This is a genomic window from Bradyrhizobium guangdongense (assembly GCF_004114975.1).
Classification (GTDB): Bacteria; Pseudomonadota; Alphaproteobacteria; order Rhizobiales; family Xanthobacteraceae; genus Bradyrhizobium; species Bradyrhizobium guangdongense.
The window spans coordinates 57,672-173,014 of the sequence record NZ_CP030052.1; the positions used below are offsets into that span (position 1 = coordinate 57,672).

General features: G+C 60.3%; 91 protein-coding genes and 26 pseudogenes (2 of these 117 cut by a window edge). 73 read left to right on the forward strand and 44 right to left on the reverse strand.

Going from position 1 to position 115,343, the window contains the following annotated elements:
- A protein-coding gene (locus X265_RS41650) for a hypothetical protein (protein ID WP_210326185.1) crosses the window boundary here: on the forward strand, positions 1 to 579 show its 3' portion. 513 nt of this gene lie to the left of the window's left edge; the window shows 579 of its 1,092 coding nt (coding positions 514-1,092); its start codon lies off the left edge, out of view; it ends in the stop codon at positions 577 to 579.
- Positions 580 to 931: 352 nt separating this feature from the next.
- Here X265_RS41650 and X265_RS35915 read toward each other — a convergent pair whose 3' ends face one another.
- Entirely contained in the window at positions 932 to 1,663 is a 732-nt protein-coding gene (locus X265_RS35915; protein ID WP_128929783.1) for an ATP-binding protein, read from the reverse strand.
- Positions 1,623 to 2,471 carry a coiled-coil domain-containing protein gene (locus X265_RS40880; protein WP_128958633.1) on the reverse strand — a complete coding sequence of 283 codons (849 nt, stop codon included), beginning with the start codon at positions 2,469 to 2,471 and terminating at the stop codon, positions 1,623 to 1,625. The genes X265_RS35915 and X265_RS40880 overlap by 41 nt, the downstream gene beginning before the upstream one ends.
- Positions 2,472 to 2,575: 104 nt before the next feature.
- Here X265_RS40880 and X265_RS40885 point away from each other — a divergent pair, with 104 nt between their 5' ends.
- Positions 2,576 to 3,046 (forward strand): hypothetical protein, encoded by a 471-nt coding sequence (locus X265_RS40885; protein WP_128958632.1) that lies wholly within the window; start codon positions 2,576 to 2,578, stop codon positions 3,044 to 3,046.
- A 589-nt stretch (positions 3,047 to 3,635) separates the two neighbouring features.
- Here X265_RS40885 and X265_RS35925 read toward each other — a convergent pair.
- The 3 genes from X265_RS35925 to X265_RS40990 are packed head-to-tail and all read right to left on the reverse strand — an operon-like array spanning position 3,636 to position 5,522.
- On the reverse strand, positions 3,636 to 4,412 hold the full coding sequence (locus tag X265_RS35925; RefSeq protein WP_128929785.1) for an ATP-binding protein: 777 nt from the start codon (positions 4,410 to 4,412) through the stop codon (positions 3,636 to 3,638).
- Positions 4,393 to 4,989: a hypothetical protein gene (locus tag X265_RS40985; protein ID WP_488230385.1), complete on the reverse strand. Its 597-nt coding sequence runs from the start codon at positions 4,987 to 4,989 to the stop codon at positions 4,393 to 4,395. Before X265_RS40985 ends, X265_RS35925 begins: the two co-directional genes overlap by 20 nt.
- A gap of 5 nt (positions 4,990 to 4,994) precedes the next feature.
- Positions 4,995 to 5,522, reverse strand: a complete 528-nt coding sequence (locus tag X265_RS40990; protein WP_167506287.1) for a metallophosphoesterase family protein — start codon at positions 5,520 to 5,522, stop codon at positions 4,995 to 4,997.
- A 24-nt stretch (positions 5,523 to 5,546) separates the two neighbouring features.
- Here X265_RS40990 and X265_RS35935 point away from each other — a divergent pair, with 24 nt between their 5' ends.
- Together X265_RS35935 and X265_RS35940 are read left to right on the forward strand one after the other, a co-directional pair.
- Positions 5,547 to 6,074 (forward strand): type IV toxin-antitoxin system AbiEi family antitoxin domain-containing protein, encoded by a 528-nt coding sequence (locus X265_RS35935; protein WP_232995616.1) that lies wholly within the window; start codon positions 5,547 to 5,549, stop codon positions 6,072 to 6,074.
- Positions 6,064 to 6,982 (forward strand): annotated as a pseudogene (locus X265_RS35940) (nucleotidyl transferase AbiEii/AbiGii toxin family protein). Before X265_RS35935 ends, X265_RS35940 begins: the two are co-directional and overlap by 11 nt.
- A 227-nt stretch (positions 6,983 to 7,209) precedes the next feature.
- Here X265_RS35940 and X265_RS35945 read toward each other — a convergent pair.
- Both X265_RS35945 and X265_RS35950 read right to left on the reverse strand, forming a co-directional pair.
- Positions 7,210 to 8,344 (reverse strand): annotated as a pseudogene (locus tag X265_RS35945) (IS3 family transposase).
- 137 nt (positions 8,345 to 8,481) lie between these two features.
- Positions 8,482 to 8,838 (reverse strand): hypothetical protein, encoded by a 357-nt coding sequence (locus X265_RS35950; RefSeq protein WP_128955101.1) that lies wholly within the window; start codon positions 8,836 to 8,838, stop codon positions 8,482 to 8,484.
- Here X265_RS35950 and X265_RS35955 point away from each other — a divergent pair.
- Positions 8,810 to 9,186 (forward strand): annotated as a pseudogene (locus X265_RS35955) (response regulator transcription factor). The gene X265_RS35950 and the pseudogene X265_RS35955 overlap by 29 nt on opposite strands.
- A 123-nt stretch (positions 9,187 to 9,309) precedes the next feature.
- Here the strand turns inward: X265_RS35955 and X265_RS35960 are convergent.
- The 4 genes and pseudogenes from X265_RS35960 to tnpA form a co-directional block, all read right to left on the reverse strand.
- Positions 9,310 to 9,900, reverse strand: a complete 591-nt coding sequence (locus X265_RS35960) for a YecA/YgfB family protein (protein WP_128955102.1) — start codon at positions 9,898 to 9,900, stop codon at positions 9,310 to 9,312.
- A 29-nt stretch (positions 9,901 to 9,929) separates the two neighbouring features.
- Positions 9,930 to 11,493: pseudogene (tnpC, locus tag X265_RS35965) on the reverse strand (IS66 family transposase).
- 39 nt (positions 11,494 to 11,532) lie between these two features.
- Positions 11,533 to 11,886, reverse strand: a complete 354-nt coding sequence (gene tnpB, locus X265_RS35970) for an IS66 family insertion sequence element accessory protein TnpB (RefSeq protein ID WP_128929788.1) — start codon at positions 11,884 to 11,886, stop codon at positions 11,533 to 11,535.
- A complete protein-coding gene (tnpA, locus tag X265_RS42375; protein WP_128929789.1) occupies positions 11,883 to 12,344 on the reverse strand; it encodes an IS66-like element accessory protein TnpA in 462 nt (153 codons plus the stop codon). The genes tnpB and tnpA overlap by 4 nt, the downstream gene beginning before the upstream one ends.
- 441 nt (positions 12,345 to 12,785) lie before the next feature.
- Here tnpA and X265_RS35980 point away from each other — a divergent pair, with 441 nt between their 5' ends.
- Positions 12,786 to 12,947, forward strand: coding sequence for a helix-turn-helix domain-containing protein (locus X265_RS35980; RefSeq protein WP_232995617.1), 162 nt, complete (start codon positions 12,786 to 12,788; stop codon positions 12,945 to 12,947).
- A 501-nt stretch (positions 12,948 to 13,448) separates the two neighbouring features.
- On the opposite strand, the pseudogene X265_RS35985 reads toward X265_RS35980, so the two are convergent.
- A pseudogene (locus X265_RS35985) lies at positions 13,449 to 14,597 on the reverse strand (IS256 family transposase).
- 968 nt (positions 14,598 to 15,565) lie between these two features.
- Here X265_RS35985 and X265_RS42150 point away from each other — a divergent pair.
- The 9 genes and pseudogenes from X265_RS42150 to groL all read left to right on the forward strand — a co-directional run bounded on the left by X265_RS42150 (position 15,566) and on the right by groL (position 25,120).
- On the forward strand, positions 15,566 to 15,988 hold the full coding sequence (locus tag X265_RS42150; protein WP_308421721.1) for a TlpA disulfide reductase family protein: 423 nt from the start codon (positions 15,566 to 15,568) through the stop codon (positions 15,986 to 15,988).
- A gap of 8 nt (positions 15,989 to 15,996) precedes the next feature.
- Positions 15,997 to 16,740 (forward strand): hypothetical protein, encoded by a 744-nt coding sequence (locus X265_RS42155; protein ID WP_308421720.1) that lies wholly within the window; start codon positions 15,997 to 15,999, stop codon positions 16,738 to 16,740.
- Positions 16,737 to 17,783, forward strand: a complete 1,047-nt coding sequence (locus X265_RS35995) for a hypothetical protein (protein ID WP_128929790.1) — start codon at positions 16,737 to 16,739, stop codon at positions 17,781 to 17,783. Before X265_RS42155 ends, X265_RS35995 begins: the two co-directional genes overlap by 4 nt.
- 282 nt (positions 17,784 to 18,065) lie before the next feature.
- A complete protein-coding gene (gene aepX / locus X265_RS36000) occupies positions 18,066 to 18,923 on the forward strand; it encodes a phosphoenolpyruvate mutase (RefSeq protein ID WP_128930179.1) in 858 nt (285 codons plus the stop codon).
- Positions 18,924 to 20,333: 1,410 nt separating this feature from the next.
- Positions 20,334 to 20,513, forward strand: a pseudogene (locus X265_RS42000) (DegT/DnrJ/EryC1/StrS family aminotransferase); the annotation flags it as partial.
- 89 nt (positions 20,514 to 20,602) lie between these two features.
- The gene (locus X265_RS42005) at positions 20,603 to 20,806 is read left to right on the forward strand and encodes an aminotransferase class I/II-fold pyridoxal phosphate-dependent enzyme (protein WP_256438976.1); all 204 of its coding nucleotides are present in this window, start codon (positions 20,603 to 20,605) and stop codon (positions 20,804 to 20,806) included.
- Between the two features lie 407 nt (positions 20,807 to 21,213).
- Positions 21,214 to 21,869 (forward strand): annotated as a pseudogene (locus X265_RS41665) (IS3 family transposase); the annotation flags it as partial.
- A gap of 1,249 nt (positions 21,870 to 23,118) precedes the next feature.
- The gene (locus X265_RS36020) at positions 23,119 to 23,433 is read left to right on the forward strand and encodes a co-chaperone GroES (protein ID WP_128955103.1); all 315 of its coding nucleotides are present in this window, start codon (positions 23,119 to 23,121) and stop codon (positions 23,431 to 23,433) included.
- 46 nt (positions 23,434 to 23,479) lie between these two features.
- Positions 23,480 to 25,120: a chaperonin GroEL gene (groL, locus tag X265_RS36025; protein ID WP_128955104.1), complete on the forward strand. Its 1,641-nt coding sequence runs from the start codon at positions 23,480 to 23,482 to the stop codon at positions 25,118 to 25,120.
- Between the two features lie 807 nt (positions 25,121 to 25,927).
- Here groL and repC read toward each other — a convergent pair.
- The 3 genes from repC to repA all read right to left on the reverse strand — a co-directional run bounded on the left by repC (position 25,928) and on the right by repA (position 29,583).
- A complete protein-coding gene (repC, locus tag X265_RS36030; RefSeq protein ID WP_128929792.1) occupies positions 25,928 to 27,160 on the reverse strand; it encodes a plasmid replication protein RepC in 1,233 nt (410 codons plus the stop codon).
- Positions 27,161 to 27,355: 195 nt separating this feature from the next.
- Positions 27,356 to 28,375 (reverse strand): plasmid partitioning protein RepB, encoded by a 1,020-nt coding sequence (gene repB, locus X265_RS36035; protein WP_128929793.1) that lies wholly within the window; start codon positions 28,373 to 28,375, stop codon positions 27,356 to 27,358.
- Positions 28,372 to 29,583 carry a plasmid partitioning protein RepA gene (gene repA, locus X265_RS36040; protein WP_128929794.1) on the reverse strand — a complete coding sequence of 404 codons (1,212 nt, stop codon included), beginning with the start codon at positions 29,581 to 29,583 and terminating at the stop codon, positions 28,372 to 28,374. Before repA ends, repB begins: the two co-directional genes overlap by 4 nt.
- Positions 29,584 to 30,753: 1,170 nt before the next feature.
- Between repA and X265_RS36045 the strand changes: the two genes are divergently transcribed.
- Together X265_RS36045 and X265_RS36050 are read left to right on the forward strand one after the other, a co-directional pair.
- Complete coding sequence (locus X265_RS36045) at positions 30,754 to 31,956, forward strand: integrase core domain-containing protein (RefSeq protein WP_128929795.1); 1,203 nt, start codon at positions 30,754 to 30,756, stop codon at positions 31,954 to 31,956.
- A 1,083-nt stretch (positions 31,957 to 33,039) separates the two neighbouring features.
- Positions 33,040 to 34,227: an RHE_PE00001 family protein gene (locus tag X265_RS36050; protein ID WP_128929796.1), complete on the forward strand. Its 1,188-nt coding sequence runs from the start codon at positions 33,040 to 33,042 to the stop codon at positions 34,225 to 34,227.
- A gap of 590 nt (positions 34,228 to 34,817) precedes the next feature.
- Here the strand turns inward: X265_RS36050 and X265_RS36055 are convergent.
- Positions 34,818 to 35,168, reverse strand: a pseudogene (locus X265_RS36055) (transposase); the annotation flags it as partial.
- A 38-nt stretch (positions 35,169 to 35,206) separates the two neighbouring features.
- Here X265_RS36055 and X265_RS36060 point away from each other — a divergent pair.
- The 8 genes and pseudogenes from X265_RS36060 (at position 35,207) to X265_RS42390 (ending at position 43,668) form a co-directional block, all read left to right on the forward strand.
- Positions 35,207 to 35,371 (forward strand): Trm112 family protein, encoded by a 165-nt coding sequence (locus tag X265_RS36060; protein WP_128929798.1) that lies wholly within the window; start codon positions 35,207 to 35,209, stop codon positions 35,369 to 35,371.
- 133 nt (positions 35,372 to 35,504) lie between these two features.
- Positions 35,505 to 35,843: a P-II family nitrogen regulator gene (gene glnK / locus X265_RS36065; RefSeq protein WP_128929799.1), complete on the forward strand. Its 339-nt coding sequence runs from the start codon at positions 35,505 to 35,507 to the stop codon at positions 35,841 to 35,843.
- A 1,132-nt stretch (positions 35,844 to 36,975) separates the two neighbouring features.
- Entirely contained in the window at positions 36,976 to 37,179 is a 204-nt protein-coding gene (locus tag X265_RS41670) for a hypothetical protein (protein WP_232995619.1), read from the forward strand.
- Between the two features lie 75 nt (positions 37,180 to 37,254).
- Positions 37,255 to 37,626, forward strand: a complete 372-nt coding sequence (locus X265_RS41675) for a nickel-dependent hydrogenase large subunit (protein ID WP_232995620.1) — start codon at positions 37,255 to 37,257, stop codon at positions 37,624 to 37,626.
- Positions 37,627 to 37,759: 133 nt separating this feature from the next.
- Entirely contained in the window at positions 37,760 to 42,481 is a 4,722-nt protein-coding gene (gene gltB, locus X265_RS36075) for a glutamate synthase large subunit (protein ID WP_128955105.1), read from the forward strand.
- A 317-nt stretch (positions 42,482 to 42,798) separates the two neighbouring features.
- Entirely contained in the window at positions 42,799 to 43,128 is a 330-nt protein-coding gene (locus X265_RS42380; RefSeq protein WP_371746377.1) for a hypothetical protein, read from the forward strand.
- Between the two features lie 48 nt (positions 43,129 to 43,176).
- A complete protein-coding gene (locus X265_RS42385; RefSeq protein WP_371746376.1) occupies positions 43,177 to 43,422 on the forward strand; it encodes a hypothetical protein in 246 nt (81 codons plus the stop codon).
- Positions 43,379 to 43,668: pseudogene (locus tag X265_RS42390) on the forward strand (integrase core domain-containing protein). Before X265_RS42385 ends, X265_RS42390 begins: the two are co-directional and overlap by 44 nt.
- 135 nt (positions 43,669 to 43,803) lie before the next feature.
- Here X265_RS42390 and X265_RS42010 read toward each other — a convergent pair.
- Together X265_RS42010 and X265_RS36085 are read right to left on the reverse strand one after the other, a co-directional pair.
- On the reverse strand, positions 43,804 to 43,935 hold the full coding sequence (locus tag X265_RS42010; RefSeq protein WP_256438973.1) for a hypothetical protein: 132 nt from the start codon (positions 43,933 to 43,935) through the stop codon (positions 43,804 to 43,806).
- A gap of 53 nt (positions 43,936 to 43,988) precedes the next feature.
- Positions 43,989 to 44,846: a hypothetical protein gene (locus tag X265_RS36085; RefSeq protein ID WP_128929800.1), complete on the reverse strand. Its 858-nt coding sequence runs from the start codon at positions 44,844 to 44,846 to the stop codon at positions 43,989 to 43,991.
- 438 nt (positions 44,847 to 45,284) lie between these two features.
- Here X265_RS36085 and X265_RS36090 point away from each other — a divergent pair.
- From X265_RS36090 to X265_RS36105, 3 genes and pseudogenes are all read left to right on the forward strand, one after another.
- Positions 45,285 to 46,123: pseudogene (locus X265_RS36090) on the forward strand (DUF2493 domain-containing protein); the annotation flags it as partial.
- An 8-nt stretch (positions 46,124 to 46,131) separates the two neighbouring features.
- Positions 46,132 to 46,743, forward strand: a complete 612-nt coding sequence (locus X265_RS36095) for a hypothetical protein (protein WP_308421719.1) — start codon at positions 46,132 to 46,134, stop codon at positions 46,741 to 46,743.
- Positions 46,744 to 47,297: 554 nt separating this feature from the next.
- Complete coding sequence (locus X265_RS36105) at positions 47,298 to 47,618, forward strand: DUF736 domain-containing protein (RefSeq protein WP_128929802.1); 321 nt, start codon at positions 47,298 to 47,300, stop codon at positions 47,616 to 47,618.
- A gap of 121 nt (positions 47,619 to 47,739) precedes the next feature.
- On the opposite strand, the gene X265_RS36110 is transcribed toward X265_RS36105, so the two are convergent.
- Positions 47,740 to 49,308, reverse strand: coding sequence for an MFS transporter (locus tag X265_RS36110; protein WP_232995657.1), 1,569 nt, complete (start codon positions 49,306 to 49,308; stop codon positions 47,740 to 47,742).
- Between the two features lie 1,119 nt (positions 49,309 to 50,427).
- On the opposite strand from X265_RS36110, the gene X265_RS36120 reads away from it, so the two are divergent.
- Positions 50,428 to 50,748: a DUF736 domain-containing protein gene (locus tag X265_RS36120; protein ID WP_128929802.1), complete on the forward strand. Its 321-nt coding sequence runs from the start codon at positions 50,428 to 50,430 to the stop codon at positions 50,746 to 50,748.
- Positions 50,749 to 50,995: 247 nt separating this feature from the next.
- On the opposite strand, the gene X265_RS36125 is transcribed toward X265_RS36120, so the two are convergent.
- Both X265_RS36125 and X265_RS36130 read right to left on the reverse strand, forming a co-directional pair.
- Positions 50,996 to 51,277, reverse strand: coding sequence for a helix-turn-helix domain-containing protein (locus tag X265_RS36125; RefSeq protein ID WP_128955107.1), 282 nt, complete (start codon positions 51,275 to 51,277; stop codon positions 50,996 to 50,998).
- 267 nt (positions 51,278 to 51,544) lie between these two features.
- The gene (locus X265_RS36130; RefSeq protein WP_128929805.1) at positions 51,545 to 51,793 is read right to left on the reverse strand and encodes a helix-turn-helix domain-containing protein; all 249 of its coding nucleotides are present in this window, start codon (positions 51,791 to 51,793) and stop codon (positions 51,545 to 51,547) included.
- Between the two features lie 143 nt (positions 51,794 to 51,936).
- On the opposite strand from X265_RS36130, the gene X265_RS36135 reads away from it, so the two are divergent.
- The 22 genes from X265_RS36135 (at position 51,937) to X265_RS36240 (ending at position 71,521) form a co-directional block, all read left to right on the forward strand.
- Positions 51,937 to 52,209 carry a DUF2285 domain-containing protein gene (locus X265_RS36135; RefSeq protein WP_128929806.1) on the forward strand — a complete coding sequence of 91 codons (273 nt, stop codon included), beginning with the start codon at positions 51,937 to 51,939 and terminating at the stop codon, positions 52,207 to 52,209.
- Between the two features lie 165 nt (positions 52,210 to 52,374).
- Positions 52,375 to 52,569 (forward strand): transcriptional regulator domain-containing protein, encoded by a 195-nt coding sequence (locus X265_RS36140; RefSeq protein WP_128929807.1) that lies wholly within the window; start codon positions 52,375 to 52,377, stop codon positions 52,567 to 52,569.
- Positions 52,570 to 52,708: 139 nt separating this feature from the next.
- Positions 52,709 to 53,149, forward strand: coding sequence for a DUF2285 domain-containing protein (locus X265_RS36145; protein ID WP_188637459.1), 441 nt, complete (start codon positions 52,709 to 52,711; stop codon positions 53,147 to 53,149).
- Positions 53,150 to 53,280: 131 nt separating this feature from the next.
- Positions 53,281 to 53,562: a helix-turn-helix transcriptional regulator gene (locus X265_RS36150; RefSeq protein ID WP_128929809.1), complete on the forward strand. Its 282-nt coding sequence runs from the start codon at positions 53,281 to 53,283 to the stop codon at positions 53,560 to 53,562.
- A 23-nt stretch (positions 53,563 to 53,585) separates the two neighbouring features.
- Positions 53,586 to 54,467: a replication initiator protein A gene (locus X265_RS36155; protein ID WP_128930181.1), complete on the forward strand. Its 882-nt coding sequence runs from the start codon at positions 53,586 to 53,588 to the stop codon at positions 54,465 to 54,467.
- A 286-nt stretch (positions 54,468 to 54,753) separates the two neighbouring features.
- A complete protein-coding gene (locus tag X265_RS36160) occupies positions 54,754 to 55,218 on the forward strand; it encodes a DUF2840 domain-containing protein (protein ID WP_128929810.1) in 465 nt (154 codons plus the stop codon).
- Positions 55,215 to 55,727, forward strand: a complete 513-nt coding sequence (locus tag X265_RS36165; protein WP_128929811.1) for a S26 family signal peptidase — start codon at positions 55,215 to 55,217, stop codon at positions 55,725 to 55,727. Before X265_RS36160 ends, X265_RS36165 begins: the two co-directional genes overlap by 4 nt.
- A complete protein-coding gene (locus tag X265_RS36170) occupies positions 55,727 to 56,626 on the forward strand; it encodes a lytic transglycosylase domain-containing protein (RefSeq protein ID WP_232995621.1) in 900 nt (299 codons plus the stop codon). The genes X265_RS36165 and X265_RS36170 overlap by 1 nt, the downstream gene beginning before the upstream one ends.
- Positions 56,627 to 57,250: 624 nt before the next feature.
- Positions 57,251 to 59,008, forward strand: a complete 1,758-nt coding sequence (locus X265_RS36175; RefSeq protein WP_128929812.1) for a relaxase/mobilization nuclease domain-containing protein — start codon at positions 57,251 to 57,253, stop codon at positions 59,006 to 59,008.
- 43 nt (positions 59,009 to 59,051) lie between these two features.
- Positions 59,052 to 61,034, forward strand: a complete 1,983-nt coding sequence (locus tag X265_RS36180) for a conjugal transfer protein TraG (RefSeq protein WP_128955108.1) — start codon at positions 59,052 to 59,054, stop codon at positions 61,032 to 61,034.
- Positions 61,035 to 61,041: 7 nt separating this feature from the next.
- Positions 61,042 to 61,470, forward strand: coding sequence for a ribbon-helix-helix domain-containing protein (locus tag X265_RS36185; RefSeq protein WP_128929814.1), 429 nt, complete (start codon positions 61,042 to 61,044; stop codon positions 61,468 to 61,470).
- Between the two features lie 201 nt (positions 61,471 to 61,671).
- A complete protein-coding gene (trbB, locus tag X265_RS36190; protein ID WP_128930183.1) occupies positions 61,672 to 62,592 on the forward strand; it encodes a P-type conjugative transfer ATPase TrbB in 921 nt (306 codons plus the stop codon).
- 47 nt (positions 62,593 to 62,639) lie between these two features.
- Positions 62,640 to 62,909, forward strand: a complete 270-nt coding sequence (locus tag X265_RS36195) for a TrbC/VirB2 family type IV secretion system protein (protein WP_232995658.1) — start codon at positions 62,640 to 62,642, stop codon at positions 62,907 to 62,909.
- Complete coding sequence (locus X265_RS36200; RefSeq protein WP_128929816.1) at positions 62,909 to 63,172, forward strand: VirB3 family type IV secretion system protein; 264 nt, start codon at positions 62,909 to 62,911, stop codon at positions 63,170 to 63,172. The genes X265_RS36195 and X265_RS36200 overlap by 1 nt, the downstream gene beginning before the upstream one ends.
- Positions 63,173 to 63,183: 11 nt before the next feature.
- A complete protein-coding gene (gene trbE / locus X265_RS36205) occupies positions 63,184 to 65,625 on the forward strand; it encodes a conjugal transfer protein TrbE (RefSeq protein WP_128929817.1) in 2,442 nt (813 codons plus the stop codon).
- A complete protein-coding gene (gene trbJ, locus X265_RS36210; RefSeq protein ID WP_128929818.1) occupies positions 65,622 to 66,353 on the forward strand; it encodes a P-type conjugative transfer protein TrbJ in 732 nt (243 codons plus the stop codon). Before trbE ends, trbJ begins: the two co-directional genes overlap by 4 nt.
- Positions 66,353 to 66,727, forward strand: coding sequence for a putative entry exclusion protein TrbK-alt (trbK-alt, locus tag X265_RS36215; protein ID WP_128955109.1), 375 nt, complete (start codon positions 66,353 to 66,355; stop codon positions 66,725 to 66,727). The genes trbJ and trbK-alt overlap by 1 nt, the downstream gene beginning before the upstream one ends.
- Positions 66,724 to 67,953 carry a P-type conjugative transfer protein TrbL gene (gene trbL, locus X265_RS36220; RefSeq protein WP_128929820.1) on the forward strand — a complete coding sequence of 410 codons (1,230 nt, stop codon included), beginning with the start codon at positions 66,724 to 66,726 and terminating at the stop codon, positions 67,951 to 67,953. The genes trbK-alt and trbL overlap by 4 nt, the downstream gene beginning before the upstream one ends.
- Before the next feature lie 458 nt (positions 67,954 to 68,411).
- The gene (gene trbF, locus X265_RS36225; RefSeq protein ID WP_128929821.1) at positions 68,412 to 69,095 is read left to right on the forward strand and encodes a conjugal transfer protein TrbF; all 684 of its coding nucleotides are present in this window, start codon (positions 68,412 to 68,414) and stop codon (positions 69,093 to 69,095) included.
- A 32-nt stretch (positions 69,096 to 69,127) separates the two neighbouring features.
- A complete protein-coding gene (gene trbG, locus X265_RS36230) occupies positions 69,128 to 70,075 on the forward strand; it encodes a P-type conjugative transfer protein TrbG (protein WP_128929822.1) in 948 nt (315 codons plus the stop codon).
- Positions 70,072 to 71,280: a TraB/TrbI/VirB10 family type IV secretion system protein gene (locus X265_RS36235; protein WP_128929823.1), complete on the forward strand. Its 1,209-nt coding sequence runs from the start codon at positions 70,072 to 70,074 to the stop codon at positions 71,278 to 71,280. The genes trbG and X265_RS36235 overlap by 4 nt, the downstream gene beginning before the upstream one ends.
- 4 nt (positions 71,281 to 71,284) lie before the next feature.
- Positions 71,285 to 71,521, forward strand: coding sequence for a DUF2274 domain-containing protein (locus tag X265_RS36240; protein WP_128929824.1), 237 nt, complete (start codon positions 71,285 to 71,287; stop codon positions 71,519 to 71,521).
- On the opposite strand, the gene X265_RS36245 is transcribed toward X265_RS36240, so the two are convergent.
- The 3 genes from X265_RS36245 to X265_RS36255 all read right to left on the reverse strand — a co-directional run bounded on the left by X265_RS36245 (position 71,491) and on the right by X265_RS36255 (position 73,961).
- A complete protein-coding gene (locus tag X265_RS36245; RefSeq protein ID WP_128929825.1) occupies positions 71,491 to 72,456 on the reverse strand; it encodes a LysR family transcriptional regulator in 966 nt (321 codons plus the stop codon). The genes X265_RS36240 and X265_RS36245 overlap by 31 nt on opposite strands.
- Before the next feature lie 59 nt (positions 72,457 to 72,515).
- On the reverse strand, positions 72,516 to 73,148 hold the full coding sequence (locus tag X265_RS36250) for an acyl-homoserine-lactone synthase (RefSeq protein WP_128929826.1): 633 nt from the start codon (positions 73,146 to 73,148) through the stop codon (positions 72,516 to 72,518).
- An 81-nt stretch (positions 73,149 to 73,229) separates the two neighbouring features.
- Entirely contained in the window at positions 73,230 to 73,961 is a 732-nt protein-coding gene (locus X265_RS36255; RefSeq protein ID WP_128929827.1) for a LuxR family transcriptional regulator, read from the reverse strand.
- A gap of 576 nt (positions 73,962 to 74,537) precedes the next feature.
- Between X265_RS36255 and X265_RS36260 the strand changes: the two genes are divergently transcribed.
- The 7 genes and pseudogenes from X265_RS36260 to X265_RS36290 all read left to right on the forward strand — a co-directional run.
- Positions 74,538 to 75,953, forward strand: coding sequence for an amidase (locus tag X265_RS36260; RefSeq protein WP_128955110.1), 1,416 nt, complete (start codon positions 74,538 to 74,540; stop codon positions 75,951 to 75,953).
- A complete protein-coding gene (locus X265_RS36265; RefSeq protein WP_128929829.1) occupies positions 75,950 to 76,858 on the forward strand; it encodes a 3-hydroxyacyl-CoA dehydrogenase NAD-binding domain-containing protein in 909 nt (302 codons plus the stop codon). The genes X265_RS36260 and X265_RS36265 overlap by 4 nt, the downstream gene beginning before the upstream one ends.
- Before the next feature lie 257 nt (positions 76,859 to 77,115).
- Positions 77,116 to 77,250 (forward strand): annotated as a pseudogene (locus tag X265_RS36270) (transposase); the annotation flags it as partial.
- 159 nt (positions 77,251 to 77,409) lie between these two features.
- Positions 77,410 to 78,871 (forward strand): annotated as a pseudogene (gene istA / locus X265_RS36275) (IS21 family transposase).
- Between the two features lie 11 nt (positions 78,872 to 78,882).
- Positions 78,883 to 79,384: pseudogene (locus X265_RS36280) on the forward strand (ATP-binding protein); the annotation flags it as partial.
- Between the two features lie 82 nt (positions 79,385 to 79,466).
- A pseudogene (locus tag X265_RS36285) lies at positions 79,467 to 80,490 on the forward strand (IS110 family RNA-guided transposase).
- A gap of 265 nt (positions 80,491 to 80,755) precedes the next feature.
- A pseudogene (locus X265_RS36290) lies at positions 80,756 to 80,896 on the forward strand (ATP-binding protein); the annotation flags it as partial.
- 6 nt (positions 80,897 to 80,902) lie between these two features.
- Here the strand turns inward: X265_RS36290 and X265_RS36295 are convergent.
- A complete protein-coding gene (locus tag X265_RS36295) occupies positions 80,903 to 81,262 on the reverse strand; it encodes a hypothetical protein (protein WP_128929830.1) in 360 nt (119 codons plus the stop codon).
- 49 nt (positions 81,263 to 81,311) lie between these two features.
- Complete coding sequence (locus X265_RS36300) at positions 81,312 to 81,698, reverse strand: recombinase family protein (protein ID WP_128929831.1); 387 nt, start codon at positions 81,696 to 81,698, stop codon at positions 81,312 to 81,314.
- 510 nt (positions 81,699 to 82,208) lie between these two features.
- On the opposite strand from X265_RS36300, the pseudogene X265_RS36310 reads away from it, so the two are divergent.
- Positions 82,209 to 82,328 (forward strand): annotated as a pseudogene (locus tag X265_RS36310) (ATP-binding protein); the annotation flags it as partial.
- A 328-nt stretch (positions 82,329 to 82,656) separates the two neighbouring features.
- On the opposite strand, the gene X265_RS36315 reads toward X265_RS36310, so the two are convergent.
- From X265_RS36315 to X265_RS36325, 3 genes are read right to left on the reverse strand one after another with little or no spacing between them, the layout of a single operon-like run.
- On the reverse strand, positions 82,657 to 82,896 hold the full coding sequence (locus X265_RS36315) for a hypothetical protein (protein ID WP_128929832.1): 240 nt from the start codon (positions 82,894 to 82,896) through the stop codon (positions 82,657 to 82,659).
- Complete coding sequence (locus X265_RS36320) at positions 82,893 to 84,086, reverse strand: IS91 family transposase (protein WP_128929833.1); 1,194 nt, start codon at positions 84,084 to 84,086, stop codon at positions 82,893 to 82,895. Before X265_RS36320 ends, X265_RS36315 begins: the two co-directional genes overlap by 4 nt.
- Before the next feature lie 9 nt (positions 84,087 to 84,095).
- Positions 84,096 to 84,956 carry a tyrosine-type recombinase/integrase gene (locus tag X265_RS36325; RefSeq protein WP_164935788.1) on the reverse strand — a complete coding sequence of 287 codons (861 nt, stop codon included), beginning with the start codon at positions 84,954 to 84,956 and terminating at the stop codon, positions 84,096 to 84,098.
- Between the two features lie 517 nt (positions 84,957 to 85,473).
- Here X265_RS36325 and X265_RS36330 point away from each other — a divergent pair.
- Positions 85,474 to 86,840 (forward strand): annotated as a pseudogene (locus X265_RS36330) (IS110 family RNA-guided transposase).
- Positions 86,841 to 87,467, forward strand: a pseudogene (locus X265_RS36335) (IS3 family transposase); the annotation flags it as partial. It lies immediately after the preceding pseudogene.
- A 40-nt stretch (positions 87,468 to 87,507) separates the two neighbouring features.
- Here the strand turns inward: X265_RS36335 and X265_RS36340 are convergent.
- Positions 87,508 to 88,867, reverse strand: a pseudogene (locus tag X265_RS36340) (IS30 family transposase).
- A 42-nt stretch (positions 88,868 to 88,909) separates the two neighbouring features.
- On the opposite strand from X265_RS36340, the pseudogene X265_RS36345 reads away from it, so the two are divergent.
- Positions 88,910 to 89,194: pseudogene (locus X265_RS36345) on the forward strand (integrase core domain-containing protein); the annotation flags it as partial.
- 302 nt (positions 89,195 to 89,496) lie between these two features.
- Here X265_RS36345 and X265_RS36350 read toward each other — a convergent pair.
- Positions 89,497 to 90,596: pseudogene (locus tag X265_RS36350) on the reverse strand (ISNCY family transposase); the annotation flags it as partial.
- Positions 90,597 to 90,671: 75 nt separating this feature from the next.
- Between X265_RS36350 and istA (X265_RS36355) the strand changes: the two are divergent.
- Both istA (X265_RS36355) and istB (X265_RS36360) read left to right on the forward strand, forming a co-directional pair.
- Positions 90,672 to 91,970 carry an IS21 family transposase gene (gene istA / locus X265_RS36355; RefSeq protein ID WP_164934316.1) on the forward strand — a complete coding sequence of 433 codons (1,299 nt, stop codon included), beginning with the start codon at positions 90,672 to 90,674 and terminating at the stop codon, positions 91,968 to 91,970.
- Positions 91,970 to 92,767, forward strand: coding sequence for an IS21-like element helper ATPase IstB (istB, locus tag X265_RS36360; protein ID WP_128929835.1), 798 nt, complete (start codon positions 91,970 to 91,972; stop codon positions 92,765 to 92,767). The genes istA (X265_RS36355) and istB (X265_RS36360) overlap by 1 nt, the downstream gene beginning before the upstream one ends.
- A 129-nt stretch (positions 92,768 to 92,896) precedes the next feature.
- Here the strand turns inward: istB (X265_RS36360) and X265_RS36365 are convergent.
- Positions 92,897 to 93,322: pseudogene (locus tag X265_RS36365) on the reverse strand (ISNCY family transposase); the annotation flags it as partial.
- A 184-nt stretch (positions 93,323 to 93,506) separates the two neighbouring features.
- A complete protein-coding gene (locus X265_RS36370; RefSeq protein WP_128929836.1) occupies positions 93,507 to 94,328 on the reverse strand; it encodes an enoyl-CoA hydratase/isomerase family protein in 822 nt (273 codons plus the stop codon).
- A 200-nt stretch (positions 94,329 to 94,528) separates the two neighbouring features.
- Between X265_RS36370 and X265_RS36375 the strand changes: the two genes are divergently transcribed.
- The 5 genes from X265_RS36375 to X265_RS36395 all read left to right on the forward strand — a co-directional run bounded on the left by X265_RS36375 (position 94,529) and on the right by X265_RS36395 (position 101,541).
- Positions 94,529 to 96,067: an AMP-binding protein gene (locus X265_RS36375; protein ID WP_128955112.1), complete on the forward strand. Its 1,539-nt coding sequence runs from the start codon at positions 94,529 to 94,531 to the stop codon at positions 96,065 to 96,067.
- A 33-nt stretch (positions 96,068 to 96,100) separates the two neighbouring features.
- Positions 96,101 to 97,489, forward strand: a complete 1,389-nt coding sequence (locus tag X265_RS36380) for an amidase (protein WP_128955113.1) — start codon at positions 96,101 to 96,103, stop codon at positions 97,487 to 97,489.
- Positions 97,490 to 97,788: 299 nt separating this feature from the next.
- Positions 97,789 to 98,463, forward strand: coding sequence for a GntR family transcriptional regulator (locus X265_RS36385; protein ID WP_128929839.1), 675 nt, complete (start codon positions 97,789 to 97,791; stop codon positions 98,461 to 98,463).
- Between the two features lie 877 nt (positions 98,464 to 99,340).
- Positions 99,341 to 99,958 (forward strand): cysteine hydrolase family protein, encoded by a 618-nt coding sequence (locus tag X265_RS36390; protein ID WP_128929840.1) that lies wholly within the window; start codon positions 99,341 to 99,343, stop codon positions 99,956 to 99,958.
- A 269-nt stretch (positions 99,959 to 100,227) separates the two neighbouring features.
- The gene (locus X265_RS36395) at positions 100,228 to 101,541 is read left to right on the forward strand and encodes a CapA family protein (protein WP_164934300.1); all 1,314 of its coding nucleotides are present in this window, start codon (positions 100,228 to 100,230) and stop codon (positions 101,539 to 101,541) included.
- Between the two features lie 172 nt (positions 101,542 to 101,713).
- Here X265_RS36395 and X265_RS36400 read toward each other — a convergent pair.
- The 5 genes and pseudogenes from X265_RS36400 to X265_RS42020 form a co-directional block, all read right to left on the reverse strand.
- A protein-coding gene (locus X265_RS36400) for an IS3 family transposase (RefSeq protein WP_128929842.1) occupies positions 101,714 to 102,816 on the reverse strand; the annotation gives its coding sequence in 2 pieces (ribosomal slippage) (positions 101,714 to 102,555 and positions 102,555 to 102,816; 1,104 coding nt in all).
- Between the two features lie 246 nt (positions 102,817 to 103,062).
- Positions 103,063 to 103,254 (reverse strand): annotated as a pseudogene (locus tag X265_RS36405) (transposase domain-containing protein); the annotation flags it as partial.
- 42 nt (positions 103,255 to 103,296) lie between these two features.
- Complete coding sequence (locus X265_RS36410; RefSeq protein ID WP_237867281.1) at positions 103,297 to 103,947, reverse strand: UPF0149 family protein; 651 nt, start codon at positions 103,945 to 103,947, stop codon at positions 103,297 to 103,299.
- Positions 103,944 to 104,495: an IS66 family transposase gene (locus X265_RS42015; RefSeq protein WP_338076893.1), complete on the reverse strand. Its 552-nt coding sequence runs from the start codon at positions 104,493 to 104,495 to the stop codon at positions 103,944 to 103,946. The genes X265_RS36410 and X265_RS42015 overlap by 4 nt, the downstream gene beginning before the upstream one ends.
- On the reverse strand, positions 104,492 to 104,992 hold the full coding sequence (locus tag X265_RS42020) for an IS66 family transposase (protein ID WP_128955115.1): 501 nt from the start codon (positions 104,990 to 104,992) through the stop codon (positions 104,492 to 104,494). Before X265_RS42020 ends, X265_RS42015 begins: the two co-directional genes overlap by 4 nt.
- A gap of 633 nt (positions 104,993 to 105,625) precedes the next feature.
- On the opposite strand from X265_RS42020, the gene X265_RS36425 reads away from it, so the two are divergent.
- Genes X265_RS36425 through X265_RS36440 form a run of 4 tightly spaced genes read left to right on the forward strand, consistent with a single transcriptional unit; the run spans position 105,626 to position 110,875 of the window.
- Positions 105,626 to 107,242, forward strand: coding sequence for an ABC transporter substrate-binding protein (locus X265_RS36425; RefSeq protein ID WP_164934301.1), 1,617 nt, complete (start codon positions 105,626 to 105,628; stop codon positions 107,240 to 107,242).
- Positions 107,239 to 108,216, forward strand: coding sequence for an ABC transporter permease (locus X265_RS36430; protein WP_128955116.1), 978 nt, complete (start codon positions 107,239 to 107,241; stop codon positions 108,214 to 108,216). The genes X265_RS36425 and X265_RS36430 overlap by 4 nt, the downstream gene beginning before the upstream one ends.
- A complete protein-coding gene (locus X265_RS36435) occupies positions 108,213 to 109,133 on the forward strand; it encodes an ABC transporter permease (RefSeq protein WP_128929847.1) in 921 nt (306 codons plus the stop codon). Before X265_RS36430 ends, X265_RS36435 begins: the two co-directional genes overlap by 4 nt.
- Positions 109,133 to 110,875 carry a dipeptide ABC transporter ATP-binding protein gene (locus X265_RS36440; protein ID WP_128929848.1) on the forward strand — a complete coding sequence of 581 codons (1,743 nt, stop codon included), beginning with the start codon at positions 109,133 to 109,135 and terminating at the stop codon, positions 110,873 to 110,875. Before X265_RS36435 ends, X265_RS36440 begins: the two co-directional genes overlap by 1 nt.
- 10 nt (positions 110,876 to 110,885) lie before the next feature.
- Here the strand turns inward: X265_RS36440 and X265_RS36445 are convergent.
- From X265_RS36445 to X265_RS36470, 6 genes and pseudogenes are all read right to left on the reverse strand, one after another.
- Positions 110,886 to 111,014: pseudogene (locus X265_RS36445) on the reverse strand (IS3 family transposase); the annotation flags it as partial.
- Between the two features lie 159 nt (positions 111,015 to 111,173).
- Positions 111,174 to 111,425 (reverse strand): annotated as a pseudogene (locus X265_RS36450) (transposase); the annotation flags it as partial.
- 112 nt (positions 111,426 to 111,537) lie between these two features.
- A pseudogene (locus X265_RS36455) lies at positions 111,538 to 112,221 on the reverse strand (IS66 family transposase); the annotation flags it as partial.
- Between the two features lie 222 nt (positions 112,222 to 112,443).
- Positions 112,444 to 113,256 carry an IS21-like element helper ATPase IstB gene (gene istB, locus X265_RS36460; RefSeq protein ID WP_128929849.1) on the reverse strand — a complete coding sequence of 271 codons (813 nt, stop codon included), beginning with the start codon at positions 113,254 to 113,256 and terminating at the stop codon, positions 112,444 to 112,446.
- Entirely contained in the window at positions 113,253 to 114,722 is a 1,470-nt protein-coding gene (gene istA, locus X265_RS36465) for an IS21 family transposase (protein ID WP_128929850.1), read from the reverse strand. The genes istB (X265_RS36460) and istA (X265_RS36465) overlap by 4 nt, the downstream gene beginning before the upstream one ends.
- A gap of 281 nt (positions 114,723 to 115,003) precedes the next feature.
- Positions 115,004 to 115,343, reverse strand: the 3' end of a protein-coding gene (locus X265_RS36470; RefSeq protein WP_164934317.1) for an IS110 family RNA-guided transposase. 686 nt of this gene lie beyond the right edge of the window; the window shows 340 of its 1,026 coding nt (coding positions 687-1,026); its start codon lies off the right edge, out of view; the stop codon is at positions 115,004 to 115,006.

A 115,343-nucleotide genomic window follows, 5' to 3' on the forward strand; every position in this document is an offset into this window, starting at 1 on the left:
GACCAACATCTTGTGATTGCTCAGTATCGCAATCGAGTGCTGGCACGACGGCTGGTGACGTCACGTGGCGCAATCGGTGTCTCGCTAGCTGCGCAGATGCCCGACCCGCGGACCTCGCGCCCGACACTGACGTTCGACGAGAGCAAGCTGCGCGTGCACCGCATTGTCGGCGCAATCTTCACCGATATGCCGCCGCCGCCTGGAAGTGGCGAGGCAACGCCTGTCGATATGGTGCCGGAGCTTGCGCACGTCGTCGTCGCTTACCGCGTCAGAGAGGACAGCGCCGTTCCACTCGCGCTTCCCGGTCAGATCATTTTGGGCGGCGCCGAGCTAACAATTGGCTATCTCGATCGATGGGAGAACACACTTGTCGCAGTAACGCTCGATGATGGTACGAGCATTCTCAAGCGGGCCGGTGCCCGTCTGCCCGGTAAGTTGGCTCACCTCCGCCAATTCGAGACGATCGGCGGCCTCGGTTCGTCGATTGTCCTCGCGACCGAGGCGACCGATATCTTCGGCGTGATACCGACCTTGGTCACTGCGCGAGGAGTCGTTGGCGTGCTGTATGATTGCGCGTGATCAGGCGACGGAGTCGTTCGGATCGTTCGCAGGTACACCGAACGCCCGTTTTCTAACAGAGAGTGCAGATAGTCGCCTCACTGCTATCGGCCAGTCTTTGCAGTTCCCGAAATTGAAGTCGCCCGCAATCTCATCCAATTTCAACCTCGCCCATCGAGATCCTAAAGAAGATCAACGCCGCTGCGGTGCTTTGTCGGCGATGCGATTACCATCGGCAAGGCCCCTGCATAGCCGATGGCGGCTTGAGGAATAGCCTCGGCAGCGCGCTCCGCGTGCTGGCTCACCGGCCGGGCTCGTGAACGAGCCCACCCGCCGTCCGGCTTCGATCCCTCGCGCTGATGCCGTCTACCCGTCAGGCCACGTTCTTTATCGGAACCCCGCGGGGTTCGAGAACCGCGGTCGCCACATGCCCGTCGAAAGCTGTGCGGGCAACGCCGACCAGATGCTGATGATGAGTGAAGAAGAGCACTTGCGTCTTTTCCGCCAGCTGTTGCAGGACTTTGAAACCAGCCGCAGCCCGCGCATCGTCATAATTGATGAAAAGATCATCGGCGATAAATGGCGCTGGCGCGGAATGCGTAAGATACTCTTCTACGGCAGCGATGCGTAAGGCCATCAACAACTGATCGGCCGCGCCTTCGCTCAGTCCTGATACTGGGACGGCGCCTCCATCCCCGCGCAGACCCGCTAGGTGCGGAACATCCTTCTCATCGTATGCGAGCGTAAGCCGTTCGAAGGAACCGGCGGTCAGGATCGAGAACAATTCCCCGGCTCGCTTGAGCAGCGGCGCCTGCTTTTCACGCCGGAACCGCTCGATCGCCCATCTGAGGATCACCGACGCCGAACGAACGCGCGCATATTGCGCGGCAGCGTCGCCGCCGACGGCCTCGAATACGCGCTCGGTATCTTTACTGTGCTGGATATTGGTCAGTTGCCGCTCCCGGACCTCTTCGAGCGATTTCTTCAAAGTCTGTTCCCGCGCCGCAGCCTGGTCGGGATCGTTGCTGTGGCACTCCTCGGCGAGAACCACTAGGCCAAGACCGTCACCATCGGCTTCGAGCGTCGCGCAACCGCGCCCGTTCATCCTTGAGCGCGCGTTGTTGGTCAGACCGCTGAATAGCTTCGCGCAACGCGTCGATCGTTCCAGCGCCGGCCGCCCGTTGGAGCCCTGTCATAATGACCCGCGCGTCATTTCTCGACCTGTCGCAGTCGTCCAGCTTCTTCTGAAGATTTTCAACCGCTTCACTCTTCTCGTTAAGTGAGTCACGCGCCTGCTTCGACGCATTCAATCGTGCATGAAGCTTGAGGGCGGCCTCGTCTGCGTCCTCACCCGCCAGCTGCACCGACACCGATGCAACGAGCCTTTCGACCTCCGTTGCAAACGCCTTGATGTCGCGCTCGATCTTTCCGATTCGCTCGTGCTGCAAGTCCGCAATCTTAACTGACGTCTCGCGCATCTGGTCGATCGCGTCGATTTGCTCCTGAATGGTCTCAATGGGACCTTCAGCCGAAAGACTGAGCGCCGCCAAGGCGTCCTTCCACTGCGCATTCCAGGCGGCGCGTTCTTTCTCGGCGCCCTCGACCACACCGCGCTTGCGCTCGACGTCGGCCTTGAGCTTCCGCTCATCGAGCGCAAGCTCGGTCCGCTTTTGCGCATTCGCCTCTTCCGTGCGGATGCGCACTTCCGCCGTCGCCAAAATGCCGTTCAGGGGCAGGCTGCCTGCCGAGGCCGCAATCGCCGTATCCTGCAGCAAGCCCACTAGCTGTCGCTTGGCTTCTGCGATTTCGTGTTGCAGCGACGTTGCCGAGCGAGCTGCGCCGTCGCGCTTGGCGATCTGATCCAGCAGATCGGCCCTCGCGTCGAGCCAGTCGAGCATCTCGTCAGGGGGCAACGGGCCATCCGTGACACCGTTCCACATGCCGGCCCAGGCATGGCCAAGGCGCTCCGCTCTGCAGCTAACGAGGCAAGTTCTTGCTTGTTGGAGTCGAGAGCGTCTTGCTGGTCGGCGATCTGCCGAGCCAGCACCATGGCCGCAGCCGTCGACTCTGCGTTCTGAAACCGCTGATCCGCCGCCGCATCGGCATGGCCGACAGCCGTTTCATAGGCGTGGAGCAGCGCGTCGCCATCTGCGAAGGCGCGCTCTTCCGATTCCGGCACTGCGATATTGTCGACATGCCGACGCCTGATGATAGGCCATCCTGCGTCCCGGCGTTCCCGCAGCTTCGTCAAATCCTCGGCCGACACGATCTTTTCATCGGATACCAACCGCGCGTAGGACTTTCGATTGTTCTCGACAGCCCGAGTCGGATCGCGGATAGCCGCTTGCTGGCTTTGAGTACGGCCTTCAAGATCGCGCACCGCGTCGCGATGTGCCTTCACTGCGGCTTCGACCAGGATTTTCATGGCGCGCAAACTCGTCTCGTCAACGACCGCGGGATTCATCATCGCCATTTGCTGCCGACATAGTTCATCCGCGTCCCGATACTCTCGCTGGGTAGCCAGGAGAGGAGCGTCAAGATCGCCCAAGGCGGAAGTGGATTTGACCACGCCCGCCAAGCCCGACAGATCCTGGGGGGTCCCGATCGCCTCAATGCGAGCCTGGAGATTGGCCAGCTTTTCGCCCGCGTCTTCAAGGGTCTTCTGGGCATTCTCGACGGCCGCAAAGCGGCCGCCGCGAGAGGTCAGCAAGCCTTGCACGGCCGAAGCTTTGGCACGCGGCGGGATTCTATCAACCAGCTCGGCGGTCTCACCCGTCCAAGCCAGTTCGGACGCGGCCCACTTGAGAGCGTCTTCCGCCGCTGCGAGCTCCGCCCGCCGCTTTGGCAATCAGCTCTTCCCGAAGCGAGCTGGATTCTGAGCTTGGACAGGCGTTCGATCTCCGCCTCATGGAGCAGAACGTTATCGTCTATCGCGATCGCGGCGCGCTCAGCGCTGAACGTTGCTATCTGTTTCTGAAAGGCTGTGATGCGCGCCTCCGCGGCGGCGTTATCGGCCGACGCCTTGTCGAATTGCTTCGCGGCATCAGCGGGCAGATCGGCAACGACGCCGAGGGCCGTTATCTCGTATTCGATTTCGCCGAGACGCCGTACGTTGCGATAAACGCGCCGGACGCGCACGATTTTGGCGAGCTCGGCGACTTGCTCTTCGATCTCTTTCTCGATCTGGACACAGCGTCGCGCGCCTCTTCATAGGCGGATTTCAGCTCCTGCCATTTGGTCGCGGTGACCGTGTGTTGGCGCAACGTCGCTTCGGCCTCTTTGAGACGTTCCTCCGCCTGGTAATATTTCCGGTGCCCCGCCCTGCGGCTGCCCCACAGCCCGTCCGCTTCTTCCTGCATCGCCGCCAGTCGATCGCGAAGACCGGAGACGCCCGCCCCCGCGGCGAACAAGGTCGCGCCGACATCGTCCTTGGCCTGGATGATGTCCCGGCCGCCATCGCGCAGGCGCTCATGGGCGAGACAGAACATCCGGCAGAAGAATGCGCGATCTATCCCGCCGACCAACGGTCCAAGCAGCCCGTCGCCCGCAGGAAGAGGCAGCTCGTCAAGGCCGAGCAGCGTGTCCTTGTTGCCCTTGCGCCGCCGGATCGATAGCTCCGTTCCCTCACGTTCCAACGTCGCGCCGATGCGCAACGCCGCGTTCTCATGAAGAACGTTTCTTGCAGACTGACCCGGAATCCCGAACAGCAGCTCTTCAATCGCCGACATCGTCGTCGACTTGCCGGCCTCGTTCTCGCCATACACGATATGAAAATCGGGCCCTTCAGACGGAATATGAAGCGAGGCTTCGGTGAAGTGTCCGTACCGGATCAGGTCAAGGGAACGGACACGCATGGATCACCGCCTCTCTCGCAGCCAAGCGCGCGCTCAGATATGCGCCTGCCTGCTCAATCACCGCGCCAAAGTCTTTGTTGATCGCCGCCTCCAGAAGCGGATCGTCGATATCCAGCGCGGCATCATGCGGAAGCCTGCGGACGAGATCGCCCAGATCGCTCGCGATCTCCGCCTGCAAGTCAGCGTCGTCCGCAGCATGAGCCAGCAGGACAGGGAGATCGTTGATCGCGCTCCCATCCGACAGAATGCAGACCGCCGATGCCGATCTGGTCACATTGATAACGCGTTCGATCCAGGCGACCTCTTCACCGAGCGCGAGGGCTGCGGCGCGCGCTTCCGCCAGCAATTGCAGCCCGGAGGCCAGCAACTCGCCATGGAGAGCGGTCGCGCCGCTCAGCTGGATGCGGCAGGCCAGCAACCGGCCCTCTGCGTTTCTGGTGGCCTCGCCGATGATGCTCTTGATTTGATCGATGACGTCCCCAAATCGTGCGCGTTCGCCAACCGGCACGTCGAGATATATCCATCGCACGACGTCGGTATGCAATGGCTCAATGCCTTGCAGCGCGCCGTCCCTCACCGTGATCAACTGCGCCGACTTTGCGCCGGCTTCGCGGATATGGCGGCCTTGCAGGTTGCCGCAGAGACGTGCGGCTGCTCGTGCAGCACGCCGCCCTGATGCACGTGTGCAAGAGCCCAGTAGTCGTAGCCCTTGTTTACCAGTTCATCGAGCGTACCCGGTGCGTAATTCTCATGGGGGCCTTTCGGTCCTCCACGGGCGGTGTGTAGAACACCGATGTTGAAATACCCCTTCACGGGCGGTGGATAAGCCGCCGCCGCGTTATCCGTCGTCGCCTGCATACGGAAGCTCTGACTGTGGATCGCAACGCGAGGATCGTCGAGTTTGAAGGTCTGGGATTTGCGATAGCTGAACACCTGCACGTTGTCCTGGAGTGGCAACCGTTTAGTGATCTGACTTTCAACGTCGTGATTGCCGTGAAGAACGAAAGCCGGGATGTTCGCCGCGCGCAGGCGCCCCATCTGCCGGACGAAAAGGAGCCCGGTCTGAAAATCGCGCCAGTCGCCATCATAGAGATCGCCGGCGATGATCATGAAAGCAACCTGTCCGTTGATCGCTTGGGTGACAAGGTCCTCGAAGGCTGCTCGGGTCGCCGTTCGGATTCTTTCAGCCGCGGGACCTTCCTGACCGCTCAGACATCCGACGCACCGTTTGGATCTCAGCCGGTCGGCGTCGAGGATGCCGCATTCAGCCTGTCGGACAACGATAACAGCGAACTTGCGCTCAGCCCCTGGAGATGGCCGATCAGGATGTCTTCGCCTGAGAGAGCGATTCTCGAAATGCTGGATGAGCTCCCTGCGGATGAAAGCTTCCAAAAGGTCGATACGCTGTTCGAGGGCTTGGTGAGCCTGCGACCAAAACTGCTGAACCAACTGCTCGAGGAGTGCCGCAGCATCAAAGTCAAGCGCTTGTTTTTCATTTATGCGGACAAGCATGTACATCCGTGGCGAAAGCACATCGACACCGCCCATATAGAATTGGGCCGCGGTGACCGCAGCCTTGTGCAAGGCGGGCGGCTTCACCCGACCTGTCGCATGACAGTTCCGGCCGAGCTCGTGCCACAGGAAACGGTCGATGGCGCGTGAACGATACATGCGCCAGGTGGAGCTGCTGGTCCGGACATTGCCCTACATCGCGAGTCAGGACAGCTTCGCTCTGAAAGGCGGCACCGCGATCAATCTCGTTTATCGCGACATGCCACGACTGTAGGTCGATATTGACCTCGTCTACTTGCCGATCGGCGACCGCGACGCAACCCTCGCAGGGATCGACGCCGCTCTTGATCGCATTCGCGAGGATATTCAGCGTGATCTCCGCGGCGTCAGCGTTCAGCGCATCGCCGGCAGCGACAATAACGACACGCGGCTCCTCGTCCGGCAGGCTGGCGCCGAAATCAAAGTCGAGACGTCACCTGTCGCATGCGGCAAGGTTCACGCTCCCGAGCTTCGCGTCGTCAGCGATCCGGCCGCCGAAGCCTTCGGATTTGCGGAGATGCAAGTGGTGGCATTCGAGGATCTCTTCGGCGGCAAGCTCAATGCTGCTGTCGACCGACAGCATCCGCGCGACCTCTTCGAGGTGAAGTTTCTGTATGACAATGAAGAACTGACCGACGCGCTCTACCGCACGTTCCTCGTCTACGTCGCAAGTTCGGGGCGTCCTCCGCATGAACTCGTCCGTCCGTCATTGTCAGAACTTGATGACATCTTTGCCAAGGAGTTCGAGGGAGTGACGGTGCCGCCCGTCGGCCTCAACGAGCTCAAGGCAGCGCGGTCGCGGTTATTGTCCGATATGCTTGCACGGCTCGACGACGCGGCGATGCGCTTTCTGCTAACGCTCCATGACGGCGAGCCGGACTTCGAGGCCTATCGGCTTACCGCAGGCCGCGCAATTACCGGCGGTTCGGCGGAAGCTGCTCAATATCGCAAAATTGAAAACGCAAAATCCTGAAAAACATGCGCAGTTGCGTTCGGAGATCGAAAAGCTGCGGTCATAGCCCCTATAGCGGGTGTCTCTTCGTGCCTCGGCGAGATGCATTTCGACCAAGGCGTGACCAAGCCATATAAATGCGCGACCCACCCTGAGACGAACTAGTGGTCGCCGCCGACAAACTTGGGTACACCAAAGAAGGCGTCCCATTCGAATGACCTTGGCCGCGTAACTGACCTGGTCCCGGTTGTCTGAACAGCAACTGCGCGTCGATAAGTGGAGCCTCTGCCGGGTTTAGGCTGCCGTGCGAAGCGGCAGCGAGGTGAAGTAGGCTTGATCCGGTGTGCCGCCGTCAAGGCTCGAATGTGGACGGCGGCAATTGTAGAAGTCCAAATAACGGCCGATCGAGGCGCGAGCTTCGCTGACGCTGTCGTAGGCCCGCAGATACACCTCCTCGTATTTGACGCTGCGCCACAGCCGCTCGACGAACACGTTGTCCCGCCAGGCGCCGCGGCCTCCATGCTGATGGCGATGTCATTGTCAGCGAGCACTCCGGTGAACGCCGCGCCGGTGAACTGCGAGCCCTGGTCGGTGTTGAAGATCTCCGGCTTGCCGTGACGGGCCATGGCATCTTCCAGTGGCGCGACGCAGAATGCGGCCTCCATGGTGATCGACAGCCGCCACGACAGCGCCCGGCGGGTCGCCCAGTCCAGCACCACGGCCAGATAAACGACGCCTCGTGCCATCGGGATGTAGGTGATGTCCATCGCCCAAACCTGGTTCGGACGCGTGATCTCCATACCGCGCAGCAGCTATGGATAGATCTTGTGCCCGGGCTCGGGTTGGGTGGTGCGCGGACGGCGGTACAGCGCCTTTATCCCCATCCGCCGCATCAGCGGTTTGAAATGCCGGCGGCCGATCTTGCACCCCTCTGCAGCCAGTAGGCGTCGCAACATACGCGAACCGGCGAATGGAAACTCCAGGTGCAGCCGGTCGAGCCGCTGCATCAGCGCGAGGTCTTTGGGCGACACCGGACGCGGCAGGTAATCGACGCTGCCGCGGCTGATGCTCAGGGCTTCCGCCTGCTTGCTGATCGGCAGATCGTGTTCACGGTCGATCATCGCTTTGCGCTCAGCAATCCCGCCTTGGTGAGCGCTCCTTCTAAAAACTCGTTCTCCAGCGTCAACTCGCCGATCTTGGTGTGCAGCGACTTCACGTCGATGGTGGGTTCGGCGATCCGACTCCCGCCGTCCGGACCGAACACATCGGCAGCGCCGCCTTCGAGCTGCGCCTTCCACGATGTGATCTGATTGGGGTGAACGTCGAACTGCTCCGCCAGTTGTGCCAGCGTGCCGTCACCCTTGAGGGCGGCAAGCGCCACCTTCGCCGTGAAAGCCGCAGTGTCGTTCCGCCGTGCTCGTCTGCTCATCGTCGCTCCTGATTCGCGGGTCAATCTTGCCCGCCGTCAGGCAGAAACTCCACTTATCGCGCTGTTCAGATTTGCGGGACCAGCTCAAACCTCGCAAACTCATGCTGATATCGGATTGATCACTCAAATCGTCAGTGTCATCGAGGGTCGCCGACCTCTGCCCAGAGGAGGCGCTCCTGCTCGGCCTTCAGCTCTTCGAGAGATACCGGGATCGGATGGAGGTCGAGATTGTACATCGGCAATGGCCAATGCCGATACAGTACATTGACATGATCCTGGGTTACGGATTCGTCCGGCAAACTTTCGGAAATCAGCCGGTCCAGAAGTTGCTCGGTTAGACGTTCCGCGTCTTGCAGCGTCTCCTTCTCCCGACACTCAAGCTGCTCCCAAACCTCTGATGTGGCTCGTAGCCCCTCTACTGTGAACATTCCGCAGGCGGAGCAGCCCGGATCACGAGCAATCAGTTTGTCAAAGCCTTCTATCATTTCGGTCATCGACAATGATCCATCCGTTCGCAGTGCAACGAGCAATCTTCTGGCATCGTACGGATACGCGGTCCTTGCCTTTGCCTCCGCCGAGGAGTTCCTGCGCGCTGCGGCATTGGCCGAGACGACCTGCGTGATTACCGACGTCCAAATGTCCATGATGAGCGGAATTGACCTGCTGATGCATATGCGAAGCCCCGGTCATCGTATGCCGTTCATCTTCATCACGGCGATGGGGTGCGCGCACGAGCGATCAAGGCTGGCGGGATCTGCTTTCTTGCCAAACCGTTTTCCACGGCTGCGTTGATCAAGTGTTTGACCATTGTACTGCCGGGGTCAGGCGACACACACGCGTGAGGACCTTGGCCCCCTCCCCACGGCCTTCAGTCCCAAAGCGGGGATGCATTGCGAGATTCCCGTAGGTTGCGCTGCCGCGGTTATTTTGAAGGTAACCGGCATGAGCTCCCACGTCCGCAGTGATCAGTGAGCGCGGGCGTAGCGGATCGGCATCCAGTATTGCCGCAAGGCTTCGACCGCCGTGGGAATATCGGCGTGGGCGTTACGCAGAAGTTTCTTGGTCTCGCGGCCGCTTCGTGGCGGTCCAAGCAGCGGTCGGCCCTGATCGTCGCGACAGTGCAGCAGGATAGGTAGAAGTAGGCCGTGATTGACGTTGCCGATGTCCAGCAACGGTGCCCACGCCAATAGCTTGAGCCGCATCGCGGCGTAGAAGCCTTGGCACCATGGTCGCGGATCGACGTCTCCACTGGGTTTACGCCGGTGCATCGGCGCGAACCTGTCGGGTGCGGTCGAGAGGGTGTTGCTGATGTCGTTGTGACGCAGGACGACAGCCGATATGGCTGCAAACTCCGGGGTGCCGCCGTGGTTGAAGGCATCGGCATCGATGGCGAGCAGCGGGCAGATCCAGTCGAGTGGGCTCATCGACACCGGTCCGGCCACGATTGCGGCGACGTAGCCGTCGAGCATGGGGAGATTGGTGGCGTCAGGATGCTGATCGACCCTAGCCTGCAGCCATCGCTCGAGCTCCTCGAGTGGCATCGCGGCTGCCGTCATTGACGACGCTGCTTTATGACGACCCGGGCTCATGCCGCGGCCTGTGCGGTGCGCTGGCGCGCCGCCTTCCAGTGCCAGGCGAGCAGTTCGCGCAGTTGATGGCTCTTGGTTCCACCGGAGACAATGCGCTCCAGCACGTCGGTCAGATAGGCTTGCGGATCGAGCTCATGGAGCTTTGCGGTGTTCATGAGCGACGCGAGGATGGCCCAGCTCTCGGCACCGCCTTCGCTCCCGCTGAACAAGGAGTTGCGTCTTCCCATGGCAATCGGGCGCATGGAACGCTCGACCGTGTTGGAATCGACCTCGACGCGGCCATCGCTGAGAAGCAGCGTCAGTCCGTCCCAGTGATTGAGCGCATAGTTGATCGCCTCTGTCAGCTTCGATTGGGAAAACAGCTCATCTCAATCAGTAGCGCATTGAGCGCCACCATCAACGGGGCGCTCCTGGTGCGGCGGGCGGCCAGCCGCTGCTCCGCACTGCTGCCGCGGATCTCTGCCTCGATCGCATAGACCGCCTGCAGCCGTTCAATCACGTCGCGCGCGAATGGCGACTGCGTGGACTTGTACACCTGGACGAATTTGCGTCGAGCATGGACGAGACAAAAGGCGAGCTGGATCGCGCCGCCATGACGGCGGGCCACGGCCTTGTAGGCGGCATAACCGTCCACCTGCAGAACGCCGCAAAAGCCCGTCAACTGTCCGGCGATCTCCTCGGTGCCGCGGCCGTCGGCGAATACGTAGGTAACCGCCGGCGGCGAGGGGCCACCCCATGGCCGGTGATCCATAGCATGCGCCCAGAACTGGCAGATGCGGGGACGATGTCGTCCTGGATCAAGCACCGGCATCGGCGTCTCGTCGCAGAACACGCGCGGCGCAGCCTGAATGATCCGCAGCTACAGCTCATAAAGGCTCCTGAGCCACCAGGCGGTACGTTTGACCCAACCGGCGAGTGTCGCGCGGTCAAGATGGATGCCGTGGCCGGCCAGGATCTGAACTTACCGGTACAGCGGCAAATACCAGGCGAACTTCGAGACCACCATATGGCTCACGAGGGCCGTCGAGGCCATACCGCCCTCAATCAGGCGCGGCAGCACTTTGGCTGGACCGCGCCATCGGTGCAGCCGCGGCAGCCGTATTTGGGACGGATCGTGCGCAGCACGCGCAGGAGCGCCGGGATCACGTTCAACACCTCGCTGACGTCCTCGCCGATCTTGTGAGGCTGGCCCTGGCAGCACGGGCAGGCCGTCACCTCCGGCTCCAGGACCTGCTCACAGCGCGGCAGATGCTTGGGCAACGCGCCGATGTTGCGGCGCGCCTTCTTACGTAGCTTATCGGACGGCTTCACCGCAGGTGCATCGTCGTTGGCAGCTGCAGGCGGCGTGACACTGGTCTCAAGATCGTCAAGCTCAAGCGCAAGCTGTTCGGCCACGAGCGTGGCAAGGCGTTCCGAGCGCTTCCCGAAGATCATCTCCTTGAGCGTCTGCACCGCAACACGCAGCTTCTCGTTCTGGGCGTCGAGCGCGAGCACCATCTCCGTTAGAGCGGCTGGATCAGTCGGGAAACGTCCCGGGGCGTATCGCCATAAATGGACCATACCTCCGCGCGCCGCAGGCTCCAGCGAAATCCTCTCCTCTCAGCCGACAATTGCCGGCTGCTTCACGAGCTTGGCCGAGACGCGCGTCCACTCGAGTCCGTCGAGCAGCATTGCGAGCTGTGTCGCACTGAGATGCACCACGCCTTCGCGGATCAGCGACCAGGTGAAGTGCCCCTGGTGCAACCACTTCGTCACCAGCACCATGCCGCTGCCGTCCCACGCCAGAAGCTTCACTCTGTCCGTGCGTTTGCTGCGGAACACGAAGACGTCACCACAATACGGATTCGCACGCAGCGCTTCGCTCACCAGTGCCGACAGTGTATGCACCGACTTGCGGAAATCGACCGGCTGTGTCGCCAGCACCACCTTGAGGTCAGAGCGTAGCGCAATCACCGGATACCCCGAAGCGCCGCCAGCACGGTCGACAGCGTCGCCAGCTCAACGCCCGGCTCGACCCGGATGCGCGCCCCGTTCACCTCGATCTCGACAACTCCGCAAACCTTGGCCGGCGGCGCGGCGATCTCCAAAGGCCTCGTCTGTAGCCCGGAAATACGTTCATGCTCGCCCGCTGTCCCGCTATCGATCCCGGGACCAATTTCGATTGGCTCGAAGTTCGGTGCCTTGCCCCCCACCGCCGCCGCAACTTGGCGGCGCCACACCGTAAGCAGCCCGCGCGAAACGCCATTGCGCCGCGCAACCTCGGAGATGTTCGCACCCTCCTCAAAGCTCTCTGCCACGATCCGGGCCTTCTCCTCGCTAGTCCACCGACGCCGTCGGCGCTCCCCGGTGATCACCTCGACGCGACGATAGGCGTCATCTTCCTGCCTGGCATCAAGCATGGCATTTGCCATCGTTCCACCTCCACCGATCAGCTCATGCCAGGCTTTATCGAGCGCAAACCGAGCGGCGGCTCGGTGGGGGCCACATGCCGGTTACTGTTCAGTTACACACCGCGCCGTCGCCGCAGATGAAGAGAGCAAAACGGTCCCATTCTAGGCCGCGCTCTTCTTGATCGATATCGACTGATGTCGCCGGTGCTGCAAAGGGGACGTTGAGTTTCCGACTTATGTCGCGATGCTTCGACCGCTAAGGCGACGCAAATCGATCGTCCGCCCTTTCTCAAGCATTTGTCGCCTGATTTTCTCAAGCCCCCAACTGGCATGCGGCTTGCTGGTTAGAGATTGCGATCTGGTCGTAATACGGAGCGCCTAAAACATGAACCACGATACGTCAGTGAAGCTATCCGAGCGCGAAAAACAATGCCTCCAGTTGGGGGCAGAAGGGAGATCGTCATGGGGAAGGAACTGAAGATCACCGAGAATACGGTCAATTATCATGTTAAGAACGCCCGGCAAGAGCTTGATACGAGGACCCGCGTCCTGGGTATCATCAAGGCGATACGCCTCAAGCTGATCTCAGATCCGTCGCAGGAGCGCGACGAGGATAAGGACTAGCGCGACGTCGAGCTTTCGCGACGGCCTCAAGTCCCGGGAATGCTGCGTGGATGGCATCATGCGAGCCTTGGCAACTAGTTCGCGTCGGCTCTCACCGGGGCCTTCATACGCGACACCCGGGACGCCCGCGCTGACGAAGTTCTCGTGCTAGCAGGCGCGCATTATTGAAATTGCCGAAGGAGCCATCACCGTGAACGCGCACAGGCCGTGCGGTCGAGTCGACGATCCGCTCGACCATGTCGATGAGTTGGCTCCATGATCCTTATTGGCGTCTCGCGAGCCGAAAGAGCAGGCAGAATTGGTAGGCCCGCCGCCCACGGGCTTCGAACCCTGCGTTCTTGGGATCACGCTGGAGAGCGCATCGTGAGCTTCCATGGAAAAGGAGAGTTCGCTGGTGGAGCATATCTGAGCGCGCGGCAGTTCTGTAGGCGACGGCTCAGCCCGTCGATCACGGCGTTTTGGGCGGATCGTGTTCCGTGGCGTGGTGTAGCTGGCGGCAGGTCACCGCCGATGTTCCGGCGGGTCGGAAGGCATCAGCCTGCCACAGCGGGCAGAACGACGATGATCGCTCAATGACGCGATGGTTTCCAGTGTCATGTAGCGGGCGCGCTGGAGGACCCATTGGTCGTTTTGCTCGAGCAAAAACGCACCAACGAGGCGACCGATGGCGTCTTCATTGGGAAGATGCCGACGACTTCGGTCCACCGCTTATTCCGCCGTTGAGGCCCTTGATCGGATCGGTCGAGTGGAGCTTGGCGTGGTGCGGAGCCGGGAAGCTCATATAGGCTCGCACGCCGAGCTCGGCTTCGTCCATGAGGGTCGCGAGCTTGGACAGTTTGAGGCCGGAGCTGATCGGCGACCTTGCGCCACTGCGCCCTGGCCGCTTCAACATTGTGTTGGGCGAACGCGGTGGCGATGAAGGCGGACACGACGCGCCGGCCGGCTCTTGCCGCATGCGCGAAGACGTTGCGCATGAAGGGGACGCGCGGCAGCGCTGCCGGGTCGCGTTGAGCGCCTTGCTGACGGCGGCCTTGATGCCCTCATGGGCATCGGACACAACCAGCTTTACGCCACGTAGGCCGCGGTGGGCGAGCTTGCGCAGAAAAGTCGTTCAGAACGCCTCGGCTTCGGACGGGCCCATGTCCATGCCGAGGATCTCGCGCCGGCCGTCGCCGTTGACACCGGCCGCGAGGAACACCGCGAGCGAGACGATGCGGCTATTCTGGTGCACCTTCAGGTGGGTGGCGTCGGTCCGCAAATACGGCCAGTCGCCTTCGATCGGGCAGGCGAGGAAAGCCTTCACACCTTGTCTTCGATGTCACCGCAGAGCCGGCTGACCCGGCTTTTGGAGATCCCGGTCATGCCCATGGCCTGCACGAGATGATCCACCGAGCGGTTCGAGACGCCCTGCACGTAGGCCTCCTCGTCACTGCGCTCAGCGCTTTCTTAGCCATGCGGCGCGGCTCCAGGAACCCGGGAAGTAGCTTCCTTGCGCAGTTTGGGAATGCGTAGTTCAACCGCTGGCACTCTGCTCGCCGTAGGCCGCTCCGGTCTGTACGGCGACCTCCAGCTTCATCAGCCGTTGGCGGCAAAGCCAATCATCTCGCGCAGGTCTGGGGCCTTCTCCACGGGCGCGCGAAGCTTCATCATCTCGTCGTTTCGGAAGTTGCGGGTGGTCGTGCGCAAGTGAATCCCATGTTCGGCTAGAGAGCCGTAGAAGGTTAGCAGCGCGGCACGATTATTGATAGACAATCTGATCACCTGGCCCTACTTGGCGCGGTAATTTTCCACTAAGACGTCGATCGCCGCTTCGCCGGACGCCGGTTCGGCGCCAGACAAACCTCACGCAGGAATCAGCTCGCCATCTCGAGCCGCCCCGCGGTTGCGACATTCGGCCGCGCTACTTCGATCGGGCCGCTGCCGGCCTGATCGTTCGCGACGGACCATAACCATGCCACAGGACACGGCGCTTTCGTCGGCTTCAACTCCTTTTACCGTGGCAAGATAATTTCGTGATAGCTTGCCCAGAAGTTGCCGCGGCGCGCAGGACATTGGTCACTGGGTCGTCGATCTCGTCGGGCTGACGAAATGGGATATGTTTGCAATCTCCTTCGCGGCATATCGCTCTCCTTGAGAGCTTCTGGCATGCTTCGGCACTGGCCTCGTTACCCCGCTTTTCTCATGCCGTGCGTAGCTCCCTTCTGCATGCCTTTAAACCTAAGACGTGCAACACAACGAAGTCGCGCGCTGGTCGGAGCTATCGAAGCAAGCCATGCTGGCGGACACACTGTTCGTCTTTGTCGGACCATCCGTCTAGCTCACCAGCTATACTTGTAAGTCGGCTCACAACCGCCACACCAGTGTTTGTAGGCGGCGCAAGGCGCGATCTGTGTCTAGTTTGTGACATTGGCGCCAAACGCGTCTGGTTCAGAACACTGCCCGAATTGGGCGCCGGGGGGTTTTCAAAAGTGCGATCATAGGCCTAACGCGCTCCGACCGCTGGCACACTCATTGCAAACACGCAGTACTAAGAGTGCTGAGTGCACGCACGCGATCGATGCTCTCCACCCGTTTCTTAGAGACAAGCGGTCAAAATAAGTCGCGTAGGGTTTGATAATATGTCGGACAGCAACGTGGCGCTGCGCATGGAATCTTTGGCTCCTCCCATCAAGGTGGGGAGTTGGCTGCGTGGCCAGCCCCTTGCGAACTTCGAGTGCGGGAAAGTCTACATTGTCGAATTTTGGGCAAGTAGGTGCGGACGATGTATGACGGCGGCGATGCCCTATCTCGTTCAACTGCAGGAGAAATATAAAGATTGCGGAGTTGAGGTCATCGGAGTCGCATGTGGCGAAGAAGCACCAACGGCGGACGAGGCCAGAACCAAGTTGGAGGCGTGGTTGACCGAAACGTCTCCGAAACTGAACTATCGGATTGCGTTCGACTTCACAGGCGAGATGAAGCAGCTTTGGGGAGACCCCAGTTTTGCTCCGGGATTCCCATCTCTTTCGTCGTCGATCGCGACGGCCACATCGCGTTCATAGGACATCCAATGCAACTCAATGATGTTTTGCCGAAGGTTCTTCAAGGGGTCTGGCGAACCAGCGAAGAAGCTAAAGCCGCCGACGCGAAGCGGATTGAGCAGAACCAACGGGTAGCCCGCGAGCTAACGCCCACCTCGCCAATCTACGCTAAACTTCGGGCGGCGCTGTGGGCAAAGGATTGGACGACGGCGCTCTCGGCGGTCCAAGAGGGGCTCGTCTTGATGCCGGACGAAATCGACCTTCGTGAGATTCATGTCAATCTGTTGCTTCACAAAATTCGCGACTTACGGGCCGGCTTGCCCGTCATGCGCCAATTGGTTCGTGACGCGATCGATAAAGGGTCCGAGGAATTGATGACGGTGGCTCTAACCCAACTCTTCGATCCGGCAAATGATGCCTCGCACCTCCCCCTTGCCGAGCGCTTTGCAATGGGCAGGGATTTGGCTGAACACATTTTATGGCTGAATCCACCGCAAGCCGATGGCTATAAGTTCCGGTCTTATGGGGCGATCGCTGAGTACTATTACGAGAGCGGCAACAAGGAACGGGCGATCGAGTTGATCGAACTGGCACTGACCTCGCTGAGCGATTCGAAGCTCATACAGGAAGAAGAGAGACAGTATTATGTGCGGCCGTTAATTCAGGCCCTGGCCAAGTACAGCACTGAGAAGGCTTTAGAGGCGCTTTTGTTTGGCTCCGCCTCACCGCCAAAGCTAAGGGCGAGTATTCAGACGCGTGAAAATGACGCATGAGCGACAATAAAATCACAGAGGCCGATCTGGCGCAGCTCGCCGGCACCGGGCATCGCCTGATGTACCAGATCGTCGAAATGCCCGCCCCCGGGACATTCGTGCCGTTCGTCGACGGTGCCAGCAAGGCGGCGCTAACCATCGCAGAGACGCGGGGGTCGAAAAAGATCGGGCTTTCCAATACCCTCAACCGTAAACTGATCCCGCGCAAGGGACCGGACCCGAACTGGCGCTGCCGCGAGCAGGCCCGCTTCGACCGGGGCGAATATCAAAAACCATTCTTTGCGTCCGGCGTCTGGTGGGCCGACCAGATTCCCAAAGACCATTTTCTGCATGTTTCCAGGAAGGACAAAAGCAAGATTGCCTTCACCGAGAGCGTGGAAAATGGTGAGCGAGACCTCCACACTCAGATGAAGGTCGGAACCTACCTGCAGAAGTACCTTGCCGACTTCGTCGGCGCGGACGAGATCACCCAACTCGCCAACCTGTTCGCGGCCGATCAGCAGGGCCTCGAACTGAAGCTAGCGCGAACACCGGACGAGATCGAGCATGTCTATATTGTCGGCCCGTCCAGCTGCATGTCAGGACCGGTCGAAAAGCTCGGCAAGTATGGCGGCTACGGCAATGCCACGGAGCACCCGGCGCGCGCCTATGGCGCCGGCGATTTGGCCTGCGCCTATGTGGAACGCAAGAATGAAATCATCGCCCGGTCGATCGTCTGGCCGAAGCGCAAGATCTTCACCCAGATCTATGGCGAGGATCACATGCTGCTGCGCTCGATGCTGATTCGTGCCAGCTACAAACCAGCCCATAGCGGCAAAGACTTCGAAGGCGCTCGCTTCCTCGAGCTTACGGTGATGCCATACCTCGACTTCGACATAAGCATGGAGCCACTGTACGAGGACGGCAGCACCGGCCGGCAATCCGCCAAGAGGCGGGCGCGGCTCCGCAACTACAAGCTTTACGTCGGCCGCTATAGAACCACCAAGTGGCTGTTAAGGGAGTATGCAAGCGGGCAGCGCTCGAGCGGCAGATCGGCGAGTTAATCAGGGCAGGTGCGATGTTAGGGCTTAACCGAACTCCCCGAAGTATCCCACAGCGCTCGCCAATAATTTGGTCGTTCGGTCAACTGCCACGTCTAAGCATTTATCTAGATAATGCATGTCAGCTATCGCTTGAGCCACACGAGCGCGATCGGCTTACCTCGATCGAGAACTGGCAGAACATCCCGAGAATGTCCGCCGGTCACATGTCCCAACAAAGGAGTCGCGATGCAATCACAGTCAGTTCTCGGCAACCGCCCTAAACCATGCGCCTCACTTGCAGAAATGCTGCGCGCTCAGATCTGCTCCAACCGCGACCTCTCCTTCCTCATGGAAGCTCACGATGCGCTCTCCGGCGCAATCGCCAAGCGCGCGGGATTCAAAGGTCTGTGGGCGTCGGGCCTCGCAATCGCCTCCTCTCTTGGCTACCGAGATGCCAACGAAGCATCATGGAGCCAACTCGTCGACGTGGTCGAGCGGATCGTCGACTCGACCGAACTGCCTGTGCTCGTTGACGGTGATGGCGGCTTCGGGAACTTCAACAATGCACGCCTGCTGGCACGGAAACTCCGTCAGCGCGGCGCTGCCGGCGTCGCGCTTGAGGACAGCTGCTTTCCGAAAATGAACTCGTTCATTGGCGATCGGCATCCGCTCGCAGATATCGATGAATTCTCCGGCCGTCTGCGGGCAGTGAAGGATACAGTGGCGGAAGACTTGGTCCTCGTGGCTCGGATCGAAGCCCTGATCGCCGGCCATGGAATGGACGAAGCACTGGTACGCGCTAGTGCTTACGCCGCTGCGGGAGCCGACGCGATCCTCATTCACTCGCGTAAGAGCACGGCGGACGAGATACTCTCGTTCGCGAGTTCCTGGCAGAACCACCGACCTGTCGTAATCGTTCCAACAAAATACTATCGAACGCCGGTCTCGTCATACCGTGATGCCGGCATCTCTACCGTGATCTGGGCCAATCACTCCATGCGAGCTGCGACTGCGGCAATGCGGCACGTCTGCGGCCGCATTATCGCTGAGGAAGGCGTTGCCAGCATTGAGCCAGCTATCGCGACCCTTGAAGAGATCTTCGAGTTATTAAGGTACGACGAACTCGCTCGCGCGGAAGAGCGATATCTTGACCCAGGATAGGTCTTCATCCACCCGATATCTCGTTCTCGATCGATTGTTGCGGTTCAATCGCCCTTGTCGATAGTCCCGCTTAAAGTATCTGATGATCGGCCAGGCAACGGATGTCGCCGCAGCAGCTCCGTTAATGAAAGGGTCGATCGTTTCTCCTGTCGGATCGTGGCTCGATTTCCGGGTTTCCGCACGAAACAAACCGCGGCAACCCTCTCGCCAATAGACCACGACCATTTAAGACGATGAACCAGGTGCAATTCTGGGCGCTACCCCGAGGTCGACAATCGTTGCGGCCCTGCACGATATCATCGAGTCCGGAGCTACAAGGCCCGCACAGAAAAGCTTCTTGCTTGTCTGTTCGAAAGTTGCAGCTCGCAGCCATGCATGCGACGATCTCAGGCGTTACGCCATCGACAGCACCGAAGATCTTTGAATTGCAGAGCGCATTCCACTGAAGCCAATGCCTTACAGGTTGTGCGATCAACTACCACACTTATCAATTGATATGGTGGCGTCGGTGCATCAAATATTTGACCGACGTGCGCCCGACTGCTCACACGTCACTTGCAAGGAATTCCGCATGCGACCCGAATCACAGTCTGTTCTTGCCAATGCACGTGATCAATGCGCTGTACAATCGACCGCAGAAATGCAGCACGGTCAGTGCGTCCTCTCCTTTAGCGTGGAAGGGCGTGATCGGCTCGCTGACACGATCATCCGGCGCGCAGGTTCCACATTCCACCGATGTGCCACGCCGATTGGCCACGACGGAGTCGCTCGCGCGCTGTTGGTGAACACCGCCTCAGTAGCGGTTTCGAGCACATTGGTTTGGCGTTGCGGTTTCCGATACTCCGGCGGGAGGACGTTCTGCTGCCCTTTTCAATCGAAAGGACGCATTGCCTGGATTGAGGAGGGAGCGCCTATCTCGAGTGGCTATGAGGCTTCATCTGCTGCGGAGTTCGCCGTAATCGAAGCGCGACCTATGACTGAGCAGATCGCGAAATGCGGCCGAGTGGTTCGATCGTGAAAGACCACAATCAGCTCAGGAGGAGCGCCTGCTGGCGCAACCACTGTCTTTGCTTTTAGGTTCGGGCACTGCCGCCGCTCGTGACGCAGCTAAGTTAGCTGCCGATGGCGCCGTCCGATCATCGATCTGGCGGCGGGTGAAGTGATCATCGATCCACCATCATCGGCCCGCGAGGGGGCAATTGCCGCCATCAAGGCCAAGATAAACCGCTATACGGATGCCATCGGCCTGACGCCGCTTCGCAGCGCCGTTGCCGAAAAGCTGTCATCGGAAACCGGCATCGGCTGGCATTTGAACGATATCGTTATAACTGCTGACCTGCCACTGAATGTTCATCCAGCGGCAGTTAGAGTCTCGAAGCGGATGCAAAACAAGGGCTGCTCAATGTTGCGTTGGCTCTGCTGGATCCGGGTGACGAGGCCATCGCCATTCGTCCCTGCCGGCCGACATTCCCGTCCCAGGTTCTTCTCGCTGGCGCAAAACCCGTGTTCGTTGATGCCCGCCCGCCCCGATATAATTCCGATATTGACGCAATCCGCGCCGCTGGTACACCGCGCACGAAATCCATTATCGTCAACTCGCCCAACAATCCTACTGGTGCAGTCTATGATCGAAGTACCCTTCGAGCTATCGGAGGCCTCGCATCAACTACCAGTTATGGATCTTTTCCGACGAATGCTATTCCAGCTTCGTATTCACTCGTGAGCGCCATGAATCGATTGTCATGGCGCAGCCCGGCGTACGTTCACGGACGATCCTGGTCAACGCTTTCTCCAAGGAACTGGCGATCACTCGCTGGCGACTGGGCTATTTAGCAGCCCCCCGGAGATCGTTTCTGCGGCCAGGAAGTTGCAGGGACATATGACCTCGAACGCCAATGTGATCGCGCAGCACGCGATCATGCACCACCTCAAAATCCATGACGGCTGCTCTGAGCGGCTGATGCATCGGCGCCTTTCTGACGCTCGTGAGATAGGACTTCTGCACCTCCTCCGAATAAGTGGACACCTGTAGTAGCTCAGAGAGCCCGGAGGTATCGAATGCCAGAACGTCAACTTCGATGGTTCACAGAGGACTACAAACGCTAGGCCGTTGAACTGGCGGTATCGAGTGGTCGATCGATCGGATCGGTCGCCAAGGAGCTCGGTCTGCGCGGTGCTGCGCCGCTGGATAGACAAATTCCGGCAGGAGCCGGCATCGGCGGCGTGGCGGCCCACCACGCAGGCGACGCCGATGCCGAGATCCGGCAGGTCCATCGCGAGAGCAGCCAGCGGCAGTTCTCGAGTCCACGCCGCCCTGCGGACGCGGGGACGTGGGCCAGCCGTGGCCGGATCGAACGGCTGATGCGACGGCATGGCATTCGGGCGATCATGGCGCCGCCATGTCGCGTCCGCACCACCGACAGTCGCCACAATCTGCCGATCGCACCAAACCTGATCGCGCGCGACTTCACCGCCGCGGCCCCAAACCGGGTCTGGCTGGCCGATATCACCTACGTCCCACGGCGGAGGACTGGCTGTACCTGGCAGCCGTCATGGACCTCTTCAGCCGCAAGATCGTCGGTTGGGCGATGCCGGATCACATGCGGGTCGAACTCGTCTCCTCCGCACTGACGATGGCGCTTCGCCAGCAGCGGCCGGACGCCGGATTGGTCCATCATTCCGATCGCGGAGTGCAGTACGCTTCACACGAGTATCGCGCGGCCCTTACCGCCGCGGGCCTGACGCATCGACTGCTACGACAATGCCCCGATGGAGAGGTTCTTCCACACCCTCAAGACCGAGCTCGTTCATCATCGTCAGTACCAGACCCGTGCCGAAGCCCGGCGCGACATCTTCGCCTTCATCGCGGGCTTCTCCAATCGAACCAGGCTCTATTCCGCCATCGGATATATCCCTCCGATCGAGATGGAGCTAAAAGCCGCTTAAACCCGTCCGCTTTCTCGGGGGAAGATCAGAGCGCAAAAAGAGGTCAGTCTGACGCACTATCGAGATTGAAGACCGCGTTGAGCGGGGCGACTAACGGCGAAAATCGAAGCATTGTTGCTGATGGATGTTAGGCTCCGAACCACATCTTTCGTCTTGTCTGCAATGTTCTTTGTCCGTCACTTGCGCTCGCTGTCGTGACAATCGGCATTTCTTCTCTCCGCACAGCCGGGACACCCGAGGACCCAACAGCATACAACCTATCGCCACGGCCGATTCAACCCTCATGCGAGCCATCCTGGTGTGAGATAGTTGCAGTAGCTACGCTATCGCCTTGTTTGCTACCTTCAAACTCGCGTCACCAATCCTCTCAAGGTGATGCGGGGGCGGACTCGGCGTATCCCCCGATCCAGTCGTGTGCCGCCCCCACTCTTCGCGAGCGGTCTGAAGAAGATGCGGTGAAACCGGGGGCGTTGCATCTCGTTGCCTCCCCGGAAGCCCATCTCGTCGCAATATAAGACGCGAGAAGCATGCGTATACGATCATCAGCATCACCGCGGAAGAAGGGCGGACGAAGCGCGATTGAACTTTGCGTGAGCGCTGATCTCGTCTTGATTCAGTTCTCCCGCGCGGGCGTTTCGTTCAGCTCCTTGAAGAGGTCGCCGCCGGCCCCTGGCCGCTTTCATCCAGCTCCGGTCAACTGCCAAGGTTAGCGATGGAGCGAGATGAAAAAAGGCGCTATTTTTCAAGATCGGCTTGCCTAGAACGAGACGGCATCCCGAACCTGTTCACACTCCTTGGCTGTTGCGGATGTCGCGGCTAACTCGATGAGAATTCCGTCCACTGAAGCAAGCCCGGCGAACTCCTGTTACGTCGCGCGTTCATCAGCGCTAGGGTTCGTTTCGGCCGGAGCCGTATCCGAGCAGTCAATGAGACCAAGAATGGCTTTAGCAACTACTAAGACTCTCGAGCGCACCAATGTCTGAGCGTTCTTCCAGGCCAAGAGCATCCGCCGCGAAATCGTGCAGACCTCGGCCGAGCAGGGCAACCTCACACTGCGCTAATAGCGGCCGGGCCAGTTAGCTACGATAAATGATTCTGGCAGAGACGACTTCTGAGTGTGATTTTTTGCTGGAAGCTCTTGCTCCTGTAGAAGCCCCGTCCTATTTCAGCTGCGTCTGCGCTAGCACTCGTAGGCATCGATTGCTCACAAGGTTGAAGTCTCAACTCGTGCAAATATTAGGAGGACTGCATGAAATTCCGTCCGCTTCACGACCGCGTCGTGGTCAAGCGCATCGACGCAGAAGAGAAGACCGCTGGCGGCATCATCATTCCCGACACTGCCAAGGAAAAGCCCTCCCAGGGCGAAGTCGTCGCCGTCGGCCCCGGTGGCCGCGACGAAGCTGGCAAGCTGATCCCGATCGACCTGAAGGTCGGCGACCGCGTGCTGTTCGGCAAGTGGTCCGGCACCGAGGTCAAGATCGACGGCCAGGACCTGCTGATCATGAAGGAGAGCGACGTGATGGGCGTTCTCGAGGTCGCCGAGTCCAAGAAGAAGGCGGCTTAAGAGCCTCCCTCCTCCCTCCAGTCAAACACCTTAAGGAAAATTCCAGATGGCAGCCAAAGAAGTCAAATTCTCGGTTGAAGCGCGCGACAAGATGCTGCGCGGCGTCGACGTCCTCGCCAACGCGGTGAAGGTCACGCTCGGTCCGAAGGGCCGCAACGTCGTGCTCGACAAGTCGTTCGGCGCTCCCCGCATCACCAAGGACGGCGTCACCGTCGCCAAGGAGATCGAGCTCGACGACAAGTTCGAGAACATGGGCGCCCAGATGGTGCGCGAAGTCGCCTCGAAGTCCGCTGACGCGGCCGGCGACGGCACCACCACCGCCACCGTGCTGGCCCAGGCGATCGTGAAGGAAGGCGCCAAGTCGGTCGCCGCCGGCATGAACCCGATGGACCTCAAGCGCGGTATCGACCTCGCGGTCGAGGCTGTGGTTGCAGACCTCCAGAAGAACTCCAAGAAGGTCACCTCGAACGACGAGATCGCCCAGGTCGGCACCATCTCGGCCAACGGCGACCAGGAGATCGGCAAGTTCCTCTCCGACGCCATGAAGAAGGTCGGCAACGAGGGTGTCATCACCGTCGAGGAAGCCAAGTCGCTCGAGACCGAGCTCGACGTCGTCGAGGGCATGCAGTTCGACCGCGGCTACATCTCGCCCTACTTCGTCACCAACGCCGACAAGATGCGCGTTGAGATGGACGACGCCTACATCCTCATCAACGAGAAGAAGCTCTCCTCGCTGAACGAGCTGCTGCCGCTGCTCGAGGCCGTGGTGCAGACCGGCAAGCCGCTGGTCATCGTCGCCGAGGACGTCGAAGGCGAGGCCTTGGCCACGCTTGTTGTGAACCGTCTGCGCGGCGGCCTGAAGGTCGCGGCCGTCAAGGCTCCGGGCTTCGGCGATCGCCGCAAGGCCATGCTGCAGGACATCGCGATCCTGACCGGCGGCCAGGCGATCTCGGAAGATCTCGGCATCAAGCTCGAGAACGTCACGCTCAACATGCTCGGTCGCGCCAAGAAGGTGATGATCGACAAGGAGAACACCACGATCGTCAATGGCGCCGGCAAGAAGGCCGACATCGAGGCGCGCGTGGCCCAGATCAAGGCGCAGATCGAGGAGACCACCTCGGACTACGACCGTGAGAAGCTCCAGGAGCGTCTTGCCAAGCTCGCAGGCGGCGTCGCGGTGATCCGCGTCGGCGGCGCGACCGAGGTCGAGGTGAAGGAGCGCAAGGATCGCGTTGATGACGCGATGCATGCGACCCGCGCGGCTGTCGAGGAAGGCATCGTCCCGGGCGGCGGCGTCGCCCTGCTCCGTGCCTCCGAGCAGCTCAAGGGCCTGCGCACCAAGAACGACGACCAGAAGACCGGCGTCGAGATCGTGCGCAAGGCGCTGTCGGCTCCCGCTCGCCAGATCGCGATCAACGCCGGTGAAGACGGCTCGGTGATCATCGGCAAGATCCTGGAGAAGGACCAGTACGCCTACGGCTTCGACAGCCAGACCGGCGAATACGGCAACCTGGTCTCCAAAGGCATCATCGACCCGACCAAGGTGGTCCGCACCGCGATCCAGAACGCAGCCTCCGTTGCAGCGCTCCTGATCACCACCGAAGCCATGGTCGCCGAGCTGCCGAAGAAGGCCGCTGCCGGCCCCGCGATGCCCCCCGCCGGCGGCATGGGCGGCATGGACTTCTAACGACGAGTCGTCCCGGACGCGGTGCAGCGCGCAAGCGGTGTACCGCCGATCCGGGATCTCGCTGAGCAAAATCCAACAGCACAAACCCTGGCAGCAATGCCGGGGTTACCCTTTTTTAGGCGTGGACCGTCTAAACGGCCGGCACGATTGGTTCCGTTGCGCATTGCCTTCGTGCCTTGGCTGATCGTCAGATCAGGTTTTTGTTTACCCACACGGCAGGTCGCAGATGAGAAACGTTAGCCTTATAATTCTCGGACCTGAGCATTTCGTTTAGACTCGCGGACGCATGGTCGCGCGGCTTATAGAGCTATGCTCGAGCGCGGCGCAGCATTATCGAGGCATATCACTCGGCCAAAACTCGTGGGCGCTGGCGGCGACGAGATGCCCGACGACACGGGCTGATACCGCAACAGGTGTTTACCTGGCGCCGGCAACAAAAGCGGACGTTCCGCAGTTCGTACCGGCGGTGGTCGACGCCATGGCGCCAGCCGTGGCTGCGCGCCATGACGTAAAGACAGCGATGCAAGGCCAAGACAGATTCGAAGGGCTTAATTGGCGGCGGATAATTGCTGCGCTGCGGCGAACGAATCAGGCGCCTTGAGGTCGTTGCAAAACGACGGCGCATACGATCTAATCTGTGGGTGTCACCGCTCATTAGCCCGTACGCAATGTTGGCCTGACGTTTCTTGAGGTGCTGTCGCCTTCGCGCCCAGTCCGTTAGCCAAGACCTCTTCAAATTGAACCTCAACATCAAACCTGCGACGGCCCGAGCCGCTGGGCCCAAGAGACACTTACCTAGACTAGCCGTTAGGCCCTTCGTTTTTCGTGCAGTCGTGAGTTGATCTGCGCCATTAGGATTGGCCCGAGCGAGAATTCGCCGGCCTCGGCTTTTCGCGTCAGCCCCCGCAGATATCCGCCGGCTGAACGGATGACCTCCCCTCGCTGCAGGATGCAGCCGACCACAATTGCAGCCTGAGTCTCCCCCATGACGCTCTGCGCCTCCTCCCACGCGCTGGGACTGATGCCAAGCATGGATCGAACGACCGCCGCAGTCGCAATGAAATCGCGCCAGTTTGAAATCCCTCCCTTGGCGTAGTCGACGATGTCTGGACATGCGCTCAAGACCATACCCAAAGGATAGGAGCCTTCCGCAAATCGCGCCGGTTGTGGTTGCGGCTCGGTACTCGCCGCCCTGCCTTCTTGGAGGCTAGGTTCAAGTTCAGTAAGAGTGTTTGGGTTTGAATTCTGTAAGTGACGCTCAGTATGGGACTCATTGGCGCTCATATTTGCTGCTTGGACGTGAGTTTCCAGCAGATTGAGGACGTCGTCGGCAAGCTGCGATAGTTCGTCGGCGATCGCCTCAAGTTCTTGGCAGGTCGCCCGGCGTGGAATCGTCTCGACGATCGAACGGAATGCCCGATGCACCTCGTCCCAATCAGCCGGCCCCTTCCATTCCCTGTGGGTCGGCACGTTTTCCTCGATGCCCGTTGCAATCATCTTGGCGATGTCACGACGGCAGAGTGTGATGCGCTCGCGCGCATGTTTGATAGCACGAGCCTCCGCTTTGATTTCCTCAGCCAGCCTCTCGAACTCTTCGGCGCGAACGACGAGTGGCGACAAGTCAAAGCCAAAGGCGCGCTCGATGTCACCGCCGCTGCCTTTGCGAGCGTAGCGCTTGCCGTTCGGACTATCCCTGCGAACGATGAGCCCGGCGTCGACAAGCACAGCGAGATGACGCCGCAACGTGGACACCGGCATGCCGTGAGCTCGCAGCGTCAGCTGATTGTTTGACGGAAACACGATGAGGTCACCCTCACCCGTGAGCGTAGTCTCGGGATGAAAGCTGAGCAGAGCATCCAGCACCGTCAGCGCACGCTCAGAGATACCGAGGCGCGGCCTTGCGATGCAGATGGCCTGAAAGATCTTCCATTTATGGACGATCTTTTCCGATGGCCTGGTCGATACTGCGACTTGTGTTGCCACATGGGCAAGCTTCAACGAGCGCCGCCCAAAGGGCGTCGTTGGGGCACGTGATTGCATGTCTTTGCCTTATGCGGGCAAAGAAAATCTGCTCGCCGAAACGGCGCCGTCTCTCACAAGACTCTTGACTATGGTGCGCGGAAGTGATTCTCTTTAGTCGCCAAACTACGAAGAGAGGCTTCCGGGACGGTGACGTTGCGGGGGCCTTTTTTCTTTTGCCGTGCTGCTCCTGGTTCGCGGTTGTTCATGAGGCGGCTAAGCCCCGGTGGTCTCCTCGGATCTGTCCGATTTGCAAAACGTCTCGAACAGGTTCGGAAGCTGGGTGATAAGAAAGTCCGCGAACAACGCCGGGACCTTCTTGTCGATGGTCAACTTGAGTTCTCGATCGCCCTGACGGACCTGAGCGATGCGCTGTCCATCTGAGGCGAGCACAGCAGACGATCGCGCGAATTGGCGAGTTGCAGCAGGTTTATTCGCGGCCGAGAACACCGTCAGAAATCTGTCGTCTGACTCACGGCCGGCGAACTTGTCGTCCCCGATCGCCGCCCTTACGCGGTCGATCACCGACGCATCCGCCAAGAGATCAGCAAAGCTCTGCCATCGCCCGCGGCCAACCTTTGGGGCCTTGCCAATAGCATCGATAATGTCGGGCGGAATGGATCTCGCAACCGCAATCAGTTTTGACGCTTCGGCCCTATCGACTGCGAGCGCGTCTTGAACGACTGCGCGCTTGTGCCCGGCATCTTCGATGCGCATTGCGAACATCGCGCGCTCGATGAAGCTCAAATCCTCCCGCGGCGCGTTCTCAAGGCCTTGTGCCACGACGAGGGCTTCGTCGGAGAGCGGTTTTAGGATCGCTTTGACGGCAATACCCAGCTCGCGCGCGGCACGCACCCGGCGATGACCATAAGCGCTCTGATATCGTCCCGGCATTGTCGGATGCTTGCGGACGAGGACAGGAACCTCCTGGCCGATCTGCGAAATCGATTGCTTGAGAAGTTCGTAAGAAGCCGTGTCGTCGTCGCGAAAACGATCAGACACGGGCGAGGGATCTATCAGACCGGGATCGATCTCTACGATCGTCGCGCCAGATGTGAGCTTGTCCCGAAGCTCCTGATTCTCCTTCTCAACTTCTGAGAAAGATTCCTTCAGCGAGCGCACAGCACCTGACGACACCCGCGCCAGCGGCGCTGGTGCTGTGTTGTCAGCTGACAACGGACTCGTCTGAGGTGCGGCAGTAAAAAGCCCCCTGATAGCATCCGTGCGCTTGCTCATCGTCCCCACACCTTCTTCAGCAGCTGCACGATCTCCGCATTGATAGCATCGACAGATTCAACCGCCCTGTCATAGGCGCCGCGTCCGACGGATCCGCGGTCAAGCTCATAGAGCGATTGTTTTGTCAGGCCAGCATTGGAGATCGCAGTGGATTTCCAGGCTGTCGCTTGCAGCACGTTTTCGCGGAACAGATTGCGCAGCAGCGCAACGATCTGAGCCTCAGGCACGTCATTCGGATCATGGCGCGTGATCACATAGCGGATGAAATCGTGATCGAGGCGGCCGCCCGCCTCCTCGATGACGGACATCAAATCCGACGTCATCAGAAGGAATTGGCTCATCGATGCGACATCGACCATCTGCGGGTGGATTGTCACCAGCATCGCCGTCGCCGCATTCAAAGCGCCCATCGTCAGGTAGCCGAGCTGAGGTGGGCAGTCGATCACCACGACATCATAGTCGTCGCTTACCTGATCGATTGCGCTCGCTAGGCGGCGAAAAAAAAGATCATGTCCACGTTCGCGGCGCTCGACCATGGCGCGCGGCGTGTGATGCTCAAACTCCATGAGTTCGAGATTGCCAGGCACTAGGCCTATACCCTCGAAATAGGTCGGCCGCACAACTTCACGCATGGGGCGGCGCTGGTCGTCATAGCGGATGGCGCCGTAAATGGTTTCGCTTTGCCCAATGTCGAATTCCGGCTGATAGCCGAACATGGCCGACAAAGAGGCTTGCGGATCGAGGTCGATGGCCAGAACTCGAAAGCCGGAAAGGGCGAGATATTGGGCCAGATACAGGGCGGTCGTTGTTTTGGCCGAGCCGCCCTTGAAATTAGCGACCGTGATGATTTGAAGCTTTTCGCCGGGGCGCCGCCGTGGGAGAAAATCAACTGCCTCCCGCGGGCGGGCTGCAGCCAGATAGGCCCGCAGCTCATTCACTTGAGCTAAGGTATACGACCGCCGCCCGCCATGACCGATCGCGGGGGCAGGTCCCAGGCCGTCGAGGGAAAGTTGCCGCAAATAGCCGTCTGACACGCGAACGATCTTGGCCACCTCTCCGGAGGAGAACGGGCGAAGAGTCTTGGCAGCCGCTGGTGGAAAAAGGGCGGCGCCCAACGAGCGGAGTTGACCAGAGAGTAGAGTGGCATGGCAGGAAATGCGCGCGCTCGCTGTCTCCGGCCACCCCTCCTCTGTCTCAAAAACTCTCATCTTTCCAATCCAAAACGGTTTTTGCAGCTCAGACGGCGGATTACCGTCTGCAGACTCAACACGATTCCCGAGTCGGCGCAAGAATGAAAGGATTAACTTTGCGCGCTCGCTCCTCCAGACCCATTCATCGCCGACCCCCCGCCACCCACAGCCACCTTAGCCGTCGAGGCATTGTGCGCGGCAGCGCCAGCGATCAAGGTGTCACCGGCCGGCGTTGGCCGCATCCTGCCCCGCTTTGGATTAAGCCGCATACGGATCTGGAACTGGCGGGCCGGAGCGCCGCTCAGCCCGGCGGGGCTTCCGTACCGACGTTAGAGGCTTCGCCAGATTCTCAGTACCGGCTATCGCATCACTCATGATTCCCAAAAGGGGACAGCCGCGGCGCCAACCATGAGTTCATCCGCGTCGCGACGCGAAGCTTCGTGCCTGGCTTTTTCCCAAATCCGCCGTGACGAGGAAAGGTGCGGTGCCTTTCTCAACACGATGTCATCACCTACTTTTGCGGCCTCAACATCCGGCATGAGCGACAACGGCTTTGTTATCGCGCCAAGCCTTCGCCAAGGGAGAGAATGGCGGTCACTAGGCCCGGCCACAAAGAAACGGGAAAGACCGAGCGCATTGCAGGCTTCGCTACGCGAGCGGCCACGCGCCTAGGACCCGCTATAACATGGTACCGTCCGCACGCGGCCCGAGGCCAAACCACCCGCCATGACCACGGATGACCTCCTCACCGCCTTAACTCCGGAAGAGGTCCGAGCGGTGAATTAGTTGGCGGGTTTTCTGATGCTCGCCGTTGGTTCAGGGCTACCTGGGCCACCCCGGACTCCTCCTTGGTCGCTCGGGGCTTCTGAGCCTAGCGAAACGAGCGGCAGGTGAACGGACCCCACGCTCCACGGTTGCCACGGCACTGTTGTCAGCTGACAACATGCGGGACAACTAGCGGCAAGGGAAACGGATGACGCCTGGAGACGGCGAATGGCGCTAGCGTTCGCGTTGCGCTGTCCAATCCATCAAGCGGGCAATGGTGCGGCACGAGCGAGGAATGCGCCACCCGCTGCTTGCATGCCGGGCGGGGGGCTGGATGGGTACAGACCGGGCTGAGTGCTGACAGATTAGACCGGGTTGATTCCTGACAGGCAAGGCTCGTCTGATTCGAAGGAGGATCAGGCGATGCCTTTCAGGGAGAGCAGTCCTGTGGAGGAGCGTGTCGCGTTGTTTCGAGAGTACGAGACGGGGGCATTTTCGGTGACGGAGCTGTGCGCGCGGCACGGCGTCAGCCGAGAGACGTTCTACGTCTGGAAGCGGCGTCGGGAGAGCGGGGAGCGGCGCTGGTTCGAGGAGCGCAGCCACGCGGCGGCGAGTTGCCCGCATGCGACGGCGGGGCGGCTGGCCGATCGCATCGTCGCGACGCGGCAGCGGTTTCCGCATTTCGGCCCGAAGAAGATCAAGGCATGGCTTGAGCATGAGCGGCCGGAGGTCGACTGGCCGGCAGCCTCGACGATCGGCGACATCCTGAAGCGTGAGGGCCTGGTCGAGGCGCGTCGGCGCCGACGCCGGGCGATTGCGCAAGGCGAGGTGGCGGCGCCGGCAAGCGCACCCAACGAAGAATGGGCGATCGACTTCAAGGGCTGGTTCCGAACCCGCGACGGCAACCGCTGCGATCCGCTGACCATCACCGATGCGGCGAGCCGCTATCTTATCGAAGTGCGCATCGTCGATCCGACGGGGGCGGGCGTCAGGAGCGCCCTGGAACGTGTTTTCAAGGACATCGGCCTTCCCGCCGCGATCCGCTCCGACAATGGTGCACCGTTTGGATCGACGGGGGCGGGCGGCCTTTCGGCGCTCTCGGTATGGTGGCTCAAGCTCGGTATCGAACCGCGCTACATCCCCCCGGCGAGCCCGCAGGACAACGGCCGGCACGAGCGCATGCACCGCACGCTGAAGGCCCAGACCACGAAGCCGCCCGCGGCAACGGTCGCCGAGCAGCAACGCCGCTTCGATGCCTTCCGCCACCACTTCAACCAGGAGCGGCCACATGAGGCGCTCGACCAGATGCCGCCCGTCAAACTCTGGCAGTCGCCCTCGCGCACCTTGCCACGCCGTCTCGATGACCCTTGGTACGACGCCGATCACGAGGTTCGCCGGGTGCGTCCCACCGGCGATATCAAATGGCGCGGCGAGCACGTTTTCGTTGGCGAGGCGCTCGCAGGTGAGCTCGTCGGCCTCTGTGAGCACGACACTAGCGGCCACCTCGTGCGCTTCTGCGGTCGCGATCTCGGGCTGATCAATTGCGAGCGGCGTTTCCTGCGCTTTGCTCCGCCGCGCGCGCGGCTCCGCATCGCGCAGGAAACGCCGCAGACAGGAGAACAATGATCGAATATTGTCAGGCATCAGCCCGGTCCAAAATGTCAGGAATCAACCCGGTGGACCATGCAACCCGCGCGATTGAAGTACTCGCATACCACGCCACTGCCCCCGAAGGGGCCTCCAACTTTTGGTCGAGCCTCGACAGTCCCAGCGGGGACTAGACTGCACCCCAAACCGACACAGATGGACTGGTCGGGTAAGGCGCTTGAGGAAACTACATTGTTGATCCGGCAATTTACCGCTCGGATGGATCCATCCCGCTCGAGACGATCCCCGCTCGGAACCGGCTCAAGAGCCTTTGTCTCGTAGTCTGCGGTCGGCCCCCGTACTGTTGTCAGCTGACAACATCTTGTGCGATGTGGGGGAGGGCAAAAGAGGCGCGATGAGAAAGCAGGCGAGTCGGCGTTGTCAGCTGACAACACCTCCTAGGTGATCTGCAGAATTCCGACGGGTCGCCCATTCGAGCACTTGTAGCCCGCGCGTCCGGCGAAACATGGTTAATGCATTTTAATGGTGAATCCGACACCAACACTTCGCAGCAAAACGTTGTCAGCTGACAACACAGCCTAGCTCAATCTAGGCCTTTGATACAGGCGTTCTCACGACTGGCCAGAGCGAGTGAAGGCCCGCGAAGCTCCAAATCGAACTACGGTTGGCTAATCGTTCGAACCCTTCTTGAAGAAGTCTCGTAACCGTTCTTTGACCATCCGCCGATACGCCGTTAGCTGGTCGGAACTGAACTCTTCAAGACGACCGTTGCCACGCCTACTCGCCAAATCTGGCTGCTATCTCCGCGAGGGGTAGTTCTCGATATGACCTTCGCACCGCCGCTACAGACTGCCTAATCATGCGCCAGACTCATGCGGGGCCCAGTGGGGGGCCATCGCCGCTTGTAGATGAGCCGCCCAGCAACTGCCCCCGCCGGTAGTAATGATGCCAACCGGGTTGCTCTACAGCTCTACAGGCGGACGGCCGAGGAAGGAGAATAGAGGCTAGGACTCCGACATCGGTTTAAAGACCGATCGGCACTAACGCTTGCACGCTCATCATAGCAGTTGAAGCTATGTCGCTATGACGGAAATTAGCGACATGATAGCTTCCGTGTCGCCGATTCTCATCAAAGTTATCAAGGCGTTGTCTAGTAGCTACAAAATACCAGAACCGTTGCCCTGGTCGGCGATTGCACTTCCGCTCGCAGCCGCGGAAGATGCTTTAGCCCGTCTAGATGAGCGCCTTGCGAAAAGCCCAATCCGAGACGGTTGGATTAGTCGGACGCACTTCACCGACGCATGCGCCACTCTATGGCTGGAAGGCGAACTCGTCCACCTCGAAGATCTCGTTCTTCATGACGCTGGCATGGATGTTCGTGCGCCAACTCACGAGCTGAGCCGAGCTCGCGATGTACTCCGCGCCCGCCGGCGCATTCACCGCGAGGGCCCCGACTGGGCTCTCTCGTCCGTCGGGATCACCGATCTGCGCGGGTTAGCCGGCACAAATGGAATAGAAGAGGAGGACTGCGAACCGCCGAACATCGGAACTACGCATCATGAGGCGGAGCAGGACAGCCATGTGCCGAGAACCCACGACTACTCTTCTGTAACTCAGAGCAATGACGGACTCGCGCAGGCTTTCGCAGAAATCGACGCCGCGATCGCCAAGACCGACCAGATCTTAACCAGCGATCTCCGTCGAATGACCGAGCGGGATCCACTGGTCTACGACCCCGATTGGGACGAAGAAAAGCGTCTTGCCGTCTGGAGACGCGGCCTTCAGCAAAGCAGGAGCCTGCCTCCGACGCTCGCGGCGGCCATTGCCGCGGACAGCTGGCGCAGTCTCGAGCCCCTTCAGCACCGACCCTGGCTTGGCCAGCTGCTTACGTCTGCGCTGCTAGGTCATCGGAGAAAAGCACGCTCACACCTGGCTTGCCTGCATGAGGGGCTGAAGACGATCCCGCGTGAGCGACGCCGCTCGCGCGACCTTGCAACCCGTCTCGTCGCGGAGCTTGAGGCCATCACGGCCGCTGGTGAGATTGGCCTGAAGACGCACGACAGGTGGCTGAACGAACGCACTCTGATGCTTCGAAGGGTGGCCGGCCATCGATCGACGTCGAAATTGCCGGCGCTTATCGATTACGTCTTCAGCCGGCCAGTCGTTTCTGCCGGCATGATCGCAGAAGAGCTGGATATCACACCGCGTGCAGCATTGAGTCTCGTAAATGAGCTTGGTCTGCGCGAGACCACTGGACGAGGGCGTTACCGAGCCTGGGGTGTTCTCTAAAAAAGATAACCTACCCGAGTGCCAGCAGACGACCAATCTGCCGGTTCCTAATGCCCGCAGGATCAACCCCGCCATCGAGAATTCCCGAGACTCTTGAAAAATACAGCTTGCGCCCAAGCGGGCCTCCGCACCGATTGATCCCCTCCTCCATGACTCGGACTCAACAAGAGAGATGGACAAACGGCCGATCTGCCGCAGGCTTCGTTCTCGTGACCTTGGAACGGCCTAAAGTCCTGCTGCCCATGCCGTTGCGGCGCTTGAGCTCGGCGGCTCTCCTAAGCTCAGCCTGCCGCGAACGGACAGGGGACTCGATGCTCGTGACCACCCACAGGCGAAAACGATAGCGGGTGGTGGGCTTGTCGATGGGGCTAAGGCCCATGTATCATCTGCATCCTTTCCTTGGGCTCCGGCGCTACGAGAATGACAGGGTATCCCGACCGCGGCAATCGTATCCCGTTGCGTGGTGTCGCTGGCGGCGATCACCGCGATCGTAGGCAGGAGCCGGGCAGATCAGCTGGCGATTGCCGGAGGGCTGAAGGCTGAAGGCTGCATCATTCATTGGCAGCGGTTTACAGAGTCATGCAACAGCCGCGTTGGACGGCCCATTCATCATTATTTTGCTCGAGCGGGATCGCGCCGATCAGGCGTACGATGGCGTCTTCGTTCAGGAAGATGCCGACCACCTCGGTGCACCGCTTAATCTCGTCGTTAAGGTCCTCGATTGGGTGGTGGAGTGCTGCTTGGTCCGGGGCTGCGGCGAGAAGGTCACATAGGCCAGCACATCGGTCCAAGCCTCGCCAGCAAGCGCGCAAGCTTGGGCAATTTTGGCGGAGCTGGTCGGCGACCTTGCACCATTGCGCCTTTTCTGTCTCCGCATCGTCTGGGCAAACGCAGTAGCAATGAACGCTGAGACGACGCGGCGTCCACTTTTTTGCCGGCATGCGCCGGGGCGTTGTTAGAGGCAATGCCGGAGACGCCGATGTCAGCGTCCGCCGAACGCCCTGAAATAGTGTTCGATCAAAAATTGCTGCAGATCCTCGTCTGCCCGCTGACTAAGGACCCGCTGGAATTTGGCTCGGCCAAGCAGGAGCTGATCTCGCGATCGCGCAAGTTCGCTGACCCGCCCGTTTTCATAATCCGTTAGGCAAAGCGGCGATCTGGCACGGGATTTGATCTCAAGAGCCTGGGTGCTCGGGTAGTGAAACTTTACCGTCGTGGCGAACAAGTCGAGAAACGCCCGGCCACTTCCGGGCCGGGCCCAAGCGGGGATAGAACCCATGAAAATGGTTATGGCAATTATCAAGCCATTCAAGCTGGAAGACGTCCGTGACGCCCTGACCGACATTGGTGTTCACGGTCTCACGGTGACAGAAGTCAAGGGATATGGCCGTCAGAAGGGCCATACGGAAATCTATCGCGGCGCCGAATATGCCGTGAACTTCCTGCCCAAGATCAAGATCGAGGTCGCTGTCGCTTCTGATCAGGTCGACAAGACCATCGAGGCCATCACGTCCGCTGCGAAAACCGGGCAGATCGGCGACGGCAAGATCTTCGTCATCAATCTCGTCCACGCGGTCCGCATCCGCACCGGAGAGACCGACGCCGCGGCCCTTTGATTTCGCGGCCTGGATCTACCTTTCGATAACCCGAGCTTCGGTGTGGTGCCGTGCCAGTTCGCGCGCAGTTCTTCCGGATCGGAACCGTGTTTTTCGCGAGATGCACCGCGGCCTATCGACAGCGGCTCGGGTCGCTGTAGTCCGATCGCGCAAACCGGCGCCGCACTCGCTAGAGCTGGCCCTCGATCGCTTTCTCGGAACCGGAAGCATCGCGTCGGGAGCATTCCTTCAATGCGGCGGAGGAACTCGGGCCGATTGCTGAGCAGCACGTCGTGCTGTTCAGCAGATCGCCTATGCGCCGCATTGCGGACCGTGTCACTAAAGGTACCGTCGCGTTCGCCAACAGTTTGGCACGTTCCAGACAGTAGGCGCGTTTGCGTTCCGACGGAAACGGGGCGGCCGTGTGGCGGTCGGCGATGATGTTTTTGAGCGTTGGGCATTCTCGTGATGAGCGCCACATCTGACCGCTTCCCGCGACAATGAGGCGCGGGAGAAGAATGCTTCGACCATGAGATTGTACCCTCGCGAGCTCCCGGGCATGCATGTAGAGGAGAGTGCCAAGCTACGATGGTCAACTTCTTGCAAAGTCCTTCGAACAACGTCGGCGCGTTTCGACATTCAGTCCAGGCGCCAGAGCATCACGCGGCGAAGTTTTCACAACTTATGCCGTCCCGCTGCAGCGAGCCTCGGGCTTTGACAGCTCGTAGCCGCCGTACTGCCTGAGCTCTTAAGACCAAGCTGCGCATCTGCGTAATCTGTATGCACGGGCTCAAGTGCACTTGCTGCCTGGAGAGCTTTATGCGGATCATCGCAAACCGCCGCTTAAGGAAGCGGGGCTGTCGATGATCTCGCTCGGCGCGACGGGCTATCATGGCGGCCGCTGGAGGCCAACCCGAGGCAATCTTTCCGGCAAATGCGGGCCAAATGTAAGGGCCAAGTACCTCGCGGCTCAAGACAATCCACCGCATCCAGACAAGTGCTAACGTCGCGGGCATTTCGATGCCGGCCGGTTGGCCGAGAATGGACGACGAGCAGGCTAGCAAGGGCTATTGCCTCTACAAAATGGCTGCAAGGGGAAACCACCTAACGCTTGCTCGACCAGAGTGCGCAGCAATTCGGTATTGAGAACACCATGGCGACGTTCGTCCATGCGGCATGTGATGGGGCTGAAATGCCTTACGAGCAAGCGCGGAAGCGCCGCCCACGAATTCAGTCGAACTCAGAGAGTACAATGATGGGCATTCAGACGCCCAACCGATTCACGCTCGGTAACTCCAGCGAGGGCGATCTTGTCGATCCGCTGACCAGGATCGAATTCACCTGCTTATCGAGGTGAATGTCGATTCCGATAATGTGATCCGCAACGCGGTCTCAACGAGACGATGCGGCGTGGTATTGGGCGCGCGATGCCTTGGCGTTCACCGAGCGAATTTGCTGGGTCTGTACCGGCACGCACGCGCCGGCACCTGCGCGCAGTAGTGAACCGCTTGGCATCGTCATCCGGGAGATTCCCAGTTTAAACCTGTTACATCATGCAACTATGCATGACTATCTCGTGCATTTTTTGTCACGTGCATGCTCTGGATTGGGCTGGCTTCGGTCGGCGCGGTCTTCGCAGTCGAGGCTGACGCCAAGGCGGCCTCAGCACTTGCGCAATCGATCTCATTCGTCGCGTTACTGCTCACCAGGCTCACCAGGCTCGTGCAAACAAAGAAACTCGATCCATTCAAGAGCGCATTTTCGAGGCACCCAGCGTACAAGCTTTCGCCGTAGGCGAACCTAATGGCGGTGGCACATTGCCTGCAGGCGCTCGATCTCTAGAAGGACGTCGACAAACTCCACGTGCTGTTACGGCGGCAAGAACCCGCATGCGAACTGGCTAGTTGGAGTGCACCCAATGTCGAAAGAGGAATACAATGAACGGGTCGCAATTCGAGCGCGGAAACATCGTGGCAGAAGAGCTGTCGGCGACGGTCGCCTCGAAAACGACCGATCCGATTCAGGAACACAATTCCCGCCCCAAAGCCGAAGGCCTGTACGATCCGAGCCTGGAGAAGGATTCCTGTGGCGTCGGCTTCATCGCCAACATCAAGGGCCAGAAGTCGCATGAGATCGTCTCGGATGCGCTGAGCATCCTCTGCAATCTCGAGCATCGCGGCGCCGTCGGCGCCGACCCGCGCGCCGGTGACGGCGCCGGCATCCTGGTGCAGATCCCGCACGCCTTCTTCAGCCGCAAGGCCAAGGAGAACAAGTTCGAGCTACCCGCGCCGGGTGAATACGCCATCGGCGCGCTGTTCATGCCGCGCGACACCGCCTGGCGCAACGTCATCAAGAGCATCATCGCCGACCAGATCAAGGCGGAGGGCCTGACCCTGCTCGGCTGGCGCGACGTGCCGACCGACAATTCCTCGCTCGGCGTCACCGTGAAGCCGACCGAGCCTGCCTGCATGCAGGTGTTCATCGGCCGCAATGGCGTTGCCAAGACCGAGGACGAGTTCGAGCGCCGGCTCTACATCCTGCGCAAGTCGATCTCGCAGGCGATCTACCAGCGCCGCGACCGCGGCCTCGCCGGCTATTACCCCTGCTCGATGTCCTGCCGCACCGTGATCTACAAGGGCATGTTCCTCGCCGACCAGCTCGGCAAGTACTACCCTGATCTGCACGAGAAGGATTTCGAGAGCGCGCTGGCGCTGGTGCATCAGCGCTTCTCGACCAACACCTTCCCGGCCTGGTCGCTGGCGCACCCCTATCGCATGATCGCGCATAACGGCGAGATCAACACGTTGCGCGGCAACACCAACTGGATGGCGGCGCGCCAGGCTTCGGTGAGCTCCGAGCTGTACGGCAAGGACATCAGCCGGCTCTGGCCGATCTCCTACGAGGGACAGTCGGACACCGCCTGCTTCGACAACGCGCTGGAATTCCTGGTGCAGGGCGGCTACTCGCTGCCGCACGCCGTCATGATGATGATTCCGGAGGCGTGGGCCGGCAATCCGCTGATGGATGAGAAGCGCCGCGCCTTCTACGAATATCACGCCGCGCTGATGGAGCCGTGGGACGGCCCGGCCGCGATCGCCTTCACCGACGGCCGCCAGATCGGCGCCACGCTCGACCGCAACGGATTGCGGCCGGCGCGCTATCTCGTGACCAAGGACGACCGCATCGTGATGGCGTCCGAAATGGGCGTGCTGACCATCCCCGAGGACCAGATCATCACCAAGTGGCGCCTGCAGCCCGGCAAGATGCTGCTGGTCGACCTCGAACAGGGCCGCCTGATTCCCGACGACGAGATCAAGGCCGAGCTCGCCAAGAGCCATCCCTACAAGGAGTGGCTGGAGCGGACCCAGATCGTGCTGGAAGACCTGCCGAAGGTGCCGACCACGGGCGTGCGATCCAACCTCTCGCTGCTCGATCGCCAGCAGGCGTTCGGCTACAGCCAGGAAGACATCGCGATCCTGATGACGCCGATGGCGGCCACGGGGGAGGAAGCCGCGGGCTCGATGGGCAACGACACGCCGATCTCGGCGCTGTCGGACAAGGCCAAGCCGCTGTTCACCTATTTCAAGCAGAACTTCGCCCAGGTCACCAATCCGCCGATCGACCCCATCCGCGAGGAGCTGGTGATGAGCCTCGTCTCGATCATCGGGCCACTGCCGAACCTGTTCGACCTGCAGGGCATGGCCACCACCAAGCGCCTCGAAGTCCGTCAGCCGATCCTGACCGATGCGGACCTGGAAAAGATCCGCTCGATCCCGGAAGTGGCCGAGTCGCACTTCAAGCCGCGCACGCTGGACACCACGTTCCACGCCGGCCTCGGTGCGGCGGGTATGGACCAGGTGCTGGACGAGCTCTGCGCACGCGCGGAAGTCGCCGTGCGCGAAGGTGTCAACATCATCATCCTGTCCGACCGCATGGTCGGCACCGACCGGGTGCCGATCCCCTCGCTGCTGGCCTGCGCCTCCGTGCATCATCATTTGATCCGCACGGGCCTGCGCACCTCGGTTGGCCTCGTCGTCGAATCCGGCGAGCCGCGCGAAGTGCACCACTTCGCTTGCCTTGCCGGCTACGGCGCCGAAGCGATCAATCCTTACCTCGCGTTCGAAACCATCATCGCGATGAAGGACCGCCTGCCCGGCTCGCTCGACGACTACGAGATCGTCAAGCGCTACATCAAGTCGATCGGCAAGGGGCTGCTCAAGGTGATGTCCAAGATGGGCATCTCGACCTACCAGTCCTATTGCGGCGCGCAGATCTTCGACGCGGTCGGCCTCAAGGCGGATTTCGTCGGCAAGTTCTTTGCCGGCACGCATACCCGCGTCGAGGGTGTCGGTCTTGGCGAGATCGCGGAAGAGGCGGTGCGCCGCCATGCCGACGCGTTCGGCGAGGCTCAGGTCTACAAGACCGCGCTCGATGTCGGCGGCGAATATGCCTATCGCAGCCGCGGCGAGGACCATGCCTGGACCGCCGAGTCGGTCGGCCTGCTGCAGCATGCCGCGCGCGGCAATTCGCTGGAGCGCTATCGCGCCTTCGCCAAGATCCTCAACGAACAGTCGGAGCGTCTGCTGACGCTGCGCGGCCTGTTCCGGATCAAGAACGCGGAGGAAGAAAAGCGCAAGCCGGTGCCGCTCGACCAGGTCGAGCCGGCCAAGGACATCGTCAGACGTTTCGCCACCGGCGCGATGAGCTTCGGCTCGATCTCGCGCGAGGCGCACACCACGCTCGCGATCGCCATGAACCGGATCGGCGGCAAGTCGAACACCGGTGAAGGCGGCGAGGAAGCCGACCGCTTCAAGCCGATGCCGAACGGCGATTCCATGCGCTCGGCGATCAAGCAGGTCGCCTCGGGCCGCTTCGGCGTCACCACGGAGTATCTCGTCAACTCCGACATGATGCAGATCAAGATGGCGCAGGGTGCCAAGCCCGGCGAAGGCGGCCAGCTGCCCGGCCACAAGGTCGACGCCACCATCGCCAAGGTCCGGCACTCGACGCCGGGCGTCGGCCTGATCTCGCCGCCGCCGCACCACGACATCTACTCGATCGAGGATCTGGCGCAGCTCATCTACGACCTCAAGAACGTCAACCCGACGGGCGACGTCTCGGTCAAGCTGGTCTCCGAGATCGGCGTCGGCACGGTCGCCGCGGGCGTCGCCAAGGCGCGCGCCGACCATGTCACCATCGCGGGCTTCGAGGGCGGCACCGGCGCTTCGCCGCTGACCTCGATCAAGCACGCCGGCTCGCCGTGGGAGATCGGCCTTGCCGAGACCCATCAGACGCTGGTCCGCGAGCGGCTGCGCAGCCGCATCGTGGTCCAGGTCGACGGCGGCTTCCGCACCGGACGTGACGTCGTGATCGGTGCGCTGCTCGGGGCCGACGAGTTCGGCTTCGCCACCGCGCCCTTGATCGCGGCCGGCTGCATCATGATGCGCAAGTGCCATCTCAACACCTGCCCGGTCGGCGTCGCGACCCAGGACCCCGTCCTGCGCAAGCGCTTCACCGGCCAGCCCGAGCACGTCATCAACTACTTCTTCTTCGTCGCCGAGGAAGTGCGCGAGATCATGGCCTCGCTCGGCTTCCGCACCTTCAACGAGATGGTCGGCCAGGTTCAGCTGCTCGACCAGACCAGGCTGGTCGCGCACTGGAAGGCCAAGGGCCTCGACTTCTCCAAGCTGTTCGTCAAGCAGAAGGAAGAGAAGGGCCAGAAGATCTATCACTCCGAGCGCCAGAACCATCATCTGGAGGCTGTGCTCGACCGCACGCTGATCGAGAAGGCGACGCCTGCGCTCGACCGCGGCGCGCCGGTGAAGATCGAGGCCAAGATCAACAGCACCAACCGCTCTGCCGGCGCGATGTTGTCGGGCGTGGTCGCCAAGATCTACGGCCATGCCGGGCTGCCGCACGACACCATCCATGTCGGCCTCAAGGGCACTGCCGGCCAGGCCTTCGGCGCGTGGCTGGCGCAGGGCGTCACCTTCGAGCTCGAAGGTGAAGCCAACGACTATGTCGGCAAGGGGCTCTCGGGCGGCAAGATCATCGTCAGGCCGCCGGCCAACAGCGGCATCGTGCCGGAAGAGAGCATCATCGTCGGCAACACCGTGATGTACGGCGCCATTCAGGGCGAGTGCTACTTCCGCGGCATCGCCGGCGAACGCTTTGCCGTGCGCAATTCCGGCGCGGTGGCGGTGGTCGAGGGCGCGGGCGACCATTGCTGCGAATACATGACCGGCGGCATCGTGGTCGTGCTCGGCAAGACCGGGCGCAACTTCGCGGCCGGCATGTCCGGCGGCATCGCCTATGTGCTGGACGAGACCGGTGACTTCGACAAGCTGTGCAATCTGTCGATGGTCGAGCTCGAGCCGGTGCTGTCGGAAGAGCTGATCAACGCCGGCACCTACAACCACTCCGGTGACCTCGAGGCGCATGGCCGGGTCGACGTCTTCAAGAACCTGCTCGACTCCGACGTCGAGCGGCTTCACGTCCTGATCTCGCGCCACGCCAAGGCGACCGGCTCCAAGCGCGCCGCCGATATCCTTGCCAACTGGAAGGAATGGCTGCCTAAATTCCGCAAGGTGATGCCGGTCGAGTACCGGCGCGCGCTGCGCGAACTGGCCGCCAACGCGGACGCCGAGCCGAAAATCTAAATCGGGGCGTAAGAAAACGATCTCATGGTGAGTGGGGCGCGAAGACCGCCTCGTAAATACACAAGGCCGTCGCCGACAGCTTTAATTACCAAATCAAACTGATCGCGATGCAACATTGAGGCGTGTTAGGCCTCGCCAGACGGACCGTGTTTCTTGGCGGCGGATCGAGGTCAAGCGACTGAAGACGCTGGAGGAGGAGAATGCGAAGCTGAAGAAGCTTCTGGCCGAGCAGATTCGATGCGGCTGCCCTTCGCGAGCTCCTTTCAAAGAAGGGGAGGGGGCCCCCCCGCCACGCGCGCTGCCGTCTGCAGGCTGTCATGAGCCTGTCGGTGCGGAGCGCCTGCTCAATCATCAGCGCGGACCGGAAGATGATCCGCTATCAGTCCAGCCGCCCGCTGGATGCGGAGCTGCGCGGCCGGTTGCGCGATCTCGCCACCGGGCGGCGGCGGTCGTTCGGCTACCGCCGGGTGTTCGTCCTCTTACGACGGGAAGCAGAGCCATGGGGGATCAGCCGGATCTACCGGCATTATCGGGAAGAAGCACTCGCGTCCGCAAGCGGTGAGCTCGCCGCAAGGCCGTGGGGACCCGGCCCCGATTCTGGTGCAGGCCAGGCCCAATGCACGCTGGTCGCTGGACTTCGTTCATGACCAGTTCGGCATGGACGGCACTTCCGCATTCTCAACATCGTCGATGACGTGACCAAAAAGTGCCGGGGGGCTGTTCCGGATACGTCGGTCTCGGGCCAGCGCGTCGCCCGCGAGCTGACGTTCGTCGAGCGACGGGGCAAGCTACGGATGATCGTGTCCGACCATGGCACCGAGTTTCACCTCCAATGCCATGCTGCCTGGTGCAAAGGACACAATCATCGACTGGTACTTCATTGCGCCCAAAAAGCCGATGCAGAACGGCTTCATCGAAAGCTCCAACGGCTCGATGCGTGACGAACTCCTGAACAAGACCCCGTTTTCGATCTTGACGACACCCGCGCCAAGATCGTCCGCTGGGTCGCTGACTACGATATCCGGCGCCCTCACTCGTCGCTAAATACCTCACCCAGCGGCCTATGCCGTCCAACTCACCGCAAGGACGACCGGTTACGCAAACCCGACCAGCTCCGCCGATCGTCCGCTGCTACACACGCGCCGCTCAGCGTACAAAACCCTGAGCCTCTAACCGCTGCCGGATGAGTGGCAGGTCATGCCGATTATACAAGGATTGATCTGTCCAGGATCAACTTATCGCCCCGCCGCTCGGGGTACTGCGATGCGTCTCGTTTGGATGCCGAGCCACGAGATGCTTGCGGATTTCCAGGCTGTTATGGCTCAAGCCGAAGGTAAGAACTGCTGAATCGCGCGCTGTTGGCATGTGATCACCAAACAGTTGCGGGGAGACTTGATATGAATGGGCTGCTTCATCAGGTCTGACAGCTGTTTAACTGCATCGATGATCATCACTGGTCGACTCCCGGCGGACCTCCTGATGTGAGGCGGCCTAATGGGCACGTCACCTACGACTCGCTGGAGAGTTTGATTGATTGTCTCACTAGCGACGCGCCGATCAGACGAGTGACTCCTCGCCTTCCGTATTTGAAAGGAACAATCAGGCGTTGGTACGACAGCTGAACTTTGTCGTTCAAATGGGGGCGAAGAATCTTGGCATCGACCTCATCTAGGCGAGGTTGGTGCGTTTCTAGGACGGACTCGTACATACGATGCACCCATCGCCCATATTCATAATCCGGTTGTTCATCAACCGGAATGCCGGGCGCATTCTCCCGCCAGGTCTTGCTGAAGATTTCGAAGCCGGCTCCGAGATCGATAATGGTGAGGCGACCAGCCACGGCCTCAATTGCGGCGAACCTGACCGCGGCTGGGGAGCACAACGCCTTCTTCAGAGCTGTCAGATCGGCGGTTCGGTCCGAACAGTCCCAGTAGGACAAAAGCATGGATAGTGGACCTTGGCAGCCTACCAAAGTCTCAATCGGCATCTGCCTGTATCGAATGTTTGTCGCCGCTCGCTGGCAAGGCTCGCCTAGCCGCTGATTTATATATGTGACCGCTTGCGAACGAGTTGAAAACAACTTGTCGGCGAGGTCTACCGAATTTGAAATGACCATTCGCTCCACCCCAAGGTCGCTGACAAGATTGATCGCCGCAGCAACGCTGACTGGGGTGGCAGTCTCAAACCGGATTCGTATCTGTGCCGACCCGGGGCGGAACAGAGCAACTGTCACGAAACCCATATTATTGATGAGATAACTCAGGAAATCGAATTCGGTCACTGGGTAGTGTAGAAAACATTTACGCAGAGCTGAAGAACATGCGTCCCAAGCGTGGCCGCGATCGTCCAGTACGATTGTCCGCATGAGGGCCTCACGGCAAATCTGAGTGCCATTGTTTGCGCCAACTATGCGACTACAAAACATCGCGCCCGCGCGCTTGCACAGTACCGCCGGCAGCTGGCAGCTGCGAAACAAGATGCCAATCCAATGCAAGCATCAACCTGCCGAAGTTGGTAGCCCAGAATGGGCCCGCACGACGGGACCTCATTGGCTGCGGGACATTCCTACCAGGGCTGGTCATTGATCGTCTGTAGCGGTCGTGTATCAACTCGTGAATGATGAAAACGGTCGGGAAATGGTCGTCTGATACTGAAATCAGTCGCCGAACAACCCGCAGAGAGTTCTTATGCATTTCCAGTCAATATCGCTCATCCCCGACACTCACGACGATCTGATTCTAATCCCCAGGGTCGAGGCGGAGATCGCGCGATATGGCATGAATGAGAGGCTGAGTCGCGCCTATACCGTCCCTTCGACGATCAGCCCGATCCAAGGCCGCTACCGGAGACCAGGATCATTACCGGCGCTGTTGCAGACATGTTTGACGCGCTGGTTGCGTCATTGAGCGATACCCGGCTGGAGCCCGACCTCGATGATCTCCTCTGGCCGACGGTCAACCTGTTCCATCGCGCCGTCGAACGCATCGAGCGCCAGCTCGACGTCAACGAACAGGCGCAGCAGAAGAGCCAGCGCGAGCAGAACGGCTCGGAAGTGCGCTCGGTCGAGCTTGAGCGCCTAACCGCCGAGGGCATCTCGCTGATCGAGCGCCGCAACTGTCTCGAACTCTTCCGCGACCAGGCGATCGAGCGCTTCGAAGTCCACACGGGGTCTGCTTGGCGCCCACGGTCGGGATCACTGGTCAGCCATCGCACGCTCACCGCGGCGATAATCGATTCCCGCGACTTCATCGCAGCCAAGCGCCGCTCGGAAACCGAGATCATGGTGCCGCCGGGTCCGAAGATCGCCCTGACCGGTGGGCTCGACTTCAACGACTATAGCCTCGTCTGGGATCGGCTCGACAAGGTGCACGCCAAGCATCCCGACATGGTTCTGCTGCACAGCGCTTCACCGAAAGGCGCCGAGCTGATCGGCTCCAAATGGGCAACCAGCAAGTGCCACAGATCGCATTCAAACCGGATTGGACCAAACACGCCAAGGCAGCGCCCTTCAAGCGCAATGACGCGATGCTCGAACTGCTGCCGATCGGCGTCCTGCATTTCCCCGGCACGGGCATTCAGGACAACCTTGCCGATAAGGCAAAGCGGCTTGGCATTCCGGTCTGGAAGTTTGGCGGCGCGTGAGCGCCGTCTTGCCGTCAACCGACGAGTGGCGAGGCCGCACCCGCCGTAACTCCGCCTCGTTTTGTTTATACGTCGGCGGCTGGGCTGCGGTGGTGGTGGAAGGCGCGAGCGCTCACACGCGTGCCTTGGAGCCACCACCATGCTCGCCCTCGGGCTTCTTCTCAATATTGCTGGTATCGGCCTATTTGCTGGCTGATCGTTGTGCTAGCGGTCTATGCGCTGCGCTTTTTGTTGCGATCAATATCGGATTGATGGCGTTCAACAGCGGTGCGGGCATTGTCGGCGCACTGCTCGTCGGCACAGTTTGCGCTGTGCTCACACTCGCAGCCGGCCAGCTGGCCATTACCCTTAGCCGCCACGTGGCCCTGCGACTTGCAATTGCGGCCGTGTTCGTCGTTCCCGCGGCCGTTGCCGGCTATCACGTGGTGTTCGCGCTCTCACAGATCGGAGCGCCGTCGCTGGCTTGGCGCGAGGTCTTCGCATGGCTGGGCGCGGTTTGCATCGGCTCGTCAACATTCACGCGCTTGACGCTCATCTCGAAGACCCGCCCGATCGAGCCGGAAAGGACGGGCGGAGAGCCGTCCCGCCCCGTTCTCACGGCCGCGGCAAACGAGGGATGAACTTTCCGCGCTTTTGTCGTCGAACAGGTCGCAGAATAAGCACCCTCGACGATGGATGATGCTCACCAGAGCAGAGGAGGCGGACGGTCCTCTCAGAAACCTTCGAACACGTGCTGGAGATTTCCGATCCGGCACACATAGCTGCCACGGCTGGACCCGCCGCACCGCTTGACCGCTTTGCCGGGACGATGCCGCCCATTCCCGCAGATTGTTTCTCTTCCTTCCCGAACCGTTCCGACCTCTTGTGCAGAGGAACCGAAATTCGCCAAGCTTCTCCCCGGGTTTGAGGTTCAGCACGCGGACGCACGAGGCCTCTTTGATGGCTCGATCTGGCCGAAGACCGGCTGCGCCTCGATCGGCTGAGCCGCAACGCCGTTGCTGCGACTTTCTTCCCCTGGGCTCACGCCCATTCCTCGCGAGACAAGAAAGTCTCTTCAACGGCGTCCTCCGCTGCGCTTCAGCCCGCGAGCGGGTGCGTCGCCGATCGTCCTCGCCCTTGAGATCGCCATCGAGGCCGCGGTGGTCGCGGGCTCGAAACACAACGGAGAAGCAAGATGGCTAATATCGGAACTTTCAAGAAGGTCGGCAATGATTTCCAGGGCGAGATCGTCACGCTGAGCTTGCAGGCTAGGGGCGTCCGCATCGTCGCCGAGACCAACCGCTCCAACGAGAACGCGCCCAGCCACCGCATCTATGTGGGTCGGGCCGAGATCGGCGCAGCCTGGTCGAAGCGCTCCGAAGAGGGCCGCGACTACCTCTCGATCAAGCTTGACGATCCCTCCTTCAACGCGCCGATCTACGCGAGCCTGTTCGACGACGAAGGTGGCGAGGGCTACAACCTGCTCTGGTCCCGGCCGCGCAAGAACGGCGAGTGAGATCCTCCGCCAAGCCCCGCCCGGTTCGCCGGGCGGGGTAATATCTCCATCGGAGAAGCATCTCGCTAATACGCGACACTGCGGTCGCATCCGCCGGTTGTCCGCAACTGCGGGCGTCAAGCTATCCCCGAGCAAAACCCTCGATCGTGCGGCGGACACGCACTTTGCCGGGACCAACGTGGTAGTCTTTTATCACAGCGCCTTCCAGAGCTTGCTCGGCCATGGTGGAGCGGTTGCGCTGGCGCAGGTAGTCGTGCCAGGTGTGGAAGTGATAGCGCTCGATCCACGCTTCTGGGTCTGCCATGTTTTGTGCGATCGACCAACCGTAGGCGCCATTGCGCTGCCTGACGAGCCGAAGCTCTTGCATGGCCTCCCGAAAGTCCGGAGCGTTTTTCTGCTCCACCCGATATTCGATCTCGATCACCACAGGTCCGTCGCGCCCCCTGACCGGCAACCGCACCTGCGGATCTTCGAGGAGGCTTCCCTCTTCGGCACCCTCACCAACAGAAGGCATCCGCAATCGTAGGCCGACCAGAGGAGATGCCAGCATCAGCGAGGCTGCGACAAGCAGCGCTGTTTCAACGCCGGCGATGTCGGTGAGATGTCCCCACCCCCAGCTGCCTATGGCAAGACCGCCGGATGCGGCGGCCTGGTACGCCGCCAGAGACCTCGCGGCAACCCAGCGGGGTGCAGAAAGCTGTACGCCGATGTTCAAGAGCGTCCAAGACAACGTCCACCCTGTACCAGCCAGAACCAATCCGAACGCAGCCATCAACGGATTGTGGCTTAGTGCCAGAGTTGCAATACCCGCTGCCATGGACAGCGTGCAGCATCTCATGGCGGCTTCGCTACTTAAGCGCTCGCGCACCAGCGAGATATTGATCGCTCCCAAAATGGCTCCCAGGCCAAAGGCGCCCAGCATCACGCCGTAAGTTGGCGCGCCACCGAGAAGGCGATCACGTACGACCACTGGCAACAGCGCCAGGATAGCTCCGCTGACCAACCCGAATATGATCGTTCGGACCAACACGATCATAATAGGTGGCGAGTTCGTGATGTACCGGACGCCCAACAGGATGGCATGGCCGAGCCGTTCCGGTGGGAGACGCGACCGCTCACTTGCGCGCTTCCATAGATAGAGCGCGGCGATAAGTGGCACGAACGAGATCGTGTTGAATGTGAACGCGGCTACGGTCCCGGCGGAGGCCACAATGATACCCCCGACTGCCGGACCTACGCTCCGCGCGATGTTGTAGCTGATGCCATTCAACGCAACTGCGGCGGGCAGGGCTTGTGGAGGCACTTGCTCGCCCACTGCCGCCTGCCACGCGGGTCCCAACATCGCGGTGCCACAGCCTGCTGCAAAGCAGAGACCAAGCAAGAGGTCCGGCGTAAGCAATCCCAGCAAAGCGAGTACCGCCAGCGTAGCGCTGGCGGTCAGTGCAATACCGAGTGAAATCAATGCCACGATGCGCCGGTCATGCAGGTCAGCAATTGCGCCGGCCGGAATCGCAATGAGCATCACCGGCAATCCGAGAGCGGTTTGGACCAGCGCGACCTTGTCCGCTGACGATGACATTTCGGTCATAGCCCAGGCCACCCCGACTCCCTGTACCAAACTACCGAGATTTGACACCAGGCTGGCGGTCCAGATGCGGCGGAACGTGCGGTGCCGCAGAGGGGCGGTAATGCGATCGGCCTTGGCAGAGTGGAGGCGAGCTTCAAGGTCAGGCGAGGTTGGCTCAGCTTCCTCGGTCGTCGACCGCTCTTTCGGCTTGCCCGGAGCCAGGACAGGGCCGTTCAATGAGCGAAGCGAATTATCTGGACACACGAAGGTCTGCCTTTCGGCGGACCTTTTCGCGGTCCTACCGATCCCTTAGAATCACACATTATACCCATGCCCGCCGAAGAATTGCAGTGACGAAGTCCTACTTCGCGCCGGATTGCCGCACCGAGAACAAATGCCCGTGAGGCGGGATAAAACATATCTGACATGTGCAGTGGCTCGACGATGAGCTGAGGGCCGCGATATCTGGTTCTCGGCGTCCGGGGGCCGTACTGATCAGTTCTCGCAGATGTCCTGCGGTACGTGCACGCAGCACTGGCCTGGGTCATCACCTGAATGGCCTTAATCTGCAACGGTGAGGCAGCGTTCACATGGATGACGCTGCTAGGATAGACGTACTCGACTGGACGGCCGAGGCGGTGAACTACCGACTCACCCAGTTATTGCGGCCGCGATGCGCAAAGCCGGACCGTTAGGACGTTCCTCATCGTCATACAGATTTCTAAGATTGGTAGCCGACGAGGCATGATGTCGTGTGAGCAGCTTAACGGCTTGCCTATGAAGTGCTACGAACAAGCAGCACCGATTATCACGTCTCGCCCCACATAGCTCCGGCGCCGGGACGAAGCGCACCGCTTGACCGGCTTTGCGGGGACGATGCCGCCCATTCCCGCAGATTGTTTCTCTTCCTTCCCGAACCGTTCCGACCTCTTGTGCAGAGGAACCGAAATTCGCCAAGCTTCTCCCCGGGTTTGAGGTTCAGCACGCGGACGCACGAGGCCTCTTTGATGGCTCGATCTGGCCGAAGACCGGCTGCGCCTCGATCGGCTGAGCCGCAACGCCGTTGCTGCGACTTTCTTCCCCTGGGCTCACGCCCATTCCTCGCGAGACAAGAAAGTCTCTTCAACGGCGTCCTCCGCTGCGCTTCAGCCCGCGAGCGGGTGCGTCGCCGATCGTCCTCGCCCTTGAGATCGCCATCGAGGCCGCGGTGGTCGCGGGCTCGAAACACAACGGAGAAGCAAGATGGCTAATATCGGAACTTTCAAGAAGGTCGGCAATGATTTCCAGGGCGAGATCGTCACGCTGAGCTTGCAGGCTAGGGGCGTCCGCATCGTCGCCGAGACCAACCGCTCCAACGAGAACGCGCCCAGCCACCGCATCTATGTGGGTCGGGCCGAGATCGGCGCAGCCTGGTCGAAGCGCTCCGAAGAGGGCCGCGACTACCTCTCGATCAAGCTTGACGATCCCTCCTTCAACGCGCCGATCTACGCGAGCCTGTTCGACGACGAAGGTGGCGAGGGCTACAACCTGCTCTGGTCCCGGCCGCGCAAGAACGGCGAGTGAGATCCTCCGCCAAGCCCCGCCCGGTTCGCCGGGCGGGCTTTCCGCACATCGGCGCGAATTCCATGGGCTCGGAATGCGAATCTTAATTTTGCGATGGATTCAGCACTAGCCACAGGTCGGCGCCACTGAGATCGGCAAACCCCTTCGCACCGGCCTGTTACGATCAGGGCCATCTCGCTCCAAAGACGGCCCACGCGTTACACAAGCGACGTAGGCGTATATCCCGCGATTGTCGAAACAGAGGGTGTTATTTCTTCTTGCGGTCAAGTCGGGTCGATTTGCGCCCTTTAGGCAATGTTTTATGGATCGTAGCGCCCTTTGGTAATGGAAGGAATAACTCGTTGAGTTGGACACCGAGGGTGTCAGCCAACCGGTCAAGCAAATCAATCGTAGGATTTTCCAACTTCCGCTCAAGACCACTCATATACGAACGATCTATTCCCGCGTCATAAGCCAATTGCTCCTGCGGAATACCGCGATCGACGCGTATCCGGCGTATATTCCAGGCTACGAGTGCGCGAGCTTTCATTTGCGCAGGCAGCCATTTGGTGGCCCATTAAACCACTGGATATGGCCCGACTATTTAAGTAGGCTCTCGATAGAGAGACCGTTCAGCACGCCATCACCAGAACATCCCGTGTCTCCCAAGGAGGTTGCTGGCGCAGCTGAAACGGTAAGACTTTTGTAGGCCGTTGGAGCCGTCGACGTGCGAACAGTGCTGTCCGAACCATCGTCGCACCTGTGGGAAGCGTCCTACCCTCACTTGGGGCAGGTGCTTTGGCTTTTTCGGAAACAGTTACTTCCGCTTGGCCAGTTTTCCTTCGTTTCGCGCCTCCTCGTCCGGCGCGATGAGATCAACCGGAGTGACGCCCAACGCACTGGCGAGCTGGAACAGGCTTACGACGGTTGGATTGCGGCGGCCGCGTTCCAAGTCGCTGATGTATTGTTGAGTAAAGCCGGACAGGTCGGCGAACTTCTCCTGCGTAAAGCGCTTTTGCTTCCGCAGCTTTGCGAAATTCCGGCCGACCAACTTGCGCATGTCCATTCGCGCAAGTTGCGTCTTACATACTATGAGGTTTATCTCCTATAGTATGTATCTGCACCGACCCCGGAATACGACTAAAATGAGACCGCTCGTCAATCGCGCGTCCAGGAACCTTGCAATTATTCGATGTTTGTTGTCAGCCCATGACCAAGTTCAACTTAAATCCCGAAGTGGCCGATGCCCCTCCCGCTGGGGACGCCATGACCTCCTACGACGAACAGCATGTCGTAACCTACATGCGCCTTCTGCAGGCGGAGAGCGAGGGGGCCGATTGGTCCGAGGTCGCTCGGATCGTGTTGCACATCGACTCCGATCGCGAGCCGGAGCGTGCGCGTACTGCATACCAGACACATGTTCAGCGCGCGAAGTGGTTGACCGAACAGGGACGTCTGTTGCGCGGACCTAGATCAACCTAGAATAGTTTTCTAGACGGCTTTGGTTCTGACGACACCTTTTTCTCGGCACTCGGGCGTGGTGACTCACGTGCACCACGTGGTGACAAGCTGGCATCTTTTCCCAAAGGCCTGTTCGCAGCTATTGCGCCGTCATCGTTGTTAGCTCTTTGCAATGAGGCGGATGTTATGGCCCAAGTCGATTGGCGCTCCCCGGACTCCTACGACTACCTGAATAATGCTGACCCCACTGATATCGCTTGGGAGTTCGTGCGTCGCAATCCTGAATACCAACGTGACTACCAGGCTGTGATCGCCAAGAGCCCGACGGGTGAAGTCACCGAGGAATTCAGGAGGAAGTGGGGCATCTGCTTTCGCCCATGACCCGCAGCGGTCCTTTGATCAACAGACAATCTTTTGGGCGCCCGAGGCGCTGCCGGATGTCGTCCCGGTTGCGGTAACGACGTCAGGCGCTGACCCGAGTGCGCCAGATCTACCTCTATTCAACGTCTCGACGGCCGAAATGCGTCGCGCCGCTGATGGGTGGCACGCCGTGCTGCGCATCGGGACCGTGAACCACCGTGTCTGGTTGAAGGATGAACCTTCCATTGGTCATCGCTATGCCGCCAAACTTCCCTTCGATGAGAACTTGCCGCCGCGAGCGCATGCAGCTCGCAGATTGTGGCGCGCGCTCAACGGACGCGCGGCAGGCCCCGCTTTCCACGAACTTTCCAAACAGCGCCGGGATCGCCTAAGGCAAGTCGCGCGTGCGCTCGACGCACGTCATGCCGGTAGCAGCTATCGTGTGATCGCGTTGGCACTGCTTGGAAAGAAAAGCGTCCCAAAGCAAGCCTGGAAGACCCACGATTCCCGTAGCCTCATCATCCGTCTGGTACACGACGGCTTCTCCTTGATGCGGGGCGGCTATTGCAGGCTTCTGCGCTCCGGGCGCAGGAACAAATAGCCTCATCGCGGGGGTGTCGAAACATGCACCCCCGATCTTCGGCATCCCCCTCCGAAGCCCTGCTTCTCCAAGATGACCACACCCACGCCGGCGCCCTCATGGGTGGTGCGCCGCCATCTTGGAGCTCTCAAATGCCCGATCCGACCGCCGGACTTCCTCCGCGTTTCCTGCGCACTCCCGAGGCTGCACGCTACCTCGGCCTGTCTGGCCGCACGCTGGAAAAACATCGCACTTACGGTACCGGGCCGACCTACCGGAAGATCGGCGGCCGCGTCGTCTACGCCTTGGACGACCTGAAAGCGTGGGCCGATCTCGGCGCCAAAACGTCCACTTCTGACCCTGGCAAAGACACGGTGCTGCCGGCCAAAAAGCATTCGCAACTACGTCGTTATGCCGGCCAGGAACACCGCTGATGGTCGCTCTGAAGGCAATCATCATGCGACGCATTCAGCAAGCCGACCGCCATCAGCTTGAGCTTTTCCGCGCCCTGCCGGGAGATCTTGCTCCACGCGATGCGCAGGATCTGATGGCTTATCCATTCTTTTCGCTGGCTAAGACCAAAAGGATCGTGCCCATCGATTTCTGCGCCGGAACAACCTCAATCCGCGTCGAAGCTGTCCCGGAGCACGGCATGGCAACGATCTGGGACGCCGACGTCCTGATTTGGGCTGCCTCCCAGATCGTCGAAGCTCGCGATGCCGGTCTGAAAACATCACGCCTGATAGCCGCAACGCCATATGAGATTCTGACGTTCGTCGGCCGCGGCACCAGCGCACGCGACTACGACCGGCTGAAGGCAGGTCTTGACAGACTTCAGTCAACGACCGTGCTGACCTCGATCCGTCAACCCGCAGAACGGCGGCGGCACCGCTTCTCCTGGATTAACGAGTGGAAGGAAGCCGCTGATGCATATGGCAGACCATTTGGGATCGAACTGATCCTGCCAGATTGGTTCTATGCCGGCGTGATCGATGACGCTCTCGTTCTGACGATCGACCGCGCCTATTTCGACCTGACAGGTGGCCTTGAGCGCTGGCTTTACCGGCTGGTGCGCAAGCACGGCGGCCGGCAGCGCGGCGGCTGGAGCTTCGACCTTGCCCATCTTCATGCCAAGTCCGGCAGCCTCTCGCCGCTCAAGCATTTTGCCTACGACGTTCGACAGATTGTCCAGCGGCAGACATTGCCGGGCTATCGGCTCGTCCTCACGCGCGATCCAAACGGCCGCGAGCGGCTGAACTTCGCCTCGATCCCAAACCTTCCCGTTACGGCGCGCCTGTCGGCGCGTCGTTCGGGACCAATTTCAGGGGACAACCTGTGAATCAGCTCGTGCTATCGGGGACCGCAACCCTCGTGCCATCAGGGACCAGATCATCGTGCTATCGGGGACCGAAAGCGAACCTAAAGGCTTGTGAACGCGCGCTTTCCTGGCCCCCTAACTTTACTAACCAGAAATCCTTCGGATTTCTTCTAACGGAACTCGCTGTTGCCCACATTGTGGAAGAGCGGCAGTGGCACGGACGGTCGAGCTGCCTTCAGGTTCAAATCCCGCAATCGTCCGTCCTCATCACTAGCCGTTGGCTTTTCGAGCTTCCGGGAGAGACAGCATGAGCGATCTCACCGAGGTGGAAGTGCTGTGGCTGGAGAAGCGGATCGAGAACCGGGTTCGATTTGGCCGCAATGTCGAGGAACGGAAGCTCGATCGCCATCGTCGCGTCCTGGCATTTGCTCCAGGCAGCATCTTTGCGTTCGTTCGTTGGACGTCGAATGATTTCGGGACGGTGATTTCGCGCATTGATATCCTGCGTGCCGTCGCCGCGGGTCAGCGCTGCTCGACCGTGCCCTATGTGAAGCCAGGAGGCGACATTCTGCTTCGCCTTTCTGGCTGGCCGAAGGTCGAGCGCGTGCTGCAGATGATCGATGCCGTCGAGGCACTTGGTATCGATCCGGCTGATGTCGCCCCAGATCATTGGCAGCATGTCCACAACCGTCTTTCCGTCAATGAAAGCCCACGTCCCTACACGAAAGCTCGCCATCAGGCCTGGCTTCGCCGGCGGAGGATCATCCGATGAGAGGGCGGATGATGACGCTGCTTGCGATGTGCGGGGCTGCCGCAGCGATCGCCGTAACCATCGTGGAAGGGCGAACGCCGGCCTTCATCTGGAATGCATCGCCGAGCGTGCCCATCGGCCTTTACCGCCTGCGTTCCGCAGAGACTTTGTATGTCACGGAGCTGGTTGCGGTTCAGCCGCCTGAACCGCTGGCGAGCTTCCTCGACCTGAAGGGCTATTTGCCGCTCGGCCTTCCTATGCTCAAACGTATCCTCGCGCTCCCCGGGCAGACGGTTTGCAGAACAGGCCTCGCCATCTCGGTGGACAACATTGCTATGGGTGAGGCGCGTGAGCGTGACGGCCGCGGCCGTCCGCTGCCAGACTGGCAGGGCTGCCGCGTCGTCGGGCCGGCCGAGCTCTTTCTCATGAACTGGCAATCGGATGAGTCCTTCGACGGCCGGTATTTTGGCTTTCTTCCAGCCGCAGCCGTGATCGGCCGTGCGGACCCGGTGTGGACCTCGGAGGAGTGATGAGGTGTGTTCGTCATATTCATTTCACCATGCGCTTGTTCGATGGACCGCAAGGCCCTTTCTCCATTCCGGCTCCTCCATGCAAAGGCGATGTTAGGGAGGAACACCTCCCGCTGCTGAATGGCGCGCACAAAGGCTTTCTCCATCGGGAAGAGGCGCGCAGGAGGACGTACCTGGCACAGTTTGGCGCGCGCCTGTTCGCTGCACCCTTCCTGTTGCTCGTGCTCGCGCTTTGCAGTGCTTCGGTCGCCGAGGAGACAGCAACAGGGGCGGAGCACGAAGGGGCCCAGCCATTCGAAACCTTCATCATCGAAGCTTCACAGCGTTTTTCCATTCCAGTCTCCTGGATTGTCGAGGTGATGGCTGTCGAAAGCACTGGAGACGTTCGTGCCAGATCGCCCAAAGGCGCCATGGGGCTGATGCAGCTCATGCCCGACACCTGGGCCGAATTGCGCCGCCGGCACGCCCTCGGCAGCGATCCGTTCGACCCCCGTGACAACATCCTGGCAGGAACGGCGTATCTGCGTGAAATGCTCGACCGCTTCGGACCGAACGGCGTATTTGCTGCCTATCACGCAGGACCGCTGCGCTATCAGGAGCATCTTGCCGGGCGTCCATTGCCTGTCGAAACCCAAGCCTATGTGAAGAGGCTTGGGTCCGTGCTGGACGTCGATCAGCAACCGACCTGGAAGGCTGGCGTCACGTCATCAGCATCGTCGCTGCTCATTCCGCAGTCAACTCATAAGCCAACTGACATGCCGAGAACGGACGACCGGTCGATAAGGATTGTGCCTTCGGCAGACATCATGAACGCTATCTCCTCGCGAGATATTCTGCGGATCGTTCCAAGCTCGACTGGTCTATTCGTGGCGCGGACCGATTCTCGCACCATGCAATGATCAGAAGCGCGGTTGCGGAGCGGAACACATGTCAGCGAGCGATCGGCGAGAAGTGAGAGGGGCGGAGGTGAACGACCGTAAGCGTCCGGCATCTGCATACGGCATATGGGCGATGCCTTCGGCCCGCGCTCTACTCGTCGCTTCGCTCCTCACCGAGCCACCCTATGGGTGTCTCGGCCCTTCGGGTAACGATCGCTATCGCAAGCGCTCGCAAACAGTGTGCGCTTCGCAAACTAACTGCCACGTCGCGGCTGTTTTTTTCCCAATGAATCGGCCACCAGCCGACGTGTTTCTGCAGGCGCTGTTGGAGGATCCACCACAATGAATCCCAACTGCTCTTTGCCGTAAATCTCCCTCCTTTGCAGGCGAAAAGGCAGGAGATTTGTCTGCTGATCCGTGGACCAGCAGACGAAATGTTCGTCAACTAGAGGAAGGAAGAGCGAGTAACAAAGAACGACGGGCTAGGGCAAGATAAAAGCGGCTCGCCCGTCGAACGCCAAGCCATTGCCATGGCTTGGGTTCTGGCGTGCCGATCGGTCGTGGCGCGTGCCGCGCTTTGAACATTCACAAGCAAATTCAATGCATCTTTCGGTACTGACTAAGATTTACGAGGAAAGAACGACCGTGAATACCAAGGACAGCGAACTTCACATCCGGCCCGGCCGCATCCGCAGCACGCGCGCGCCCAAGGCCAAGAGCTTCTTCAATCAGGTACTGCAAGCGGCGCAGAAGGCGGGCCACACCTCCGCCTCCTCGATGAGCCGCGGAGGACGCGTCGGGCGCTCGACGTTCGGCCGCGGCCGGCTCCAGTTTGCCCGCAACCGTCTGTTTAGCGCTGCGCGCCGCGTGACCGTGAAGGCGCGGGTCGCGCGGCATAAGGGATTGGCATTCGGCTCGGCATCACTCGCGGCGCATATCTCGTACCTCCGGCGCGATGGCGTGACCCGCAGCGGCGAGAGAGCCTCGCTGTTTGACGCCGAACGCGAAGAGGTTGATGGCAGCGCCTTCGCCGAGCGTTGCAAGGGCGATCGGCATCATTTTCGATTCATCATCGCACCCGAGGACGGGGGCGAGATGAGCGATCTGAAAGCGTTCACGCGCGATCTCGCCAGGCAGATGAAGGCGGACCTCGGCACACGGCTCGACTGGGTCGCCGTCGATCACTGGAACACGGACAATCCACACATTCACCTGCTTGTTCGCGGGGTCAGCGACAACGTTGAGGACCTCGTGATCTCCCGCGACTATATCAGCCAGGGACTACGCTCTCGCGCGGAAGAGCTGGCATCCATCGAGCTCGGGCCCAAAGCCGAGCACGAGATCCGCAGGGCTCTCGAACGCGAAGTCTTCGCCGAAAGATGGACACGGCTCGACCGCGAGATCCGTCTGGCTGCCGACGAGACCGGCTATCTCGACCTGCGGCCCGATCGGGAAGGGATATCTGACCCCGAAATCCGCCGCCTTATGATCGGGCGCCTTCAGCATCTGCAAAAGATGGGCCTTGCCTCATCGGCGGTACCCGGTGAGTGGATGGTGGGTTTGGACGCAGAACCCCATCTCAGAGACCTTGCAATTCGGGGCGATATCATCAAGACCATGCATCAAGCGATGACAGAGCGGGGACAGGAACGAAGTCTCTCGGAATTCGCCGTTACGGGGGAAAGAACGACCGCACCGATTATCGGGCGATTATTGGCAACCGGGCTACACGACGAGCTCACCGGCGAAGCCTATGCGCTCATTGATGCGACCGACGGACGGCTCCATCACGTCCGCTTTCGTGGTCTTGAGGCATTCGAACAGGCGCCCCCCATTGGCGGCATTGTCGAAGTCAGGCAGTTCGGTGGGATGGACGAGCAGCGGCCGACGCGCGTGCTCGCCAATCGCTCGGATTTCGATCTTCCCGCGCAAATAGGTGCGCCGGGAGCAACCTGGCTCGACCACCGACTGGTCGAGCGCGATTCGATGCCGCTCGCCTTGGGCGGCTTCGGGCGGGAGGCTCGGCAAGCGATGCAGGCGCGAGCCGAACATCTTGCAGAAGCAGGGCTCGCACACCGAGCGGGAGGGCGCATCATCCTGCAACGCGATCTCCTCAATACGCTGCGGCGCCGGGAGCTAGAGGCGGCCGGTGCCGAAATCGCGGCCGAGACCGGCTTGCCTCACGCGCAAGCCGCAGTCGGTGAGCAGGTCGCAGGAACATACCGAAAGAGCCTGTCCCTCACGTCGGGCCGCTTTGCATTGATCGACAATGGGCTTGGCTTTCAACTCGTCCCCTGGACGCGCGAACTGGAAAAACGCCTCGGCCAGCATGTGACGGGAAGCGTTAGGGATGGCGGTGGGATCGAGTGGAGTTTCGGCCGCAAGCGCGACCTCGGTCTTTGATTTCCTTGGCCAGAGCGTCATTCAGCGAAGGAGAGCCTTGTCGATGTCCGGAACCAAGATCTTGTGGGGGCAGCTCGTGGCTGTCGGCGCGATCGTCCTGCTCACGATCTGGAGCGCGACGGAGTGGACGGCCTGGCGCTTGGCCTTCCAACCCGAGCTCGGTCTGCCCTGGTTCAAGATGTATGGATTTGCGGTCTATTACCCGCCCGAGTTCTTCTGGTGGTGGTTCGTGTTCGACGCCTATGCACCTGACGTATTCACCGAGGGCGCCTACATCGCCGCCTCTGGAAGCTTTCTCTCCATCGCCGTGGCCATCGCCATGTCTGTCTGGCGCGCCCGGGAGGCCAAGGACGTTGCCACCTATGGCTCGGCCCGATGGGCCAAGCTTGAGGAGGTGAGGGCGGGAGGTTTGCTGAGCGCGGACGGGGTTGTGCTTGGCCGACTGGAGAAGAACGACCTGCGTCACGATGGGCCCGAGCACGTCCTCTGCTTTGCTCCAACGAGGTCCGGCAAGGGCGTCGGGCTCGTCGTCCCCTCGCTGCTGACATGGCCGCACTCGGCCATCGTGCACGACATCAAGGGTGAGAACTGGCAGCTCACAGCCGGGTTTCGGTCGAAGCACGGCCGTGTGCTGCTGTTCGATCCGACCAATGCCAGATCATCAGCCTATAATCCGCTTCTGGAGGTCCGGCGCGGGGAGTGGGAGGTCAGGGACGTCCAGAACGTCGCAGATGTGCTCGTAGACCCCGAGGGCTCGCTCGACAAGCGGAACCATTGGGAGAAAACCAGTCATTCCCTGCTCGTCGGGGCAATCCTTCACGTCCTCTATGCCGAGCCCAATAAGACGCTCGCCGGCGTCGCCGCTTTTCTATCGGATCCCAAGCGGCCGATCGAAACGACGCTGAACGCGATGATGACGACAGCACACCTCAAGGACCAGGGGCCGCATCCGGTCGTCGCCTCTACGGCAAGAGAGCTGCTGAACAAATCCGAGAATGAACGCTCGGGTGTGCTTTCGACAGCGATGTCCTTCCTCGGACTTTATCGGGATCCCGTCGTCGCCGAAGTGACAAGCCGCTGCGATTGGCGGATCGCCGACCTTATCGCAGACAACTGCCCCACCACGCTCTACCTGGTCGTGCCGCCCTCGGATATTTCGCGAACCAAGCCACTAGTCCGCTTGATCCTCAACCAAATCGGGCGGCGGATCACCGAGGACCTTCAGGATAAGGATCGCCGTCACCGCGTGTTGCTGATGCTGGATGAATTTCCAGCTTTGGGACGACTTGATTTTTTCGAGTCGGCACTGGCTTTCATGGCCGGCTACGGCATCAAGGCGTTCCTCATTGCCCAGTCGCTCAACCAGATCGAGAAGGCCTACGGCCCGAATAACGCGATCCTAGACAACTGTCATGTCCGGGTAAGCTTTGCGACCAATGATGAGCGCACCGCAAGGCGCGTCTCCGATGCGCTAGGCACGGCAACCGAAATACGCTCCATGAAGAACTACGCCGGCCATCGGCTCAACCCATGGCTCGGCCATCTCATGGTCTCTCGCCAAGATACCGCGCGGCCGCTTCTGACCCCGGGAGAGGTCATGCAGCTGCCGCCGTCAGAGGAGATCGTGATGGTGGCAGGCACTCCTCCAATCCGTGCGAGAAAAGTGCGCTACTACGAGGATGAGCGATTTGCCGAGCGCGTACTTCCCCCGCCAGATCCCGTCAAGATCCGAAGGTCTTCTCGCGCCGACAGCTGGTCAGGGCTGAAGGCCGCTATTCCCGATAAGACGCCCGCGGACATTGGCGGTGGCGACGCTGACACGGCCAATGGCGGACTGCGGCGAGAGCCCGAGCTTCCGGATCACCTCGCCATCGTTAAGGAAACGACGGAGGTCGCGCCGGCCGAGGAATTCGCCGTGCTGGAAGACGACGAAGATGCCGCGCGCCAGTCGCGCCTGCTGCGGCAGAAGATGCGCGGCGTTGCGCGGCAAGCCGCACTCGACCCGAATGATGGCATTGAATTGTGAGAAGATCATGCGCAACCGCATGAACGTCTACTTCCCTCCAGAGCTGTTGGCACAGATCACGGAACTTGCCGATCGAAAAAACATCTCACGCTCTGCAATCGTCGAGGCGGCAGTCAGCTCGTTCCTGTCCCCAGATGGCTCGGACCGGCGGGAAGCCGCCTTTTCGCGTCGTCTCGACAGGATATCGCGCCAAATGCAACGCCTCGAACGCGACCTCGGACTTACCGCTGAAACTCTGGCTCTGTTCGTGCGGTTCTGGTTGACAGTCACGCCCCCGCTTCCCTCCGACGCCCAGGCTGCCGCCCAAGCCAAGGGGCGTGAGCGCTTCGAGGGTTTTGTCGAGACGCTCGGCCGTCGCCTGCAAAAGGGGCAGAGTTTTCTGCGCGAGATTCCCGAAGATATCGTTCGGCAGCCGGCGGACGGAGACAGCAACTGACATCGGTTGTTGAGGCTTTGCGCCAATGTTTCTCTTTCTACGCTAGCCTACGATCCGACGAGCCACGTTGTTGCGTCATCTTCCATCGTGGTTTTTCTAATCGTCCCCATCTGAGGCGCTCGTGGGGGGCGCTCTCAAGCGAATGGGGCTCTCGTGATAATCCAGTCGGCTCAAGCGGAGGCGATCTCGCGCGGCGCGCGCATGCTGCGCAGCGCGCTCGGGCCTGCGGTCGCGCGCTATCTCGAAGACGATGCCGTCATCGAAGTGATGCTCAATCCCGATGGGCGGCTCTGGATCGACCGCCTGTCCGGCGGTTTGGAGGATACCGGCCAGCAGCTGTCACCTGCGGACGGGGAGCGCATCATTCGGCTGGTCGCGCATCATGTCGGTGCAGAGGTCCATGGAGCTGCTCCCCGGATCTCGGCCGAGCTGCCGGAAACCGGAGAGCGGTTCGAGGGATTGTTGCCGCCGGTCGTGGCTCGGCCGACCTTTGCGATCCGAAAGCCAGCGGTCGCTGTCTTTACGCTCGACGATTACGTCGCCGCCGGGATCATGCGCGCCGGTCAAGCCGCGATGCTGCGGGACGCCGTTGCCGGGCGACAGAACATCCTCGTCGCGGGCGGCACGTCGACAGGCAAGACCACGCTGACCAATGCGCTGCTGGTGGAGGTTGCCAAGACCTCCGACCGGGTCGTTCTGATCGAAGATACCAGGGAGCTGCAATGCCTGGCAGCAAACCTCGTGTCTCTGCGAACCAAGGACGGCGTGGTCTCGCTGTCTGACCTCGTGCGCTCTTCACTTCGGCTGCGGCCGGATCGAATTCCAATCGGTGAGGTCCGAGGCGCGGAGGCGCTCGATCTCCTCAAGGCCTGGGGCACGGGGCATCCCGGCGGCATCGGCACGATCCACGCAGGTTCTGCGCTCGGGGCGCTACGTCGCCTGGAGCAGCTCATCCAGGAGGCGGTCGTCACCGTCCCGCGCGCGCTCATTGCCGAGACCATCAATGTCATCGCCGTCCTTTCGGGGCGCGGCGCCGATCGCCGCCTTGCCGAGCTCGCCCGCGTCGAGGGCATCAGTGCGGGCGGCGACTACAGTCTTTCACCAGCAGGAGATCTCAAGTGAACCATCGCCTCCAGACTTCGCAAGCTTTCACCCTGGCCTTGATTGCCATGACCACGACCGCTACCCCCGTCATGGCCGCCGGCTCCAACATGCCCTGGGAGCAGCCGCTCAACCAGATTCTGCAATCGGTCGAGGGGCCTGTCGCCAAGATCATCGCGGTCATCATCATCGTGGTCACAGGCTTGACGCTGGCCTTCGGCGATTCGTCCGGCGGCTTTCGCCGGCTGATCCAGATCGTCTTCGGCCTGTCGATTGCCTTTGCGGCTTCGAGTTTCTTCCTGTCGTTCTTCTCGTTTGGCGGCGGCGTGGTGATCTGATGCAGGAGGGCGTCGCAGGCTTCCTCGTGCCGGTGCATCGCGCATTGACCGAACCGATCCTGATGGGCGGAGCGCCGAGAGCTGTTGCGATCGTCAATGGCACGCTCGCAGCGGCACTTGGATTGGGATTGCGCCTGTGGATCGCGGGCCTGCTGCTCTGGGCGCTCGGCCACGCCGCAGCTGTATGGGCCGCAAAGCGCGATCCCGCTTTCGTCGAGGTCGTACACCGCCACCTGCGAATTCCCGCTCATTTCGATCTTTAGGAACCTTTCCCATGTTGAATCTTGCCGAATATCGCAAGTCGAACACCCGCCTTGCGGACTTCCTTCCCTGGGCCGCGTTGGTCGATGAGGGCATTGTCCTGAACAAGGATGGCTCGTTCCAACGCACGGCCAAATTTCGCGGGCCCGATCTCGACAGCGCGGTACCGGCGGAGCTCGTCGCAGTCGCCGGCCGGCTCAACAATGCGCTGCGCCGCCTTGGCTCGGGCTGGGCGGTCTTCGTCGAAGCCCAGCGTCACTCCGCGGGAGCATACCCGCCGAGCATGTTCCCGGACGTCGCCTCCGCGCTCGTTGACGCCGAGCGCAAGGCCCAGTTCGAGGAGGAGGGCGTCCACTACGAGTCGAGCTACTATCTTACGCTCCTTTATCTTCCGCCGCCGGAAGATGCCGCAAGGGCCGAGCGGCTTCTCTATGAGGGCTGCGCTCGCAACGAAGATGCCGATGCGCGGCAGGTGCTGGCTGGCTTCGTTGATCGGACGGCGCGCCTCCTGCAGTTGATCGAAGGCTTCATGCCCGAATGCCGCTGGCTCGATGACAGCGAAACACTGACCTATCTTCACGCGACGATCTCGACAAAGCGCCATCGTGTCCGCGTCCCGGAGATCCCGATGTACCTGGACGCTCTGCTGGCGGATCAGCCGCTCTCGGGAGGGCTGGAGCCGATGCTGGGAGCGGCGCATTTGCGGGTGCTCACGATCGTCGGCTTCCCGACCGCCACGACCCCTGGGATTCTTGATGACCTCAATCGGCTTGCCTTCTCCTATCGCTGGTCGAGCCGAGCCATCATGCTCGACAAGCTAGAAGCCACAAGGCTGCTAACCCGAATTCGCCGGCAGTGGTTCGCCAAGCGGAAGTCTATTGCCGCGATCCTGAAGGAGGTGATGACGAACGAAGCATCCTCGCTGCTGGATACCGATGCGCACAACAAGGCGATGGACGCGGACGCCGCGCTCCAGGAACTTGGATCCGACGAGATCGGAGAGGCCTTTGTCACCGCCACTGTCATCGTTTGGGATCTGAATGCAAGGGCGGCCGACGAAAAGCTACGCCAAGTGGAAAAGGTCATTCAGGGTCGCGATTTCACCTGCATGGTCGAGACGGTCAATGCCGTCGAGGCGTGGCTCGGCAGCCTCCCCGGCCATGTCTACGCCAATGTTCGGCAGCCTCCGATCTCCACCTTGAATCTCGCGCACATGATTCCTCTCTCTGCCGTCTGGGCAGGCGAGGCGAGGGACCAGCACTTCAACGCGCCGCCGCTGCTCTTTGGCAAGACGGAAGGCTCGACGCCATTCCGCTTCTCCCTTCACGTTGGCGACGTCGGGCATACTCTTGTTGTGGGACCGACCGGCGCCGGCAAATCGGTTCTGCTCGCGTTGATGGCCCTTCAGTTCCGCCGCTATCCCGGCTCGCAGGTGTTCGCGTTCGATTTTGGCGGCTCGATCCGGGCGGCCGCGATCGCCATGGGCGGCGATTGGCACGACCTTGGTGGCGCGTTGTCGGCCGATGATGGCGCACCGATCGCATTGCAGCCGCTGGCCTGGATCGACAATCCCGCCGAACGGGCCTGGGCGACTGACTGGGTGGCCGCTCTTCTTACACGAGAGAAGGTCGATCTTTCTCCAGAAGGCAAGGACCATCTGTGGTCGGCCCTGACCTCGCTTGCCTCGGCACCGGTACCCGAGCGGACGCTAACCGGGCTTTCTGTCCTTCTGCAGTCGAACGTCCTCAAGCGCGCTCTCCAGCCCTATTGTCTGGGTGGGCCCTATGGGCGGCTGCTGGATGCAGAATTCGAGCGGCTTGGGGAAGCCTCAGTCCAGGCATTTGAGACCGAAGGACTGATCGGAACGGGGGCTGCGCCGGCCGTACTCGCTTATCTTTTTCACCGGATCGGTGACCGGCTCGACGGCAGGCCTACATTGATCATCGTCGACGAGGGGTGGCTAGCGCTCGATGATGCCGATTTCGCAGGACAGTTGCGGGAGTGGCTGAAGACGCTCCGAAAAAAGAACGCCTCGGTGGTGTTTGCCACCCAGTCCCTTTCCGACATCGACGGCTCGGCAATCGCCCCCGCAATCATCGAGAGCTGCCCGACGCGGCTGCTCTTGCCAAACGAGCGCGCGATCGAGCCGCAGATCACAGCCATCTATCGCCGGTTCGGGCTCAATGATCGCCAAATCGAACTCCTGAGCAGGGCAACGCCGAAGCGCGACTATTATTGCCAGTCTCGCCGAGGCAACCGCATGTTCGAGCTTGGCCTCGGCGAGGTCGCACTCGCCTTTACAGCCGCATCAGCCAAGTCCGATCAACTCGCAATCGAGCACCTGGTCGCCGAGCACGGCGCCGAGGGGTTTCTAGCGGTCTGGCTTGAGCACCGCGGAGCAAGCTGGGCTATCGACCTCATCCCGAATCTGAAAAATCTGGAGTCATCACGATGAGCCTTCGACGCTTGCGTTTCGCCATCACGATCCTTGTTGCATCGGCTTTTTCTAGCGGCACAGCGCGTGCCCAGTGGATTGTGTTCGATCCCAACAATTACGTTCAGAACGTGTTGACCGCCGCTCGCGAGCTGCAGCAGATCAGCAACCAGATCACCTCGCTGCAAAACGAAGCGCAGATGCTGATCAACCAGGCAAAAAACCTGGCGAGCCTGCCCTATTCTTCGCTTCTGCAGCTTCAGACCTCCATCCAGCGCACCCAGCAGCTCCTTGGTCAGGCGCAGCACATCGCCTACGACGTCCAACAGATCGACCACGCCTTTGCCACAAGCTATGCGCCGGCAACAAGCAGCCAGTCCGATGCCGCGCTGTTTGCGGGAGCGCAGGCGCGCTGGCAGAACTCCGTCGGAGCGCTTCAGGACGCTCTTCGCCTCCAAGCCGGCGTTGTGGGCAACCTCGACACCAATCGCATTCAGCTGTCCGCCCTGGTGAGCTCGAGCCAGAGCGCCAGCGGCGCGCTCCAGGCAACCCAGGCCGGTAATCAGCTCCTCGCTCTTCAGGCCCAACAGCTCGCCGATCTCACCGCGACCGTCGCGGCCCACGGCCGGGCACAGGCTCTCGAAGCAGCCCAACGCGCAGCGGCCCAAGACCAGGGCCGCGAACAGCTGCAGCGCTTTCTGACTCCTGGGCCCGGCTATCAATCCTCCAACGTACAGATGTTTCACTGATGAGGGATCCGAAAACTATCAAGGCGGTGTCGATCGCAATCACCGTCTTTGGCGGCATAGTGGCGATCATCGCATGCACGCTCACGCTGCAGAATCATGCGGGTGAGCTCGAACACCAGCCGATGACCGCCCAAATACCGAGTGTGCACGAGGCTGACCTGATCCGTTGCCGTGCCGTGACATCCACGCAAACTGATGCCTATGAGACTTGCCGGAAGGTCTGGGCAGAAAGCCGCCGGAGCTTCCTTGGGCAGAAGACGGACTCGAAGGGTTCGTCAGTTGGCTCTTCGGCGGAAGAGGCTTTGGAAGCAAAGGATCAGAGCCGATTGCCTCAAGGCTATCTAGCCCGTCCTGCGGTAGGGGGCGACCAATGACCGGCACGGGCATCATCGACCAATTCCTGGAGACTTTTACACGCTACATCGACAGCGGCTTTGGTCTCGTGGGCGGGGAGGTCGGTTACCTCGCAACGACCCTCGCTGCGATCGACATCACGCTTGCAGCGTTGTTCTGGAGCTGGGGCGCGGACGACGACATCATCGCGCGGCTGGTCAAGAAGACGCTCTTCGTCGGGGTTTTTGCTTACCTGATCGGAAATTGGAACAGTCTCGCCCGTATCGTCTTCGAGAGCTTTGCGGGCCTTGGGCTGAAGGCCTCCGGCACCAGCTTGTCGGCCGGCGATTTCGTGCGGCCGGGCAAGATCGCGCAGGTGGGCCTCGATGCAGGCCGTCCGCTCCTGGACTCGATCTCCAGCCTGATTGGCTACATCAGCTTTTTCGAGAACTTCGTCCAGATCGTGGTTCTGTTGTTTGCCTGGGCAATCGTGCTTCTTGCCTTCTTCATTCTGGCCGTTCAGCTTTTCGTGACACTGATCGAGTTCAAACTCACTACATTGGCCGGATTTGTGCTGATTCCCTTCGGCCTGTTCGGCAAGACCGCCTTTGCGGCAGAGCGCGTCCTCGGCAACGTGGTCTCATCAGGCATCAAGGTGCTGGTGCTGGCTGTGATTGTCGGCATCGGCTCAACACTGTTTTCGCAATTTACGTCGGGCTTCAACGGCGCCCAACCGACCATCGAAGATGCCATGACATTGGTTCTTGCGGCGCTCTCGCTGTTGGCGTTGGGGATCTTCGGACCGAGCATCGCAAGCGGGCTGGTCTCCGGTGGGCCGCAACTCGGCGCAGGATCTGCGGTCGGTACAGCACTTGCCGCAGGCGGCGCCGCGGTGGCGACAGCCGGGCTTGCTGCAGGTGCGGCAGGTCTCGCCGGCGGAGCGCTCGTGGGCGCCGGCAGGATGGGCGCAAGCGCTGTCACGGGCACCGCAGCGGCATATCGCAGTGGCGGCCTCACGGGCGTCGCAAATGCGGCCGCCTCTGCAGCAGCAAGTCCACTTCGCAGGATGGCCTCGACGGTTGGCGGAGGCGGTCAATCGACGAGCACTTCAGCTCAGACCGCGAGCGGTAGCCCCACTTGGGCTCAGCGCATCAAGCAAGGTCAGGGCCTTGATCGGGGGGTATCGGCGGCAGTTCATGCAGTCAAATCCGGCGATCCCGGTGGCAGCGGCAGCTCGGTCGATCTCTCCCAGGAAGAGCGCCGATGAGAGGGATTTCCGAGAACGGCGCATGGCCGTCGAACTCCGCTCGGCCTGTTCCGATGATCAGCTGTTCTCGTGGGTCCTCTGCAGTGCGTCGGCTGGGTCGTCAATGCGTCATTCAAGCCTCTCGCATTCTGTCCTTGACGCTGACGCCAGCTCTGATCTGGCAAGCGATCCATGGCCAGATCCCGTCCGACACGTCGCTGCGCCAACGGCCCCTTCTTCTCGGTGTCGCGGGTGCGAAGGCAGGATTGGGCTCGGTTCTTTTGCCGCGCAATCCGGCGCAGCTCCCGGAAGTAAGGGGACTCAGTCGCAGCATTCGCCGCCGGCGGTGCAGAAGCTGCCACATCGTACGGTGCTTGTGCGTGTTCGCGCGCGTGATCCGCATCGAGCAGCCGACATGAGCAAAACGCCGTCTGCTGCCGGCTCGCTACGATGGATCAGGGATACTCAGGGGAAGTTCAATGTTTAAGAGATCAGCAACGCATTATGGCCGCGCGCCGGCGGCACTCACCCCTTATCAGAAGGCAGGTCAAGTCTGGGACGAGCGCATCGGCTCGGCCCGCCTGCAGGCGAAGAACTGGCGCTTGATGGCGTTCGGCTGCCTTGCTCTGTCTTGCAGCCTTGCCGGCGGGCTGATCTGGCAATCGACACAAGGAACGATAACGCCGTGGATCGTCGAGGTCGACCGGCTCGGTCAAGCTCAGCGGGTCTCGCCTGCAAGTTCCGACTACGACCCGACGGATCCACAAATTGCCTGGCACCTGGCGCGGTTCATCGAAGATGTGCGCGCCCTGCCATCCGATGCCATCGTGCTGCGGCAGAATTGGCTCCGGGCCTACGACTTCACGACCGATCGCGGGGCCGTCGCACTCAATGAATATGCCAGGGCAAACGACCCATTCGCCGGGCTCGGCAAGGCGCAGATCTCGGTGGAAGTCTCCAGCGTCATACGGGCCTCGCCCGACAGCTTTCGTGTCGCATGGATTCAGCGCGCTTACGAGAACGGCTCGCTCGCCTCGACCGAGCGATGGACAGCCATCCTGAGCATCGTCATCCGAACGCCGCGTGATGCCGATCGGCTGCGCAAAAATCCTCTCGGAATCTATGTGAATTCGATCAATTGGTCCAAGGAGTTGGGGCAGTGAAAGTATATCCTTGCGAGTTCAGGACAGCGCCAATGAAGAGGGGCATCACTTCCGCAGCCGTCATGCTTGGCTGCATGCTCAGCGGCTGCTCGACCTTCATTCCACCCGAAATCAGCTATGACACAGATGTGCCGCCGCTGCCTGTGGCGGCAGCGCCGGCGGATGATCGTCCGCGTCCCCTGCATGTGCCTCCATCCTGGAAGCCGTCGCTTGGCGGCAAGCCGGGCACCAAGGAGGATGTCGAGCCGGTCAACCGGATCGAAATCGCCAACAGTGCGGCGCGCGTCGAGCCGAGGCGGAGAGGCTATTTCAACGCCGCACAGATCTACAGCTATAGCCCGGGCGCGCTCTATCAGGTCTATGCCGCGCCGGGACAGATCACCGACATTGCTCTTGAGGAGGGGGAGCAGTTGACCGGCTCCGGCCCGCTCGCAGCCGGCGACACCGTGCGATGGGTCATCGGCGACACCGAAAGCGGCAGCGGCGAGGAGCGCAGGGTGCACGTGCTGGTCAAGCCGACGCGCGCCTCCATCGAAACCAACCTCGTGATCAATACTGATCGGCGCACCTATCTCCTCGAGCTCCGCTCGCGCGAGAAGCCCTACATGCCATCGGTCGCGTGGTACTATCCGCAAGATCGGATCAAGCGGCAGCAATTGACTCCTGTTCCGCTGCTCCCAGAGCTTGCACAACGGCGCTTTCGGTATGCGATCGAGGGGGACAATCCGCCGTGGCGCCCCCTTGCAGCCTACGACGACGGCCGAAAAGTCTACATCGAGTTCTCGCAAGGTATCGTCCAAGGCGAAATGCCGCCGCTGTTTGTGCTCGGGCCTGACGGTAAGAGCGAAATCGTCAATTATCGCACCTTTGGCAGCGTCCTGATCGTCGACCGCCTGTTTGCGGCTGCCGAACTGCGGCTTGGTGGAGAACATCAACAAAAGGTTAGGATCGTCCGCACCGACGGGAGGTTTTCGTCATGACGGAAGAACACCGCGAAGATGAGACCTCCCCGGACGGCGAACAGGAGACAGGTGAGCTCGAGGATGGGTTTCGGCTCCGGCCCGAATACCCGAGCGTCACCCGCTTGTCTCGCAAGGTGCTGCTGACCGGATCCGCGCTCTGCCTGGCGCTGGTCGCCGCGGCGGCGACGTGGGCGCTCCAGAAACAACGGCCGCGTGAGGCCGCTTCCGAGGAGCTCTATCTGGCTGAGCGTCACAATGTTGCTGAGAGCGTCACAGCGTTGCCGCCGGACTACTCGAAGGTCACCCCTCCTGTCCCCCAGCTTGGTCCACCTCTTCCCGGCGATCTCGGCAGACCAATCCTGGCCGCCAAAGGCCAGATCGCCGCGCCAGGCGCTGCGGCCGACCAGGAACAGCAACGCCGTGACCAGGAACAAGAGGCGGCTCGTGTAAGCCGACTGTTCGCCTCTACCAATGTGAGGGACACGGCAGCGTCGAGCGGAGCCCAAGCAGGTGGCGCCAATGCTCCCTCCCTGATCCCCAGCAGCGAGGATGGGTCACTGCAAAACGCTCAGGACCGGAAGCTCGCCTTCGTAAATGCGGCCACCGATCGACGAACGACCAGTCCAGACCGCCTCGTGAAGGCGCCATCACCTTACGTGGTGCAGGCCGGATCGGTTATCGCCGGGGCCCTGATCACCGGCATTCGCTCCGATCTGCCTGGAATGATCACAGCTCAGGTAAGCGAGAATGTTTATGATACGCCCACCGGGCGCTTTCTCCTCATCCCCCAGGGCGCCAGACTGACTGGCATCTATGACAGTCAGGTGAGCTTCGGCCAGAGCCGCGTGCTGCTCGTTTGGACCCGGTTGATCATGCCGAACGGCCGCTCGGTCGTCTTGGAGCGCCAACCGGGGACAGACACGCAAGGCTATGCCGGCCTTGAAGATCAGGTTGACAACCATTGGGGTGAGCTGTTCAAGGCGGCGGCGCTGTCGACCTTCCTGGCTGTTGGCTCGGAAGCGGGTGCAGGTTCCGATGCGAGCAATAGCAACAGCGCAATCATTGGTGCCCTCAGGCGCGGTGCATCAGATTCGCTGAACCAGGCCGGCCAACAAGTGGTCCGCCGTAGCCTCAATATCCAGCCGACCTTGACGATACGCCCGGGTTACCCGGTCCGCGTCCTGGTCAACCGTGATCTCATTCTTGAACCTTATAGAGGCTAGCCGCATGCCTAAATTGAAGATTGCAGCGCTTGTGGACGATCGGCCTGTCAAAATGACGGTCGAACTCGCGGCCCATGTTCACCGGGATTTGCACGTCTATGCCGATGTGCTGGCGAAGCAAACCGGACAGGCCGTCGAACCTGCCAAGCTCATTGGCCCGATGTTGGCGCGCTTCATGGCGACAGACCGGGCTTTTGCGAAATCAAAACGTCAAGCCCGCTCTTCCCCTCCTGAAGAATAACATTCTCTCAGAAGGGCTAGGAAGTGGGCGACAACAGATCTTTCATCGCCGGTTCTGACATGAGCTGACATTGTGATCCGACTGGGTCCCCTTGCGTCGTGCAGTTCGCGATACACCACCCCTGGGAATCCGGCGTGAGCTTCGGATGCCAATAACGGCGTGACGCCGCGGCCAATGCTGACGAGACTGGTCAGCTTGCTGCGGCTCACGTCGCAGGCTTCGATTAAGGCCCCGTTTCCATGAGCCGCCAGTTTGCAGACCAGAAGGTCTTCGACTTCTCTTGCGGGATCATCGCGGCTGACGAGAACGGTTCGACTGTGCAGATCGGCGCAGGAGACCGACTCGTTCTGAGCTAACTCATCATTCTTGGCGAGTGCGATGAGAATACCTTCACGCCATAGGGGAAAGGCCGCCGTGAGCAGCATGGAAGATAGACCGTCTGGCGCGATGGCGATATCGAGCGAGCCCGTCTGAAGCGCGATCAGGAGTTCCGGCATGACGCGTTCAAGGACGGCGACCTTGATTTCCGGATAACGGCTTTGAAACTCGGCGATCGCAGGTGTTATTCGTCCTGCGGAGACGAATGGGCAGAAGCCGATAGCCAGGTGATCCGCCCGCTTGGACAGGGTCAAGACTGTCGCCTTCGATAATGAATCGACCTGCTCGATGATAAGCTTTGCCGTCCTCAGGAATGTCGTACCAGAGGCTGTTGGATTCATCCCGTATCTCGATCGCTCGAACAAGCGGGTACCAACCAGGCATTCCAATCGTCCGATCGCCCGACTGATGGCCGAGTGTTCGACACCCAGCACCCTGGCTGCGCTCCGAATGCTGCCCGCTTCATTGACTGTCACAGCAACGCGCAGATGTTGTAAACTTATTGGATTGGATATTGGTCGCTGTGTCTGACAGGCAAGGTGGTCGATTGGAGGCATTTACAAATCAAGGTGCGGCGATTTAAGTCGGATGAGTTCTGCGGGCAGCGAGCCGGCAGTCAGGCGGCGTGCGACAGGACTGGAGTCCAGAGAACTGGGCCGGCGAGTCCACCGGCCGCACGTATCCTGTCCAAAGCATTGAGCGTGATTTCCAGGTGGCCGGCGACAGCAAGCGTGTTTCCAATTTCACAAGGCGATGCAATCCGGCGAAGCGGCCATCCTGCGCGCCTCAGAATTCGCTCCATCCGGACGTCGGTGACTGTGACGATGCTCGTGAGCTGTCGAGACAGACCAAACTCAATCATGCCCGCGAAGAGTTCGTAAGTTGCCCTCGCAAGCCCGTGTGCCGCCTTCGGAGCATCTGAAGGAAGATCAACTGCAAAGCGGCTGCTCTCCCACACATGAGGATCCGATGGGGCAGGGCACTTTCCCAGGAGCACAGAAAAGGTGTCGCGGATCATCGTCGGGCCGGTTGTCGGCAAAAGGCGAACCGACCCCTGCACCAGTCCCTCGACCGACGTTTGGACGAGATATACCGGACCTAGCGCGTCAAACTCGTCGGTCTCCATCTCGCCGGAACTGTGAACGCTCCAATCTAATCTTTGCTTGAAGACGCGATGCCGCAGCCTGTGCATGGCCGCTAGCGTTTGGGAGAACGCGCCGTGAAATGGTTCGGCAATCAGTTGAATCATGACCCCTCCTGTCCGGATTTCGACTATATGGGAGAGCCGGGTGCAAATGGCACCACGTACAACTAGAGGGGCGGCGCGGCCCTAATCTTGCCTAACTGCCTTAGCAGCGCCAAGTCGTGAAGTCGCTTCGGCCAATGTCCTCACGCCCAGCTTGTTCTTTGCATTATTCAAATAGGACTTCACGGTATTTGGCGATATCTGCAGGATCTGCCCAATCTCCCATGTGGTCTTGCCCTTTGCGACCCAGTCGAGGCACTCCATTTCGCGACGTGAGAGTTCAACGTTAGCGATCATCAGTTCATGAGAAAGCTTTTGCCGCACGCGCCGGTCGAAAGAAATGGCCATGAACTGGAGGACCTCCGAGCGGCGCTCTATGCTCAATTGAAATGCTCGGTCATTCTGGTCGGTGGCAAACGTCAAGGCGGCCATGGAGGCGCCGTTGTGGATTGGAACGGTGAATCCCAATCGGATCCCACACTGAGCAGCTTCGTCGAGCAAGCTTCGCTGCGCCCGAGAAATCAATCTATGAGGTTCCCTGTGGTCCCAGCTAAAGGGCTCCGTGGTCTCCAGCGCACGCTCGATAATGGGGTCGAGGCGCTCATAGTGACTGCGCACATAATGCGCAACCCAATTGGCGGGATACGTGGAAATCACGAGGGCGTTCTCACCCCGTCTCTTCGGCCAGGCCAGATAAGCCAAACATGGCAGCTCAAGTGCGCGTCCGGTGACCGCCAAGGCGTCGCTAAAGCCATCAGCGTGGTTCGCGTTGATCAGCAGATTGAGAAAATTTTGGAAGATACGGTGCGTGCTCATTCGCATACGATTCGGTAGAGAAGATGAGCGACGTTACGAGTCCCTTTGCTGCGTAAAGGCAAGTTGTTCGAAAGTCTCGCGACGTCACACTGTTAACCGACCAGCGATCGAGCTGCACCTATTCAGCTCACGTCCACTTTCGACACGGCGCAACCGACATCACTGTTCTGGGCGGTTCTGTAGGCGAGAACCGCCAAAGAGCGCAAGGACGACAAGCCCTGATAGTTTGGCGGTCATCTTCCACACACGCAACTACACTTAGAGGCCGCAGTCCTGCGCTCATCGCAGAATTTGGCAGGATAAATGCGCGTACGCCGGGATTCTTCGCGGATTTACTCCCAAAGTGGTCCTACGTTCTCTACGGCAGGCGAGGCGGGGCTGAGGAAAAGCTAAGAGATAATTTTTCGTAGGCAGACGGGGCCGTGCGCGTCAAGCGCCGCCCAGCGTTCTGCTCGCCGTCCAGTTGGAGACTTTTCTATGCGTCGTCGAAGCGGCCTTTCGAAAATGCCTACACTTTTGCGATCATTGCTCTCGATCGCCAACTAAGGGGACGACGGCAAGAGACGGGGTTCTGAAGTGCATGAATTGATCAGGCAGACCGCCTGCAGTGTTGTCGAAAAATTGCGGAATGGCGAAGTAAGCCCCCTGGAGCTGCTGGACGCGCTGGAGCAGCGGATCGGGCAAGTCGACGGCAAGCTTAACGCGCTGCCCATCCTTTGTTTTGATCGCGCGCGCACACATGCTCGTACGCTGATGGAGCGACCTACCGGCGCACGTGGGCTGCTGGCCGGTCTTCCCGTTCCCATCAAAGATCTGATTGACGTTGCCGGCACTCGCAACACACAGGGCTCCCCGATCTTCAGGAACAAAATAGCTGAGACGTCGGACATCTTGGTCGAGCGCATCGAGCAGAATGGTGGTGTTGTTTATGCAAGATCGAACACCCCCGAGTTCGGAGCGGGGGCCAACACGGTCAATGAACTCTTCGGAGCAACGCTCAATCCGTGGAATCCAGCTCGCTCTGCTGCTGGCTCGTCCGGAGGTGCCGCGGTTGCGATCGCCGCCGGCATGGCTTGGGTTGCGCATGGCTCTGACATGGGGGGCTCACTCCGAAATCCGGCGAGCTTTTGCGGTGTAGTGGGTCTTCGGCCGAGCTTGGGCCGAGTGGCCCGAACTCCCAAATCTAAAATCGACCGCAACCTCGGCATACACGGACCAATGGCGCGCAATGTCGAGGACGTTGCGCTCCTGTTGGACGCAATGAGTGGTGAGCATCCTGCCGATCCACTGTCCTTGCCGGCACCCGCAGAATCGTTCCTGACGACCACGCGCACGGCAAAGAGACCAAGACGGGTTGCCTATTCGGCCGATCTGGGCATTACACCCGTGGATCCTCAAATTGTGGAAATTACCCGCGGCGCTGCAGCGCGCTTCGTCGAACTTGGTGTAATCGTCGAAGAAGCTCACCCCGATCTTCGAGAAGCTCAAGAGTGCTTCCACGTTCTCCGCGCATTCGATTTCGCTATTAGCAAAGCTGCTCTACTTCGAAGCCATCGCGATCTGCTCAAGCCGGACGTCGTTTGGAACATCGAAGAAGGGCTGAAGCTTTCTATCGAGCAACTCGAACGCGCCGAGGAGCAGCGAGTTGCCATGGTGGTGCGCGTACTTAAGTTTTTCGAGAAGTACGATCTTCTCTTGACGCCGGCAACAATCGTAGAGCCTTTCCCCGTGGCCAACAGCCACGTCATGGAGTGCGACGGCAGACAATTTGAGAATTACGTGGATTGGGTTGCCATCGCTTTTGCAATCACCCTCGTCTGTTGCCCCGCGATGTCTCTGCCCTGCGGTTTCACGAGTTCCGGCCTTCCGGTAGGCTTGCAAATGGTCGCTCCCCCTCGAGCCGACGGGCAGTTATTGGCCGGTGCTAAACTGCTTGAAGATAGTTTGGGGCTACTCGGCAGTACGCCGATCGATCTGGGGCTCGCAACATGAATGGCACAATCGCGGTTCTCGGCTGCGGGCTTATAGGCCAAAGCTGGTCGGCGCTATTCACTGCCTATGGTTATGACGTCGTCGGCTGGGATCCAGCGCCAAAATCGCAGTCCCTGTTGCAAGAAGCGATTTCTCGATGTCAGAAGCAGGTTTTTCGTCCCTCGGAACTTGAATCAGGCCTTGGTTCCTTTCGCCTTGTCGAGACACCGGAACAGGCGGTTTCCGACGCCTTTTGGGTTCAGGAAAACGCACCCGAAGTGCTCGAGTTAAAAGGAGAGCTCTACGGCCGCGTTGAGGCGGCAGCCCATCCCGATACGGTACTCGCAAGCAGTACATCCTCTCTAACTTGGTCACAGCTTGCCACCAGCCTAAAACGAACCTCGCGATTCATTACTGCTCATCCCTTCAATCCTCCACACATCATGCCGCTAGTGGAGATTTATGGGGCCGATGCTGATCTTCGGACGACGGCTGTGTCGTTCTTTCGCGGGCTCGGCCGCGAGCCAGTTCTTTTAGCCCGCGACGTAGTAGGGCACATCGCCAACCGGCTTGCTTCAGCACTCTGGCGTGAAGCGGTCAACTTAGTCGCCGAGAATATTGCTGATGTCGCCGCTGTCGACGCGGCGCTCGTGCATGGACCTGGGCTGCGCTGGTCAGTGGTCGGTGCACATATGGCCTACCACCTTGGTGGGGGTCCTGGGGGAATTGAGCATTACCTGCGACATCTCGGGCCTAGCCAGGAACGCCGATGGGCCACGCTAGGTCAGCCACAGCTTACTCCCGATGTCTGTACCCGTCTGGTCGCTGGCGTCCATGCAGAGGCGGATGGCAGATCGATTTCCGAATTAGAAGGTGAACGTGATCGCGCACTCTTGAGACTCCTTGCCGCGCGGAGTTCAATTTAAGCATATGGACAAGCTCAGCGTGGGTTGACTTCAGCGACAATTGGAAGACAACCTGTACATCCGAGCCGGCGCTCGCAGGACTGACGCGCCGTTGACATTGGCCAAAGCTGTTGCCTGACGGCGCTATCAAGCGTGAATTGCACCAAACAATCATCATTGCCAAGCCGCCGACGGCGCGTGGCACGCTCCCTCAGTCTGAGCTGCTGCCGGTTTGATGGACACCGAGATTAGGTGTTTCATGAAGCCGGAGGTGGGCGATGAAGAGACGGAAGTTTAGTCGCAAGTTCAAGATCTAGGCGGTCAAGCTGGTCCGGAAACGCGGGGTGTCGGTGGCACAAGCCGGCCGCGACCTGGACGTTCATGAGAACGTTCTGCGCAAATGGGTCAAGGAGTTCGGCTGCTGATTCCGCTTGATGTCGCCCACCATTCCGGGATGATGTCGCCCGGGGTATCGCAAGAGCGAACCCGGGGTGACGAGGCCTCTTCTGGCTCCGATACGGTCCCGCCTTTCGTTGCGAAGGGGGACCTGGATGCCGACGGAGAGGCTTGCGATGCGCCATGTGCGCGATGTGATCAGATTGAAGTCGGCTGGGATGCCGACCCGCGAGATTGCGCGGCGGTTGGGGACGGTGCCTTCGACGGTGCGGTTGACGATCCGCCGGTTTGAAGCGGCGGGGCTGACCTGGCCATTGCCCGACGGCATCACCGACGCTGTGCTGGAAGCCCGGTTGTTCGCCAGCGCGGGAGCCGGTCTCGGCACCCGGCGTGGCCATCGCCGGCAGGCGGAGCCGGACTGGGCGGCGGTGCACCGCGAGCTCCGGCGCACGCACGTGACGCTGTCGATCCTGTGGGAGGAGTACATCGCGGGCGAACCCGGCGGGTATCGCTATTCGCGGTTCTGCGAGCTCTACCGGGCCTGGGAAGGCCGGCTGTCGGCGACGATGCGCCAGTCGCATGCAGCCGGCGACAAGCTGTTCGTCGATTATGCGGGCGACGGCGTGCCGGTGGTGATCGACCGGTTTACCGGCGAGCGGCGCACCGCGCAGATCTTCGTCGCGGTGCTCGGCGCATCGAGCTTCACCTGCGCGCAGGCGACCTGGACGCAGGGGCTCGCCGACTGGATCGATGGCCACGTCGGCGCCTTCGAGGCGATCGGCGGCGTGCCGGCACTGCTGGTGCCGGACAACACCAAGGTCGCCGTGATCAAGGCCTGCCTGTACGATCCGCAGATCAACCGCAGCTACGCCGACATGGCGGCGCAATACGGCACCGCCATTCTGCCGGCCAGGCCCACGGCGGCCACGGGACAAGGCCAAGGTCGAGCAGGCGGTCCTCATGGTCGAGCGCTGGCTGCTCGGACGGCTGCGCCATCGGACCTTCCACAGCCTCGCCGAGGTCAACGCGGCGATCGCCGAGTTAATGACCCGGCTCAACGAGGAGCGACCGATCCGGCGGCTCGGCGTGACCCGCCGCAAGCTGCTGGAGGAGATCGACCGGCCGGCACTCAGGGTCTTGCCGGAGAGCCCTTACGTGTTCGCCGAGTGGCGGATCTGCCGGGCCAGCATCGACTACCACGTCGAGGTCGAGGCGCATTACTACAGCGTCCCGCATCGCTTCGTCCGCGCCGAGGTCGAGGTGCGCTTCACCGCCCGCACCGTGGAGATATTCCACAAGGGCGAGCGGATCGCCGCGCATCAGCGCATGAGCGGCAACCACAAGCACACCACCGTGCCGGAACACATGGCGTCCAGTCATCGGCGCTACGCCGGCTGGACCATCGAGCGCATCCGCAAGGAGGCCGCCGCGATCGGGCCGGCCACCGCCGCGCTGTGCGACCTGATCCTCGATGAACGCACGCACCCCGAGCAGGGCTTTCGCACATCGGCGCGCACCTACGGCTCAGTCAAATCGATCCTCGCCAACAATCTCGATCGGCGGCCTTCACCCAAGCGGCCCGCGGACGACGCGCCGATCCTCCATCCCAACAACCGCGGGCCGCGCTACTACAACTAGGAGATCACGCCTTGCTCACGCATCCGCCCCTCGATCAACTCTACACGCTCGGCCTGCATGGCATGGCGAAGGCGCCTTCGCCGACATCGAAGCCGGCGGCGAGGCCGCAAGCCTCGGCCACGCCGAATGGCTCGCGCTCCTGCTCGAACGCGAAGCGTCGCTGCGACGCGACAAGCGGCTGTCGAAGCGGCTGCAATACGCCAAGCTGCGCCAGGAGGCCTGCGTCGAGGACATCGACTATCGCACCCCGCGCGGCCTCGACCGCAGCCTGCTGACGATGCTGGTCGAAGGGCAATGGATCGACGACCACGCCACCTTTTGATCTGCGGGCCCTCCGGCGTCGGTAAGAGCTGGCTCGCCTCAGCGCTCGGCAACAAGGCCTGCCGCGACAATCGCTCCGTGCTTTATCAGCGCGTCCCACGGCTGTTTAGCGATCTCGCTTTGGCGCGCGGCGACGGCCGCCACTCCCGCCTGCTGCGCGCGCTTGGCCGCGTCGATCTCCTCATCTTTGATGGTGTGGACGGCCTCACCTCAACGGCATCATAGTGCCAAGGCGTGGTCGCCAGAGCGCCACAAAGAAGGGGGACCGTCCGAGATGAAGTTTATTAGAATAGGCGTTGATCTCGCCAAGAACTATTTTCAGATTAATGCGCTGTCTAGTGAGGATGCACCAGCCGTAAAGCGCAAGCTGACGCGCCGGACGATGCGCGAGTTCTTCTCGAGGATCGAGCCGTGCCGCGTTGGCATGGAGGCTTGCGGCTCAGCCCACTATAGGGCGCGCGAACTGAAGGCCATGGGACACGATGTGTCTCTGATGCCGCCGGCCTACACAAAACCCTATGTCAAGCGAGGTAAGAACGATGCCGTCGATGCGGAAGCCATCTGTGAAGCGGTCTCGCGCCCTGCCATGCGTTTTGTGCCGATCAAGAGCGCTGATCAGCAAGCGACCCTGATGTGGCACAAGACGCGCGAGCTGCTGGTCAAACAGCGAACGATGAGCGTGAACGCTCTACGCGGCCATTTGGCCGAATTCGGTCTTGTCGTCGCCAAGGGCACCGGCCGCGTCGACGAGCCTTTAGGCCTCGCAGAAGGCGATGCGACTCTTCCCGACGCCGCTGTCCTGGCCGCGAGGGTTCTCGGTCAGCAAATTGATGCGCTCGGAGGCGCACTCGATGATTTGGAGAGGGAGATCGCCAAGGCTCACGCGCTCAGCGAGACGAGCCGTTCGCTCGGAGAAATTTCCGGCGTTGGCAAGCTTGTTGCCTCGGTAATTACAGCCAGTGTACCAGACCCAAGCGTATTCAATTCGGGACGGGATTTTGCTGCCTGGCTGGGTCTGACGCCCAGGCAAATTTCAAGCGGGGGTAAACCAACTCTCGGAACCATCACCAAGGCGGGTAATCGATATATAAGGAAGTTACTCGTTCTCGGAGCAACATCGCTTCTAAACGTTGTGGAAAAACGCCGCGGCGGCTTGCGCGACTGGATTGTCGGGCTTTTGGCTAAAAAAGCCGGCGCGGCTTGTGACCGTCGCCCTCGCCAACAAGCTTGCTCGGATCATCTGGGCAATGATGAAAACCGGAGAATGCTTCCGCACCGAGATGTTCGCCAAACTTTGAGTGTCGGACAGCCGCATCGAAGAGTTATAAGCTTGGTAAGTGCAAGAAAGGCATGATGAAAGACAACGGTCGCCACCGAAAACCAGGAAAACCCGACCAGTCGTGTGAGCCTCAAAGCTCGCATCCTTGATGTGACCCCTTGGTTGTCGGACTTCATCAGGGCCAGCGGAGATATGATCCGCGCTAAACGCCGGACATACGATCGCAGCCGTCCAAGTCGTTCGAAGTGCCAAATTGTGCTTGCCATCAGAGGCCGTCCACATACGACGACTGGGGCCTCGAGCCGCTTGACGCCGCGGCCCGCCACGACCTCCTGGAGATCCTCGAGGACCGCTACGGCCGCGGCTCCACCATCGTCACCAGCCAGCTCCCGATCGATCAATGGCACGCGCTGATCGGCGAGCCGATGACTTCATGATGCCTCCTCCTTCGAACGCTTGGTGTGTTGTACTCGATTGCGAAGCTGACTGATTTGTTCGTCTGAGAGCTCGATCTGCCATGGCTGGCCTTTGGTTAACTGACGACCTGCCAGCATTCCGCGCGCGAGATAGTCGAATACCGTCTGCGGGGTTACTCCAAGCTCAGCCGCTGCGCCCTGAATCGAGAAGCTGCCGTCGGGCCAGCGCATCGGATTCTTGTCTACGCCGTTGATTTTGACCGTGGGAATGCCCCAGCGGGTGCGCAACAGCCGGACGTTCTCGCCTTTGAAAGCGCAGCCTCGGGCCGCGACAAAGCCTTCCTGATTGAGGATTGCCGCGATCTCGGCATCCATTTTATGTTCAGCATTCAACTCGACGATCCGTCGCCGCAACCGATCAATGTCAATGTAGTTGCGGTAGGTATGAACGCGCCGTTGTACGTGATGCTCGCTGGTTGTGGCGGTCTGCCAGACGACGGGCCAAGCGAGAAGCGTCGAGGCTCACCACAAGGCCGGCGTTGCCAAGGCCGATCTCGGCAATGAGCTTCTGGAAACCATGACGATCCACAGCGCCAGCTCCGGACTTGCCCAGATCCTCGTCAATGACCTGGACGCGCTCCGGCGGCCAGCCCAGACCGATGGCCCGATCGACGAGGCGGTACTGCAGCTCGGTGCTCTCCTGGTGCTGGCGCACCTGGTTCACGGATGACTGCCGCACGTAGACGTAGGCCAACTTGGCTCGGTGTGCGGTCGTGAGCCGCTCGTCAGCGACGGTCGAGCTGATCAGCACGACCCAGTCTCCTTCCGGCCGTGCCGGGAACCGCTTGCATTCGCCGCAGCAGCGTGGCGAGGATTTGAGCGATCTGGGTTTGCGTCGCGGTCGACAGATTCGGCCACAGGCGCGGAATGTCGGCCGTCGGACGGCGGGGTGGATTTGCCAATATCGGCAGGGGTCGATACGCAACGCGACCTGGAAGCGGTCGGTGGGTCATCGCGAATCACCTTCTCGTCGAGAAGGCTCAGACTCGCGCTCAAATGTTGCATCAATGGGATCAGCGTACGGGCACTGATGCGCGGCAGATCGGCGGCGTTCGGGCGAGGCGTGATCGGCGTCTCGACAAGATCCGTCGACGCGATCCGAACTGCCCGCGGCCGGCCGTCCGGCAGCGCGACAACGACGTAGGCGGGACCGCCCCCGACCGCTCCTTCAGCACCTCAAGCCGGTGCCCAAAAAGAAAATGATGCGGGTCAGTGATCGTGACGTGAGACACGACCCGTTCCAAAATAGGGGCACTCTGTTGTGTTTGGTGATCCCACCTACGCCGACGCCGTCCTCGACCGCCTGGTCCATAACGCCCACCGGATCGATCTGAACGGCGAAAGCATGCGGCGAACCCGCAAACCTGACCGAAAGGCCTGAGCCTGTGGCGCTGTGGACATGCCGCTACGCTTGGACAACGCAAGAGCGTTGCCCACATGCCCACAGCAGGAACAACAGAAAAACCCGCCCGTCGAGCCGCGATTCAAGATTGACCACGCGGCTTCGCCGATGCCAGAAACCAGACAGCCAGAACGCCTCGCGCCCCGGGCGACATCAAATCGGAATGGTGGGCGAGATCATCTCGGAATACTGGAGGGTTCAAATAGGTCCCGCGTCGCAGATCTCGCCGCAAGTCCAGCGCGGGACCTATTTGAAGCTGGATTGAACGAAGCCGCGTCTTGTGAGCGAGGACCTATGGGGGCTCGATCTAGGCGCCGGTAGGCGCGATTGACCCGATGTCGGGCCCGCGAGCGAGTGTGGCCGCAGATTGCCGTTGATATTGGCAGCAGAGGATGCCGGCGTCGATAGCGTCGAACGGCGCGTCAAGCCCAAGCGGCTGACTATCGCCCGTTCGCCGCGCGTTGTGAGCGTGCTTGATCGTTCCGACGGAGAACGTCGGCATGGCGATGCCTGCAGTGGGAGCGAACAAGTCGAGGTAGTCGGTCATGATGTATCGCAGCGAGGTGCTGCGCGTCGCGGCGTTTGCGCACGCGGCACAGGCCCAATCTCGACCATGCGGCCTCCGCAGATGGGGCACAAGTCGAGGCGGTGACCAATGAGGATGGCGCAGCGCTCACGATAGTCGACAGCTTCGGCAGGCGGAGGCGGCTCTGGCGCCTTTAGCGCCGCTCGGATGCGCGCGAGTTTGGCGACGCGGCAGGCGTTCGCCAGGAAGCCAAAATGACGGATGCGGCGAAACCCCTTCGGCAATACGTGGAGCAGAAAGCGACGAAGGAACTCCTCAGTGTCGAGCGTCATCACTTTGGATCTGTTGCCAGCGCGATAATCCTTCCACCGGAAGCGGACGTGGCCCTGGTCACAGGTAAGGAGCCGGCCGTTGGCGATTGCAACGCGATGGGTGTAGCGCCCGAGATAGGCCAGAACCTGTTCTGGTCCGCCGAAGGGACGCTTGGCGTAGACGACCCACTCGACCTTGCGGAGGGCGGTTAGATGGCGGGCGAATGCCGCTGGCTCGACGAGGTGCGCGAGATGGCCGAAGAACTGGAGCTTGGTGCCATTGAACGCCGCCTGCAGGCGCTCCAGGAACAGCCGACGATACAATCGTGACAGGACGCGAACGGGAAGGAAGAAGCCGGGGCGACAATGAACCCAGCTTCCATCAGGGGCGATCCCGCCGCCTGGCACGAGGCAATGGGCATGCGGATGATGCGTCAGGGTCTGGCCCCAGGTATGGAGAATGGCGATCATCCCGGTCTCGGCACCGAGATGCTTCGGGTCGGCGCTGATGAGACGGATCGTCTCGGCTGCTGCCTTGAGCAGGATGTCGTAGACCGCCGTCTTGTTCTGCAGCGCGATGGCGGCCACCGGCGCCGGCACGGTGAAGACGACATGGAAATAGGGGACCGGCAGCAGGTCGGCCTGGCGCTCGGCGAGCCATTGGGCGCGCGCGAGCGCTTGGCACTTTGGACAGTGCCGATCGCGACAGCTGTTATAGGCGACGCGGACCAGGCCGCAGTCGTCGCACCGCTCGACGTGGCCGCCGAGCGTCGCTGTGCGACACGCCTCGATGGCCGCCATCACACGGCGCTGATCGGAGGACAGCCGAGGACCCTGCGCGGCACGGAAGGCGCCGCCGTGGCGGCGGAGGATGTCCGCCACCTCGAGCACGGGGCGCATATGCGCAGCTCAGTCGGGTGGGATCACCCTGACGGAGAGTCCATCGAATGGGCTGGTCGTGCGGGCGAGCAGGTTGGTCGCAACCTGAGCGTAGCGCGCGGTCGATCCCAGGTCGGCATGTCCGAGCAGAACTTGAATGATGCGAATGTCGATCCCGCTTTCCAGGAGATGGGTCGCAAACGAGTGCCGGAGCGTATGGACAGTAATCGGCTTGGCAAGCCGAGCGCGGCGGCGGGCGGCGCGGCAGGCCGCCTGGACGCAGCGGACGCTGACATGTTCACTTGGGTCTTGGCCTGGAAATAGCCACAGCCCCGGTCGGGCTCGCATCCAGTACGTACGCAGAATCTCCAGCAGTCGCGGAGAAAGCATCGCGTAACGATCCCTGCCGCCCTTACCGTTCTCGATGTGGATCAACATTCGCTTGCTGTCGATCGAGCTCACCTTCAGGCGGACGACTTCACTAACCCGTAAGCCAGCCGCATAAGCCGTCGCCAGCACGACGCGATTGCGCACCCCTGTAACCGCGTCCAGGAAGCGCTCGATCTCTTCGGCACTAAGCACGAGCGGGAGCTTGTCGGGCTTCTGGCCACCAATGATCCGCTCGAATGCCTCCGTCTGCCCGAGTGTGACGCCGTAGAAGAACCGCAGCGCGCAGGCCACCTGATTGATGTGGGACCACGAGCGCTTTTGGCCGATGAGATGTAGTTGGTAGGCGCGGACCTGCTCGAAACTCAACCGGTCCGGGGCATAGCCGAAATGGCGGCTAAACTTTGCGATCGCATAGATATAGGATTGTTGAGTCGACGGCGACAGATTGCGGACCGTCATGTCCTCGATCATGCGCTGCCGAAGAGGGCTCATCGTAGCCATCTGGGTCTCCTGTCTTGAGAGGGGTGGTGCGAAGACCAACATCCTCTCAGACAGGACACCTCAGTTCAGCAGGTTTGCCCCCTACTGCCGCGTAGCGGGTTCGTTCAATCCTGGGCGAGATCAAATCGGTACACCCCGGCGAGATCATTGGAATCAGCAAGTTCGGCTCCGACCCGGTGCAGGCCTTTCCCGGTCACGGGCAGATGAAGCCGGAGCAGCAGGAGATCGAGCGGCTGCGCCGTGAGGTCGCCAAGCTGAAGGCCGAGCGGGATATCCTAAATAACTGTCCAGCGTCGTGGCGCGCCTGCGCGGGATAGAAACAGCCTTGTGCTATCCTTTAGCTCGGAGGGTAGCGGCCGTCAGCTTATTGGAGGCACTGTCCCCGTTAAAAAACGTGGTCCATGGGCGCATGCGGACTTGAGAGTGGTGACGCCGTTTCGACGGCGATCCCGATTAGGAAGATGACAAATTGGCATAGCCCTGACCCTCCAGCCCATCATCGGACGGAGGAGTTGCGATGCCTAACAGGACAACCGACCGCGGCCCGGACCTAAAGCTGGTCAACCTCAGCCCGGCCGCTATCGATATCGGATCAAAGATGCACATGGCCGCGGTAAACCCGGCCTGCACCGACAAGCCAGTGCGTGCATTCGGCACATTCACGCAAGACCTGCATGAACTGGCGGACTGGTTCAAGATGTGCGGCGTGACCAGTGTCGCGATGGAATCCACTGGGGTCTATTGGATCCCAGTCTACGAGATCCTAGAACAGCGCGGGTTTGAGGTCATTCTGGTCAACGCGCGGTACGCCAAGAATGTACCTGGCCGTAAAACCGATCTCAGCGATGCCGCTTGGTTACGCCAGCTCCACTCCTATGGCCTGTTACGGGGCAGCTTCCGACCGATGCCGAGATCGCAACGTTGCGAGCCTATCTACGCCAGCGCGAGCGGCTCGTGGAATATGCTGCCGCCCATATCCAACATATGCAAAAGGCTCTGATGGAGATGAACCTGCAGCTCCATCATGTTGTGTCGGATATCACCGGCGCGACCGGCATGCGGATTATCCGAGCCATTGTTGCAGGCGAACGCAATCCCGACGTCCCGGCAACCTATCGGGACGTGCGCTGCCACTCATCGATCGAGACGATCCGCGCAGCGCTCGTAGGCAATGACCGCCACGAACATGTTTTCGCGTTAGCTCAATCACTGGAGCTCTACGACGTTTATCAGGCAAAGATGCTCGACTGTGATCGCAAGCTCGAAGTCCTGATCAGTGCATTGAACACCAAAGGAGCAAGACCGGTCGGAAACCTAGCCAAGCCGCGCGTAAAGACCAAGCAGGTCAACACCCCCACCTTCGATGTCAGGACCGCACTGTACAGAGTGCGGGGCGTCGATTTGACTGAGATCCACGGGTTGGGTCCGTCGCTCGCATTGAAGCTCATTGGCGAGTGCGGTATCGATCTAACGGCATGGCCGAGCGCCAAACACTTCACTTCCTGGCTCTGCCTCGCACCCGGCAACAAGATCTCCGGCGGCAAGGTGCTGTCTTCGCGCACACGGAGATCTTCAAGTCGCGCAGCTGCGTTGTTGCGTTTGGCAGCCACAACCGTGGGGCGGAGCGAGACAGCGCTGGGAGCATTCTATCGCCGGTTGTCAGCACGTGCGGGTAAATCGAAGGCGGTGACGGCGACGGCTCGCAAGATTGCGGTTTTATTCTACAACACACTCCGGCACGGCATGAGCTACAAGGATCCTGGCGCCGACCAATATGAGCAGCAATATCGTAGCCGCGTCCTCGCCAACCTACAGCGCCGGGCGAAATCGCTAGGCTTCGTGTTGCAGGCCATCCCGGGCGACGCCAATCCGGCTGTTTCTTAGGAAGGCCGCAGCCTACTTCGCGAAGGAAGCGACATGAAGTTCCCCTTCGTTGCGAAGCACCGGACGATCTGGCCGGTGGCATGGCTATGCGATGCGCTGGGGGTGTCGCGGTCGGGCTTCCATGCTTGGCTGAATCGTTCGCCCAGCGCCAGATCCCGCAGCGACGAGGAGCTCGGCGGCAAGGTCAAGGCCAGCTTCGCCGCCAGCGACCGCACCTATGGCGCACGCCGAGTGTGGCGCGACCTGCTCGCCGAAGGGGCGGATTGTGGCCTGCACCGGATTGAGCGGCTGATGCGGCTGCAAGGCTTGCGGGCGCGGCCGCGACGTCGGCGCTTGCCGAAGGACAGCGGCGATCGACAGCTCGAGACCGTACCGGCGAACCTCCTTGACCGGCAGTTCGCCGCCGAGCGTCCCAACCAGAAATGGATCGCCGACTTCATCTATCTCTGGACGGCCGAAGGCTGGCTCTATGTCGCAGCGGTGATCGACCTGTTCTCGCGCCGCGTGGTGGGCTGGTCGATGAGTGCCGCCATGACCGCACAGCTCGTGACGGACGCATTGTTGATGGTCGTCTGGCGACGCGGCAAGCCGGATGCGCTGTTGCATCACTCCGACCGGGGCAGCCAAGGCGGATTCAAGCGGTCGTCGCAATACCAATTGTGTTCACTCACGATAGCAACTCGTCAAGGGCCTCTGCCGGCGTTTTCCAACCCAGGGTTTTTCTCGGTCGAGCATTGAGGGCCGCGGCCACAGCGGCGATCTCGTCGGCGCCGTGGACGATAAGGTCGGTGCCTTTCGGGAAGTACTGACGCAGCAGCCCATTTGTGTTCTCGTTGGTGCCACGCTGCCATGGGCTGTGCGGATCGCAGAAGTAGATTTGGACACCCGCGTCGATCTTAAGACGATCGTGCTGAGCCATTTCAGCTCCCTGATCCCAGGTCAGCGAACGACGCAGCTCTTCGGGCAAGCTGATGATGGTGCGCGTAATCGCGTCGCGCACCGCTTCAGCTCCGTGCCCTGCGAGAGTAGGCCCATTCTTCATGCGCGGAGCTTCGCCATGCCCCGCAAGCCGGGGAAGATGCAGCAACATCGTGAAGCGCGTCGTACGCTCAACCAGCGTGCCGATCGCCGAGCTGCCAAGACCAAGGATGAGGTCTCCCTCCCAGTGACCCGGCACCGCGCGATCGGCCGCTTCGGCGGGGCGTTGACTGATCATGATCTCCGGCGAGACAGAGCTCCTGTCTCGCCTGCGTACGCGCGCCCTGGGTACCCGCAACACGCGCCCCGTTCGCAAGCAGGCCGACAGTTCGCGGCGTAGCGCTCCCCGCCCCTGAACGAAGAGGGCTTGATAGATGGCTTCGTGGCTGATGCGCATCGTCTTGTCGTCCGGGAAGTCGATCGGCAAGCGTCGGGCAATCTGCTCTGGGCTCCAAGCCCTGGCCCATCGCCGATCCTTGCGCGGGCGGGCGGCCCTTCCACGGAACGGCGGGACCAGGAACGGCAGCGCCACTCAGGGTCGTGACGACGCCAGCCAGCGCTGCTCCCCATAAGTGCGCAAGGTTGTGTTGAGCGCAAGCTTGCTCGGTTTGGGTCGACGGGCCGATCGCTCGGCGTGCCATTGGGCTGTCGACGCACGATACTCCAGGCCGCCGCTGCTCGTCGCGGCATTGCGTCGTAGCTCACGGGAGATAGTCGAGACGGATCGGCTAAGTCGGCGCCCGATCTCGCGGCTCGAAAGGCCCTGAACGCGAAGAAGTGCAATCTCCTCACGTTCCGCAAACGAGAGGTACCGCCCGGACGGCGGCTTGGTCGAAGTACTGAACATCGCTGGTGCCATGCCGCCCGCGTCGGAACAATCTGGTTCCGACAGGCTGCGACATACCAGCCGCCAATGCAGCATCCTCGCTGGTCATCCCCTGCGCGATCCCCAACCAAAATCGCTGGAGTGCAGATCGCCCCGCTACCGGCGGTCGTCCCCGTGACGGCAACGGCGCCCGTCCAGAACGGTGTGATCGTCGCTTTCGAATCCCATCGCAACCTCCTTCGTTCAGGTGTTGCGACGACCGCTTGAATCCGCCCAGTACACAAGCGAGCAGTTCCAGCGCCTGATGGCCGACAACGGCATCGTTTGCAGCATGAGCCGCTCCGGCAACGTCTGGGACAACGCGGCGATGGAAAGCTTCTTCTCCTCGCGCAAGACCGAGCGTACGGCCAACAAGATTTATCGAACCAGAGACGAGGCACGCGCCGATGTGTTCGACTACATCGAACGATTTTACAACACGACGCGCAGGCACTCGACCATCGGCTATCTCAGCCCGGTTGAGTTCGGGCGTAAGGTGGGATTAGCTTGACCGGGTGTCCATCAAACCGGCAGCAGCTCAGTCACGTGTTTCTGTTTAGAATGCACGAGCCGCTCAACAGACACGCCAGATTGTTCATCCATGCGACGCCTTCGGAGCCACTTGATCTAGGACTGACAAAGCCTATAGCGCGCCAATCAGGATGAGAGCGCGTATTGCCTCATGTACTGATGCTCCCGGGTGCGATCGGTTGCCTCATTTATTTTGCTCCTGGCTTGAGTTGAGGAGGAGACCGGGTGCGGAGATGGCCGGGGTTTCGGAGCGCCCGGCCTCCTCCGCTGGTACCTCGCACGTCATTGGAGTGTTGTGACCTCGTACCCTGGCGGCATTTTCTCGCTAGGAGCGAACAGCAGCGCGTTCGCTTGCTCGCTGCGCCAGGATTTCAGCCGACGTTGAAGCGTTCGAAGAAGCTTGTTCGGATAGGCTCCAGGATATTCCTCCTGCAAGCGCGAGAGCAGTTCGCTGCCAGTCCGCCAAGGCTCGGTTTCAAACCATTTTCGCAACTCTGGCGTTGCTCGGATGTGCGGGTCGGGACGACGTCGGCCTCTCTCCGCCTTCACGAGTGGCCGATCCGTCGGTCGCATAGCTCCGTCCTTCCAGGCCGTGCGCAGGCTTGCCAGGAAGCGATCGATCGATTGCGATGCCGCAGCAGGATGGCCGATTGGTTGGGTGTCCCCGAGGACCGCGAGGCGCTCCTGCACGTCGCGGATGTCGCGCAACAACGCGACTGGATCGAGGGCGGCATAGATTTCTTGGAGATGATGGCGGACAGCGTCAGGCGTGCGGGCGTCCGCTGCCAGGCGCTGGTGTGGTGTAGCCGGCGCGCTGTATGTCTTGCGTACACGGGCACCGTCGCGCTGCTTGGCTATCAATTTGAACGAGGGTTGGAAGAAGTTCACGAACAGCCGCGCCGATCGATAGAGTTCAGCCAGCAGCTTGGCCGCTTCCAGGCGCCCTCGAACCGACGATAGCCGACTATCCTGCGCACGACGGCGCCGTTCTTCTGCTCGACGAACGCCTGGTCATTTTTTCGGTAGGGCCGGCAACGCGTGAAGACGATGTTGGCCGCCTCGCAGTAGGCTTTCAGCGTCTCGTTCATGAACACGGTATCATTGTCAGTATCGAAGCCGAGCAGCGCAAAAGGCAATTGTTTGCGCAATTCCGTCAGCACCGTGCTCAACAGCGTTTGTTCGCGCACGATCAGAGGAGCGCACTCCGTCCAGCCGGTAGCAATGCCGGTGAGCACGAGGGTCTGGATGAAGCTGCCGCGCGCAGATGGACCGCTATGCGCGACAAGGTCGGCCTCGACGAATCCGGGCGCCGGATCATTCCAATCTGCCGACGTCCTTATTGGAGCCCTGCGACGCAGGGAATGCGTCGCGTGCCGCTGTCGGGCGACATGGAAAATTGACCCCCTGACGACACGAGGAATTGCCCCCCTCGCGACACGGTCAGAACGGGGGTTTTTATGCAGCGACTCAGTTCAGGTCCTCTGCGGTTCAAAGATCCGCGGAGGGAGGCCATGCTGGAGCCGGACGAGGTTTCGGCGATACTCCGGCTCAACGAGCTGGGGTGGGGTAGCAAACGGATTGCCCGGGAGCTCGGGATTAGTCGCAACACGGTGAAGGACTACGTGGCGGCCGGCGGCTGGACACCCTATCGGCAGCCGCAGCGCAAAAAGGCGCTCGATGGCCAGGAGACCTGGCTCAAGGAGCGCCTGCGGCAGCACCACGGCAATGCCGATGTGATTCGCCAGGAGCTGGCAGCCGAGAAAGGCATCATCGTCAGCCTGCGCACGGTCGAGCGGGCGGTACAGCGCTATCGCCAGGAGCTTGCGGCCGAGGCGCGCGCGACGGTGCGGTTCGAGACACCGCCCGGCAAACAGCTGCAGATCGATTTTGGCGAGCGGCTGGTCGAGATCGGTGGCAGCAAGGTTCGCGCCTACCTGTTCGTCGCCACGTTGGGCTACTCGCGCCGGCACCATGTCAGAGCATTCCGCAACGAACGGCAAGAGAGCTGGTTCGATGGCCTGGAAAGCTCCTTCGTGAAGTTCGGTGGCGTGCCCGAGGAGGTACTGTTCGATAATGCGCGTGCGTTGGTCGTGGAGCACGATGCCGCGATGCGCACCGTCGTGTTCAATGACAAGCTGACCGCGTTTGCCAAGCACTGGGGGTTCCGGCCACGGGCCTGCGCGCCATATCGAGCCCGCACCAAGGGTAAGACCGAGAATGGCGTCGGCTACGTCAAACGGAACGCGGTCGCCGGCCGCACCTTCCCGAGCTGGGAAGCCTTTGAGGCGCATCTTGAAGCTTGGACGCGGGAGATCGCCGACCTACGCCAGCATGGCACGACTGGCGAAGCACCAATTGAGCGCTTCAGGCGCGCTGAGGCGCACGCGCTGAAGCCCATCGCTGGGAGGCCGCCCTTCCAGGCCGCACGTGAACTGATCCGGCGCGTGCAGGCCGACTGCGCGGTCGAGATCGATGGCAACGCCTACTCTGTGCCATGGCGGCTGATCGGCGAGACGGTGAGAGCGACGATCGCCGATGGCGTGGTGCGCATCCACCACGGGATCCATGAGGTGGCCGCTCATCCGATCTGTGTCGGTCGGCGCCGTCGCGTCGTTGACCCTAAACACTTTGAGGGCCTGACTGGCTTTAAACCGAGCCGTGCTGGCGAGCTCGCGTTATCGCCTGTCGCGCCGCCGTCGCCGACGCTGCTGCGGCCACTCGGCGAGTACGAAGCGATTGTGGGAGGGGGCTTCTGATGCGAGCCATTGTCCCCGACCGCCTGAGCGATATGCTGACGCGCCTGAAGCTGACGGCTGTCCGCGACCAACTGGATGGGTTGTTGGATGAGGCCGGTCGACAAGAGCTGAGCCTACGCGAGACTCTGGTGCTGCTGTGCGAGCGCGAGATCGCCCGCAAGGATGAGCGGCGCATCGAGATGACGCTCAAACTTGCTCGCTTCCCGTTCGTTCGCGATCTGTCGGGCTTCGACTTCTCGGCCCAGCCCTCGCTGGATCCGAAGCAGATACGCGAGCTTGCGAGCGCCCGCTGGATCGCCAATGGCGAGAACGTGCTGCTCCTTGGGCCACCTGGCGTTGGCAAGACGCACCTTGCGGTCGCGCTTGGGCGCGAAGCGATCCTGGCTGGGCATTCCGTTCAGTTCGTCGCAGCCACGACTGTCGTTGCGCAGCTTGCCAAAGGTCACAGCGAAGGCCGGCTCGAGGAGCGACTCGCGCAATTTGCCAAGCCAAAGCTCCTGATCATCGACGAGCTCGGGTATCTGCCCTTTGAACCCGATGCCGCGCATCTGTTCTTCCAGCTCGTTAGCCGTCGTTACGAGAGAGGCGCGATCCTGCTGACCAGCAACCGCAGCGTCGGCGAGTGGGGCTCGGTCTTCAGCGACCCCGTGGTCGCCACCGCGATCCTTGATCGTCTGCTGCACCACAGTCACGTAATCACGATCCGCGGCGACAGCTATCGCTTGAAGGAGAAGCGCCGCAGCGGACTTCTGCAGAAGCCCGCTGTACCAGAAGCCAAATCGGAGAAGAAGTCGTGACGCAAGCCGCTCGCTCGCTACAGCGCTATGAAGGGCGCGCTTCGCGAGCGGCTTGCTTCAGTCCTGCAAACAACAAGGGGGTCGCTTCCTCATGTCGTTGCGGGGTCAAATCCGGACGTCGCTTGACAGCCGCCGACGCTTGCGACCTAATCCTTCTCGGACCCCCACCAATGCGCGGTCGATCGTCGCAGCGCTCATTGCCAAAAGTTTGTCGCGGATCTCGGGGGTAAGGTCGAGGTGGCCATGCCGTTCCATCGCCTCAATCAACGCAGGCATTAACGCCTTCAGCCGCTTCCCGCAGATCCGGTCTGACGCCTCCCAAAGGAGCACGAGCGCGTTGTGTTCTACCTCATTATACATTCGACGTCGCGCCCTTCGGCTTGGGCGCGCGTCTTCCTCACCTCGAAGTAGTCGCATCGCCTGCTTGCGATGGAATCCGGTGATGTCGACGAACTCGTCCAATATCCGCGTCTTCTTCGCGCGATCCGAACGCCGATAGCGCGCGCCTGCTGCCGCCGTCAGTTCCTTCCGCGTTGCCATGCTTAGCCACCCCATCTTCGCCCCCGCTCGCTCCCGATCCAAGGGAGCAATTTACGTGAGGCAACGGCTCAGCATTTGGTAACAATTAGGGCGAGACAATGCGGAGTCTCACCCTGATCGCCGCCGCGCAAAAGCCAACCGATCGGAGGACGAGGCAAGGCTTAGGCAGTTTATTTTTGCTGTGCGAAGAGCCTTGGCCTCACACGTCTGCAAATGAAGGAGGCCGGCGCTCACACCACGCTTTTAGGCCCTCTCGGGCATCAGGTGATGTTAGGCTTTCGAAAAACTTCGCATTGATCTCGACCGGGTCAGCAGTGCCTCGACGAATTGAATTGAGCGACGTCTTCAGGCCCCGGAGAGAAGCCGGCGAACGCTGGGCGAGCATCCCGGCAAAATGCTCTAATCGCGCTTCAAGCGCATCCGAAGTACACACCTCGGTAAGATAACCCATCTGTAACAACGTGATGCTGTCAACTTGCTCGCCTGTTAGAAAAAGGCGTTTCGTTTGCGACAGGCCAAGCCGCTCCACGTAACGTCGTAAACCAGAATAGTAGTACTGAATACCGAGGCGAGAAGGAGACATTTGCAAGAGACATCCCCGCGTTCCGATACGAAAATCACATGCAAGCGCGAGGTCAGTAGCGCCTCCGTAAATGTTTCCATTCAGGCCGCATATAGTAGGAAAGGGGCATTCTTCGACAAGATCGCACATCGCGGCGAACAGGGCTGTACATGCCGCCGCACGATCACTCGACAATGTATCCAGGTCAAATCCTGAACTAAAACTTGGACCTTGAGCCGTTATCATTAGTACTCGCACGCTCGACTGCCGAGCCAAAGTCGCGACGATTTCAGAGAAAGTCTCGATGTCTGTTGGCTCGAACCGATTGTGCTGCCGAGACCGGTTCAATTGAATTCTCGCGATCCCTTTTGACACATGCAAGGTCGGCAAGTTCCCGAGCTCAGATGCTTCTTCATTCCTTTGTTTCCCTGCTGCGACCTCACTTCCAAATTTATTCATTCGATTCCCTCGACTGGCGAAACCTGCGCTGCAGGGACGGGTAGGTGAGGCGCGGTTGTCAACGATGAAGCACAGAAGCTTCGGCCCTATGCCCTCAGCCCCTCCGTATTCTTTTTACGTTGACAGATATTTTTTTTACATTCAATAGAATATCTCGGAAACTGGCCCTGCCGGCAGCGCGGCGAGGAGAGGCGTAAGTCATGTCCAACCGCAATTTCTATGTCCTGGTTGAGGGGAGGGCCGAGGCAAACCCGACAGACGTGCTCCTAGAGCTTGAGAGCGGCGAAACGCTATCCGCTCAGTGGCTGCACAAGCTCTGTGGTAGCTATGCCAGCGTCTTCCGGCGGCTCGGATGTGCGGTCGGTGATCGCGTGGCCGTCCAGGTCGAGAAGTCCGCACATGCTTTCGCGCTCTATCTTGCCTGCCTCCGTGCTGGGCTCTGCTATTTGCCCATCAACACAGCTTATCGCTCAGCTGAGTTGGCCTACCTTCTAAAGGACGCGCAGCCTTCCTTCCTTCTCAGAGGACCAAATACGGAAGCTCTTCCCGACATGACGGTGCCTCGGTCAACCAAGGTCTTAACGTTTGGCATCCGGGGTGAAGGAACATTCGCATCACTTGTCAAAGCAGGAGAGACCTCGTTTAGCACCGTCGAACTCAATGGTGCGGCTCCCGCAGCTCTCCTCTACACCTCAGGCACAACCGGCCGGCCCAAGGGTGCTCTGATCAGCCATGCTGCGCTCTCGTACACCGCTCAAACGCTGAGTCGATTGTGGGGCTTCTCGTCTTCGGATGTTCTGCTACATGCGCTGCCGATCTTCCACAGCCATGGTCTATTCATCTCATTCAACGTCGCGCTGGCAGGCGGAGCGCGAATTCTCCTGCAAAATAAATTCGATGTAAGTCCAGTGCTCGACGCAATTCCTCGCTCAACCGTTTTTATGGGAGTGCCAACTTACTATCATCGTCTATTGACCTGCCCTTCGCTGGCCAGCTCTCTTTGCCGAAACATGCGACTGTTCATATCCGGTTCGGCACCACTATCGGCTCCGATGCATCGCGATTTTGAAACTCGGACAGGGCACCGTATCCTGGAGCGTTATGGTTTGACCGAGGCAATGATTCTCTGCTCGAACCCCCTGGAAGGTGATCGTCGACCAGGTTCGGTAGGGCTACCGATTCCCGGTGTTGATTTGCGTATTGCAGGCGAGCGAGATGAAGCTCTGCCTGTCGGACAAGTAGGTATCATTCAAGCGCGAGGACCGGGGCTTTTCTCCGGTTACTGGAACAATGCTGAGCAAACCAAAGCCGAGCTCACAGCAGACGGGTTCTTCCGTACCGGCGACATGGGTCTCGTCGACGAGAAGGGATACGTCTCGATTACAGGCCGCGCCAAGGATCTCATCATCAGCGGCGGATACAACGTCTATCCCGCAGAAGTTGAGGCTGTAATCGATGAACTGACTTCCGTTAAGGAGTCAGCCGTTGTCGGAGCAACTCACGCGGATTTCGGAGAGTGCGTCGTTGCCTTCGTAATTGCTAGCGATAAGAGCGACCCACCGAGCGAAAGCGAGGTGATTCAGCAGGTCAAGCGAAACATGGCAAGTTACAAAACCCCCAAGAAGGTCATCGTAGTCGATGATTTTCCACGGAATGCTATGGGAAAAGTCTTGAAGAAGGAGCTCCGGACGACACTAGCGGACTTTCCCACGCTTGGCTCGGATAACGCCAATAGATAATCGGCCTCCCTAGGCTAACTGGAGATTGCACACTTGTGCGCATACCATCCCGCTGAATTTCAAGCGCTGACATTTCATGATGCGGTACCCGCCTTCAGAGAAGGACGAGATAGCCCGCGCAAATACCTTGAGCGCTGTCTCGAAACGATCGACGCTCGCGAGCCCACCGTGCGAGCTTGGGTCGAAATGAACGTGCGAGAGGCGAGGTCCGTGGCTGATCGATCCACAGCGCGTTACCTCGCGGGACGAGAGCTTTCGACCATCGATGGCATGCCGGTCGGGATCAAAGACCTCTTTATGACAAAGGATATGCCCACGCGTATGGGATCTCCCTTGTTCAGAGACAATCACACTCATCAAGATACGGCTTGCGTCCAGGCATTGAGAGCCGCGGGCGCCATCGTGCTCGGTAAGACAGTGACGACGGAACTCGGCATGTCCTACCCTGGACCGACTACCAACCCGTTCAGCCATCGCCATACCCCCGGCGGATCGTCGAGCGGATCGGCAGCGGCCGTCGGCGCGCGGATGATACCTGCGGCAATCGGAACGCAAGTGGCTGGCTCGGTGATTCGACCAGCGAGCTTTTGCGCGAACTATGCGATCAAGCCGACAATGGGCGCCATCCATCGTGGGGAGCGTCTGGCACTTAGCCAAAGCCACGTGGGGATCCATGCTGGCGACCTTCGTGACATGTGGCATGTGTCGATTGAAGTCGCAAAGAGATCAGGCGGCGATCCCGGCTATCCCGGCCTTTACGGTGAGACAACTCTTCATCCGGCAACCCGGCCACTACGAGTGATTGTGATGGAGGCCCAAGGTGCGGCAGAATTGGACGACGATTCCAGAGACGCATTTGAACGGTTCCTCACTCAGCTTCGCCACGCCGGCGTCCACACCATCGACAGAACCAACCACTCGCTGGTCGACTCGTTCGAACGTGCCATCGACGAAAGTCTTGAAATTACTCGTGACGTTTGTGCCTACGAGATGCGCTGGTCACTGGAGAACCTTGTAGAAAGGTTTGGCGGAGGGCTGAGTGACAGCTTGACCTCTCGTCTGGAACTCGCGAGAAAGATGAGCATAGATGACTATCGTCAACTACTCGCCCAGCGCGATAAGGCAAGAGCAGCCCACGCCGCAATTGCTCATATCGCCGACGCTATCGTTGCTCCGTCCTCCGTTGGACCAGCTCCAAAATTAGACAATCAAGGACTTGACTCGGGCATCTCACATACAACAGGCCTGCCGAGTTACAATGCTGTTACCTCCGTCTTAGGGGCGCCAACTATCACGCTTCCGCTTCTTGCGGTGAGGGGAATGCCTCTCGGAATTCAGGTTATTGGCCAGCAGCATACCGATCAGCACCTTGTAGGTTTAGGGCGTTGGATCAGCGAGACTATTCCGGCGCGATCGGTCTAATCTCTGCTGGCTCATTCTGAGTTCGACCGGCATGGGCCCTTGGCGAGGTAAATTCGGCAGCATCTGATCTCGGGCCCGTATGTTCGTCGATCGTCTCACCATAGGTAGGGGAAGTAGCGCCTAGGTTGAGCGCCGGGCCGGCAAATCGCGTGCTCCTTCGAGTATTGTTGGGCTAAAGGTTCGAGCCTTTGAGCTACCGGTTGACGAACCGGTCCGCCTCTCGTCGCGATACAATTGCGAAACTTTTCGCTATCTACTCGCGGATCGTGGTATGAACTCCCATACCCGCGGGCAGGACCGTGCTCAAATTCAACCGAACTAGCGAAATCGCCAACTGGATCAAGACCGAAATTGATTCCGGTGCTTTGCAGCCAGGATCCAAGCTTGATGAAAAGCAACTCTCCGACAGGTTTAACGTTTCGAAGACCCCTGTCCGGGAAGCCCTGATACAGCTGGCATCGCGTGGCTTGGTAGATCTGAAGCAGCGGAGGGGTGCGACCGTCTCGGTTCTGAGTGCGGAGCAAATTGTCGCTATGTTCGAAGTTATGACGGAGCTTGAGGGAATGTCTGCAAGGCTGGCCGCGGCGCGAATGCCGACGGACCTACAGGCGCGCCTCCGCGACATACACTCTCGCAGCGAAAGCGCGCTTCACAATGCGCAGCTGTACGATGCAATTAATAAAGAGCTCCATGAAACTATCTACGAGGGTGCGCAAAACTCATATTTGGAACAGTCGATAAAAGAGACCCGCGCTCGCCTGCGTCTCTATCGTCGGTACCCATTCCAAAAACCAGGTCGCATTCAACAGTCCTATCAAGATCATTGCTCAATTGTGGCAGCGATCACCCGAGGAGATGCCATGGCGGCTGCTCAGGCTATGCACGATCATCTCACGACTGGCGGACGCGTTTTCGCAGATCTCGTGGCGGAAGCCGCTCGTTTTGCGAATACACCTGATAAGGCGGCGGGATAACCCCGCCCAATTGCCTCCACCTACTCGGCAACTCTTCTCGTCTTCTAACCCGCGTGGCGCGATATGGCGCGAGCAGCAATGTGGAGCACGAACTATCACCGGTCACATAAAACCTACTGATCAACTCAACCGACGAATTGATGATTTTCTCGCTTGCCGATGACACATCGATCGGATCGTATTACATCATCTGCTTCACCTTCCAGGCGCCATCCCTCGCAAATCCCACAAGGGCTGCAGGAATTCTTCAAGTCGGCAAGAAAATGCGACGCAAATCTCTGTACGATACTAGTATCCTAAGCGCATGGAATATATCGGAGACGACCTCGCGGGGACCGACAAATGACGCTCCAATCGAACAGTCACAACAGCCCGCAAGCGATTGGCGCTACTCCAGTACACGAGCATCTCTACCATTTCCATCGCCGCGATTTTCGTGCCGGGCGGCTCTTCTTGTTGGCCCGTAGGAAGCGGGCACGCACAGAGACGGGCCAACCGCCGATGTTGCTCGCCGTAGCGCCGGCGACACAAAGGCGGCAATCACCGCGGCTGAGCGCTCATTTCCGGTCCGCCGAATTCTTGCCTGCAAAAGCGCAGCAATTCTGAGGTCGTGGGCCGGACTAATGCGGAAGAGCTGGCGCTTCTGGTCGCGAGCGAACAGGGCCAGTTATGGATGAACCCGCGATAAGAAAACACTCTTGTGAACGAGCAACAGGCAGCCCGCTCTTGATCAAGGCTTTCCAACGAAACTTGGCTCATAGGCCGACCGAAGGTCGGTCTCAAGAAGCGCGAGTCGCCGTCACATGATAGGCCCAGGCCCGATGGAACGATCCTTGCTAGATTGATCGGAAGGGTAGATCAAACCCAGGAGCGATACATGAAGAATTATGACGGCCCCATTGACCCTCAAAAAACAGCATTGCTAGTTGTCGACCTGCAGAACCACGAGATTTCTGAGGAAGAACAGCGCAAATATCCGGAGTACGTGGACCGCGTGAAACATCAGATCGTGCCGAACGTCCAGCGGCTACTGCAAGCCGCGAGGTCGTGCGGCGTGGAAGTGATGTACACGGTAATCGAAAGCCTCACCAAGGATGGGCGCGATCGTTCGCTTTGCCACCGTAAGCTAGTCATCCCAAAGGGGTCATGGGGAGCTCAGGTAATTCCCGAGATAGCGCCTGGCGAAGACGACATCGTCTTACCAAAGACAGCTTCTGGGGTATTCAGTTCGACCATCCTGGAGCGGGTTCTTCGTAACATGGGCATTGAGGAGGTAATTGTTGTTGGCGTTTTAACGGATCAATGCATCGATATGGCGCTGCGCGACGGTGTAGATCGCAGCTTCCATATGATTTGCGTCACCGACTGCTGCGCCGCCTATACTGAAGAGAGACACAATTACTCTCTTCGTATGCAATATGGCGCTGTCCGGAAAGTGACGACGGAGGAGATTGTATCGGAACTCTCAGGCAAGTTATTCGCCCGAAACAGCTGAGATTTCCCTTCTTGAGATTCCCTCAGTAAGCCGAGCGGTTTGTTTTCTGTCTCTTTTCCGCTGAGCAAGAGATGCAAAACGAGATCCTAACGTCTTACCCCTGAGAGGGAATCTCGAAGAGCTGCGTTGAAGCGTATGACACGCGCGTCAACGTTAACACCTGTGGCGCTTGTGCATTGCGGAGACTTCGGATGCGAAAGAGCCTGGTTTGCGTGCTGCGCAGACTATAAACCGTAGATCAAAAGCCATGCGACGAGGAGATGCAAGCCGTGCCGCGTAAACTTCCCAACACGCCTGTTGATGTCTGGCGCACAACTCCGGAAACGTTGGACCTGGCGGAAAACGCCAAGCGATTTGGCTGGTGGGATTTTCCGCTCGAAAGCGCTGCAACAGATTCGGCAGAAATGGATGGAATTGACCGCGCGTACTGGTTCTATAAAAGCGCGCGCCCAATTACGAGAACATCACGGGATGTTTCTGATGCGTTGTTCTTGAACGACAAGTCTATTGTGGAATTACCGACTGCATTTCGAAAGCAGCAGACTGCGACTCTGAGTGCACTGGGGGATCTGATCCAGGCGCGCGGGCTAGAACACTCTAAGGATCTTTTGTTCGAGAGCATCGAAGCCGCTGTCTTCAATGCCGATATCTCTTTCGCGAATTATGAATCTGTGGTGGCAGACGATCATGTCGTGAGCGAGGCTATAGGCGACGGCCGCTCTTCGATGATGTGTTGCTCATCGGCCCAATATTCCGCATTAACAGAACACCAGGGTAGACGTTTCACGATTCTTAACCTCGCGAACAATCACTCATTGGACTTGGGCGTTCAGGGTCTTCGAACCACTCAAGAGCTCTGCAGAGCGAATGGGATCATTGAAATCGGCGCCCCTCGATGCGCCGAGGAGTACGGCCGGGGCACGGTTTTCACGAAGAGGGGCATCAGGTTCGGGTTCGTGTCGGTCACATTCGGTCTCAATGGGCGACCCCTACCCGACGGTGAACATTATTGTGTGCACGCGTCACCGCTCATGTCCAAACGTGTCGTGGCCGATCTTGAGCTACTCAAATCGCAAATAAGGAGCTGTAAACATCAGAATGCCGATGTCATCATCGCCTCAATCCATTGGGGCTTCGAATTCGAGTTTTTTCCAAGACGAAAGCAAATTGAGCTCGCTCATGCGCTTGTGGAGGAAGGCGCCGACATAATTTTGGGCCATCATCCTCACGTAGTTCAGCCGATCGAGTACTACCGCACTACACGTGATCCCAACCGAGTTGCGGTCATCGCTTACTCCTTGGGTAGCCTAACTTGGGACTGGTATACGGCTCCACATTTAATTTTGAGCTTGATGCTGAACTTTCAGTTCGCAAAAGGTGATACAAGTGCAGGAAGCCGTACTTACATCGAAAGTGTCACCGCTACTCCTTTGTTTAGAAATATCTTCTACAGGGGCGATAACAAAGTGATGCGCATTGAACAACTTAGAGACCACCTGGATGCGAAAAATGCCGACTTCGGTCACTTAGAACAAATGCAACAATACGTAGACTTGATTTCGGGCCGCGGAGCCCCGGTTTGACGAGCTCGCGACAGCCTCTCATCCAAATGCTCTCCGCCATCAGGTGCGACCGTGAATGTGTAAGCGGAGTGACCTGCCACTGAATGTTCATCCAGCGGCAGTTAGAGTCTCGGAGTTTTGTGCAGCGAGACCGAACTTTGGACCACCCGGAACTAGAGTTTTGCGCCTCTGATCACGTTGGCGGGCTGGTGTCGCCGACGTGATTTTGCAGCAAAATCGGCGGCCGATTGCCGATCGCCCCGTGGGGCCGTTCTTCGTTATAGTATCTTCGCCAAGTCTCCACCTTTTGCCGGGCATCCGCAAGGGACAGGAACCAATGGGTGTTGAGGCATTCGGCCCGGAAGCGGCCGTTGAAGGCTTCGATGAAGGCGTTGTCGGTCGGCTTGCCGGGTCGTGAGAAGTCCAGCGTGACGCCGCGCTGGTAGGCCCAGAGGTCAAGATCGCGCGACACGAACTCGCTGCCTTGATCGACCCGGATCGTCGCCGGGAGTCCCACTTCATTGCAAACCCTTTCCAGTACCTCCACGACATCGGTGCCGCGGAAGGTGAGCCGCGGCTCCAGTGCGGGCGAGAAGCGGGAGAAGATATCGACGATCGTGAGCACCCGGAGATTGCCGCCGGTGGCCAGCTGGTCATGAACGAAGTCCATCGCCCAGATCTCGTTGACCCGCGTCGCGGGCCGTCGGTCGTCGCGCAACTTGGCCTTGACCCGGCGCTTGGGCGATTTGTTGCGCAATTGCAGGCCCAATTCGCGATAGATGCGACGGGTCTTGTTCTGGCCGTGACGCCATCCCTCGCGGCGCAACAGCACATGGACGCGGCGATAGCCGTAGCGGATGCGAACATGGCAGATCTCCTTGATCCGAGCTTCGAGGGCCGCCTGGCCGGAGCGACGAGATTTGTAGTGATAGGTCGATCGATCGAACTCGAGGGCCTTACAAGCCTTGCGGATCGAGACCTGCCACTCCCCGCAAACCTCATCGACGAGCTTGCGCTTCCGACCAGGCTTCACAGCTTTCGGCGGATCACGTCCTGCAGCATCTCCTTGTCGAGCGATAGGTCCGCCACCAGCTTCTTCAGCTTGGCGTTCTCGTCCTCGAGCTGCTTCAACCGGCGCATCTCGGTCGGCAGCAGTCCGTCGTACTTTTTCTTCCAGTTGAAATAGGTCGCCTGGCTGATCCCGGATTTGCGGCAGATCTCCGCAACCGGGACCCCGTCGTTGCCCTGCTTCAGGATAAACGCCTTCTGGGCGTCCGAAAACTTCGAGGCCTTCATCGTCGTCCGCTCCTCCCAGCCGAGGGGATTCGGCAGCGCAAGACTCTAGCCAAAATTGGTCCAGTTTGCCGGCCTCAGGTCAGCGGTAGCTGAAGCGCCGCCGCTCGTTGGCGAAATCGCGCAATCGGCCACGCAGAATTGCGTCCGGCGGGCGGCTGGAGCGATAGCGGATCATCTGTAAGCGCGATTTTCTCCGCACGCCGGCGGTTTTGATGGACTGCCTTGAATCGGGCGATGCGGGGCCGTTCAGGCGGTGGCGGCTTTGTGGAAGTTGAAGGGCAGCAGGTCTGCAATATCGGCGTCGCCGGCGCGCTGAGGCGATTCGGTGAGGACGTGGCGCAACCACGCTAACGGCACGACACGTGAGGCGCGGCAGGTCAGCATCAGGCTATAGACGACGGCGCTGGCCTCGGCTCCGTCCACGGTATCACTGAACAACCGTAAGCGGTACGAGCAGACCACGGACCTGGCGTGGACGGCCTACGCGCGCCGCTGGAAGCGCATAGGCATCCAGAACTGCCGCAGGGCCTCAACGGCTATTGGAATGTCGCGCCAGGCGTTTTGAGCGACGGGCAGCGTTGCCAGCGTATGGCGGGCCGGGGGTAGCAAGGGTCGACCGGCGTCATCGATGCAATGGACCAGGATCGGCCGCAGCATAAGGTGTTCGGTTCCGTTCGGGGAGAGAAGCCGCGACCAGACGAGAAGCCGAAGCTTCATGACGGCGTGGAAGCCCATGCACCAGGGCTGCGGGTCGACGTCGCCGTCCGGCGATCGCAGGAACAGCGGCTCGAAGCTCTCCGGTCTCGTCGACAGCGTCTCGCTGATCGCGTTGTGGCGCATCAGCGTGGCAGCGATCGCCGAGAACTCCTCGGTGTCGTGATTGAAGGCGTCGGGATCTACGCCAAGGAGCGGGCACACCCATTCCTCGGAGGCCATCGAGACCGGCCCGGCGACGACAGCGGCCACTGCGCCGTCGAGCATGGAGAGCGACGTCGCCCGCGGATGCCGAAGCGTCGGCGACCTGGCGCGCTCGCTCATCCATTGCCCGAGCCGCTCGAATGACATGGCATAGTTCGCCATCGTCGTCTTGCGTGCTTTTCGCGTTCCCCGCCGTTGCTTCGGCTTCGTCATGCCACGGCTCGCTTTTCGGCTTCGCGTGCGGCCTTCCAGTTCCAGGCCAGAAGTTCGTGCAGCTGGTTGGCCTTCGCGGCGCCGCTCACCATGCGCTCGAGAACGTCGACGAGATAGGCCTCGGGGTCGAGGCCATTCAATTTGGCCGTGTTAAGAAGCGAAGAAAGTATCGACCAAGTCTCGCCTCCGCCTTCGTCACCACTGAACAACGAGTTCTTTTTTCCGATCGCAATCGGCCTGATTGATCGTTCGACCGTGTTGGTGTCCGCCTCGAGCCGCCCGTCGTCCAGGAATGCCGTCAGGCCCTGCCAGCGTTCGAGCATATAATCGATCGCCTTGATGAGCGTCGAGCGGCGGGAGATCCCGTCCTTCACCGCGATCAGTCGAGCCTTCAACGCCTCCATGAGCGGCTTCGTCTCGGCCTGTCGCGCCGCGCGGCGTTCCCCGGCGCCGAGACCGCGGATCCTCTCCTCGATCGCGTAGACGGCTGCGATGCGCTCGATGACCTCCGCGGCGAAGGGTGAGTTCGTCGTCTTGTGCACCCTCACGAAGTTGCGGCGCGCGTGAACGAGACAATACGCCAGCTGGATCTGCCCGGCACCTTCGCATCGCCCACCAGCGAGGCGTAGGCGGCATAGCCGTCGACTTGCAGCACGCCTTCGAAGCCGGCCAACTGCGCCACGATCTCCTTCTTGCCGCGACCGTCTGCGAACACGTAGGCGACCGCCGGCGGCGCCGGACCCTTCCACGCCCGATCGTCCGTCGCATGCGCCCAGAACTGGCAGATCCTCGTGCGGCCGCGTACCGGGTCGAGCACCGGCATCGGCGTCTCATCGCAGAACAACCGCTCAAAGCCGTGCATGGTCTTCAGTTGCAGGTCGTAGAGGCCCCTGACCAGCCACGCCGCGCTGCCCATCCAGCGCGCCAGCGTCTGACGATCGACGACAACACCTTGGCCCGCCAGGATCTGCGTCTGGCGGTAGAGCGTCGATTGCCAGGCATATTTGGCCGCGGCGATATGCGCGATCAGCGCCGTCGTCGCCATGCCGCCCTCGACGAGCCGCGCTGGTGCCGAGGCCTGGACGATCGGGCCCTCACAGGCGCGGCAGGCATATTTGGGAGGGATCGTGCGGAGTACACGCAACCACCCGGGAAACCGAACCGCAGAGTCGGAGATCGCCCCTTCATCCGGTAGGTGGCCGCTGAACAGCGCCTACGATTCACGTGACTAGTGCGCCAAACAGCTTGCTAAGACGTTCCCGTTCAGAAGCGGAAGCCGGCCGCGGACGGTATCCCCAAAGGGCCGGCCATCAGACACTCGCTTGCTCAAAGCTCGATCCCAAACCGGAAACTCACGCCAGACGTAAACCGGCTGTCGGCACATGATGAGATAATGTGATAAAAGGCCCGCAGTTCAGTGGGATCGGACGTTCCTAACCCAACGGTCACAGGACCTATAACGAGACCTAGACCAGGAGCAGGGAATATTCAGCCGACTGTCGCAATCCTGCGCAATCGCTGGGAATACGCGTAATTGCTGCAGAGGACGCCCTGAATTCGCAGCCCACGGCAGCCCTCGGCCGGCAAACTGCAGCAAAAAACGGCCGAAGCCTGTCCGATGTGATAGCCCACATCTAGCGGCGCAGTTTACCCTGCGATCAAGAGAGGAATGTCCCAAATGCCGAAATCCACTGCGCGCTGTTTCATTCACAGACCAGCCCGTCTCAAGCGGCGTTTTGCCGCCATAGCAAGCGTGGCGGCACTACTAATGACCGTCTCACCCGGGGGCGCGGAAACGCTGAAATGGGCTCGGAGCTTGGACGTTCAGACTCTAGACCCTCACGCCTATAATGAGAACGTGACCTTTGCGTTCAATCGGCAGATGTACGAAGGCCTTGTGGAGCGCTCCGACGACGGAAAGCTCATTGGAGTACTAGCGACCGAATGGCGGATGTTGCCTGATCACCCCGACGTTTGGGAGTTCAAGCTTCGCCGGAACGTTACGTTCCACGACGGCGCACCATTTAAGGCCGACGACGCCGCATTTTCAATCCAGCGAGCTATGGCACCAACCTCGAATGTGCGGACCTATCTGGCTGCCGCCGCGGTTGAGGAAGCCATCGCGAAGGACGACTACACCGTGCAGGTCAAGACAAAGGGACCCAGCCCTCTTCTGCCCGAAAACTTGGCAAGCATCTTCATAATGAATAGAGCATGGGCCGAGAAGAACGACTCCGTTGTTCCGCAGGATTTTAAAGGCGGGAAAGAAAACTATGCTGCTCGCCATGAGAACGGCACTGGCGCCTATCGCCTTGTAAGCCGAGAATCGGATCGCCGTTCGGAGTTGGAAGCTTACGATAAATACTGGGGTATCGGCCAGTTCCCAATCGATATCGATCGGATCATCTATACCCCTATCCAGTCGGCCGCGACGCGTGTATCCGCATTGATCAGCGGAGAAGTTAATTTTCTCCAAGACGTCCCCCCCCAAGACATTTCACGGTTGGAGCAGAATGAAAGCCTTCGGGTGGTTCGCGGCCCAGAGATTCGCACGGTTTTTTTAGGCGTCAATACAAGCGCGAACACACTTGCCAGCGGGGAAGCAAAGGGAAATCCTTTCGCCGACAAGCGGGTGCGCCACGCAATGAACATGTCCATTGATCGTCTAGCGATCAAGTCGGCAATCATGCGAGGGGAGTCGGTTCCGCTCGGTACAATCATTTCGCCGATCGCCGACGGCTATACGGAAGAATTGGGTAAGTTCCCAAAGCTCAATATTGACCAAGCCAAGCAGCTTATGGCCGAGGCAGGTTACCCCAACGGATTTTCGGTCACTCTAAACTGTCCAAATGACGGCATGGTGAACGACGAGCGCATCTGTCAGGCCGTGGTGGCAATGCTCGCCAAGATCGGTGTCACCGTGCATCTCGATGTCCAACCCAGCGCAGTCGTCTGGCCTCTAGTTCTCAATAGGAAGACCGACTTTTACCTGATGACGTGGGGCTCATACGATTCTCAATTAATCTTCGATAATCTCGTCCACTCTCGGGGCGCCTGGGCTGCAGCGAATTACAAAAACCCGGAGATTGATGCCAAAATTGAATTACTCCGGTCGGAAGCCGATCCTCAAAGACGTAAAACCATAATCGCCGAAATTTGGAAGACCGTTCAGGACGAGTGTTTCTATCTACCGATTCACGCGCAGGTGTTGGCGCGTGCAACGCAGAAGAAGATTCACGTTACGCCAAACGTTGGTAATCAGATCTCCGTGAAAACCATCAAGGTGGACAAGTGACAGGTTTCTTTCTGCGCAGATTGCTGTCCGTGTTGCCGGTGATGCTGATGACGGCGTTTCTGTCGTTCGCCGCCTTTCATTTTATCGGCGATCCGCTCCAGAATATGGTCGGACCGGAGGCGACCGCGCAGGACCGCGCGCGGCTAGCGGCGGAACTCGGGTTCGACCGCCCCTTTTACATCCAGTTCTTTCGTTTTATCAGTTCGGCACTCCATGGGGACTTCGGCATTTCCACTCGCGTTGGAAGGCCGGTGTTGGATTTGATCCTGGAGCGGCTGCCTGCGACTCTGGAACTAGCTATATTATCGTTTATATTTGCAATGATAGCGGGAGTCGCCCTTGGCGTCGTGACAGCATTGCGGCCGCGCTCCATATTATCGGGCTTCAGCTTGACGGTCTCGCTGATCGCAGTATCCCTGCCTAACTTCTTAATCGGCATCGGCCTCATCTACGTGTTCGCGGTCAAACTTGGCTGGTTGCCGTCCTTCGGACGGGGCGACACGGTGAAGATCGGCTGGTGGACCACCGGGTTACTGACTAAGACCGGCTGGCAGGCTATCATCCTTCCCGCGATTTCACTGGCCACCTATCAACTCACGCTGATCTTGCGTTTAGTCCGCACTGAAATGCTTGAGGTCATGCATTCCGATCATATCCGGTTCGCACGCGCGCGAGGGCTGCCAGACCGGCTCATCTATTTTTCTTACGCTTTGAAGAACACGATGATTCCGGTCGTCACGGTTGCAGGTTTGCAGTTGGGATCCATCATCGCATTCGCCGTCGTTACTGAGACAGTATTCCAATGGCCAGGCGTTGGGCTGCTCTTTATTAATTCCATTAGATTTTCCGACGTCCCAATCATGGCCGCATACCTTCTCATCGTGTCGATCATTTTCGTTACCATCAACATGGTCGTGGATTGCGTCTACTACCTTCTAGATCCTCGCCTGCGGACGGGAGGAGTAGTCAGATGACCATTCACAAGCTTTCCGCATTGTTTAACTCTGATATCGGGCACTCTTACATCCGTTCCCCCAGAGCAGTTCTGTCTACGCTCGCACTGCTAACTCTCATTGTCGCGGCCCTGGGAGCTCCTTTATGGGCACCACAGAACACTCTCGACGCCAGCACGTTCGATCTGCTTTCGTCAAATACACCGGCCTGGAGCATCAATGAGTTCACGAACCGCTTCTACGCTTTCGGCACAGACGATCAGGGACGTGACGTGCTTTCAGCGACCCTTTATGGAACACGGGTTTCACTCCTAGTGGGCCTTGCCTCTGTTTTGGTTTCAATGTCGATCGGCGTCAGCTTAGGCCTGATATCCGGTTATTTCGGGGGACACATTGACGCAGCGATCATGCGTATCGCAGACATCCAGTTGTCCATCCCCGCCATTTTTATTGCGCTCCTTATTTCCGGCTTAACGCGGTCGCTACTGCCACCGAGCGCGCGCGAAGCCCTTGCTGTCTACATGGTAATATTGGCGATTGGAATTTCCGGATGGGTCACATATGCCCGCACGGTGCGCGGCGCCGTGATGGGGGAGAAACAGCGAGAGTATGTGCAGGCAGCCCTAATGATAGGCCTTCCGACGGGCACAGTGCTGGTACGGCACATATTGCCAAACGTGCGTCGACCGATCCTCGTGATCGCGACAATCTCACTTGCGCTTTCAATTATTACCGAAGCCACGCTGTCCTACTTGGGCGCAGGTCTGCCCCCCACCCAACCATCTCTTGGAACATTGATCCGCAGTGGGCAAGACTTTCTTTTTGCTGGGCAGTGGTGGATCCTGCTGTTTCCTGCCGCCACCCTTCTTACACTCGCGCTGGCCATTAACGTCTTGGGCGACTGGTTCCGGGATGTAATCAACCCAAGGGGCATCTGATGACAACAACTGCCCAGCCTTGCGTTCTTTCCATTCGGGGACTTAGCGTCGACTTTCCTAGCCGGCATGGCGCCTTGCAAGCCGTATGCAACGTCAGCCTAGACATCGCGCCAGGCGAAATACTCGGCATCGTCGGCGAATCGGGCGCGGGCAAATCGACCGTTGGAGCTGCCATCACGGGCTTACTACAGGCTCCCGGCCATATTAGTGCGGGCGAAGTTCGGCTTTCCGGAGATATCATCGATGCGCGCGACGTTAAGGCGATGCGGGCGTTACGCGGCAAACGCGTCTCGACTATTTTCCAAGATCCACTGACCAGCTTAAATCCACTTTTCACAATTGAGAGACAACTGGTCGACACGATCCGAACTCATCTCGCCTTATCACGCAGCGACGCAAGGATCGAGGCGGTGCGTCAGTTGGAGGCGGTAGGGATTCCAGAGCCAGCCCGGCGCGTGAAGAACTGGCCACATGAATTCTCGGGTGGCATGCGACAGCGCGCAGTTATCGCGCTTGCTCTCTGCTCACAACCCGAACTCATTGTCGCGGACGAACCAACAACTGCGCTCGACGTGACCGTTCAGGCACAGATCTTGAAGCTAATCAAGAACTTGGCTCGTGAACGTCAAGTGGGTGTGATGCTCATCACCCACAACATGGGCGTGATTTCCCAGGTCACTGATCGCGTCGCGGTGATGAGGGCAGGCGAAATCGTCGAACTAAACGACACTGCGGCTGTTCTTGGAAATCCATGCCACGAGTACAGCCAAGCATTGATTTCGGTTGTGCCGCGCGGCGACATTAAGCTGCATCGCTTTCCCGTGTCTGGCGCCGCTCGAAATATCGATGCGGCCATGCAGTGGCTGCTGGAAAGAGACATGCCGCAAAGTTCAAGCCAGCCGGAGGCACTTGTAGAACTCCGGGGTGTGGAGCGCGTATATGGGGCGACAGGCATGTTCGGTGGTTCCGCTCGGCGAGCCTTTAAGGCCCTGCACGATGTGAACCTGAGTATCCGCCCCGGAGAAGTCATGGGCCTTGTTGGCGAATCCGGCTCTGGAAAAAGCACGATCGCAAGAGTCGTTGCTGGGCTTGCCCGCCCGAGCAGCGGCCAACTGATTTATGGCGGAAAAGATGTTTATGCAGCCAGCCTTGAAGATCGTCAAGATATTCGGCGTCAAACTCAAATGGTGTTTCAAGACCCGTACTCGTCTCTGAATCCACAGATGCGCGTGGGCGAGATTATCATGGAGCCAATGATTCACTTTGGACTAGTAAAGGATAAGCGAGAGGCCGAACCGATAATGTTAGAGCTGCTGAAGGCCGTTGGTCTGGAGCCCACCGTCGCCCGCCGTTATCCGCACGCCTTCTCAGGCGGTCAGCGACAACGTATTTCAATCGCACGAACCTTGGCAAGTCGCCCGCGGTTCCTCATCTGCGATGAACCTACCTCGGCACTCGATGTCTCGATCCAGGCGCAGATCCTAAATCTTCTGAAAGACCTTCAAGAGAATCTATCGCTGACGATGTTATTTATCAGTCACGATCTCCCTGTCGTGCGTCAGATTTGCGACAGAGTTACAGTACTACAGAATGGGCAAATTTGCGAAAGCAGCGAGACGGAACAGTTGTTCAAAGCGCCGAAGCACTCTTACACAGCATCGCTCTTGTCCATGATACCGAAGATGCAGACCCCAGAGTGGATCGTCAAGCCGTCTGAGATCCCATCACAGTCCATCTGCTAGCCCCGGACGCGTCCGCCCGGGTTGTCAGATATCTGATGGTCATGCGGCAGCAGCCGATGGCTTTATACGCCCGCCGTACGCTCATCCCGTGGGCAACCATGAGATACGCGACAGCTTTCCGCTTGCCCGCGGGCAAAAAGCGGGCTTCGTGCCCGAACCATTTATCGCGAACGGCGTGCGCGGATCTCGTCATGGCCTGGCTGCAACAGCAGTCCACTCGCGAGAGGCCGGATACATTTATGCAATTGGAAGCGTCATTTTTGCTGTTACGAACCCTTGCACGGACCGGGGCGGACCATACATTCTTTCCCACGAGATCCTTGGGCGCCGCATTGTCCAGCACGGCATCAGCCACCAACCGCTTCAGCCGTGTGTTCTCGTCCTCCAGCGTCTTCAGCCGCTTGGCCTCCGACACTCCAGTGGCCTTCCATTTGTAGATGCTGGGGTCGCTGACGCCGCGCTTGCGGCACAGATCGGCAACCGAAACCCCGGCCTCATGCTCCTTCAAAATCCCGATGATCTGCTCTGCCGAAAAGCGGCTACGCTTCATGCTCTGGTCCTTGTTTGGGCCAGCGCGAACTTCAATCTGGATTAAGCCTGTGGGGCAAGGTCATTCACGTCCTTGAGGGTTATCCTGATCCGGACGGCGGTCGTGTTCAGGCTCATGCTGCCAGCCTCGGATCGTGCGCATGCATCCTGTAGGTCGATGCCCAGGGAGGCAGTTTGTCCAGTCGCGCCGCAGGCCAGCCATTGATGAGTTTTGCGAGCACGCCGGAGAGCCAGGGCTAGGCGCTGACGACATTGAGCCTACACGTTTCAATGAGCGAGGCCAGCAATGCCCAATTATCGGCACCCTCGTCGCACCCAGCGAACAGGGCATTCTTGGCATCGAGTTTGATTGGCCGCATCGCACGCTCGACCGCATTCGTGTCCATCTCGATGCGCCCGTCATCAAGGTAGAGCGTCAGGCCGTCCCAATGGCGCAGCGAATAGCGCAGAGCCTTCGCCGTGTCGCTCTTCCCCGCAAGATGATCAAGAGTTGCCTCAAACCACTGCTTCAAGGCTGCTGCCAGAGGTCTGGCATGAGCTTGTCGACCCGCGCAGCGCTCGGCAGCAGAGTGGCCCCGAAGTGCCTTCTCGACCGCGTTGAGCTGGGCGATGCGCTTAAGGGCCTCCCGGCAAACTGGAGCTGGCGCCGGAGCAGCCTCACGCGCGATCTTCACAAACTAGCGCCGTAGATGCGATCAGCAGAAGGCGAGCGGCCCAGACAGGGCGCCCGCACGCGTCTCCCGGGTCATGGTCTTGTAGGCCTGATAGCCTTCGCAATAGATGATACCGCGATAGCCCCAATCAGCGATGGCTTTGGGTGTCGCGTGCGAGGTCGGCCGTCCCGGACCGCGTTTTCCGTCGAGCGCGGTGCGCCTGCGATAGCTCTCGACTGTAGCGCGGCGATCTGGGAGAGAGGTGCGCGACAATCTGGATGAGAATCTGGTGTCGCGGCGGATGTGATGATCCGCGGGTTTGATTGACGCGCGCAAGTGCTTTGTCAGGTTGATTGTCGCGGCGCGTCAATCAGGGGCGATATTGGCGGGTGTGGCGTATGACGCTGGGCGTCCAGGTCCCTTTTTGCGCTCAGCGGCCTCGCGGCGTCGGTAGCTTTCGACATTCATCTCGAAGATGGTGGCGTGATGAACGAGCCGGTCGACCGCGGCGAGCGTCATAGCGGGGTCCGGGAAGATCTTCCCCCACTCGCCAAAGGGTTGGTTGGCTGTGATCAGCATGGAGCGCCGTTCGTAACGGGCGCTGATCAGCTCGAAGAGCACACTGGTCTCGGCCTGGTCCTTGGTGACGTATGCGAGATCATCGAGGATGAGCAGGTCGAACTTGTCGAGCTTGGCCAGCACGCTCTCGAGGACGAGGTCGCGGCGGGCCTGCTGCAGCTTCTGGACGAGATCTGTGGTGCGGGTGAACAGCACCCTGTAGCCGTTCTCGATGAGGGCGAGACCGATCGCCGAGGCGAGATGGCTCTTGCCGGTGCCGGGCGGGCCGAACAGGAGCAGGTTTGCGCCTTTCTCCAACCAGGTGTCGCCGGCGACGATGGCCATGACCTGAGCTTTGGAGACCATCGGCACGGCGTCGAACTCGAAGCTCTCGAGGGTCTTTCCGGGCAGAAGGCGGCCCTCTGTGAGGTGCCGCTCGATGCGGCGGCGATCGCGCTCGGCCAGTTCGTGCTCGGCGAGCACAGTGAGGAAGCGCGCGGCGGGCCAGCCCTCCTTGTCGGCCTGCTCGGCGAACTGTGGCCAGATCACCTTGCTGGCGGGCAGTCGCAGCTCGTTAAGGAGCAGGCTGAGCTTGGCGGGGTCAATCGAGGCGCTCTTCATGCTGCGTCTCCCAGGCTGGCGCCGATGAGCGCTTCGTAGGCCTGAAGCGGCGCCAGGCGGACGACTACGTTGGGTAGGCGCGCGGGATCGGGCGCGAAGCGGGCACGCAGCGCGGCCATGTCGGGGAGCCGGTGATTGTCGAGGCAGATGGACAGCTCCTCGGCCAGTTCGCTCTCGCAGCCGCGCTCGTGGGCGAGGCCAAGAAGCTCGACCATGATGCGGCAGGCCTGGCGCTCGGGCAGACGCTCGACGAGGAGATCGAAAGTCCGCCGGTAGGCCTCGCGCGGGAAGAGCCGATCGCGATAGACCAGATTGAGCAATGCCATCGGCTTCCTTCTGAGCGAATGGATGACGTGCCGGTAGTTGACGACCTGGTCATGCTTGCCGGACGGGGAAGCACGCCCGCGCGGCAGCGTCATGAGATGCGTGCCGCCGATGAAGACATCGAGCCGATCGTCGTAGAGGCGCACGCGCAAGCGATGGCCGATCAGGCGCGAGGGCACCGTATAGAAGACCTTGCGCAGCGTGAAGCCGCCTGAGGAAGTGACGCGCACGCTGAGTTCCTCATAGTCGGTGGTGCGCCGCTCAGGTAGCTCCCGAAGCTGGGCGCGCTCGGCATCGATGCGCTTGGCGTTGCGGGCATTGCGGCGGCCGACGATCTCGTCGACGAAGCGGCGATAGGAGGCGAGATCATCGAAGTCGACGGTGCCACGCAGCAACAGTGCATCCTCGATCGCCCGCTTGAGATGGCCGTGCGGCCCCTCGATCGAGCCGTTCTCGTGGGCGATGCCGGCATTGTTGCGTGACGGTGTCATGCCGTAATGGCTGCACAGCTCGTTATAGCGGCGGGTCAGGTCCTCGCGCGCGTCCTTGTCCAGGTTGCGGAAGGCGGCGGACAGGCTGTCCGAGCGGTGCTCGCGCGGCACCCCACCGAGGGACCAGAGTGCGTTCTGTAGGCCTTCCGCCAGCGCCACGAAGCTCTCGCCGCCGAGCACGACATGGGCGTGCTCGAAGCCGGAATAGGCGAGCCGGAAATGATAGAGTCGGTGGTCGAGCGGCTGACCGGCGATGGTGATGCCGAACGAGGCCACCTCGGTGAAGTCCGACAGACCGAGCCTGCCGGGTTCGTGCGCCTGGCGGAAGATGACCTCCTGCTCCTCACCGTGGATGGCACGCCAGCCTCGGATGCGCCGCTCCAGCGTCCGGCGCACGCCCTCGCCCAACTCGGAATGGCGCAGCATCATCTCCTCGAAAATGGCCACGGGCCGGATGCCGGGCGCTGCCCGCAGCAGCGGCACGACTTCAGAGTCGAAAATGTCGGCGATTGGATCGGGACGCCGTCGTGCGCGCGGCTCCTTCTTCTGCGAAGGTAGTACTGGATCCTTCTCGATGCGGTAGGCCGTTGCCACGCTGATCGACGCCTTCGCCGCGGCGACAGGCGTCGGATGGGTCTTCCTGAGCTTCATGTAGAGCCTTCTGTGGTTGCCGCCCGCAATGCAAGAAGTTTCTGACCCTTTGGCGTGTGATCGAGTGCGGTCTTCTGTCAGGCCTTCCTTTACGGCATTTTCAGAAGCCGCTGGCCGGTATGGTGATCCGCGGACCAGGTCCAATTCTCATCTCCGAGCACGTCGGCTCTTTGGCTCTAGCTGGTTTCCTGATCCAGATCTGTTCGATCGTTGCGCCCATTCGGGTCGTCGCCTTCTCACACCCCCTTCGCCAACGTCAGGCTATTTCGTGCTGCATGCAGTCATGCCGTCACTGCCTGCGCTGGGTTCCGATAATCCTCCTTCCGGGTGAGCATGGCCCAAATCGTCCGAGCCATCTTGTTCGCCAAGGCGATCGCCACAAGCATGCGCGGCTTCCTCGCCAGCATCTGCGCCAGCCAGGATCCGCTAGGGATCGACTTGCGCCCGAGCCAGTTCAGCCGCGACATCGCCCCAACGATGAGCAACTGGCGAATGTCCGCCTGTCCTTCCTTCGAAACGCGTCCGAGCCTTTCCTTTCCCCCTGAGGAATGTTGCCGTGGGACCAAGCCGAGCCAAGCCGCGAAGTCTCGGCCACGTCGAAAGGCCGCCATGTCGGGCGCG

What these genes read in the sequence shown, in the direction of transcription:
- X265_RS35915 (WP_128929783.1), bottom strand. Translation starts at nt 1,663, where the DNA reads ATGAACGGGCGCGGTTGCGCGACGCTCGAAGCCGATGGTGACGGTCTT.
- X265_RS35925 (WP_128929785.1), bottom strand. Translation starts at nt 4,412, where the DNA reads ATGCGTGTCCGTTCCCTTGACCTGATCCGGTACGGACACTTCACCGAA.
- X265_RS40990 (WP_167506287.1), bottom strand. Translation starts at nt 5,522, where the DNA reads ATGATCATCGCCGGCGATCTCTATGATGGCGACTGGCGCGATTTTCAG.
- X265_RS35950 (WP_128955101.1), bottom strand. Translation starts at nt 8,838, where the DNA reads ATGACCGAAATGATAGAAGGCTTTGACAAACTGATTGCTCGTGATCCG.
- X265_RS35960 (WP_128955102.1), bottom strand. Translation starts at nt 9,900, where the DNA reads ATGACGGCAGCCGCGATGCCACTCGAGGAGCTCGAGCGATGGCTGCAG.
- tnpA (WP_128929789.1), bottom strand. Translation starts at nt 12,344, where the DNA reads ATGGCAAATGCCATGCTTGATGCCAGGCAGGAAGATGACGCCTATCGT.
- X265_RS35980 (WP_232995617.1), top strand. Translation starts at nt 12,786, where the DNA reads ATGGGGAAGGAACTGAAGATCACCGAGAATACGGTCAATTATCATGTT.
- X265_RS42150 (WP_308421721.1), top strand. Translation starts at nt 15,566, where the DNA reads ATGTCGGACAGCAACGTGGCGCTGCGCATGGAATCTTTGGCTCCTCCC.
- X265_RS42155 (WP_308421720.1), top strand. Translation starts at nt 15,997, where the DNA reads ATGCAACTCAATGATGTTTTGCCGAAGGTTCTTCAAGGGGTCTGGCGA.
- X265_RS35995 (WP_128929790.1), top strand. Translation starts at nt 16,737, where the DNA reads ATGAGCGACAATAAAATCACAGAGGCCGATCTGGCGCAGCTCGCCGGC.
- aepX (WP_128930179.1), top strand. Translation starts at nt 18,066, where the DNA reads ATGCTGCGCGCTCAGATCTGCTCCAACCGCGACCTCTCCTTCCTCATG.
- X265_RS36020 (WP_128955103.1), top strand. Translation starts at nt 23,119, where the DNA reads ATGAAATTCCGTCCGCTTCACGACCGCGTCGTGGTCAAGCGCATCGAC.
- groL (WP_128955104.1), top strand. Translation starts at nt 23,480, where the DNA reads ATGGCAGCCAAAGAAGTCAAATTCTCGGTTGAAGCGCGCGACAAGATG.
- repC (WP_128929792.1), bottom strand. Translation starts at nt 27,160, where the DNA reads ATGCAATCACGTGCCCCAACGACGCCCTTTGGGCGGCGCTCGTTGAAG.
- repB (WP_128929793.1), bottom strand. Translation starts at nt 28,375, where the DNA reads ATGAGCAAGCGCACGGATGCTATCAGGGGGCTTTTTACTGCCGCACCT.
- repA (WP_128929794.1), bottom strand. Translation starts at nt 29,583, where the DNA reads ATGAGAGTTTTTGAGACAGAGGAGGGGTGGCCGGAGACAGCGAGCGCG.
- X265_RS36045 (WP_128929795.1), top strand. Translation starts at nt 30,754, where the DNA reads ATGCCTTTCAGGGAGAGCAGTCCTGTGGAGGAGCGTGTCGCGTTGTTT.
- X265_RS36050 (WP_128929796.1), top strand. Translation starts at nt 33,040, where the DNA reads ATGATAGCTTCCGTGTCGCCGATTCTCATCAAAGTTATCAAGGCGTTG.
- X265_RS36060 (WP_128929798.1), top strand. Translation starts at nt 35,207, where the DNA reads ATGTCAGCGTCCGCCGAACGCCCTGAAATAGTGTTCGATCAAAAATTG.
- glnK (WP_128929799.1), top strand. Translation starts at nt 35,505, where the DNA reads ATGAAAATGGTTATGGCAATTATCAAGCCATTCAAGCTGGAAGACGTC.
- X265_RS41670 (WP_232995619.1), top strand. Translation starts at nt 36,976, where the DNA reads ATGGCGACGTTCGTCCATGCGGCATGTGATGGGGCTGAAATGCCTTAC.
- gltB (WP_128955105.1), top strand. Translation starts at nt 37,760, where the DNA reads ATGAACGGGTCGCAATTCGAGCGCGGAAACATCGTGGCAGAAGAGCTG.
- X265_RS42380 (WP_371746377.1), top strand. Translation starts at nt 42,799, where the DNA reads ATGAGCCTGTCGGTGCGGAGCGCCTGCTCAATCATCAGCGCGGACCGG.
- X265_RS36085 (WP_128929800.1), bottom strand. Translation starts at nt 44,846, where the DNA reads ATGCGGACAATCGTACTGGACGATCGCGGCCACGCTTGGGACGCATGT.
- X265_RS36105 (WP_128929802.1), top strand. Translation starts at nt 47,298, where the DNA reads ATGGCTAATATCGGAACTTTCAAGAAGGTCGGCAATGATTTCCAGGGC.
- X265_RS36120 (WP_128929802.1), top strand. Translation starts at nt 50,428, where the DNA reads ATGGCTAATATCGGAACTTTCAAGAAGGTCGGCAATGATTTCCAGGGC.
- X265_RS36125 (WP_128955107.1), bottom strand. Translation starts at nt 51,277, where the DNA reads ATGAAAGCTCGCGCACTCGTAGCCTGGAATATACGCCGGATACGCGTC.
- X265_RS36130 (WP_128929805.1), bottom strand. Translation starts at nt 51,793, where the DNA reads ATGGACATGCGCAAGTTGGTCGGCCGGAATTTCGCAAAGCTGCGGAAG.
- X265_RS36135 (WP_128929806.1), top strand. Translation starts at nt 51,937, where the DNA reads ATGACCAAGTTCAACTTAAATCCCGAAGTGGCCGATGCCCCTCCCGCT.
- X265_RS36140 (WP_128929807.1), top strand. Translation starts at nt 52,375, where the DNA reads ATGGCCCAAGTCGATTGGCGCTCCCCGGACTCCTACGACTACCTGAAT.
- X265_RS36145 (WP_188637459.1), top strand. Translation starts at nt 52,709, where the DNA reads ATGCGTCGCGCCGCTGATGGGTGGCACGCCGTGCTGCGCATCGGGACC.
- X265_RS36150 (WP_128929809.1), top strand. Translation starts at nt 53,281, where the DNA reads ATGCCCGATCCGACCGCCGGACTTCCTCCGCGTTTCCTGCGCACTCCC.
- X265_RS36155 (WP_128930181.1), top strand. Translation starts at nt 53,586, where the DNA reads ATGCGACGCATTCAGCAAGCCGACCGCCATCAGCTTGAGCTTTTCCGC.
- X265_RS36160 (WP_128929810.1), top strand. Translation starts at nt 54,754, where the DNA reads ATGAGCGATCTCACCGAGGTGGAAGTGCTGTGGCTGGAGAAGCGGATC.
- X265_RS36165 (WP_128929811.1), top strand. Translation starts at nt 55,215, where the DNA reads ATGAGAGGGCGGATGATGACGCTGCTTGCGATGTGCGGGGCTGCCGCA.
- X265_RS36170 (WP_232995621.1), top strand. Translation starts at nt 55,727, where the DNA reads ATGAGGTGTGTTCGTCATATTCATTTCACCATGCGCTTGTTCGATGGA.
- X265_RS36180 (WP_128955108.1), top strand. Translation starts at nt 59,052, where the DNA reads ATGTCCGGAACCAAGATCTTGTGGGGGCAGCTCGTGGCTGTCGGCGCG.
- X265_RS36185 (WP_128929814.1), top strand. Translation starts at nt 61,042, where the DNA reads ATGCGCAACCGCATGAACGTCTACTTCCCTCCAGAGCTGTTGGCACAG.
- trbB (WP_128930183.1), top strand. Translation starts at nt 61,672, where the DNA reads ATGCTGCGCAGCGCGCTCGGGCCTGCGGTCGCGCGCTATCTCGAAGAC.
- X265_RS36195 (WP_232995658.1), top strand. Translation starts at nt 62,640, where the DNA reads ATGACCACGACCGCTACCCCCGTCATGGCCGCCGGCTCCAACATGCCC.
- X265_RS36200 (WP_128929816.1), top strand. Translation starts at nt 62,909, where the DNA reads ATGCAGGAGGGCGTCGCAGGCTTCCTCGTGCCGGTGCATCGCGCATTG.
- trbE (WP_128929817.1), top strand. Translation starts at nt 63,184, where the DNA reads ATGTTGAATCTTGCCGAATATCGCAAGTCGAACACCCGCCTTGCGGAC.
- trbJ (WP_128929818.1), top strand. Translation starts at nt 65,622, where the DNA reads ATGAGCCTTCGACGCTTGCGTTTCGCCATCACGATCCTTGTTGCATCG.
- trbK-alt (WP_128955109.1), top strand. Translation starts at nt 66,353, where the DNA reads ATGAGGGATCCGAAAACTATCAAGGCGGTGTCGATCGCAATCACCGTC.
- trbL (WP_128929820.1), top strand. Translation starts at nt 66,724, where the DNA reads ATGACCGGCACGGGCATCATCGACCAATTCCTGGAGACTTTTACACGC.
- trbF (WP_128929821.1), top strand. Translation starts at nt 68,412, where the DNA reads ATGTTTAAGAGATCAGCAACGCATTATGGCCGCGCGCCGGCGGCACTC.
- trbG (WP_128929822.1), top strand. Translation starts at nt 69,128, where the DNA reads ATGAAGAGGGGCATCACTTCCGCAGCCGTCATGCTTGGCTGCATGCTC.
- X265_RS36235 (WP_128929823.1), top strand. Translation starts at nt 70,072, where the DNA reads ATGACGGAAGAACACCGCGAAGATGAGACCTCCCCGGACGGCGAACAG.
- X265_RS36240 (WP_128929824.1), top strand. Translation starts at nt 71,285, where the DNA reads ATGCCTAAATTGAAGATTGCAGCGCTTGTGGACGATCGGCCTGTCAAA.
- X265_RS36245 (WP_128929825.1), bottom strand. Translation starts at nt 72,456, where the DNA reads ATGCCTCCAATCGACCACCTTGCCTGTCAGACACAGCGACCAATATCC.
- X265_RS36250 (WP_128929826.1), bottom strand. Translation starts at nt 73,148, where the DNA reads ATGATTCAACTGATTGCCGAACCATTTCACGGCGCGTTCTCCCAAACG.
- X265_RS36255 (WP_128929827.1), bottom strand. Translation starts at nt 73,961, where the DNA reads ATGAGCACGCACCGTATCTTCCAAAATTTTCTCAATCTGCTGATCAAC.
- X265_RS36265 (WP_128929829.1), top strand. Translation starts at nt 75,950, where the DNA reads ATGAATGGCACAATCGCGGTTCTCGGCTGCGGGCTTATAGGCCAAAGC.
- X265_RS36295 (WP_128929830.1), bottom strand. Translation starts at nt 81,262, where the DNA reads ATGGATGCCGAGATCGCGGCAATCCTCAATCAGGAAGGCTTTGTCGCG.
- X265_RS36315 (WP_128929832.1), bottom strand. Translation starts at nt 82,896, where the DNA reads ATGACCGACTACCTCGACTTGTTCGCTCCCACTGCAGGCATCGCCATG.
- X265_RS36320 (WP_128929833.1), bottom strand. Translation starts at nt 84,086, where the DNA reads ATGCGCCCCGTGCTCGAGGTGGCGGACATCCTCCGCCGCCACGGCGGC.
- X265_RS36325 (WP_164935788.1), bottom strand. Translation starts at nt 84,956, where the DNA reads ATGGCTACGATGAGCCCTCTTCGGCAGCGCATGATCGAGGACATGACG.
- istA (WP_164934316.1), top strand. Translation starts at nt 90,672, where the DNA reads ATGCAGCGACTCAGTTCAGGTCCTCTGCGGTTCAAAGATCCGCGGAGG.
- istB (WP_128929835.1), top strand. Translation starts at nt 91,970, where the DNA reads ATGCGAGCCATTGTCCCCGACCGCCTGAGCGATATGCTGACGCGCCTG.
- X265_RS36370 (WP_128929836.1), bottom strand. Translation starts at nt 94,328, where the DNA reads ATGAATAAATTTGGAAGTGAGGTCGCAGCAGGGAAACAAAGGAATGAA.
- X265_RS36375 (WP_128955112.1), top strand. Translation starts at nt 94,529, where the DNA reads ATGTCCAACCGCAATTTCTATGTCCTGGTTGAGGGGAGGGCCGAGGCA.
- X265_RS36390 (WP_128929840.1), top strand. Translation starts at nt 99,341, where the DNA reads ATGAAGAATTATGACGGCCCCATTGACCCTCAAAAAACAGCATTGCTA.
- X265_RS36410 (WP_237867281.1), bottom strand. Translation starts at nt 103,947, where the DNA reads ATGACGAAGCCGAAGCAACGGCGGGGAACGCGAAAAGCACGCAAGACG.
- X265_RS42020 (WP_128955115.1), bottom strand. Translation starts at nt 104,992, where the DNA reads ATGGCGACGACGGCGCTGATCGCGCATATCGCCGCGGCCAAATATGCC.
- X265_RS36425 (WP_164934301.1), top strand. Translation starts at nt 105,626, where the DNA reads ATGCCGAAATCCACTGCGCGCTGTTTCATTCACAGACCAGCCCGTCTC.
- X265_RS36435 (WP_128929847.1), top strand. Translation starts at nt 108,213, where the DNA reads ATGACCATTCACAAGCTTTCCGCATTGTTTAACTCTGATATCGGGCAC.
- X265_RS36440 (WP_128929848.1), top strand. Translation starts at nt 109,133, where the DNA reads ATGACAACAACTGCCCAGCCTTGCGTTCTTTCCATTCGGGGACTTAGC.
- istB (WP_128929849.1), bottom strand. Translation starts at nt 113,256, where the DNA reads ATGAAGAGCGCCTCGATTGACCCCGCCAAGCTCAGCCTGCTCCTTAAC.
- istA (WP_128929850.1), bottom strand. Translation starts at nt 114,722, where the DNA reads ATGAAGCTCAGGAAGACCCATCCGACGCCTGTCGCCGCGGCGAAGGCG.